General features: G+C 59.0%; 78 protein-coding genes, 1 tRNA gene and 1 riboswitch. Of the genes, 43 read left to right on the forward strand and 36 right to left on the reverse strand.

Annotation, left to right across the window (positions count from 1 at the left end; translation table 11 throughout):
- The 3 genes from ftsY to Q1A20_RS22465 form a co-directional block, all read left to right on the forward strand.
- A partial coding sequence (gene ftsY, locus Q1A20_RS22455) for a signal recognition particle-docking protein FtsY (protein ID WP_299410426.1) occupies positions 1–1,097 on the forward strand: 1,097 nt, incomplete at its 5' end.
- Positions 1,098–1,143: 46 nt separating this feature from the next.
- Positions 1,144–2,046: an EamA family transporter gene (locus Q1A20_RS22460; RefSeq protein WP_299410428.1), complete on the forward strand. Its 903-nt coding sequence runs from the start codon at positions 1,144–1,146 to the stop codon at positions 2,044–2,046.
- An 8-nt stretch (positions 2,047–2,054) separates the two neighbouring features.
- Positions 2,055–2,669 carry an inner membrane-spanning protein YciB gene (locus tag Q1A20_RS22465; RefSeq protein ID WP_299410429.1) on the forward strand — a complete coding sequence of 205 codons (615 nt, stop codon included), beginning with the start codon at positions 2,055–2,057 and terminating at the stop codon, positions 2,667–2,669.
- A 50-nt stretch (positions 2,670–2,719) separates the two neighbouring features.
- On the opposite strand, the gene Q1A20_RS22470 is transcribed toward Q1A20_RS22465, so the two are convergent.
- The 3 genes from Q1A20_RS22470 to Q1A20_RS22480 form a co-directional block, all read right to left on the reverse strand.
- Positions 2,720–3,445, reverse strand: coding sequence for a Crp/Fnr family transcriptional regulator (locus Q1A20_RS22470; RefSeq protein WP_299410431.1), 726 nt, complete (start codon positions 3,443–3,445; stop codon positions 2,720–2,722).
- A 112-nt stretch (positions 3,446–3,557) separates the two neighbouring features.
- On the reverse strand, positions 3,558–4,262 hold the full coding sequence (locus Q1A20_RS22475) for a glutathione S-transferase N-terminal domain-containing protein (protein WP_299410432.1): 705 nt from the start codon (positions 4,260–4,262) through the stop codon (positions 3,558–3,560).
- Entirely contained in the window at positions 4,246–5,244 is a 999-nt protein-coding gene (locus Q1A20_RS22480) for an alpha/beta hydrolase (RefSeq protein WP_299918842.1), read from the reverse strand. Before Q1A20_RS22480 ends, Q1A20_RS22475 begins: the two co-directional genes overlap by 17 nt.
- A 116-nt stretch (positions 5,245–5,360) precedes the next feature.
- A riboswitch (SAM riboswitch) is annotated at positions 5,361–5,437 on the forward strand.
- Between the two features lie 61 nt (positions 5,438–5,498).
- On the opposite strand from Q1A20_RS22480, the gene metZ reads away from it, so the two are divergent.
- The 5 genes from metZ (at position 5,499) to Q1A20_RS22505 (ending at position 11,447) form a co-directional block, all read left to right on the forward strand.
- Positions 5,499–6,680, forward strand: coding sequence for an O-succinylhomoserine sulfhydrylase (gene metZ, locus Q1A20_RS22485; RefSeq protein ID WP_299918845.1), 1,182 nt, complete (start codon positions 5,499–5,501; stop codon positions 6,678–6,680).
- Positions 6,681–6,834: 154 nt separating this feature from the next.
- Positions 6,835–7,938, forward strand: coding sequence for a GTP cyclohydrolase FolE2 (folE2, locus tag Q1A20_RS22490; RefSeq protein ID WP_299410437.1), 1,104 nt, complete (start codon positions 6,835–6,837; stop codon positions 7,936–7,938).
- A gap of 175 nt (positions 7,939–8,113) precedes the next feature.
- A complete protein-coding gene (locus Q1A20_RS22495; protein WP_299410438.1) occupies positions 8,114–8,353 on the forward strand; it encodes a hypothetical protein in 240 nt (79 codons plus the stop codon).
- Between the two features lie 60 nt (positions 8,354–8,413).
- Positions 8,414–9,862: a TrkH family potassium uptake protein gene (locus tag Q1A20_RS22500; protein WP_299740653.1), complete on the forward strand. Its 1,449-nt coding sequence runs from the start codon at positions 8,414–8,416 to the stop codon at positions 9,860–9,862.
- A gap of 1 nt (position 9,863) precedes the next feature.
- Positions 9,864–11,447, forward strand: a complete 1,584-nt coding sequence (locus Q1A20_RS22505; protein ID WP_299918846.1) for a thiamine pyrophosphate-binding protein — start codon at positions 9,864–9,866, stop codon at positions 11,445–11,447.
- Positions 11,448–11,454: 7 nt separating this feature from the next.
- Here the strand turns inward: Q1A20_RS22505 and Q1A20_RS22510 are convergent, their stop codons facing one another.
- Both Q1A20_RS22510 and Q1A20_RS22515 read right to left on the reverse strand, forming a co-directional pair.
- A complete protein-coding gene (locus Q1A20_RS22510) occupies positions 11,455–11,736 on the reverse strand; it encodes a hypothetical protein (RefSeq protein ID WP_298976623.1) in 282 nt (93 codons plus the stop codon).
- 136 nt (positions 11,737–11,872) lie between these two features.
- On the reverse strand, positions 11,873–13,666 hold the full coding sequence (locus tag Q1A20_RS22515; RefSeq protein ID WP_299410443.1) for a serine protease: 1,794 nt from the start codon (positions 13,664–13,666) through the stop codon (positions 11,873–11,875).
- A gap of 160 nt (positions 13,667–13,826) precedes the next feature.
- Here Q1A20_RS22515 and Q1A20_RS22520 point away from each other — a divergent pair, with 160 nt between their 5' ends.
- The 8 genes from Q1A20_RS22520 (at position 13,827) to glmM (ending at position 24,314) form a co-directional block, all read left to right on the forward strand.
- A complete protein-coding gene (locus tag Q1A20_RS22520) occupies positions 13,827–14,768 on the forward strand; it encodes a glycine--tRNA ligase subunit alpha (protein ID WP_299918847.1) in 942 nt (313 codons plus the stop codon).
- Complete coding sequence (locus tag Q1A20_RS22525; RefSeq protein ID WP_299918849.1) at positions 14,765–15,286, forward strand: DUF6446 family protein; 522 nt, start codon at positions 14,765–14,767, stop codon at positions 15,284–15,286. Before Q1A20_RS22520 ends, Q1A20_RS22525 begins: the two co-directional genes overlap by 4 nt.
- On the forward strand, positions 15,286–17,526 hold the full coding sequence (gene glyS / locus Q1A20_RS22530) for a glycine--tRNA ligase subunit beta (RefSeq protein ID WP_299918852.1): 2,241 nt from the start codon (positions 15,286–15,288) through the stop codon (positions 17,524–17,526). The genes Q1A20_RS22525 and glyS overlap by 1 nt, the downstream gene beginning before the upstream one ends.
- Positions 17,527–17,580: 54 nt before the next feature.
- Positions 17,581–20,148 (forward strand): putative PEP-binding protein, encoded by a 2,568-nt coding sequence (locus tag Q1A20_RS22535; RefSeq protein ID WP_299918855.1) that lies wholly within the window; start codon positions 17,581–17,583, stop codon positions 20,146–20,148.
- A gap of 213 nt (positions 20,149–20,361) precedes the next feature.
- Entirely contained in the window at positions 20,362–20,940 is a 579-nt protein-coding gene (locus Q1A20_RS22540; protein WP_298976613.1) for a cell wall hydrolase, read from the forward strand.
- Between the two features lie 94 nt (positions 20,941–21,034).
- On the forward strand, positions 21,035–21,958 hold the full coding sequence (locus tag Q1A20_RS22545; protein WP_299410453.1) for a dihydroneopterin aldolase: 924 nt from the start codon (positions 21,035–21,037) through the stop codon (positions 21,956–21,958).
- 3 nt (positions 21,959–21,961) lie between these two features.
- Positions 21,962–22,975: a dihydropteroate synthase gene (folP, locus tag Q1A20_RS22550; protein ID WP_299918858.1), complete on the forward strand. Its 1,014-nt coding sequence runs from the start codon at positions 21,962–21,964 to the stop codon at positions 22,973–22,975.
- Positions 22,968–24,314 carry a phosphoglucosamine mutase gene (gene glmM / locus Q1A20_RS22555; protein WP_299410457.1) on the forward strand — a complete coding sequence of 449 codons (1,347 nt, stop codon included), beginning with the start codon at positions 22,968–22,970 and terminating at the stop codon, positions 24,312–24,314. Before folP ends, glmM begins: the two co-directional genes overlap by 8 nt.
- Here the strand turns inward: glmM and Q1A20_RS22560 are convergent.
- Positions 24,311–25,231: a DMT family transporter gene (locus Q1A20_RS22560; RefSeq protein ID WP_299918861.1), complete on the reverse strand. Its 921-nt coding sequence runs from the start codon at positions 25,229–25,231 to the stop codon at positions 24,311–24,313. The two genes, glmM and Q1A20_RS22560, sit on opposite strands and share 4 nt — an antisense overlap.
- Positions 25,232–25,322: 91 nt before the next feature.
- Complete coding sequence (ilvC, locus tag Q1A20_RS22565; RefSeq protein ID WP_298921224.1) at positions 25,323–26,345, reverse strand: ketol-acid reductoisomerase; 1,023 nt, start codon at positions 26,343–26,345, stop codon at positions 25,323–25,325.
- Positions 26,346–26,481: 136 nt separating this feature from the next.
- Here ilvC and Q1A20_RS22570 point away from each other — a divergent pair, with 136 nt between their 5' ends.
- From Q1A20_RS22570 to Q1A20_RS22580, 3 genes are all read left to right on the forward strand, one after another.
- Positions 26,482–26,937 (forward strand): Lrp/AsnC family transcriptional regulator, encoded by a 456-nt coding sequence (locus tag Q1A20_RS22570; RefSeq protein WP_299918863.1) that lies wholly within the window; start codon positions 26,482–26,484, stop codon positions 26,935–26,937.
- On the forward strand, positions 26,934–27,392 hold the full coding sequence (locus Q1A20_RS22575; RefSeq protein WP_298976604.1) for an Lrp/AsnC family transcriptional regulator: 459 nt from the start codon (positions 26,934–26,936) through the stop codon (positions 27,390–27,392). The genes Q1A20_RS22570 and Q1A20_RS22575 overlap by 4 nt, the downstream gene beginning before the upstream one ends.
- Positions 27,393–27,518: 126 nt before the next feature.
- The gene (locus tag Q1A20_RS22580; protein WP_299410462.1) at positions 27,519–28,646 is read left to right on the forward strand and encodes an aminotransferase class V-fold PLP-dependent enzyme; all 1,128 of its coding nucleotides are present in this window, start codon (positions 27,519–27,521) and stop codon (positions 28,644–28,646) included.
- Positions 28,647–28,652: 6 nt separating this feature from the next.
- Here the strand turns inward: Q1A20_RS22580 and Q1A20_RS22585 are convergent, their stop codons facing one another.
- The 3 genes from Q1A20_RS22585 to Q1A20_RS22595 form a co-directional block, all read right to left on the reverse strand.
- A complete protein-coding gene (locus Q1A20_RS22585; RefSeq protein ID WP_299410463.1) occupies positions 28,653–29,852 on the reverse strand; it encodes a UbiH/UbiF family hydroxylase in 1,200 nt (399 codons plus the stop codon).
- Between the two features lie 58 nt (positions 29,853–29,910).
- Positions 29,911–30,159 (reverse strand): hypothetical protein, encoded by a 249-nt coding sequence (locus Q1A20_RS22590; RefSeq protein ID WP_299410465.1) that lies wholly within the window; start codon positions 30,157–30,159, stop codon positions 29,911–29,913.
- An 81-nt stretch (positions 30,160–30,240) separates the two neighbouring features.
- The gene (locus Q1A20_RS22595; protein ID WP_299410467.1) at positions 30,241–30,885 is read right to left on the reverse strand and encodes a pyrimidine 5'-nucleotidase; all 645 of its coding nucleotides are present in this window, start codon (positions 30,883–30,885) and stop codon (positions 30,241–30,243) included.
- Positions 30,886–30,990: 105 nt separating this feature from the next.
- On the opposite strand from Q1A20_RS22595, the gene Q1A20_RS22600 reads away from it, so the two are divergent.
- Positions 30,991–31,644, forward strand: a complete 654-nt coding sequence (locus tag Q1A20_RS22600) for a GntR family transcriptional regulator (RefSeq protein ID WP_298976596.1) — start codon at positions 30,991–30,993, stop codon at positions 31,642–31,644.
- Here Q1A20_RS22600 and Q1A20_RS22605 read toward each other — a convergent pair.
- Together Q1A20_RS22605 and carA are read right to left on the reverse strand one after the other, a co-directional pair.
- Positions 31,641–33,536, reverse strand: a complete 1,896-nt coding sequence (locus tag Q1A20_RS22605; protein ID WP_299918866.1) for a glycosyltransferase family 2 protein — start codon at positions 33,534–33,536, stop codon at positions 31,641–31,643. The two genes, Q1A20_RS22600 and Q1A20_RS22605, sit on opposite strands and share 4 nt — an antisense overlap.
- Positions 33,537–33,636: 100 nt before the next feature.
- On the reverse strand, positions 33,637–34,797 hold the full coding sequence (gene carA / locus Q1A20_RS22610; RefSeq protein WP_298976593.1) for a glutamine-hydrolyzing carbamoyl-phosphate synthase small subunit: 1,161 nt from the start codon (positions 34,795–34,797) through the stop codon (positions 33,637–33,639).
- 217 nt (positions 34,798–35,014) lie between these two features.
- Between carA and Q1A20_RS22615 the strand changes: the two genes are divergently transcribed.
- Both Q1A20_RS22615 and Q1A20_RS22620 read left to right on the forward strand, forming a co-directional pair.
- Positions 35,015–35,473: a GatB/YqeY domain-containing protein gene (locus Q1A20_RS22615; RefSeq protein WP_299410471.1), complete on the forward strand. Its 459-nt coding sequence runs from the start codon at positions 35,015–35,017 to the stop codon at positions 35,471–35,473.
- 36 nt (positions 35,474–35,509) lie between these two features.
- Positions 35,510–36,244, forward strand: a complete 735-nt coding sequence (locus Q1A20_RS22620) for a phosphotransferase (RefSeq protein ID WP_299410473.1) — start codon at positions 35,510–35,512, stop codon at positions 36,242–36,244.
- On the opposite strand, the gene Q1A20_RS22625 is transcribed toward Q1A20_RS22620, so the two are convergent.
- The 3 genes from Q1A20_RS22625 to ctaD form a co-directional block, all read right to left on the reverse strand.
- Entirely contained in the window at positions 36,241–36,723 is a 483-nt protein-coding gene (locus Q1A20_RS22625; protein ID WP_299410474.1) for a DUF2244 domain-containing protein, read from the reverse strand. The genes Q1A20_RS22620 and Q1A20_RS22625 overlap by 4 nt on opposite strands.
- A gap of 260 nt (positions 36,724–36,983) precedes the next feature.
- Entirely contained in the window at positions 36,984–37,568 is a 585-nt protein-coding gene (locus tag Q1A20_RS22630) for a peptidoglycan-binding protein (protein ID WP_299410476.1), read from the reverse strand.
- 185 nt (positions 37,569–37,753) lie between these two features.
- Positions 37,754–39,424 (reverse strand): cytochrome c oxidase subunit I, encoded by a 1,671-nt coding sequence (ctaD, locus tag Q1A20_RS22635; protein WP_298976585.1) that lies wholly within the window; start codon positions 39,422–39,424, stop codon positions 37,754–37,756.
- A gap of 298 nt (positions 39,425–39,722) precedes the next feature.
- Here ctaD and Q1A20_RS22640 point away from each other — a divergent pair, with 298 nt between their 5' ends.
- Complete coding sequence (locus Q1A20_RS22640) at positions 39,723–40,973, forward strand: ATP-binding protein (RefSeq protein ID WP_299918872.1); 1,251 nt, start codon at positions 39,723–39,725, stop codon at positions 40,971–40,973.
- Positions 40,970–41,401, forward strand: coding sequence for a response regulator (locus tag Q1A20_RS22645; RefSeq protein ID WP_298976581.1), 432 nt, complete (start codon positions 40,970–40,972; stop codon positions 41,399–41,401). The genes Q1A20_RS22640 and Q1A20_RS22645 overlap by 4 nt, the downstream gene beginning before the upstream one ends.
- Here Q1A20_RS22645 and lipB read toward each other — a convergent pair.
- Together lipB and Q1A20_RS22655 are read right to left on the reverse strand one after the other, a co-directional pair.
- A complete protein-coding gene (gene lipB, locus Q1A20_RS22650) occupies positions 41,398–42,096 on the reverse strand; it encodes a lipoyl(octanoyl) transferase LipB (protein ID WP_299918875.1) in 699 nt (232 codons plus the stop codon). The two genes, Q1A20_RS22645 and lipB, sit on opposite strands and share 4 nt — an antisense overlap.
- A gap of 42 nt (positions 42,097–42,138) precedes the next feature.
- Entirely contained in the window at positions 42,139–42,987 is an 849-nt protein-coding gene (locus tag Q1A20_RS22655; protein ID WP_367180959.1) for a DsbA family oxidoreductase, read from the reverse strand.
- 44 nt (positions 42,988–43,031) lie between these two features.
- On the opposite strand from Q1A20_RS22655, the gene Q1A20_RS22660 reads away from it, so the two are divergent.
- Positions 43,032–43,117, forward strand: a tRNA-Leu gene (locus Q1A20_RS22660).
- Between the two features lie 65 nt (positions 43,118–43,182).
- Here Q1A20_RS22660 and Q1A20_RS22665 read toward each other — a convergent pair.
- The 3 genes from Q1A20_RS22665 to Q1A20_RS22675 form a co-directional block, all read right to left on the reverse strand.
- Positions 43,183–43,974, reverse strand: coding sequence for a ChbG/HpnK family deacetylase (locus Q1A20_RS22665; protein ID WP_299918877.1), 792 nt, complete (start codon positions 43,972–43,974; stop codon positions 43,183–43,185).
- Between the two features lie 134 nt (positions 43,975–44,108).
- Positions 44,109–44,732 (reverse strand): LysE family transporter, encoded by a 624-nt coding sequence (locus Q1A20_RS22670; RefSeq protein WP_298976856.1) that lies wholly within the window; start codon positions 44,730–44,732, stop codon positions 44,109–44,111.
- Positions 44,729–45,805 carry a LacI family DNA-binding transcriptional regulator gene (locus tag Q1A20_RS22675; RefSeq protein WP_298976855.1) on the reverse strand — a complete coding sequence of 359 codons (1,077 nt, stop codon included), beginning with the start codon at positions 45,803–45,805 and terminating at the stop codon, positions 44,729–44,731. The genes Q1A20_RS22670 and Q1A20_RS22675 overlap by 4 nt, the downstream gene beginning before the upstream one ends.
- 98 nt (positions 45,806–45,903) lie before the next feature.
- Between Q1A20_RS22675 and Q1A20_RS22680 the strand changes: the two genes are divergently transcribed.
- The 6 genes from Q1A20_RS22680 to Q1A20_RS22705 are packed head-to-tail and all read left to right on the forward strand — an operon-like array spanning position 45,904 to position 52,514.
- Positions 45,904–47,415, forward strand: coding sequence for a tripartite tricarboxylate transporter permease (locus tag Q1A20_RS22680; RefSeq protein WP_299918883.1), 1,512 nt, complete (start codon positions 45,904–45,906; stop codon positions 47,413–47,415).
- Positions 47,412–47,882, forward strand: a complete 471-nt coding sequence (locus Q1A20_RS22685) for a tripartite tricarboxylate transporter TctB family protein (RefSeq protein WP_299918886.1) — start codon at positions 47,412–47,414, stop codon at positions 47,880–47,882. Before Q1A20_RS22680 ends, Q1A20_RS22685 begins: the two co-directional genes overlap by 4 nt.
- A gap of 40 nt (positions 47,883–47,922) precedes the next feature.
- A complete protein-coding gene (locus tag Q1A20_RS22690; RefSeq protein WP_299410493.1) occupies positions 47,923–48,891 on the forward strand; it encodes a tripartite tricarboxylate transporter substrate binding protein in 969 nt (322 codons plus the stop codon).
- A 57-nt stretch (positions 48,892–48,948) separates the two neighbouring features.
- A complete protein-coding gene (locus Q1A20_RS22695) occupies positions 48,949–50,352 on the forward strand; it encodes an aldehyde dehydrogenase family protein (RefSeq protein WP_299410494.1) in 1,404 nt (467 codons plus the stop codon).
- A complete protein-coding gene (locus Q1A20_RS22700; RefSeq protein WP_299410496.1) occupies positions 50,349–51,836 on the forward strand; it encodes an AMP-binding protein in 1,488 nt (495 codons plus the stop codon). Before Q1A20_RS22695 ends, Q1A20_RS22700 begins: the two co-directional genes overlap by 4 nt.
- Before the next feature lie 60 nt (positions 51,837–51,896).
- Complete coding sequence (locus Q1A20_RS22705) at positions 51,897–52,514, forward strand: glutathione S-transferase (protein ID WP_299918890.1); 618 nt, start codon at positions 51,897–51,899, stop codon at positions 52,512–52,514.
- Positions 52,515–52,523: 9 nt separating this feature from the next.
- Here Q1A20_RS22705 and Q1A20_RS22710 read toward each other — a convergent pair whose 3' ends face one another.
- The 5 genes from Q1A20_RS22710 to Q1A20_RS22730 all read right to left on the reverse strand — a co-directional run bounded on the left by Q1A20_RS22710 (position 52,524) and on the right by Q1A20_RS22730 (position 58,000).
- Positions 52,524–53,249, reverse strand: a complete 726-nt coding sequence (locus Q1A20_RS22710; RefSeq protein ID WP_299410499.1) for an alpha/beta fold hydrolase — start codon at positions 53,247–53,249, stop codon at positions 52,524–52,526.
- Entirely contained in the window at positions 53,246–54,787 is a 1,542-nt protein-coding gene (locus tag Q1A20_RS22715; RefSeq protein WP_299410501.1) for a proline/glycine betaine ABC transporter permease, read from the reverse strand. Before Q1A20_RS22715 ends, Q1A20_RS22710 begins: the two co-directional genes overlap by 4 nt.
- Positions 54,784–55,839 (reverse strand): glycine betaine/L-proline ABC transporter ATP-binding protein, encoded by a 1,056-nt coding sequence (locus Q1A20_RS22720; RefSeq protein ID WP_298976843.1) that lies wholly within the window; start codon positions 55,837–55,839, stop codon positions 54,784–54,786. Before Q1A20_RS22720 ends, Q1A20_RS22715 begins: the two co-directional genes overlap by 4 nt.
- A gap of 84 nt (positions 55,840–55,923) precedes the next feature.
- Positions 55,924–56,889 (reverse strand): glycine betaine ABC transporter substrate-binding protein, encoded by a 966-nt coding sequence (locus Q1A20_RS22725; protein WP_299918893.1) that lies wholly within the window; start codon positions 56,887–56,889, stop codon positions 55,924–55,926.
- Positions 56,890–56,923: 34 nt separating this feature from the next.
- On the reverse strand, positions 56,924–58,000 hold the full coding sequence (locus tag Q1A20_RS22730; RefSeq protein ID WP_299918896.1) for a D-cysteine desulfhydrase: 1,077 nt from the start codon (positions 57,998–58,000) through the stop codon (positions 56,924–56,926).
- Positions 58,001–58,132: 132 nt separating this feature from the next.
- Here Q1A20_RS22730 and Q1A20_RS22735 point away from each other — a divergent pair, with 132 nt between their 5' ends.
- On the forward strand, positions 58,133–59,026 hold the full coding sequence (locus Q1A20_RS22735) for a LysR substrate-binding domain-containing protein (protein WP_299410504.1): 894 nt from the start codon (positions 58,133–58,135) through the stop codon (positions 59,024–59,026).
- Between the two features lie 58 nt (positions 59,027–59,084).
- On the opposite strand, the gene Q1A20_RS22740 is transcribed toward Q1A20_RS22735, so the two are convergent.
- From Q1A20_RS22740 to Q1A20_RS22775, 8 genes are all read right to left on the reverse strand, one after another.
- Positions 59,085–60,632, reverse strand: coding sequence for an acetolactate synthase large subunit (locus Q1A20_RS22740; RefSeq protein WP_299918899.1), 1,548 nt, complete (start codon positions 60,630–60,632; stop codon positions 59,085–59,087).
- A gap of 98 nt (positions 60,633–60,730) precedes the next feature.
- Positions 60,731–61,426, reverse strand: coding sequence for an urea ABC transporter ATP-binding subunit UrtE (gene urtE / locus Q1A20_RS22745; protein ID WP_299410507.1), 696 nt, complete (start codon positions 61,424–61,426; stop codon positions 60,731–60,733).
- On the reverse strand, positions 61,419–62,168 hold the full coding sequence (gene urtD / locus Q1A20_RS22750; protein ID WP_299410509.1) for an urea ABC transporter ATP-binding protein UrtD: 750 nt from the start codon (positions 62,166–62,168) through the stop codon (positions 61,419–61,421). Before urtD ends, urtE begins: the two co-directional genes overlap by 8 nt.
- Entirely contained in the window at positions 62,165–63,331 is a 1,167-nt protein-coding gene (urtC, locus tag Q1A20_RS22755; RefSeq protein ID WP_299410511.1) for an urea ABC transporter permease subunit UrtC, read from the reverse strand. The genes urtD and urtC overlap by 4 nt, the downstream gene beginning before the upstream one ends.
- 3 nt (positions 63,332–63,334) lie before the next feature.
- Positions 63,335–65,260: an urea ABC transporter permease subunit UrtB gene (gene urtB / locus Q1A20_RS22760; protein ID WP_299410512.1), complete on the reverse strand. Its 1,926-nt coding sequence runs from the start codon at positions 65,258–65,260 to the stop codon at positions 63,335–63,337.
- 72 nt (positions 65,261–65,332) lie between these two features.
- A complete protein-coding gene (urtA, locus tag Q1A20_RS22765; protein ID WP_299918903.1) occupies positions 65,333–66,619 on the reverse strand; it encodes an urea ABC transporter substrate-binding protein in 1,287 nt (428 codons plus the stop codon).
- A gap of 454 nt (positions 66,620–67,073) precedes the next feature.
- Positions 67,074–68,000 carry a DUF5666 domain-containing protein gene (locus Q1A20_RS22770; RefSeq protein WP_299918905.1) on the reverse strand — a complete coding sequence of 309 codons (927 nt, stop codon included), beginning with the start codon at positions 67,998–68,000 and terminating at the stop codon, positions 67,074–67,076.
- Positions 67,987–68,829, reverse strand: a complete 843-nt coding sequence (locus Q1A20_RS22775; RefSeq protein WP_299410516.1) for a DUF6502 family protein — start codon at positions 68,827–68,829, stop codon at positions 67,987–67,989. Before Q1A20_RS22775 ends, Q1A20_RS22770 begins: the two co-directional genes overlap by 14 nt.
- A 125-nt stretch (positions 68,830–68,954) precedes the next feature.
- Here Q1A20_RS22775 and Q1A20_RS22780 point away from each other — a divergent pair, with 125 nt between their 5' ends.
- Positions 68,955–69,443 (forward strand): fasciclin domain-containing protein, encoded by a 489-nt coding sequence (locus Q1A20_RS22780; protein ID WP_299410517.1) that lies wholly within the window; start codon positions 68,955–68,957, stop codon positions 69,441–69,443.
- Positions 69,444–69,510: 67 nt separating this feature from the next.
- Here Q1A20_RS22780 and Q1A20_RS22785 read toward each other — a convergent pair whose 3' ends face one another.
- Positions 69,511–70,407, reverse strand: coding sequence for a LysR family transcriptional regulator (locus Q1A20_RS22785; RefSeq protein ID WP_299918908.1), 897 nt, complete (start codon positions 70,405–70,407; stop codon positions 69,511–69,513).
- Between the two features lie 193 nt (positions 70,408–70,600).
- On the opposite strand from Q1A20_RS22785, the gene Q1A20_RS22790 reads away from it, so the two are divergent.
- The 3 genes from Q1A20_RS22790 to rarD all read left to right on the forward strand — a co-directional run bounded on the left by Q1A20_RS22790 (position 70,601) and on the right by rarD (position 73,104).
- Positions 70,601–71,368, forward strand: coding sequence for an SDR family oxidoreductase (locus tag Q1A20_RS22790; protein ID WP_299918910.1), 768 nt, complete (start codon positions 70,601–70,603; stop codon positions 71,366–71,368).
- A gap of 162 nt (positions 71,369–71,530) precedes the next feature.
- Positions 71,531–72,067: a L,D-transpeptidase gene (locus Q1A20_RS22795; protein ID WP_298976862.1), complete on the forward strand. Its 537-nt coding sequence runs from the start codon at positions 71,531–71,533 to the stop codon at positions 72,065–72,067.
- A 125-nt stretch (positions 72,068–72,192) separates the two neighbouring features.
- Positions 72,193–73,104 (forward strand): EamA family transporter RarD, encoded by a 912-nt coding sequence (gene rarD / locus Q1A20_RS22800; protein WP_299410520.1) that lies wholly within the window; start codon positions 72,193–72,195, stop codon positions 73,102–73,104.
- 42 nt (positions 73,105–73,146) lie between these two features.
- Here the strand turns inward: rarD and Q1A20_RS22805 are convergent, their stop codons facing one another.
- The gene (locus tag Q1A20_RS22805) at positions 73,147–74,295 is read right to left on the reverse strand and encodes a lytic murein transglycosylase (protein WP_299410531.1); all 1,149 of its coding nucleotides are present in this window, start codon (positions 74,293–74,295) and stop codon (positions 73,147–73,149) included.
- 612 nt (positions 74,296–74,907) lie between these two features.
- Between Q1A20_RS22805 and Q1A20_RS22810 the strand changes: the two genes are divergently transcribed.
- The 7 genes from Q1A20_RS22810 to Q1A20_RS22840 all read left to right on the forward strand — a co-directional run bounded on the left by Q1A20_RS22810 (position 74,908) and on the right by Q1A20_RS22840 (position 81,993).
- Positions 74,908–75,822, forward strand: coding sequence for a hypothetical protein (locus Q1A20_RS22810; protein WP_299918912.1), 915 nt, complete (start codon positions 74,908–74,910; stop codon positions 75,820–75,822).
- The gene (locus Q1A20_RS22815; RefSeq protein WP_299410523.1) at positions 75,816–76,268 is read left to right on the forward strand and encodes a toxin-activating lysine-acyltransferase; all 453 of its coding nucleotides are present in this window, start codon (positions 75,816–75,818) and stop codon (positions 76,266–76,268) included. Before Q1A20_RS22810 ends, Q1A20_RS22815 begins: the two co-directional genes overlap by 7 nt.
- Positions 76,265–77,386: a cupin-like domain-containing protein gene (locus Q1A20_RS22820; protein WP_299918915.1), complete on the forward strand. Its 1,122-nt coding sequence runs from the start codon at positions 76,265–76,267 to the stop codon at positions 77,384–77,386. Before Q1A20_RS22815 ends, Q1A20_RS22820 begins: the two co-directional genes overlap by 4 nt.
- 161 nt (positions 77,387–77,547) lie before the next feature.
- Positions 77,548–77,862, forward strand: a complete 315-nt coding sequence (locus Q1A20_RS22825) for a hypothetical protein (protein ID WP_298976813.1) — start codon at positions 77,548–77,550, stop codon at positions 77,860–77,862.
- A 185-nt stretch (positions 77,863–78,047) separates the two neighbouring features.
- The gene (locus Q1A20_RS22830; protein WP_299918917.1) at positions 78,048–78,794 is read left to right on the forward strand and encodes a hypothetical protein; all 747 of its coding nucleotides are present in this window, start codon (positions 78,048–78,050) and stop codon (positions 78,792–78,794) included.
- A 215-nt stretch (positions 78,795–79,009) separates the two neighbouring features.
- Entirely contained in the window at positions 79,010–80,671 is a 1,662-nt protein-coding gene (locus Q1A20_RS22835; RefSeq protein WP_299410527.1) for a peptidase domain-containing ABC transporter, read from the forward strand.
- Entirely contained in the window at positions 80,668–81,993 is a 1,326-nt protein-coding gene (locus Q1A20_RS22840) for an HlyD family type I secretion periplasmic adaptor subunit (RefSeq protein WP_299410528.1), read from the forward strand. Before Q1A20_RS22835 ends, Q1A20_RS22840 begins: the two co-directional genes overlap by 4 nt.
- Before the next feature lie 24 nt (positions 81,994–82,017).
- Here the strand turns inward: Q1A20_RS22840 and Q1A20_RS22845 are convergent.
- Positions 82,018–82,432 (reverse strand): hypothetical protein (locus Q1A20_RS22845; RefSeq protein ID WP_299918920.1); only part of this gene is annotated, 415 nt, incomplete at its 5' end.

Raw genomic sequence — 82,432 nt, forward strand, 5'->3', positions numbered from 1 at the left:
CAGAGCCAGAGCCAGAGCCAGAGCCAGAGCCAGAGCCAGAGCCAGAGCCAGAGCCAGAGCCAGAGCCAGAGCCAGAGGTGCTGGACGCGGCTGATGCGCCGCCCGCGCCGACGGAAACAACCGACGAAGCGCGCGTGTCATTGCCGCGCAGCCCGGTGCCGGTCGCCCAGGCGCTTGTCGACGACGAGGCCGAGGCGACACCGGAAAAACCCGGTATCCTTGGCCGTTTGCTGGGGCGGTCGAGCGCAAAATCCGTTGTCCGCAGGACCCTGGACGATGACATGCTCGAACAACTGGAGGAACTGTTGATCACCGCCGATATGGGCGTCGATACCGCGCTCAGGGTGGTTGCGAACATGGCGGAGGGTCGGCTGGGCCGCAAATTATCGGTACAGGAGATCAAGGAACTGATGTCCGCGGAGATCGCACGCATCATGGATCCGGTTGCCAAACCCCTGCCGCTTTATCCGCGCACGCCGCAGGTGGTGCTGGTCGTCGGCGTGAACGGCTCCGGCAAAACCACAACCATCGGCAAATTGGCCAGCCAGTTCCGCGCAGCGGGCAAGAAGGTCGTGATCGCTGCAGGCGATACCTTCCGCGCTGCCGCCGTTGAACAATTACAGGTCTGGGGGGAGCGTGCCGGCGTGCCCGTCCTGACCGCGCCTGAAGGCTCCGACCCGGCAAGCCTCGCCTTTGATGCGATGACCCAGGCGCAGGCAGATGGGGCGGACCTGCTGTTGATCGATACCGCGGGACGTCTGCAAAACCGCTCCGATCTGATGGAAGAGCTTGCCAAGATCGTGCGTGTGATCCGCAAGAAGGACGACAGCGCGCCGCACAACACGCTGCTGGTGCTGGATGCGACCACGGGCCAGAACGCGCTCAATCAGGTCAAGGTATTCCGCGACATCTCGGATGTCTCCGGTCTCGTCATGACCAAGCTGGATGGCACCGCAAAGGGGGGCGTGCTGGTCGCCCTTGCGGATAAATTTGGCCTGCCGATCCACGCCATCGGGGTTGGTGAACAGATTGACGATCTGGATGCCTTTGACCCCGAGGAATTCGCCGATGCCTTGATGGGGCTTGAGCGCGGATGATTTCCAGCGCGGCCCGGATGGCAGATGAAAAACGCTGCGCACGCCAGTGACCGAATGGCTTGTTTCCATCGAAGGCACGCCAACCGGGCACCAGCTGGCTCTGTTTCTCGCCGTGATGGCAGCGTTTTTGCACGCGGTCTTTGGGGCCCTACAAAAAGGGCGTCATGACCCCTGGCTGACGCGCGGTGCCATCGACTTTTGCTACATGGCGATGGCCATGCCCTTCGTATTCTTTGTGGTGCCCTTTCCGGAACCGCATATGTGGCCGATCTTTGCAGCGGTCTGGCTGATCCACGTGGTCTACAAGCTGCTGCAGGCCTGGGCCTATACAAAAGGTGCCTATACGGTGGTCTACCCGGTCGTGCGCGGGACGGGGCCGCTGTTTACGGTCATCGGTGCCTATCTGATCTTTGATGAAACCTTTACCGGCACGCAATGGATTGGCATCGCCGTCCTGCTTGCGGGCATCTTTGGTCTGGCGATCTACAACATGATCTTTCTGGTGTCAGAACGAGACACGTTGCATGCGGCCCTGGGCCTGGCCGTGCTCACGGGGCTCTTTGTGGCACTTTACACCACCTATGACGCCTACGGCATCCGCGCCACGGCCAATCCTTTCACCTTTCTGGCGTGGTTTTTCATGATCGACGGGTTCTTTATGCCACTCGTGGCGGGGGCGCGCTGGCTGCGGATGCCGAACCGTCCGACCCTCGGGCCGCTGATGATGCGCGGGTTTGTGGGCGGGCTGGTGGCCCCGTTCAGTTTTGGCGCGGTGATGATGGCCACCCGGCTCGACAAAGTGGGGGAGGCCGCGGTGCTGCGCGAAACCTCCACCGTTTTCGCCGCCATCATCGGCTGGCTGTTTCTGAAAGAAACCGTAGGACCAAGACGCATTGCATTGATGGCATTGATTGCGCTGGGCGCTGTGATAGTTGAAATGGGCGGATAGGAAAGAGAATGTCAGACGTGAAACCGATCAACCCGATTGTAAAACAGGTGCTCGAACTGGGCCCGACGATCCTGTTTTTCCTGATCTATTTGCGGATCAAGGAAGATACCTTTGTCATCGGTGGCACCGAATACACCGGCTTCATCGTGGCGGCCCTTGTTTTTGTCCCGATCCTGCTGGTGGCCATGGGCATCTTGTGGCGCCTGACCGGGCAGCTCAGCCGCATGCAGGTCTTTACCGCCTTCATGGTGATTTTCTTCGGCGGCCTGACCGCCTGGTTCAATGACGAGCGGTTTTTCAAGATGAAGACCAGCATCGTCTATGGTCTTTTTGCCGTGCTTTTGGGCATTGGGCTGATGCGCGGGCAATCCTACCTCGCCTATGTGATGAACGAGATGATGCCGATGCGCGACGAGGGATGGATGATCCTGACGCGCAGGCTCTGTGCCGCCTTCGCCGGGCTTGCCGTGGCCAATGAGATCGTCTGGCGCACCATGTCAACCGATGCCTGGGTCAAGATCGAAACCTTTGGGTTCCCGGTGGCGCTGATGGCATTCCTGATGTGGCAGTTTACGGCGCTGCAGCCCTATCTGATCACCGATGAGACCGACAGCGACACCTAGCACGTTTCGCCTTTAACTTGAGCTTTGCGTCAGGTTTGGAGCGAAACGCTTCAATTCTTTGGCACGGTTTCCAACGCATCGATCATCGGCTTTGGGATATTATCGACCCGCACCGCGTCGCGCCCCATCGAATGCGCAACCTTATGCGCCAGATCCGCAGAGATCGCCGCCTCCAGAGCTAGTTTGAAACGCGTGTTCCGGGCACATTTCCGGCGTAAGTCGTCAAAGCGCCATTCCAGTACCTCGGCACCTTCCTCAAGCCAGGCTGAGGCAGAACTGGGCGCGCCGATCAGAAAGGCGATCTCCCCCAAAAACAGGTTTGGCGCCAGGATGAAGGCTTGATCGCCCTTGCGCACCAGGGTCGAGCCGCTGATCACATAATAGAGCTTCTCTCCTGCTTCTCCTTCGACGGTAATCTGTCGGTCATCGGTGACGGTGGAGCGCTTTGCAAGTTTCATCAGCGCGCGAAAATCCCCCGGCGGCAGGTTTGGGAAATCAAAGTATATGTCCGCATGGGCGGCCGGAATGGCGAGCCTGGAGTTTCGTGCGATCAGGCTGGTCAGACCGCCGACATTGGCCAAACCGATCAGCAGGCTGACGTAAATCGCTTCCCAAAGTGGGTGCTCGGCGATGGTGGAATAGTAGATCAGGTAGACGCCGGTGCCGCCCAGAATGAACAGGCGCAGAATGATCTGGTTGGTGATCGCAAGACCTGCGACGTAGAATGCACCCGCAAGATAAACCAGATTTGCCGGAGTAAAAACGTCTTCGAACATTCGGACTTACTACCCAAAAGAAATTATTCGCAAATTTTTGACGAAAAAAACGTGTTATGCAAAGAAAATCGAGACGTAGGGTATTAAAACTGCATGAGAGTGTCGTGACACCTCAGGCCTTTTTGAAGAGTTGGTCCTGCGCATCCTTGTCTTTTCGAAAGTCTGCGCGCTTTTCCGCATGTAACGCGCGCCCTGCCTGAACACCCGGGCGCGCGACCATCGTTTCCAACCAACGCGCCATATTGGGATTGTCGTCCAGCGTCTGTTGCTGTCCTTCCCAAAGGGAGGCCCAGCCCCAGATCGACATATCTGCGATCGAATAGAAATCACCCGCGACGTATTCGTTCTCGGCCAATCGCCGGTCCAACACACCGTAAAGCCGCGCGGTCTCCGCCCGGTAGCGATCCTTGGCATAGGGGATATCGTTGGGCGGCTCCATGAAGGGGGCGTATTTCAGGAAGTGGTGCGCTTGCCCCGCCATCGGGCCAAGCCCGCCCATCTGCCACATCAACCATTCGCTGACCGCGATCTGTTCCCGTTCGGTTGTGCCGCCAAACTTTCCGGTTTTCCGCGCGAGGTATTGCAGGATTGCGCCGGATTCGAAGATTGAGACCGGCGCGTTGTCCGGTCCGTCATGATCCACAATGGCCGGCATGCGATTGTTGGGCGCAATTTTGAGAAACTCAGGCGCGAATTGGTCTCCGGCGCCGATATTGATCAGATGGGTCTGGTACGGCAGCGCCATTTCTTCCAGCGCGATGGAGATTTTCCAGCCATTGGGTGTAGGCCAGAAATAGAGATCAATAGGCGTGCTCATTGTCTTTCCTTTGCGCTGAGGTTGCCGTCATGATGCGGTTTTTCAACTTCAGGGCAAGGGGGGTGACGGGCAGGGTGATCGCTGGCCCGAGGCTATAGGTTGGTCTTGGCAAGGGTACTTTGAACCGTGACCAGCGTGGGGCCGCGTGCCCAGGTAAGATATCCGCAAGATAGGCTTGCGGCAGGCTTTCAGGGTCGCGCAGCAGCCGGGCATAGAGCGCCATCACGCCGGGGCGGGTGTAGGTCGACCAATGGCAAACGCGGCGCGCCGGAGGGGCAATGGGCAACCCCAATTGCGCCAGTGCCCTCAGGGTCGCATCGCAATCCAATTGCAGGTTGATGGCATTTGGGGCGTCGATCCCCTGGCCGATGGCGCGGTCGCGCAGTTCCGGGGCGGCCACCATGTGTTCAAAGGCGAGGTCAAAGAGATCATTTTCCCGGCTGGTCACGTTGAAAACTTCGGTGGTGGTGCCCGCCGGTGCTCGCAACATGTCCTGCGCCTTGCTGGCAAAACTCGCTCCGGTCAGAAGCACGATCCGGCCAAGATCATGCGGTCTGAGATGCCCCAGCGCCGACAGCGCGATTTCCGATCCCAGAGAATGTGCAATCACGTGAACCGGGCGGTGTGGCGCATTTTTGCGCAGGCGCGTGACCAGCGACGCCAGTTCCCTGCCCAGTTTCGCAGCCCGGCGATGCGCCTGCCACAAAGCGCCCCGCGCATACCAGCCAAAAGCGATGCCCAACCCCACCTGCGAAGGCGTGTTGGAGAAGCCCAGCCGCTCAGGCCAGCTTGTGGTGTCGCAGTTAAATATTTTCTTGTGAGGGCAATGGGTTGGATCGTTCGGATCATATTTATACCCGTGGATCATGATGATGATCGGGCCGGCGCCGCCCTGTTGATCGCCGAGCGCGCTATCCGTCGTCGTCGAGGTGCCATGCATCTGCAACCCATCAGAGGTCGCATTGATCCTAAGCAATGGCATTCTGCGCCCCTTCTACAAGATATTGTGGTTGCGATATCTCAAAGACATACGACAGCGGCATGAAATTAGTGTTACAGCACCGTGACGGTGTTGACCTGCAACAGCCTTTGTCTTAACCGGATGCGCGTGGCGATTTGTTACCGGATTGCGGGCCACGTTAAACATTCCGCTAAAAGGTCACCGATGAGGAAACCCCGTCGCGTTGACCGCGTCTGGGGTTTTTTTGTGCCCATTCGGGCTGGAGAGTGAGAAGAATGACACGTGATCTGAAACCGCGCACCAAGGCCATCCATGCCGGGACGCGTCGCAGCCAATATGGTGAAGTTTCCGAGGCTATTTTCCTGACACAGGGCTTCGTCTATGAAACGGCGGAGGACGCCGAGGCCCGGTTTATCGAAGCGGGACCAGATGAGTTTATCTACGCGCGCTACGGCAACCCGACGGTGTCGATGTTCGAGGAGCGGATCGCGGCGCTTGAAGGCGCAGAGGACGCATTCGCCACGGCCTCCGGCATGGCAGCGGTCTCCGGGGCGCTGACCTCCATGCTCAAAGCGGGCGATCACGTGGTCTCTGCCCGGGCGCTGTTTGGGTCCTGTCTTTACGTGCTCGAAGAGGTGCTGACCCGCTTCGGTGTTGAGGTGACATTCGTCGACGGCACCGATCTGGCCGCCTGGGAGGCTGCCATTCGCGATGATACCGCAGCGGTCTTTTTCGAATCCATTTCCAACCCGACGTTGCAGGTGATCGACATCGCGGCGGTGTCGCAACTTGCCCACGCCAAAGGCGCTAAAGTATTGGTAGATAATGTTTTTGCGACACCCGTCTGGTCGAATGCTCTGGCGCAAGGCGCCGACGTGGTGATCTATTCCGCTACCAAGCACATCGACGGTCAGGGCCGCGCGCTGGGCGGTGTCATTCTCGGGACGCGCGATTTTATCCGCAAGACCGTGGAGCCTTACATGAAGCACACCGGCGGCTCCATGAGCCCCTTCACGGCCTGGGTGATGCTGAAAGGGTTGGAGACACTGGATCTGCGTGTGCGCGCACAAACGGCCAATGCCACAGCCATCGCGGAGGCGCTGCAGAACCACCCCAAGCCGGCACAAGTGATTTATCCCGGGCATGTCAATCACCCGCAAAACGCGCTGGTGCAACGCCAGATGGGTGAGGGCGGGACCGTGCTGTCCGTGGACCTCAAAGGCGGCAAGGCGGCCGCCTTCCGGTTCCTCAACGCCATTGAGGTTGGCGTGATCTCCAACAATCTGGGGGACGCAAAAACCATCATGACGCATCCGGCCACGACCACGCATCAACGTTTGCCGCAGGATCAAAAGGACGCGTTGGGCATCACCGATGGCCTGGTGCGGATCAGTGTCGGCATTGAGGATGCCGTTGATCTGGTGGAGGATATTTTGCAGGCGCTGGAGCACGCTTGACAAAAATGACGCCGCGCGCTGTTTTTTCCCCTTGTCAGCTTTTTGCATCCAATACTGATCCTGATGGAGCAGCTTGACGTATCTGTGAGGAGAGTTGGTCAGAGGGCGACGACGCCCTATCTGTTAAACGTACGACGTCATGAGGGACATAGCGATGAACATCCACACACCCATCCTTGATGCAACACCAGATCGGGAAGAGGCTGAAGCGGCCCTGGCGCTTTTGCGAAACTGGGCGAAAGGCGCCACCACGACGGAAATCCTGGAATTGGACCCGTCGGTTGCCCGTTTGGTTCCTGGCAGCGATGCGGTGAGTTATCCGGCGTTTTCACGTGAATACCCTGACGGATTTGAGACGGACGAAGGGTATAAAAGTACCCTTCCGGATTTGCAGAATGGGCCATCCAGCCTGATCCGCGGCGCGAAACAACAGATACAACACGTGGGCATTTCAAACTTTCGCCTGCCAATCCGGTTTCGGACCCGTGACAATGGGGATCTGACGCTGGAGACATCGGTAACCGGCTCTGTCAGCCTTGAGGCGGACAAGAAGGGCATCAACATGTCCCGCATCATGCGGTCATTCTACAAGCATGCCGAGGCCACATTCAGCTTTGGTGTGATCGAGGCGGCGCTGGATGATTACATCACTGACCTTGAAAGCTTTGACGCGCGCATTCAGATGCGGTTCAGCTTTCCGATGAAAGTGGACAGCCTGCGCTCCGGACTGTCGGGATATCAGTATTACGATATCGCTCTGGAATTGGTCGAACAGGGCGGTGTGCGCAAGAAAATCATGCACCTTGACTATGTTTACTCCTCAACATGTCCTTGCTCGCTGGAGCTGTCGGAACATGCGCGCGCGACACGCGGTCAATTGGCCACGCCCCATTCGCAGCGATCGGTTGCGCGGGTGTCGGTGGAGATTGACAATGATGCCGGATGTCTGTGGTTCGAGGACCTGATCGAGGCCTGCCGTCGGGCGGTGCCAACCGAAACGCAGGTGATGGTGAAGCGCGAAGACGAGCAGGCCTTTGCAGAACTGAACGCCGCAAACCCGATTTTTGTCGAAGACGCAGCACGTCTTTTCTGCGAGCAACTGCAGGCGGATGTGCGGATCGGTGACTTTCGGATCATCGCCAGCCATCAGGAAAGCCTGCACAGCCACGATGCGGTCAGCGTGTTGCTGGAAGGGGAGACCTTCGCGTCGGAAAGTCTGGACCCGAAACTGTTCAACACGCTGTTCCACGTCGGTTAACCGCTCACAGCTTCACAGCTTCACAGCTTCGAACGCGCCCCGGTGCAGGGCGCGTTTTTTCTGCGCTGCCGCAGAAGGCGATAGCGGCTATGCAGATGTTGCAATTCTCATACATGGCACAATCGCCTATATAGAAAAGCACGGGAGGAGATTTAAAAATACGTAAGGATCTCCAATGGCTTATCACTCCACTCATATCGACAACGGCCTGGGTCGTTCCCTGCATACCGTGTTCGGCGCGCTGCGCAGCTTCTTTGCATCGATTGGTACCGCACTGATGGTATCGAGCAGCTATAATGCGCGAGCTCAGATGGTTCAGGCGCTTCAGGCCAAATCTGACGAAGAGCTTGCAGCACTGAACATCAAGCGCGAAGAAATCGTTCACCACGTTTTCCGCGACCTCTATTACGTTTGATCGCCTCCGGGTGAGCGCACCCGCTTGACACCGACGCGGCGCGCGGCCAACCCTGCGCGCATGTTGGACCTGCGCCCTGTTGGATATGTGATTGGCCTGCTGGTGGCCGTGCTGGGGGTGGCGATGCTGCTGCCCATGTTGGTCGACATTGCCGAAGGGCGCGGCCATTGGCCGGTATTCATTCAATCAGCGCTGATAACGATCCTGTCGGGCGGGTTGATTTCGCTGGCCTGCGCCAATGGCGTCAAGGAAGGCCTGACCATCCAGCAGACCTTCCTGCTAACCACTGGTGTCTGGGTGGCACTGCCGTTGTTCGGTGCCTTGCCGTTCATGTTCGGCGACACCGAAGCAGAGTTTGTCGACGCATTTTTTGAGGCCATGTCCGGCCTGACCACCACCGGATCAACGGTTTTTTCAGGCCTTCAGGACCTGCCCAAGGGGCTGCTGCTCTGGCGGGGTATCCTGCAATGGCTGGGCGGCATCGGTATCATTGTTGTCGCAATGGTGTTTTTGCCCGAACTTCGGGTGGGCGGGATGCAGATCTTCCGCTCCGAAGGGTTCGACACCATGGGGAAAATCCTGCCCCGCGCAGGGCAAATCGCCAGCCAGATCTCCAGCATCTATCTTGGGCTGACGATGGTCTGTGCGCTGAGCTATCTGGCACTCGGCATGAACGCATTTGACGCCACCGTACATGCCTTGACGACCATATCCACGGGTGGTTTTGCGAATTACGACGAATCTTTTGGCGCTTTCAAAGGCAACATCGAGATCGCCGCCACCCTCTTCATGATCCTCGCCGCCTTGCCCTTTGTGCGCTACGTGCAATTGATCAACGGTCAGCATCAGCCGCTTTGGCGCGACAGTCAGGTGCGGGTTTTCGTTCTCACCCTTCTGGCCATTGTCGTGATCATGTCGATCGCTTTGATCCAGATTTTTCCGCTGGAATGGGGCCGGTCGATCCGCGAAGCCCTGTTCAACGTCACCTCCATCATGACCGGCACCGGTTATGCCTCGGCAGATTACATGCAATGGGGCCCGATGCTGATCTCCATGTTCTTTTTCATCGGTCTGATCGGCGGCTGTGCGGGCTCGACCACCTGTTCCATCAAGATCTTCCGCTACCAGCTGCTCTTTGCCTCGATCAAGATGCAGCTGCGCCGGATCAGGTCCCCGAATGGGGTCTTCGTGGTGCGTTACGACCGGCGCCCCGTCAGTGAGGACGTGCTAAGTTCGGTGATTTCATTCTTCATGTTTTTCATCGTGACTCTGGGTCTGATGGCGGTTGCGCTCAGCCTGACCGGATTGGACTTCATCACCTCGCTTTCTGGTGCTGCGACCGCGCTCTCCAACGTGGGGCCGGGGCTTGGTGCGGAAATCGGACCCGCGGGCAACTTTTCCGGTCTCAACGACACGGCAAAATGGCTCCTCTCTGCCGGCATGCTGTTGGGCCGGCTCGAGCTCTTGGCGGTCTACGCCATCCTCACCGTGAAATTTTGGAGAGATTAAGATGCGAAGACCCTTAGGCGCGCAGATATCGCATATGTTGAAAGACAAGGGCGTCGACGTCATCTTTGGCATTCCGGGCGTGCACAATCAGGAAATGTACCGCGGGATCGAGGAAGCAGGGATCCGGCATGTTCTGGCCCGCCACGAGCAGGGGGCGGGTTTCATGGCGGATGGCTATGCGCGGGCAACCGGCAAGCCCGGCGTGGCCTATGTGATCACCGGCCCAGGGCTGTGCAACATCATGACGCCGATGGGGCAGGCCTATTCGGATTCGGTGCCCATGCTGGTGATGTCCTCTTGTCTGGATGAAATTGCCGCCGTCAAAGGTCAGCTCCATCAGATGAAAGATCAGCGCGCCGCCGCCGATACCGTTTGCGATTGGTCAGAAGAGGCCCGCTCGGCAACGGCGGCCTACGGGTTGGTCAATCGCGCCTTTACCGAGTTTCAGACGCAAAGCCCCTTGCCCAAGCACATTCAGGTACCCATTGCGCAGCTGGAGGCGCTGGCGGATCCCGCCCCTCAGGTCAAAAATGCCGTCCGCCGGATGGGTGTGGACGCGGTTGATGTCGCTTCGGCTGTGGACAAATTGAAACAGGCGAGGCGGCCGCTCTTTGTTTTGGGAGGTGGGGCTATTGGCGCCACGCCACACGCGCGGGTGGTCTTGGCGAAGCTCGCGGCGGCCTCTTACGTCACCTATGCGGGCAGCGGCATCGCCGGTGTGCAGGATCCGCTCTGTTTTGGGTCGATGTTGGGCACGACATCCTGCGTGGAGGAGTTGCGAAAGGCCGATCTGGTGATCTGCGTCGGCACTGATCTTGCGGAAGTGGACCACTACCGCAGCGAGCTGGGGCATCAGGCGCCAGCCATTCACGTCAATCTGGATCCGGCTGTTTTGAGCCGGGCACGTGCGGGCGATGACAAACATCTGGCCGATGCCACCGCATGGTTTGCCGCCGTGGAGGTGGCATTGGACGGACATCAGGCCGCAACGGATTGGCAGGTTCGGGAGGTATCGGACGCCCGCGCGCGTGGCCGTGCAGAGGTGGACGCGATGTACCCGGGCATCGGCGAGGTCTGCGATGCGCTGCGCGATGCCGTGCCCGCCGATACGATGATCTATTCGGATATGACGCAAATCGCCTATACCGCTAAAATCATCTGGGACATGGATCGCCCCGGCCATTGGCATCACCCAACCGGCTTTGGCACGCTTGGGTATGCGACGCCTGCGGCCATTGGCGGTGCCGTGGCACGCCCAGGTCAGCCCACGATGGCGATCATCGGAGATTACGGATTTCACTATACCATGCAGGAATTGGGCGTTGCCGTCGAATTGGACCTTAGCCTGCCGATCATCCTGTGGGACAACGGCAAGCTAAAGGAAATCGAAGACAGTATGGTTCGCGCACAAATTGCGCCCAATGCGGTGATCGCGCGTAACCCGGATTTCTGCAAACTGGCGGAAGCCTTTGGCGCAAAAGCTATCGCGCCCAAAAGTCTCGCGGCATTGCAGAACGCCGTGACAACTGCCTTTGCATCAAAAGGCCCGACGTTGATTTACATCACGCCGGACCTCACTCGTTAACCGCAGGTCACTGGTAATCCGAATAGGCACGCTGAATAAGGCGCGCCGCGCATTTCGAATGTGCGGTGTTCACGATGAGGTACCAGACGGTCTCGCCCGGGCGACCCGCGCGAGAGTATTGGCAGTTGTCAGGTGACGTCCACCATTGGCCACGATAGTTATTTGGCGGCAGCATTGGCGACGTATATTCGACCAACGATAGTTTTGCCTTGCCAGAATTGAAACCTTCGGCGGCAGCCGGCAGCGCGAGCGCTGTCCCAAGGGCCAGCGCCATAAAGTGTTTAAGCATCCCACTCACTCCATGTTCGTACCGAAGTACGATGCGCCCCCACGCAAGCAGAAGATGACAGTTGGGGATTAACGCATCGCAAACGGCTGGGGTGAGTAGGCCGATTCTTTAGGGCGAATTTGAGACGGTTTTGTGCTTATTCCCAGCAACTGACCAATACGGTCATTGCCAGAGCCCGTTGGGTAATGTCCTCCGGGGCAAGCTGATCGGTGCCAATGCCGCTGTCTGGAACCAGGCCCGCGTTCTCCATCACCTGGGTGATGGCGGAGCCCGCCAGCGCAAAGGTGACCTCCTTTGGCAGGCGCCGTTCACCGCCGCCGCGCGGCAGCAACATGCCAAGCACATGGCCGTTGTCGTCAAAGACCGGCCCACCGGCGTCCCCCGGCAGGCTGCTGAGTGCCAGGCGGCTCAGATCTGGTTCACCCTGGAGCCCGCGAACATCCGAGAGGGTGCCGAATGTCATGGTGGGTGCATCCAGAATGCCCTCATAGGAATAGCCTGCCACGGCGACATCAGATTGCAGCCGTGGCGGCACCGGGCTGAAACGCGCGCTTTGTTGCGGGGCCAGGCTTTGCGAGGGTTTCAGGATCGCGATCCCAAGCTCGGGATCCAGCGTGTCCAGTTCCGCTTCAAATTCCTCGTCCAATGTAATGCGCGTACAGCTTTGCACCGCATCGGATGTGGTGACCACCGATCCTGCGCCATCCACGAAAAACCCGGACCGTGAGACGCGCGGCGTGCGGATCTGCAACCCGGCGACCAAATCGACTTGTTGTTGCTGCGCGATACCTTCTGAGGGGTCCAGTACGCCGGGCAACCGCAGGAAGCTGTCCTGCATTTCCGCCAGAACCCGTGTGCGGCGCTCTTCGTCGCCCGCAGGCCAAATCAATGTGAAGCCCTTGATCTGACCCGCTTCGAGGCTGGCACGTGTCTCGCTGACAATCTCGGCATTGCGGCCCGTCAAGGTAAAGCTGGTGCGTGACAGGCTGCGCTCCCCTTCCAACGGCACGATCTCAAGGGTCTGCATGATCTGATAGAGGCTGGCCAACGTATTGGTATCGCCTTCCTGGCTGATCAGCAGAACGCGGGCTGCGCTGCCATCCGTCGCGTTGAACCGCGCAAACGGCGCCTCATAGCCGTCCAGGGCCACCTTGGCCGTGGGCATTTTCACTTCGATGCCGGTTTTGGTGTCAGCGACAGGTCGCAGATCCAGCCCTTCAAGCACGGCGTTGTAGCTCTGGAAAAGTGCCGCGCGTTGTTGTGTCGTCAAAATCCCGGTTGCTTCAAATCCATTTGCTGCTTGCCAGGCCGACATCGAATTGCGCGTCCCGCGTCCGAACGCACCATCAATTGTCGAGGTGTAGAAACCGGCCCATTGCAGAGCCGTCTGAATGTCGCGCCGCTCTTCTGCTGAAAGGTTCCGCTCGTTGCGGCGTGCCTCTGCGGGCGTTTCATCGGGTGCGGCGATGGGCTCTGATGGCAGCGTAGGCTGCTCCGGCACAACAAGCGCTGCGGTACTATCTGGCGTATCATCCGGTAGGGTGATCGTTTCCTGCGGCGTGGGCTGCACCGTCAGCGCACCCCGCCGCAGAAGATCGGCACCGGCTGGAAAGAACTGGCGCCCCAGGTTTGCACTGAAGGCAATGTAGCTGTCGCGCGGGATCAACCCGTCATTTCGGTAGACCCGCAACAGCTGTTCCGCGTCGGCAGCTGTATAAGGGCCCAGAACGATCCCGTACCACCCGCTGCCCAGCGAAAACCCGTTCACATCCGAAAGGGTGCGGGCGTAATCCTGCGCCCGTCTCAGACCGTCTTGAAGGTTCGGCTGTGCCTCGATCTGGACCCAGACAACCTGATCGGAAGACTGAGCCCGCGCAAGCTGCGCAACACTGGCAAAAAGAGCCACAAAAACCACAAATAACCGCACCATTTCTATGCCAACCCCGGACCGTTTCAAATCCGGCTCAATTAATCAGGAATTGCGCGTGTTGGCCATATGGCATTGGCCTGAATTATCGCGTTACCTGCAATTGACGCTTCCAGCACACACACGTAGGTAAGGCGCGCAAGACCAGCCGAGGCCGCCTTTCATGTCCGACACCGACCAAACGCCGAAATCGTTTCAGGAGATTATCCTGAGGCTCCAGACCTATTGGGCGCGCAAGGGGTGCGCGATTTTGCAGCCCTATGACATGGAAGTTGGCGCAGGGACTTTTCACCCGGCAACGACGCTGCGCTCGCTGGGCACGCAGCCCTGGGCCGCCGCCTATGTCCAGCCCTCGCGTCGTCCGACCGATGGGCGCTATGGCGAAAACCCCAACCGGTTGCAGCATTACTACCAGTTTCAGGTGTTGATCAAACCCAGCCCGCCGGACCTGCAGGACCTGTATCTCGGCTCGCTCACCGCCATCGGCGTGGATATGGCACTGCATGATATCCGATTTGTCGAGGACGACTGGGAAAGCCCCACGCTGGGTGCCTGGGGGCTGGGCTGGGAGGTTTGGTGCGACGGAATGGAAGTCAGCCAGTTCACCTATTTCCAGCAGGTGGGGGGGCATGACTGTCACCCGGTGTCGGGCGAGCTGACCTATGGGCTGGAACGGCTGGCGATGTACATCCTGGGGGTCGATCACGTGATGGACATGCCGTTCAACGACCCGCAAACGACCATTGCTCTGACCTATGGGGACATCTTCAAGCAGACCGAAGAAGAATATGCGCGCTGGAATTTCGACACCGCCGATACCGCCGTGCTGCTGCGCCATTTTGACGAGGCTGAAACGCACTGTCGTGAGATCCTCGATGCCCCGCACGACGACCCGAAAACCGGCAAACGCATTATCATGGTGCATCCCGCTTATGATCAGTGCATCAAAGCGAGCCATATCTTTAACCTGCTCGACGCACGGGGCGTGATTTCCGTCACCGAACGGCAGGCCTATATCGGCCGGGTGCGGGCGCTGGCGAAAACCTGCGCGGATGCTTTCGTGCAGACCACGGCGGGTGGCTGGCAATCGGATGACGCTGCATGAATGGCAAGATCGTTGGGAGCGTCATTTTGATCTCCGCCCTGATTGCGGGTGCTGCACTCTATTACCTGCAAATCTACGGCTACTACGAGGATGCAACGGCGGACCTGCCTGAAGTGCGCTTGGTGTCCCTGACCTCAGACCAGCCCGAACCCATTCTCGCGGAGCGTATTCAGGCGATTGATGCCGACAGTTCGCCCATCAGGTTCCGTGCCTGTTTCGAGACGCCGTCGAGCCTTGCGATGCTCACAGAGACCTACGTCGGTCTCGAATTCGCCACGCCGCGCAATGCGCCGGGTTGGTTTGACTGTTTTGATGCAGCGGCCATCGCGGATGATCTTGCCACAGGTCGCGCCCTGCCTTTCCTGGGGCAGAAAAACGTGGCCTTCGGCGTCGACCGCATTGTCGTGATCACCGACGAGGGGCGCGGCTACATCTGGCACGAACTCAACGATTGTGGCGAAAAAGCCTATGACGGAACGATTGTGGGCGAGGAATGCCCGGGACGGGATGAAAACTAATGCCGGATCTGTTGATTGAACTCTTTTCCGAGGAAATCCCCGCGCGCATGCAGCGCCGTGCCGCGGAAGATCTCAAGAAACTGGTCACGAGTGGGATGATGGAGGCGGGTCTGACCTATGCGTCGGCTGCTGAGTTTTCCACGCCACGCCGCCTGACCTTGACGGTTGAGGGGGTGTTGGCTGCGAGCCCGACCACCGTCGAAGAGCGCAAAGGACCGCGTGCGGACGCGCCCGAAAAGGCCATCGAAGGGTTTTTGCGCGGTGCGGGACTGACACGCGCGCAGCTCGAAGAACACGATACCCCCAAAGGGCCGGTGCTCTTTGCCAAGATCGAAAAACCGGGCCGCCCGGCGGCGGACATCGTGGCGGAGGTGCTTGAGGCTGCGATCCGGAATTTCCCTTGGCCCAAATCGATGCGCTGGGGGGCGGGCACCCTGCGATGGGTGCGTCCCTTGCACGCCATTCTGTGTATCTTAAGCGATGAAGCCGGTGCCGAGATCGTGCCCATGGACGTTGATGGCATCGTCTCCGGTGATACCACGACGGGGCACCGTTTCCTTGCTGCAGGGCGTTTCGCGGTGTCCTCCTTTGATGACTATGCAGCCAAGCTCAAACGCGCGCATGTGGTGCTCGACCCCAAAGAACGGGCCGAGGCGATCTGGCACGATGCGACCAATATGGCCTTTGCCAATGGTCTGGAGGTGGTCGAGGACACGGGCCTGCTGGCCGAGGTTGCCGGTCTTGTGGAATGGCCTGTCGTCTTGATGGGCCGGATCGGTGAAGATTTCCTTGGACTGCCCCCCGAAGTGCTGCAAACCTCGATGAAAGAGCATCAGAAGTTTTTCTCCGTGCGCAACCCCAAGACGGGCCGTATTGAGCGGTTCATCACCGTGGCGAATACCGAAACCGCGGACAATGGCGCCACCATCCTTGCAGGCAATGAAAAGGTGCTCTCCGCCCGTCTGGCCGATGCCAAATTCTTCTGGGACAATGACCTGCGTGTCGCGCAAAATGACATGGGCGTCTGGCTGAAAGCGCTTGAGAACGTGACGTTCCACAACAAATTGGGCACTCAGGCCGAGCTGATTGAACGTATCGCCGCGCTATCTCGCGAGCTGGCACCCTTGGTTGGGGCCGATCCCGATGAAGCGGAAGAAGCCGCGCGTCTTGCCAAGGCAGATCTCAGTTCTGAAATGGTCTATGAGTTTCCCGAATTGCAGGGGCTCATGGGGCGCTACTACATCAAGGCCGCGGGCCATTCGGAGGCGATTGCCGCCGCCGCACAGGAACACTACGCCCCGCTCGGTCCGTCCGATGATGTGCCGACCGCGCCGGTTTCCGTGGCCGTCGCTTTGGCGGAGAAGATCGACAAGCTGACTGGTTTCTGGCTGTGGCGCGAGTTCCCAACCGGTTCCAAAGATCCATTTGCCTTACGTCGAGCAGCGCTGGGCACTTTGCGTCTGATTTTAGATAATGCTTTTTCATTGTCGCTTGAAAACATCTTATTCGACGCACTGCCTACTCATATTGGCCGGATGTTTCGGATGAAAGACTTTTCCGAACTCGATGAATTAATCCGCCAGTCCGTAGACCCGGACGTTTACGAGGCATTGGCTCATCTTAGAGAGGAACGAGAAGAGAGTTTTGTCGAAGCCTTAGAACTTGATAACCCCACGGAAAGTTCGCCTCATGTTCTTTTAGGACGTCAAGTATCTGCTCATCTCATGGCATTCATCCATGATCGTCTCAAAGTCTATCTACGCGAGCAGGGTGTCCGCCACGATATCATCGACGCCTGCATCGCGATGGAGGGTAATGACGACTTAACTCTGCTGGTCAAGCGGGCGCGGGCCTTGTCGGACACGCTCAAAACTGAAGATGGGGAGAACCTCATCCAAGGCTTCAAACGCGCCAATAACATCCTGACGCAGGCCGAGGCCGCGGATGGGGTTGAGTATTCCTACGGCGGCGACGTGAAATACGCCGAGACGGACGAGGAACGCGCGCTTTTTGCAGCCCTCGAGGCGGCGGAGGCAAAAATCACACCAGCCATGGCAGCCCTCGATTTCGCCACCGCCATGTCGGCGATGGCGACGTTGCGCGGGCCGATTGATGCGTTTTTCGAGGCTGTGAAGATCAACGCGGACAATGCCACCGTGCGGCGCAACCGTCTGAACCTGCTGAGCCAGATCACGCGCCTCTGTTCCTCCGTTGCCGATCTGACGCGGATTGAAGGGTAAAACGGGCCTGACCCGGCGGTTTTTCTAAGCCTTGTCAGCGCGGGTTAACACCTTATGCTGCGCCCAAACAATTTAGGTGCCGCAGTGCAGAATAATCCGAACACCACGCTGGTGACGCCCCAAGCGCCGATCTCGACCAACACCCATGGTGGTCGAGCCAAGTGTTTGCAGCGGTTGGTGCGTCTGGACCTGCCGGTGCCACGCACGGTGGCCCTGTCATTTGCCGCGGTGCAGCGCATTGCCAATGGCGAGTTGCCCGACATTCCAGCGATCGTGTCGCAGTTTCCGGACGGCGCCCTGCTCTGCGTGCGCCCCTCCTCCGAGGACCCCGATTGGGGCGGGCCGGGCGCGGTGCTCAACATTGGTATGAACGATGCGCGGTTTGACGCGCTGAAAGAACGCCTGGGCCAAGATGCCGCGCGGGCGATCTACACGCGGTTCGTGCAGTCCTATGCGGTGGATGTGGCGCGTCTCGATCCGGATGTTTTCGAGGACGTGAACGGCGAAGGGTGCGAAGGCCTGTCCGAAGCTCTGCGGGCCTATGAAACCGAGTTGGAGGAGCCCTTCCCTGCGGATCCATCGGAGCAACTGGCCGCCGTCCTGAAGTCGATGGCCCGCGCGTGGGACGGCACCTCGGCACGGCTGCTCCGGCAGGCCAAGGGCGCGCCTGTGGATGCGGGTCTGGGTCTTGTCGTGCAGGAAATGGCGCTGGGGTTGGGGCGGGGGCAGTGTGGCTCGGGCGTTTTGCAACTGGTCGATAGCGACACCGGATTGCCCCAGATCACCGGACGATACCTGAGCCAAAGCCAGGGGCGGGACGCGCTCGAAGGCGATGCCGCGGCGCTCTATCTGGGCCGTGATCCCCGCGGGCCCTCCTTGGAAGAATTGGCGCCCGAAGCATTTCAGGCGCTGAAAAGCCACGCGGCGCTCATGCGGGTCAAGTTGCGCGAAGAGATGCAGGTGGAATTTGCCATTGAAAACGGCGCTTTGCACATTCTCGATGGCGTGCGGGTGGCACGGTCCAGTCAGGCGTCAGTTCGGATTGCGGTACAGCTGGCCGAAGACAAGATCATTCCCCGTGCGGAGGCTTTGATGCGCGTCCAGCCGCGCACGCTCTCGGAGTTGTTGCACCGACAGGTCGATCCGGGCGCCCGGCGTGACGTGATCGGATGCGGGATCGCGGCCAGCCCCGGGGCTGCAACCGGTCAGATCGTCTTTACCGCTGCCGAGGCCCAAGCCAGTGCAGCGCGGGGAGACCCCTGCATCCTTGTACGGCGGGAAACCTCGCCAGAGGACATCCGGGGCATGCACGCGGCCCAAGCGGTTCTGACCGAACGCGGTGGCATCACCAGCCATGCGGCGGTCATCGGACGTGGCATTGGGTTGCCCTGCGTTGTGGGTGCGTCGGATATGCGGTTCAACCGCAGCAAAAAACAATTGGTTACCAAAGATGGTCGCGTTTTCAGCGCGGGCGAAGTGATCACGGTTGATGGCACGCGCGGTGAAGTCCTGGCGGGCGCGCCGAAGATGCGTGAAGCGGCGCTGGACCAGAGTTTCCAGAAGCTGATGGATTGGTCCACCGAGTTTTGCGATATTGGCATCCGCGCCAATGCCGACACGCCCGCAGACGCGCAGACCGCGCGCAATTTCAACGCACAAGGCATCGGGCTTTGCCGCACCGAGCACATGTTCTTTGAACCCGGACGTCTGACCGTCATGCGCGAGATGATCTTTGCGGAAACCTCCCAAGACCGACGCGCTGTTCTGGAACGATTGCTGCCGATGCAGCGCACCGATTTCACGCAATTGTTCCGGATCATGGAAGGGCAACCGGTGTGCATTCGGCTCTTTGATCCGCCGCTGCATGAATTCCTGCCCACGGACCGCGCGGGTCAGCGGGAACTGGCCGAGGCGCTGGATCTGCCTTTGTCTGATGTGACCCGGCGGATTGAGGCGATGTCTGAGTACAACCCGATGCTGGGCCTGCGCGGTGTGCGGCTGGGTGTGACGGTGCCGGAAATCTACGAGATGCAGGCCCGCGCGATTTTTGAGGCAACGATCGATGCCAGCGCAAAAGGCGCACCGGTTGTGCCTGAGATCATGATCCCTCTGGTGTCGGCGCGGCGCGAAGTGGAGCTTGTGAAGACATCCATTGATGCGGTCGCCGCTGCCGTGCGCACGGAATGGGACAAGGATTTTGACTACCGCCTTGGCGTCATGGTCGAGACCCCGCGTGCGGCCTTGCGGGCGGCTGATATCGCGCCGCATTGTGCCTTCTTGAGTTTTGGCACCAACGACCTGACCCAGATGGCTTACGGATTGTCGCGCGATGATGCGGGGCGGTTCATGTCGGATTATGTCCAGCAGGGTGTTTTCCCCGAGGACCCGTTTCATGTGTTGGATACCGACGGTGTGGGTGAGTTGCTGAAACTTGGGGCAGAAAGAGGGCGGTCGGCGCAAAAAGATGTGACGCTGTCCATTTGTGGTGAACATGGGGGTAACCCCGAATCAATCGCCTTTTGCCGAGACGCGGGATTTGATTATGTTTCCTGTTCTCCCTTCCGGGTACCGGTGGCGCGACTAGCTGCCGCACAGCTTGCGATATCAAGCAAGATACAGTAGTTTTTTCAAAAGCAAACACAACATGTTGTGGTTTCTAGGATGCCGTGTTGAGCGGTTGCACGCCGATGTTAACCAAGAGATCCGGCGTAAACTTTACGTCAACCATTATTATAGGTAGAGCACGGCGATTGGAAAGACCTGGGGGACGCAGTCGTGCGTGTTATCTGCAAAGCGATTTTATCGTTATCAATAGGGTTGTTTTTGGGCTTTTTTGTGGCCGATCCAAGTTTTGCCCGGCAGGGCGACAACCTGACCAAAGACACCGAATCGGACCTTGAACAGGTCACGGTGCGCCGTATGCAAGAGACGGCACTGGCCTCGAAGGCCAAGGTGGAATTGGAGTTTTCAAAATCATGGATCGATGCGCAGCCATCCGCCGCGGGCGGCGATGAATGGCGCTGCCTTGCAGAAGCGCTCTACTTCGAAGCACGGGGCGAAACCGTTAAAGGTCAGTTTGCCGTCGCCGAAGTCATTCTCAACCGCGTTGAATCCGATCGTTTTCCGGCGTCTGCCTGTGGCGTGATCCATCAGGGTACCGGCAAAAAATACCAGTGTCAGTTCACCTATACATGTGACGGTCATAAGGAAGTCATCGGTGAACCGCGCGCATTCGAACGCGTTTCCAAGGTCGCCCGGGCGGCGCTGGATGGTGATGCGCCTGCGCTGACCGAAGGGGCGACGCACTATCACACAACGGCCGTGAAGCCGCGCTGGAGCAAGGTCTACACCAAGACAGCTGCGATCGGGGATCACATCTTTTACCGTCACACCTGGCAGACAGCAGGCAAGTGACGCATTCAGGTCTTGGCGCGCCGTTCTGAAGGCTGTTAAAGGGCTTCAGTCGCCTAAGATGGCGGCTGCCCGACACCAACAGAAAGCCTGTCTCATGAGCTCCGAAATCAGACTTGCCTTTGCGCACCCTGCCGAACGGTCGGAGGCAACCGCGGGCACGGGGCCATTGGACCGGATTTCCCTGCGCGATCACATCGTTGAAATTGAGATTGGCGCCTTTCAGGCGGAACGCGGTGTGACGCAGCGCATCTGCTTTAACGTTGTTGTTGAAGTGCAACCCCTGACCGGTCCTATCGACGATGATGTCGACCGCATTCTCAGCTACGACAAGGTGACCGAGGCGATTGCTTTTGAGCTTTCGGATGAGCGGTTGAACCTGCTGGAAACCCTGGCGGAACGGGTGGCGGAACGTATCCTGCTGGAGCCGCAGGCCATGCGCGCTTTTGTGCGGATCGAGAAACTGGATCGTGGTCCTGGCGCGCTGGGGGTCGAGATTGTGCGGGCAAGGGGACAGACTGCCCCCGTCCGCCCCGAAGAAGAGCCAGCACCTCAGCCTGAGCTGGTCTATCTGAGCAACGAGGCAATCGCGTCACCACATCTCAAGGGGTGGATTGACCAGTTGGAGGCATTCGGCAAGCCGCTGATTTTCTGTGTAGGGGCGTCAGATACGCATGCGCCCCAGACGCATCACAAGATGGCGCAACGCCGAATTGACCTGCTGGCCATCGAACAAAACGCATGGGTGCTGGCATCGAAAGATGACCGCTGCGTTGTCGTCGATACCCGCACGGAGCTCGACTGGGCCATGAAAAACGGGCAGTCCTGCGTCTGGGCACCGTCCAAGATTGTGCTGGATGCCGTGGATGGTCCATCGGCGCAGCCGCGCGATGCCGTGGCCCTGGCCGCTTGGTTTGCAGCCACGTTTGAGGCCAGTGAAATGCTGGTCATCGGCGCCGATTTACCGCAGTCTGCATCGGTGCCGTTGCGCGCGATGTCGGTTGAGGGCGCAAGTCTCTGAGAGATGGCTGAATATTTCCGTCCCATCGTTCAAACGGATATAGCGTACCCGTCTGACGCGCAGCGCCTTGCAGGCGGATGGGGGTGGTTTTCCCAGGTCGAAGTCTTGTCCCGGACGCGTCCCCCCCGGATCATTGCCGCGCGTGATGTGGATCAAGCCGATTTGGCGCCTCTGATCGCGCCGCGGGCCCCAATCGCTGGTATCACGATGGACAGGCCGCGCGTGATGGGCATTCTGAATGTCACGCCGGACAGTTTTTCGGATGGCGGTCAGCATAATTCGGTCACGAAAGCGCTGGCCGGTGCGCATGGGATGCAGGGCGCGGACATCCTCGACATTGGCGGGGAATCGACGCGTCCGGGCGCGGCTGTTGTCCCTGAGGAGGAAGAGATTGAGCGCACCGCTCCCGTCATCGCAGCGCTGCGCGAGGGCGGCGTCAGCCAAACGATCTCCATCGATACGCGCAAAGCCGCGGTGGCCGCGGCAGCGCTGCAGGCGGGCGCAAATCTGGTCAATGACGTCTCCGGTTTCACCTTCGATCCCGCGCTTGCGGACCACTGTGCCGCGCAATCGGCGCCGGTTTGCGTGATGCATGCGCAGGGTGATCCGGCCACGATGCAGCAGGATCCGCAATACGATGACGTGTTGCTGGATGTCTACGATTTCCTGTCCGCGCAAATTGAGATGCTTGTCGCCCGGGGCATTCCGAAAACACAGATCATCGCAGATCCCGGGATCGGCTTTGGCAAGACATTACAGCACAATCTGAGCCTGCTCGCCCGGTTGTCCCTGTTTCATGGGTTGGGGGTGCCGATCTTGCTGGGCGCATCGCGCAAACGGTTCATCGGCACGATCGGTCAGGCCGAAGAGGCACAGGACCGTATGCCGGGGTCTCTGGCGGTGGCGCTCGCGGCGTTGAAACATGGGACACAAATCGTGCGCGTTCATGACGTGCCTGAAACGGTTCAGGCCATTGCGCTCTGGCGGGCGGCCATGGCAGGTTGCGCGGATGGATAAGCTTTTTGGAACAGACGGCGTGCGCGGCACCGCCAACGCACACCCCATGACCGCGGAAATGGCGCTGCGCATCGGTGCGGCGGTGGGCCGCTATTTCAGCCGCGATCGCTCCAGCGTGCACCGTGTGGTGATCGGCAAGGATACCCGTCTGTCGGGTTATATGTTCGAGAATGCATTGACCGCCGGGCTGACGTCCACGGGCATGAATGTGCTGCTGCTGGGCCCTGTGCCCACGCCAGCAGTCGGTCTCCTGACCCGGTCCATGCGGGCCGATCTGGGCGTGATGATATCCGCCAGCCACAATCCGGCGGTGGACAATGGCATCAAGTTCTTCGGCCCCGATGGCTACAAGCTTTCCGATCAGATGGAAGCGGAAATCGAAGCGCTGATCAACGACGGCGTGGCGCCGATTGAGGCGGAAAACATCGGCCGCGCCAAGCGGATCGACGATGGTCGGTTTCGGTATATCGAAAGGGTAAAATCCTCGTTCCCGCGACAGATGCGGCTGGATGGGCTGAAGGTTGTCGTCGATTGCGCGAACGGGGCAGCCTACCGCGTAGCGCCGGAAGCGCTCTGGGAGCTGGGCGCCACGGTGATCCCGGTGGGCGTGGCACCGAACGGACACAATATCAACGACGCCTGCGGGTCCACACATCCCGAAATGGCCGCAGAGACCGTGGTGTCGCACGGCGCTGATGTCGGTATTTGTCTGGACGGCGATGCGGATCGCGTCATTCTGCTCGACCAGAACGGCAAGGTCGGCGATGGCGACCAGTTCATGGCCCTGATGGCCGCGCGGTGGGCAGCTGAGGAGCGGCTGGAAAACAATGCGCTGGTCGCGACGGTGATGTCGAACCTTGGGTTGGAGCACTTCCTGGCGGGACAGGGGGTGCGGCTTGAACGTACGGCTGTGGGGGACCGCTACGTTGTTGAGCGGATGCGGTCAGGCGGGTTTAACCTCGGCGGTGAACAGTCCGGGCATATCGTGATGTCGGACTACGCCACAACGGGTGATGGCCTCATGGCCGGCTTGCAGTTTCTTGCAGAAATGGTGCGGTCCGGGAAACCCGCCAGTGAGTTGCTGCATAACTTCGATCCCGTGCCGCAACTGCTCAAGAATGTGCGCTTTGCGGCGGGACAGACCCCACTGGAAGAAGCCCGCGTCAAAAAAGCCATCGCCCAGGCCGAAGCTGACTTGGCCGGAAGCGGGCGTTTGCTGATCCGCAAATCGGGTACAGAACCATTGGTGCGCGTGATGGCGGAGCACGAGGACGCAGCCTTGATGGAACGCGCGGTCGACAGCGTTGTTGAGGCCGTGGCGGATGCCGTGAGCGCTTAGCCTTTGCCGAAGAGGCGGCGCAACGCGCCATATTGGCTCAACCCAACGCCTGCAAGGATCAGAACCAGAGCCCATAGAAGCGACGGCGGTAGCGGCTCGCCCAACAGCGCCGCGCCCAGCACAACCGACCATATCGGCACCTGATAATTGGTCAGGGACATGAAAACGGGCCCGGCACTGCGGACCACCTGAACCCGCAAGAGGTTTGCCGCGGCTGTTGGGATCAACCCCAGGATCGCCACAACCACCAGCGTTTTTGTGTCGGGCAGCGGCGGGGGGCCTTCCACGATGAGTGCGATCGGGATGACCAGAGCCGCGCCGATCAAAAGCAGTACGGTCGACAGACCAATGGTATTCACCGGCGGCAATCGGCGCATCAGGATCGAGGATATGGCGTAGCACGAGGCCGCGCCAATGCAGGCCAGCCTCCCCGCGGGCTCCATGGAAGCGCCCGATGTTTCAAAGGCTTGTGCGCCGATCAGGACGCAAACGCCGATGAAGCCGATGATAAACCCCGCACCTTTGCGGGGGGTCAGGCGTTCCCCGGGCACCAGAAAATGCGCCAGCGGCAGCACGATCAGGGCCACGGCGGCCATGGACACCCCCGCAAAGCCCGAGGTCACGAATTGCTGACCCCAGGCGAGCAACATGAAGGGCACGGCGGAGCTCAAGGCGCCGATCACCATGGCAGCTCGCCAGTCTGCGCGCGAGGCCGGGACCTCAAACAGGCGAAACCCCAGCATGGCCCAAATCGCGGTCATCAGTACGGCGGCAAACCCAATTCGCCCCGCTGCCAGCCAGAAAGGGGTGAGGCCCTCAAGCGCGATCTCTGTGACCAGAAATGTACCACCCCAGGTGAACCCCAGGACGCCGACCATCAGCCAGCTTTTGAGTGTGATTTCGGGGGCGTTGGTCATCGGTGCCTTTCAAAGAAAACGGGGCGGTCACCGCCGCCCCGTTCATAATAGTGCGTTTGGAACCGAGAATGGTTCGATTCGGATCGAAGGATCAGTTCTTGGCCTTGTCGACCATTTTGCCCGCGGAAATCCAGGGCATCATGCCGCGCAGGGTTTCGCCAGTAGCTTCGATCTGGTGCTCGTCGTTGATGCGGCGCGTGCCTTTGAAGAAGGGCTGACCAACCGCGTTTTCCTGCATGAAGTCACGCACGAATTTACCGGTCTGGATGTCGGTCAGGATCGCTTTCATCCGTGCCTTGGTCTCGTCATAGGGCAGCACCCGCGGACCGGAGACATATTCGCCGTATTCCGCCGTGTTGGAGATCGAGTAGTTCATGTTGGCGATGCCACCTTCGTAGATCAGGTCCACGATCAGCTTCACCTCGTGCAGGCACTCAAAATAGGCCATTTCGGGTGCATAGCCCGCCTCGACCAGTGTCTCAAAGCCCATGCGGATCAGTTCCACCAAACCACCGCAGAGCACGGCCTGTTCGCCAAAGAGGTCGGTTTCGCACTCTTCGCGGAAGTTGGTCTCAATGATGCCCGACCGGCCACCGCCGATGGCGGAGCAATAGGAGAGGCCGATTTCCAGCGCCTTGCCGGAGCTATCCTTGTCCACCGCAACCAGGCAGGGCACGCCGCCGCCTTTGGTATATTCGCCGCGCACGGTGTGGCCGGGGCCCTTGGGGGCCATCATCACAACGTCGATGCCTTCTTTGGGCTCGATCAGGCCGAAATGCACGTTCAGACCGTGGGCGAATGCGATGGCTGCACCTTCGCGGATGTTGTCGTGTACGTATTTCTTGTAGGTTTCGGCCTGCAATTCGTCGGGCATGGTGAACATGATCAGATCCGCCCAGGCCGCCGCTTCGGCGATGCCCATGACCGTCAGGCCTTCGCCTTCGGCTTTCGCAGCCGATGGCGAGCCTTCACGCAGCGCGACGACGAGGTTCTTGGCGCCGCTGTCGCGCAGGTTCAGCGCATGGGCGTGGCCCTGGCTGCCGTAGCCCAGAATGGCCACTTTCATGTCTTTGATCAGGTTAACATCGCAGTCGCGATCATAATAAACGCGCATTTTGGCGGTCCTTTGAGTGAGTGAAAAACTGCGGCCAAATTACGGGGTCTTCCGATGATTGCCATCACCAGATACACGAGATATGGCTGAGTATATCAAAAACCTATTCGCTAAAATAAGAATAAGTGAAAAAATCATGCTTGACGACTTTGACCGCCGCGTGTTGCGGCATTGGCAATCTGATCCAAGCCTGAGCCCGGCTGAACTGGCTGAGCGTTGCGCCAGCAAGTCGGGCAAGGTCGCGCGGCGCATCACCCGAATGCAGGAAACGGGCATCATCGAAGGCATATGCGCGGTCATCGACTGGGCCGCACTGGGCTATTCGGTCGAGGTTTCGCTGCGGGTGACGCTGGATAAAACGCAGCCACGCGCCTTTGACGACTTTATTGCGGCGGCACGCGATGTGCCGGAGGTGACGGAGATACAGACTTTTCTGGGGCGGGTCGATGTGCGGTTGAACATCATCGCGCGCGACATGCCCCACTATCAGGACATCTATCGACGTCGCATTCTGACGCTGCCCCACATCGCGGATATCGAAGCGCTGATGCAGATCGCCCAGATCAAGGCGGAAGAGGCTTTGCCGCTATGATTGATCTGGACGACATAGACCGCGCCTTGCTGCGGGCCTTGGCGCGGGATGCCACCCAAAGTGCGGGAACCCTGGGGCGGCATCTCGGCCTGTCGCAACCCGCGACCTGGCGGCGCATGCGCAAGCTGGAAGGCGCAGGCGTTCTGAAGGGGCGTCACTTGCGTCTGAACGCAGAAGCGCTGGGGTTTGGGGTGACGGTTTTTCTCGGCGTGAAACTGGCGACCAAGGGGCGCGTCAGCCTGGAGGATTTCGAGCGCGCGGTCAGCGCCATCCCCGAAGTGCAGCGCGTCGAGCATGTGTTGGGGCTCTATGATTACCGTCTGCGCGTGGTGGCGCGGGATCTGCCGGATTTTGAACGGGTTTTGCGCCGGCGGATCATGACCCTGCCCGGTGTTGGAGAGGTCGAGGCGAATGTTTTGCTGAGCGAAGAGCGCCGTACCGGCCCGATTGGCTAAGGTCGGCGTCAGAGGTTTCCGATAGGTGCCCCCGTTCCGGGGCGGACCCCCGGTGTATACATAAGTAGACTTTGCCAAGCCCGATGCGACCGGTTACGCCTGTCCCGAACTCAGGGAGGTATGATCATGCCAGCATTGCTCGACACCGTCGATCCAACGGGACTGGAAGAATTTTCGGTCGTTTTCACCGATCGGTCTTTGAATTCGATGAGCGCCGCGTTTCAGCAGGTCATGAACGATTTGTCATCGATGCTGAAAGAGGTCTACGCAGCGGATGCGGTCGCCATCATCCCGGGCGGCGGCACCTATGCTATGGAAGCGGTGGCACGGCAATTTGCGCGCGGTGCGGAGGTCCTTGTGGTCCGCAATGGCTGGTTTTCATACCGCTGGAGCCAGATTTTCGAAACCGGCGGGCTGACGGCAAACACAAGTGTTTTGAAAGCGCGCCAGACCGGCAATGCGACGCCATCGCCCTTTGCTCCGGCACCGATTGACGAGGTGATCGCGGCCATTGCCGAGCAGAAACCCGATGTGGTTTTCGCTCCGCATGTGGAAACCAGCGCTGGTGTGATCCTGCCCGATAGCTACATCGCGGCCATGGCAAAAGCCGCCCATGATGTGGGCGCGTTGATGGTGCTGGATTGCATCGCATCGGGCTGCGCCTGGGTTGATATGCGCGCCCTCGGCGTCGACGTGTTGATCTCCGCGCCGCAAAAGGGCTGGTCGGCCTCTCCATCCGCAGGGCTCGTGATGATGTCGGAACGCGCCGAGGCGCGGTTGGCGGAGACGCAGTCGGACAGTTTTGCCATTGATCTGGGCAAATGGCGCAGCATCATGCAGGCCTATGAAAACGGTGGTCATGCCTATCACGCGACCATGCCGACGGATGCGTTGCGTGCTTTCCGGGATACGATGTTTGAGACCAGGAATTATGGGTTTGAGCGTCTGAAGGAAGCGCAATGGCGATTGGGTGATGCGGTGCGCGCCATGCTGGCCGCCAAGGGTGTCGTTTCCGTCGCAGCCGAAGGTTACGGCGCCCCGGGTGTGGTGGTCAGCTACACCGGCGATCCGGACATTCAGAACGGCAAGAAATTCGCTGCAGAAGGCATGCAGATTGCGGCTGGTGTCCCGCTGCAATGTGATGAACCTGCGGATTTCAGGACGTTCCGGTTAGGGCTTTTTGGATTGGACAAGCTCTATGACGTCGATGGCACCGTGGGCCGTTTGCAACGGGTGATCGATCAGGTCCTGTAAGGCACGTTACTTCACGCCAAGGCCCATTTGCATCAGCGTCTTGCGCACGGGTGCCATGGAGTAGAGCGCATTGAGGCCAGCAGCTCGGGCATCGCGCAACATCGGGGTGCTGACTTGGCTGGCGCGGTTCAGGATATCAATGCCCTGAACCCGCAGGGAAATATCGCTGTAGCGCGCCTTGTGATAGGCATCGAGCATGCGGCGATCCCCAAGCTCGTCAGGGCGTTCCCGTGCCAGTGACAGCAGGGTGGCGGTATCGGCCAGGCTCATGTTCAACCCTTGCGCCCCGATGGGGGGGACCACATGCGCCGCCTCCGCAATCAACGCGAGACGCTCACCGGACAACCGTGCGGCCTGCTGGCTGATGATGGGCCAGATGGTGCGCTGGGACGCAAGCGTGAGGGGGCCAAAGAGGTGACAGCTGCGCGTTGACATTTCCGCTTCGAATTCCTCAACATCCATCGCAATCCGGGCTTGCGACAACGGCCCATCGTCCATCCAGACAATTGCCGAGGAGGGCAACCCATTGTGATCCGGCAGCGGAACCAGCGTGAAGGGACCCCCCGTCCTGTGAATTTCGGTGGAGACGTTTTCATGTGGGATGGGATGGGTGACGGCGAAAGCCAGCGCCTTTTGCCCATAGCGTTTGGTATGGACCTCAACGCCCGCCGCCTGACGCATGGGCGATCCGCGCCCGTCTGCCGCGATCACCAGCCGGGTGCGTATTTTTGACCCGTCGCTGAGACCGACGCGGGCCTCGCTTTCACGGGTGAACAGTGATGTTGTACTGGTGCCGGGTCGAAAATCCACGTTTGGCAATTGGTCCAGCCGGGCCAGGATTTCGCGGCGCAACAACCAGTTTGGAAAGTTCCAGCCGAAGGGCAGATCCGACACGTCCGCCGCATTGAAGTCACGTGTCACGCGCGGCTCTGCAATCTCCCCGCCGGCATCGACGATCCGCATGATTTGCAAGGGCGACGCGTGCGGCAGCAGCCTGTCCCAAAGGCCAGCCGTCTCCAGCACATGGCGTGCGGGCTGCAGCATGGCGGTGGAGCGCATGTCTGCGCCTTGTTGATCCCGCTCCGTGATCGGGGGCGTTGGGTCGACGCAGATAACGTCAAAACCTGCCGTGCCGAACGTAGCCGCCGCAGTCAGCCCGGCGATCCCGCCGCCTGAGATCAAAATATCACAAGTGTTATCTGACATCCTGCCTCCGTGCCCCATCCTCAGAGTTAAGCAAATCCGGCGATAAAGGCCAGCGGCGCTACCCTTTGGTGATCAACAGCAGGATCACGAAAATGACCGGCACCAGGGCCAGCGCAGGCAAATAAAGCCCCGGCAACCCAAATGTCAGCGCCGAGCTCATCCAAAGGCTGAAGAACCCGATCAATGCAAACCAAACATTGTTCTTGTCGCCGAACATCAGGTCGCGCGCGACCCACCCCAGAACCGGAATTTTAAAAAACATACGCTGCCAGAAGGGCAACGCGCGTGTGTCAGCGGCAATTGTCATGGTCGGGTCCCTCAATCATCTGGTTGGGTGACAGATAGGGGTGAACGAGGCCTTTCACAGAGGCCGGATTGTCGCAGGGGATCAGAGAAGAACGCTTAAAAACTGACTTAAATCGTCGGTGTGAAAGTGGATATGCGCACCGGGCCCACGTGTTTCAGCCACATGCACCGTGCGCATCCCCATATCATGCGGAACTTTCAGGTTTCGGGCATCATCCTCGAACATCGCCGCGGTTTCGGGGGTGAGCCCATCCTTGCGGAACACGGTATCGAATGCCGCATGATCCGGTTTCGGCAGGAAATCGGCATGCTCCACGCCATAGATGGCGTCAAAAAGGCCTCCAAGCCCGCGCGCTTCCAAGACCCGTTCGGCGTAAGGCGCGCAGCCGTTGGTGTAAACGATGCGGCGTCCGGGCAATTGCCTGATCTGCGACGCCAGAACCGGATCAGGGGCCAGGCTGTCCATCGGGATATCATGCACATCCGTCAGATAGGGGCCCGGGTCGACATCATGCTCGCGCATCAGCCCCGCCAAGGTGGTGCCATGGGTGGCCCAATAATGTTTGCGCAGCCGGTCGGCCTCCGCGTGATCCACGTTCAAGGCCGCCATGACATAGGCGGTCATGCGCACCTCGATCAGGTCAAACAGCCGCGCCGAGGGGGGATAAAGCGTGTGATCGAGGTCAAAGACCCAGGCGCTAACATCGGAGAAGGCATCTTTTGGCATGGCGCATACCTAGGCCGCGCGATGCGCGCAGGCAAGAGCACAGGGTTGCACGACCGCGGATTGCCTCGTTAAGGTATCGAACCGGTATGGCAGAAGGCGGGGACGATGGGGTTGCAAAAACCACAACAGACAGACGCGTATTCAATGATCCTGGATGCGATTGATCTGGGCGTCTATCGCCCCGGTGACCGGCTTGTCGAAAGCGAGCTGGCGGAGCGTTTTGGAGTGTCGCGTACGCCCATTCGCGAGGCGCTGCAACGCCTTGAAACACAGTCGCTTCTGGCGCGGGACGGGCGCAGCTTGATTGTGGCCTCATTGGATCACAACCAGATGGCCGAACTATACGTGGTGCGGCGCGAGCTGGAGGGCTTGGCCGCGCGTCTTGCGGCGCAGCACGCGACCGATGAAGAGATCCGCATTCTGCGGGAGATGGTGGAGGCCGACAATGCGCTCACCGATGATCCCGCCGCGCTTTCCCGCGCGAACCGGCGGTTCCACAAGCAGGTGCATCTCGCGTCGCATAACCGCTATCTGGTGCAGCAGCTTGATCTGGTGCACCGCACGATGGCGCTGATGGCCACTACATCGCTTGCGGCCCAGGGGCGTGGCGAAATTGCGCAGGCCGAACATGATGCCATTGTCACCGCGATCGAGCATAAGGATTCGGACGCTGCGGATCAGGCGCTGCGCGAGCATATTTCCGTGGCCTTTATGACGCGCCTCAAACAGGATGCGGCACGGCGCGAGGAGGAGAGCTAGGTCACATCTGTCTGGGTCGAGACGCCGTGCTGGGTTTTGTCCCAAAAGAACGGGGCTTGGACCATTTCCCAAAGCGCCTTGTAGCTGGCCAGCGCGCCCAGCGTGAAATAGAACATCATCGTCGGCACGTAACCGATTAGGTGCCGATGCGCCCGACCAGAGACCGCGTAGATGCCCATCGCGACGCTGAGGAGTTCCGAAAGCACGAAGAGGCCGACGAAGCCCCACATCACGCTGGCGCCAAGAGTGAGTTCGACCGGGTGGGTCATGCCCGCGAAGCTCAGCCAGAACGACCACAGGAGCGGGGCGGCGGCAAACTGCGAAAACGTTGCCAGAAAGATGGTTTGCAGGCCCAGAAAGCGTTTGAGCCCCAAATCCCGGAGCAGCTGTCCGGGGTGTCGCATGTGCACGAAATACGTGATCATGAATCCTTTGAGCCAGCGTGAGCGCTGCCGCACCCAGGGCCATGCGCGACTTGTGGCCTCTTCATGGGTGACCGTTGGCAGCAGTTCCGTTACATAGCCATGGCGCGCCAGCCTGACACCCAGATCGGCGTCTTCGGTGACGTTGTGCGCGTCCCATCCCCCCAGTTTCTCCAGCCCATCGCGGCGAAAGAACAGCGTCGTGCCGCCTAAGGGCAGCACCAGACCCAGCTTAGCGATCCCTGGCAGGATCACCCGCCACCATGTGGCGTATTCGATGGTGAAACATCGCGACAGCCAGTTGGTGCGGGAGTTGTAGTAATCCAGCACGCCTTGCAGGCAGACGACGTTTTGTGGCGCTTCGTTGAAACGTGTGACCACGCGTTCGATCTGATCTGCTTCGGGCCAGTCTTCCGCGTCCCAGACGCCGATGATGCTGCCGCGGCAGAAATCGAGCGCGTAATTCAGAGCGCGTGGCTTGGTTGTCAAATCCCCCGCGCCGGGAACTTCGATCACGCTCATCCAATCGGGCAACTCGGTGCGCGCGATGGTCTCGCGGGTCATCGTGTCGCCTTCCTCCAGCACGAGCACCACGTTGAGCAGGGATTTAGGGTATGTCAGCCCGCTCAGCCGGGCGATCAATTGCCCCGCGATCTCCTTTTCCTTGAGCAAAGGCACAAGGATCGAGACCCGTGGCAGCCGGAACTTGGCCGTCCCCAGGTCATAATTGATGCGGCGCGGTGGCGGTTTGTGGGCCAATTGCGCCGCAAAGGCGGCCGCCTTCATGCCGGTGGTCATCAGCAAGGTCAGGACCGCCCAGAGCACCCCAAGGGTGAAGGTCCAGGCGGGCGCCAGCATACAGGCCGCCAGCAGGCCGCCGCAGAGCGCAGCCGCCCAGCGGAGCCGATGCTGCCCGGCGCTGGCCCAACTGCGACAGCTTTCCGCCGAAGGCACACGGGTGGCGGCCTTTTGCGCCAATTCATCCCCGTAGAGACGACTGAGATGTGATTGGATCTGCAATTCGTCAACGATCACCGGGAAAAGCGACAACCCGCGCCGTTTCATTGTCTGGCAAAGCGCTGCGAAATCCGCAGGGCTGCTGGTGGCGACGAGGATCCGCAACCCGTCCCGCTTCCACGGCACGACGCCATGGCGCAGGCAGACATCGGCGGGCAGGCAGGCGGCCATCTTGGGTTCGGGTGGCTCGAGGTCGAGATCGGCGTCTTGCGCATGGCATTGTGCGGCCAGGGCGCCCAGCACATCGCGCTTGGCAAGCAGACCTTCGGACACCATGATCTCACCCAGCGGCGCATCAATATGGCCCTGGATCTTCAGCGCGTGATCAAGATCGGTATGCGCGATCTTACCCCTATCCACCAGCATACGGCCGATCGGTTCATATTTGATCGCGGGCGCTGTCAGATCCGGTTCCGGCACCGGGTCAGGCAGAACCAGCCGCAGGTTGTTCATCTTGGCGTGCCTTGCGTAAACTCAACGTTGGCACGCTGTCAGAACAGGGTTAATGATCTGTTAAATTAACACTTTTCAACCTAAAGGCGCATTGCGCGGTTCAGGCGGCGCGCGCAGCCATGGCTTCGGCGAAACGCTCGAACAGGTAGTAGCTGTCTTGCGGTCCCGGGCTGGCTTCGGGATGGTGCTGAACCGACCAGACAGGGCGCCCATCAACCCGAATGCCGCAATTCGACCCGTCAAAAAGCGAGGTATGCGTCTCAAGCACACCGGAAGGCAGCGTCTGAGCATCGACGGCAAAACCGTGATTCATCGAGGTGATTTCGACCTTGCCGGTGTCATGATCCTTGACCGGGTGGTTGGCGCCGTGATGCCCGTGGTTCATCTTGATCGTCTGGGCGCCCAAGGCGAGCGCCAGCATCTGGTGCCCGAGACAAATCCCGAAAACGGGCAGATCCGTGTCCGATAATACTTGTTGGATCATTGGCACAGCATAGGTGCCAGTCGCCGCCGGGTCGCCAGGTCCGTTGGAGAGAAAAACCCCATCCGGGTTGTGTGCCATCACGTCGTCATAACTCGCCGTGGCAGGCAGAACGGTCACATCACATCCGGCACTTGCAAGGCAGCGCAGAATATTGCGTTTCGCGCCGTAATCAATGGCCACGACCTTGTGCTTGGGATCGGTTTGCGGCGTATAGCCATCCGGCCAGGCCCACCGCATTTCGTTCCAGTGATAGGATTGTGCGCAGGTGACTTCGCGGGCCAGATCAAGCCCCTCCAACCCGCTGAAGGCCCGTGCGGCGGCAACCAGCGCTTCGACGTCGAAATTGCCTTCCGGATCATGGGCAAGTGCCACATGTGGGGCTCCAGATTGCCGTATCGCACGGGTCAGGCGGCGGGTATCGACGCCGCCCAGGGCAATGCGTCCGCGTGAGCTGAGCCAGGCATCCAGATCCTGCACTGCGCGCCAGTTCGAGGGATCGGTCGGCATCCACTTGACGATCATGCCCTCGGCAACGGGATCGCCGGTTTCATCATCCTCGGGGTTCACGCCGACATTGCCGATGTGCGGGAAGGTGAAGGTCACGATCTGCCCGGCATAGGAAGGGTCGGTCATGATCTCCTGATACCCTGACATTGCGGTGTTGAAGCAAAGCTCCGCCACGGTTTGGCCAGTGGCACCAAACCCGCTCCCGTAAAAGAGGGTCCCGTCAGCAAGCGCCAGACAAGCGGTTGGGCGGTCGGACGCAGGCGGCTGCATGGGCGATCCTTTCGGGCAGGGGCGGCAGTGAAATCTGGCGGAAACTAGACGCGCGTCCGAGGGGGGTCAAGGCCCATTTCGGGACATATTCCCGGTGTTCTGACACAGGATGACGCAGCGGATTGTGTTGCGGCGGCCTGTTGCATTGGATAAGGTCCAAGGCTCGAAGATGCCTTGCCGCAGTTATTTGCGGTCAATCATTGAAGGATGCATTGCGATGGAATTGCGCGAAAAAGTCTCTGTTTCACTGAAACAGGCCATGAAAGACAAGGCCGCCGATCGGCTCTCCACTCTGCGCCTGATCAATGCGGCGATCAAGGACAAGGATATTGCAGCCCGGGCCGAGGGCAACGAAGATGGTGTGCCCAATGCCGAGGTTCTTGCGATCCTGAGCAAAATGTCAAAGCAGCGGCTTGAAAGTGCGCGTGCCTATGAAGAGGGCGGGCGTCTTGATCTTGCGGAGCGGGAAAAGACTGAAATCGAAGTGATTGAGGAATTCCTGCCGCGGCAACTGTCGGAAGCTGAAACCGAAAAGGCGGTGGCCGAAGCGGTGGCCGAGGTTGGGGCCGATAGCATTCGCGACATGGGCAAGGTCATGGCCATTCTGAAATCCAAATACACAGGACAGATCGACTTTGGGGCCGTTGGCCCGAAGGTCAAAGCGCGGTTGAGCTGATTTCGACATTCGGCTGCGGTCGGTGAGGGAATGCCGATGCCCAAAGCGCCACCCGACACGCGTTTGTGGGGATACGATGGCCCGCTGACGGCCCTGCGCGGTGGCCACCGGAACAGCGCCTTTCGAACGGCCATTGGCCACCACCCTGCCTTGGTTTTCAAATCGAGCAGGCGCAGCGCTGAGAGCCTGTTGTGGCTTGAACCAGTTCAGGTGGCGGCCCGCGAGGCTGGGTTCCAGGTGCCGGCGTATGTACGAAGTCAGCGTGGGCATATTCTGGAAAACGGTTGGACCTGCGAGCCCTTTATCGATGGCGCCGAATTTACGGCAGATCGTATGCCGGAAGTCGCGCGGAGGCTTAAACGCTTTCATGAGGCGACCATCGGCATTGAGCAGCGTCCCGGGTTCGCCTCCTCCCTCGAACTGACAACGGTGCAGCAGGGGGGTGATGTGGATCTCTCGGTGATGCCGACGGGCCTTGTGGCGCAGTTGCGTGGCGCCTGGGCCGGTATGCCGGACGGTGATCAGGGGGTCATTCACGGGGACATTGGCACCGGTAATCTGATCCTGACCCCAAGCGGTCAGCCTGCATTGATCGATTGGGATGAGGCGCGTGTCGACCTGCGGATATTCGATACAGCGCGGGTTGTCAGCGACCCACCCGGTAATGACATTCAGCGCGGCTTGACGGCCTGGGAAATCGCCTGTTGCTGGAAGCTGGAACCGGAGCGCGCGCGATCCCTCGCGGCCCGGCATTTCGGGTGCGACTTCTAACGCCGCCAGGCGATCTGTAGCTCATCATAGAGCGACACCCGTTCATCTTCGCTCAGAAACGCCCCGATTTCGACCTCGCGGCCTTTGCCTTTCAGGGTGACGTAGTGGGGCACGGGCCCATCTGTTTCGTATTTGGTGATCGTCGTCCAATAGCGGTTGCAATCCCATTCCTGCACTTCGCCCGTTGGCTCCTGCCGCACAAGCCGCGCGTCTTCTTCATCAAGCGTCAGCACTTCGGTGATCTGGCGCGCGCGGTGATTGCGCTGTAGCGCGTAATAGATGCCCCAGACAGCCGCCAGTAAAAAGGGCAACAGGCCCCAGAGGATCGGCGAGCCGAGCAGCGGTAGGGTCGGGATGCAGATCAGCGTGAAGGTGGCCAGAACAAAGGCGGCCATACCTCGGGCGGGCAGCGAGTTGTGCGGCCAGAGCTTGAGGGTTTGCGGGCTATCGCCGGGGTCCGATGTCCACTGATAGGGCATAACGAAATCTTACCGAGGCGTTGCGTGCGAAGCAATGCGACAGGTGGCCCTGCCTTGGGTGAAACAACAGGAAAGCTCTGATTTATGGCAGACCCGCTTGCTGTACCGCATCGGGATCACGCCCGCCTACGAGGCCGAGCCTTTGTAAAAAGCCCGCCGCGCGGCGCAGGGCCTGCCGCGGCGGTCAGTCAGCCATGATGCCGAATGGAACCGAGGATCACACCGAAGACAGAACGGCGCGCCAGGGCATCACGAACCTCTTAATAGTCGCTGGTAAAGGCGCGCTGCTCGCCATAGACATTTTTGCTGCCTGTAGAGGCGCCATTGGCAAACTCCGCGCGGTAGGTCTTCAGCAGGCCACGCGTGCCGTCGGGGGTTGCGGCGATCTGGCGGAAGGTCTGATCGCCACCGGCCTGGGCGCGGTTATGGGATCGCAGCAGCAACTCCTTTTCAAAGGACGTCAGGTGCCCGCTGGGCTCGTAGCCCATGTAGCTTTGATACTCCGAGATCGCTGAACGGGTCTGGCCGCCTAGCTGCCCGTCTACGGTGCCTGCGTTGAAGCCAAAGTAGTTCAGCGAAGCCTGGATCTCGCGGCCTTCCTGCGTGGCCGGAATCGCGGCGCGGTAGGTGCGTTTCTGTGTGGTGGCCTGGCGTTGTGCGGGCGCTGTGAAGATCGACTGTTGATTGGCACGGTTGCGGGTCACGTTTTTCTGGATCTGGGAGCCCACGACCCCGCCGATCAGGGCACCAGCGATGAAATCCTTGCCGTCGGCGGCCACCCTGGCAGCAGGGGCAAATGCAATGGCCGCGGCAAGCGCGGTAGAGGTGATGCGTGTCGAGAACATATGTCTCTCCTTTCATGTCATTGGGACGGGAACGCATCATGCGCGCAGGCTGTTCCGTCACGCGCACTCACGAATCTTCACGCGGCCGTTCCGGCGGAGAGGCGCCGCAATCGGGTAGGATGGTCGGCAAAAAAAGGCCCTGATCGGGGATCAGGGCCTTTTGAGCGTGTCTTGGCTGAGCGGGATCAGTGCGCGTGCTTGTTGTCCCAGTCTTCCTGCTTTGGCAGCTGCTCGAACGTGTGTTCGGGCGGCGGCGATGGCAGGGTCCACTCCAGCGTATCCGCGTATTCGTTCCACGGGTTGTTCTCGGTCACTTTCTTGCCAGCGCGCAGGGCGTAAAACATCACGCCGAAGAAGAACAGGAAGGACGCGAAGCTGATGAAGGCACCGACGCTTGACCACCAGTTCCAGTAGGCAAATGCATCCGGGTAGTCGATGTAGCGCCGCGGCATGCCCTGACGGCCCAGGAAGTGCTGTGGGAAGAAGGTCAGGTTGGCCCCGATGAAGAACGCCCAGAAGTGCAGCTTGCCCGCCCATTCAGGGTACATGCGTCCAGTCATCTTGGGGAAGTAGAAGTAGATCCCTGCGAAGATGGCGAAGACGGCCCCGAGCGACATCACGTAGTGGAAGTGCGCCACCACGTAGTAGGTGTCGTGGTAGTAGCGGTCCACGGCGGCCTGCGACAGAACGATACCGGTCACACCGCCCACGGTGAAGAGGAAGAGGAAGCCGAAGGCCCAGAGCATCGGTGTTTCGAAGGTCACCGACCCGCCCCACATGGTGGCGATCCAGCTGAAGATTTTCACACCCGTCGGCACCGCGATAACCATGGTGGCCAGCATGAAGTAGGCCTGCTGGTTAAGCGACATGCCCACGGTGTACATGTGGTGCGCCCAGACCACGAAGCCCAGGGCGCCGATGGCAATCAGGGCCCAGACCATCGGCAGGTAGCCGAAGATCGGCTTGCGCGCGAAGGTCGCGATGACGTGGCTGATGATGCCGAAGCCGGGCAGGATCACGATGTAGACCTCGGGGTGGCCGAAGAACCACAGGATGTGCTGGTAGAGCACCGGATCGCCGCCGCCCGCGGGATCAAAGAAGGTGAAGCCGAAGTTGCGGTCCATCAGCAGCATGGTGATGGCACCCGCCAGAACCGGCAGGGACAGCAGGATCAGCCAGCTTGTGACGAAGATCGACCAGGAGAATAGCGGCACCTTGAAGAGCGTCATGCCGGGCGCGCGCATGTTCAGGAAGGTGGTGATCATGTTGATCGCCCCTAGGATCGAGGAGGCGCCGGAGACGTGCACCGCGAAGATCGCGAGGTCCATCGAGAAGCCACCCTCAAGCGTCGAGAGCGGCGGGTAGAGCACCCAGCCCACGCCCGAGCCCGACTGGTCATTGCCGCCCGGTGCGAGCACCGAGCAGATCGCCAGCGAGGTGCCTGCGACGTAGAGCCAGAACGACAGGTTGTTCATGCGCGGGAAGGCCATATCGGGCGCGCCGATCTGCAAGGGCATGAAATAGTTGCCAAATCCGCCGAAGAGCGCGGGGATCACGACAAAGAACATCATCAGGATGCCGTGGCCGGTGATCAGCACGTTCCACAAATGCCCATTGGGGGTGCAAGCCTCGCCTGACGAGAACAGACGTGCCCCTTCCATGCACATATATTGAACGCCCGGATCCATCAGCTCCAGCCGCATGTAGACGGTGAAGGCGACCGAGATGAAGCCGGCGAGGGCCGACGTGATCAGGTACAGGATACCGATGTCTTTGTGGTTTGTGGACATGAACCATCGGGTGAAGAACCCGCGTTCATCATGGTGTTCGTGGCCATGGACGGCTGCGTCAGCCATGCTCTTGCCTCCTGCTTAAGTAGTTAAATGGCGCGCAACGGTTCCCATGCCACGCGCCAGAGTCCTACTTGTTTTAGAGAGAGTTGTTGACAGGAGCAATGATCGTATTTGTCACAGTCCCAGAAATTTCTTGGTGGAATGCACCAATGAGGCTCAAAACACGCATAGATTGAATATTTTTACGCTCAATTCAAATCATCATGGCGCTCATTTACGCCCGCTTAATGTTACTAGGGCACTTTCCTGCGCAGGTGTCGACGACTTCTCGTCATGGGTTAATGAGGTAAAAAGATCCGAAATGCAGGTGGTGCAACCGCAAAATATTCAGGCGACATCTGCGGTGGTGGACGAAAGCAGCATTGCGTTCTGGACCCGGATGGCGGAGCTGGTGCCGGGCATCATATACATTTTCAACCATGCAACGATGTCCAATGAATACGCCAATTGCACGATTGCCGATCTTTTGGGGTATTCACCAGAAGAGGTCTGTTCGTTGGGGGAGACGTTGCTCCCCACGATCATCCATGAGGACGATCAGGATGCATTGTTCGACTATCTGAAATCTCTACAGGCGCTGCCCATTGGGACCGAAACAACCTTTGAGTACCGTGTCAAATCCAAGCAGGGCAATGAGTTTTGGTTGCGCAGCATCGATAGCATCTTTGAGACTTCGGATGACGGGGCGGTCCTGCGCCACATCGGCATCGCCGTCGACATCACCGCGCAGAAAGAGAACGAGGCGCGACTGATTGAGGTGAACGAATCGCTGGAGGCCCGGGTCGAAGCGCGCACGGAGACGCTGGAGGTTCTCAACAGCGAATTGGGCGTCTGCATGGCGCGGCGCACAGCGGAGTTAAACGACGTTAATCGAGATCTCAAGGACCTGACATATGTGGCGACACATGATCTGAAAGTCCCCATCAACAATATGATCTGCCTCACCCATATGCTGTCCGAGGCAGAGGGAGAATTGCCGCCAGAACATGCGGAAACACTGAGCTGGATGCGCGATGCCTGTCACCAGGCCGGGGACAAGCTGGATGCCCTGATTTGTGTGGCGCAAGCGCACTCCGGGACATTTGGAGTGTTCGAGGAGGTTGACCTTAAGAACGTCACGGAGCGTGCGCTGGTCAATCTGCATTTCCAGATGATGAAAGCGAACGCTGTGGTTTCCTGCGATTTTGACGTGCAAACCGTTTGGTTTGTACCCCGCGAGATGGAGAACATCCTGCAATCGATGATCGGGAATGCCATCAAATATCGTGCGCCTGAGCGCCGTCCCCGTGTCAAAGTGCAGTCTCGACAGCTTGAAAATGGGGTGGAGATTTTGATTTCTGACAACGGGTCCGGCGTGGATCTGCCGCGCGATCAGGACAAGGTTTTCGGTCTCTTTAAGCGCGCGCACAGCACACCGGATGGTGCTGGCGTTTCCCTTTATTCCATCCGCCGGGTGCTGGATCGCGTGGGGGGCAGCCTTCATGCCTCCAGCACGGTCGGAAAGGGTAGCTGTTTCTCATTTCAATTGCCAAACAAGCCGGAGCGCCTGTGACGACGACACTTGCATCCCTTGGGACGGTGCTCCTTGTCGATGACGACAAGGTTACCAATCTCATGCATCAGCGTATATTGGACCGCTCTGGTCTGGTCGACTCCATTGATGTCGCAACGGATGGCTTGGCCGCACTGGAATATCTCGAGGCGCGCGTGAATGACAACAAGCCTATGCCTGAATTGATCCTGCTGGACATCAACATGCCGCGCCTGAACGGGTTCGAGTTTCTGGAGAGATATGCCAAGCTGCCCGTACCATTTCGGAGTTCAAGCACCCTGATTATCATGCTGTCCACATCGGTGCTGCGCGAGGACATGGAGCGTGCGCATAGGGATCCGCATGTCTACCGCTTCATCACCAAGCCAATCGATAAGAGTGACGTGCAAACGATTATTCATGAATACCATGAGCTCGTCGGCAGTTAAGCGTCTTTAAAGGGTTGGTTCAGATTGGTCTGCGGTGTGACGGGTTCATCGCCAAACACATCTGCAAATTGCGCGCGGAGTGCAAGATCCACGTCCGCCAGACCAACAGGCAGGCCCAAATCCACGAGACTGGTCACCCCGTGCTCTTTGATCCCGCAAGGGACGATGCCGGTAAAATGGCTCAGGTCAGGCTCAACATTGATCGAAACACCATGGAAGCTGACCCATTTTCGCAATCGGATGCCGATCGCGGCAATTTTGTCTTCGGGCACCTGCCCATCCATATTGCCCTCTTTATCAGGACGCTCGACCCAAACTCCGACACGCCCTTCCCGGACCACACCTTTGACTTTGAACTGATCCAGCGTTCCAATCACCCAACGTTCCAGTTGTTGTACGAATTTCCGCACGTCGCGTCCGCGCGTGCCGACATCCAGCAGAACATAGGCAACCCGCTGACCGGGGCCATGATAGGTGTACTGACCGCCGCGGCGCGTGGGAAAGACAGGAAAGCGCTCGGGATCTATCAAATCATCCGATTTTGCGCTGGTGCCCGCGGAATAGAGGGGGGGATGCTCGACCAGCCAAATGCATTCTGATGCCGAGCCGTGTGCAATGGCATCGGCGCGCGTCTCCATCCAACGCTCCGCCGTGCGATAGTCGGTCAGCCCGTCCGATACAATCCATTCCACCATTGGGATGCCCTAACGCACTGTGGACCGGGCCGCAAAGCCAATTCAGGCCGCTGCCGTCTCGTCCTGCACTTTGCGCAAGACGTCTGCGTAGGTCTCTGCCCCCTGCGCGCCGGTCAAAAGGTATTTACCGCTAAAAATCACCGAAGGCACACCGGATATCCCCCGCGACGTCCAGAACTGCTGCTTGTCGCGCACCGATTGCGCATATGCGCCGGATGAAAGAACGTCGGTCGCGTCCGAGGCATTCAAGCCAACACTACGCGCTACTTGAACCAAAACGCCGTCATCCGAAACATCCAGCTCATCGGTAAAATGTGCCGCGAAGAGTGCTAATTTTAGTGCGTGTTGTTTACTTTGTGTCTCCGCCCAATCCAGCAACTGATGCGCACGGAAAGTGTTTACGATTCTGCTGCGATCCGAAAAATTGAATTCAAGCCCCAGATCCGCTCCCAGATGCTGCAAGCGCGCGCGTGTTTCCTCGGATTGGGCGGGGGTCGAACCATATTTTTCTGCAATGTGCTCGGCAAGGTTTTGTCCGTCTTGTGGCATCCCCGGGTTGAGTTCAAAGGGGTGCCAGCGCAGATCGACCTTCAATCCGGTTGCGGTCAGCGCCTGTTCCAACTGCTTGTATCCGATAACGCACCAAGGACACATCACGTCTGAAACGATATCGATTTGCATAGTATCGAGAGTGTCAGAAGGGGATTTCATGGTGTGCTCCATCGGCATCAACTTCATTAAAGGTCGGTTGCCTGAGGCCAAAATACAAGAGGAAAGAGGCAGCTTCTCTTTGGTTATGCCTTCAGAGGCATGCCTGATCCCTGGCGGTCCTAGCTGCCTCTGTGGCCAAGCGTGACACATCATGGTGTTTTCATAAAAATGGCTCTTCACAAGGTTGCAGGAGCAGGTTAAAGACGCGGGACGTTCCCAAGCGTGCGGATGTGGCGGAATGGTAGACGCGCAGCGTTGAGGTCGCTGTGGGGTAACACCCGTGGAAGTTCGAGTCTTCTCATCCGCACCAATTGACCTCTAATCAGAATTGTCGGTTGAGCCTTGCCGATTTGTGCTAATCGTCGGCTCCTTCGTCTATAGATCCTTATAACCAATCAGTTTAATGCCCATCTGATCAATTTGCTGCTTTAGCTCCGGGTCGGTCAGTGTCTCAAGGCACGTCACCCTGTCTTCATGAACGTCCTCGTAACTGCGATGCCCGGTGGCCATGAGCTCGGCGGTGTCGACTGCGGGATGATCAATGAAGATGTATGTTCCTGGCGAAAGCGCTTTCAATTGTTTGATGAAGGCAGTGGTGCGGAGTTTGGTGTCACGAGGAAAATCGGGATACCCTTTGATCCGGGTGAGGCCGCGCCCGAGTGGATCATCGATGAGTCCGTAGTCTTCGCAGAGCTCCGCCACCATTTCGCCGACCCTTGGGTCAAAATCAGAAAAATGGCTTAGCATATGTGAGCTGATGTGCGTTGCCTGCGGGAACAGTTTGAGACCCAATTCGATTTGCGCCCTGAATTCATCAACGATCTCGTCGAATAGCCATGCGCTTTCCTGCAAGCAGGGACGATCGTCATCAGGTTTTGGAAGTATCAAGGGAAGGAAATTGCCGCTCTGATCTACAAGGCTGTTGGCTTGCGTGAGCGGTCTCCATTTCACCTTGTCCCACTCGCTGGTCAGCGTGAGGTGGGTGCCAATGTCGATGTCCCGGTGCTGGTTGAACAGTTGGGCGGCATGCGCGACCCAGGCGCCGGGCATCATGACCTCGACACTACGGGCGATGCCTTCTTTGCAAGCCCGCAGGCACCCCTCGTTAGAGGCCCAACTGGATCCTGCATCATCCGCGCGGACAAGCAGCCTGATTGATGAGGACATTCTTCGGGCTCCGTCGTTTGCCAATACCTAACCATACCCTGAGCGCTCCGTCAGGTTGAGATTGTGCCATGAAATGTCGCAGACCTAGGGTAGAGCTTTGGGCTTTGCGCGTGCCCGTGGCGCTTCTGCGAAGCTCAGTGAACATCCATGTTCTTTGTTGCAAGCAATCCTGCAGCGCCGATCATCATGCCGCCGGAGATGCGATTGAGCAGTCTGGCATTCTGACGCAGCTTGCCGAGCGCCCGTTCAGCACCGGCACCCCAAACCACCAGTAGAACGCCGTCTATGATCAGGTAGGTGCTGCCCAAAATCAAAAGCTGCGGCCAAATCGGCAGCAATGGATCAATGAATTGCGGGAAGAGGGCGGCAAAGAACAAAACCGCCTTTGGATTGGATGCTGAGGTTGCAAACCCCTGAAAGAACAGGCGTCGGGCGGAGGTTCTGCTTGTGCCGTCCCGTTCGAGTGACAGTGGCGCGGCGCGCAGCGTTTTGATTCCGATGTAGACCAAATATGCGACGCCCAGCCATTTGATGACATTCATTGTCGTGGCAGAATTGGAAATGAGCACGGCGAGGCCGAAACCAGCCGCCATCATTTGCAGAGAGTTCGCCGTCAAATCGCCGGCAATGGTGGCAGTACTTCTCTTCCAGCCGTGTCGCAGGCTGTTTGAAATCATCAGAACCTGACTTGGCCCCGGCGGGGTCGCAAAAAAGATCGCCACCACGGCCAAGTAGGCCAAATATATGTCCAAGGTCATGTGTTCCGGGTCCTTTCCGAAGGGGTATTAACCTCTGTGTCGTCGCTGCGCACCAACCGCCCGCAGCTTTCGCGCAGCTTCAAGCTGATGGAGCAGTTCACCCGGCGTTTCTCCTCTCCGCCTTCAATGACGGAACTGGCGAGTTCTTGACCTGCCAAATGCCCGATTTCCTTTGCCGGTAGCCTTACGGTGGTTAGCGCTGGATGCATGTCTTCCGATCCCTTGAAGTCACCAATGCCAATGACCGAGACGTCCTCCGGCACCCGCAAACCAACGCTTTGTGCGGCATAAATCGCACCAACGGCGAGCACATCGTTACCACATAAAAGTGCGGTTGGTCTGTTCTGACTGTCAAGGATACGTGCCGCGCGTTTCTTGGCCTCGGAAAGGCTGTAGGTGCTCTCCACCACCCAGTTTTTTGGTGGATCGATGCCCGCTGATTGCAGCTTGGCATACACCCCGGCGTGGCGCCCCGCGGCCCGGTCGTTGTCGGTCAATGGCGGGAACATCAGCCCGATCGCGTGATGGCCGTGATCCAGCAGGCATTGCGCGGCCAACTCGCCTGCCTTGATGTTATCCGCGCCGACACAGGAAAACCGCGAGGTCGCATCATAGCTCCAGATTGAAATTGCCGGGGTCTGGCTGCTTTCCAGCAAATGGTAGGTTTCCTCCGAGTGATCCTGGCCGATAAGCGCGACGCCATCGACACGGTGCTCCAGAAATTTACGCACCGCCGCGTATTCCTTTTCCAGATCATAGCCATGCGGCGCCACAAGCATGGAAAAGCCGTGATCCTCCACAGACCGCGCAAAGGCCTCCACCAATTCTGAGAAGATCGCGTGGTCAATCGTCGGGACAATCAAGCCGATGGTCCCACTGCGAATGCCGTGCATGGTCTGTGCTGCGCGATTGCGGATATAGCCAAGTTTGCGCACCGCCCGGTCAATCTTTTTTCGAGTCGTCGGTTTGACTTTTTCCGGATGATTGAAGCTCCGGGAGACCGTGGTGATCGATACTTTTGCCGCCTTTGCAACGGCGAAAATATCGACTTTAAATTTATTATTATCAGACATTTACGGGGCATCCGGATGAAAAAAATGAAAACATTTGCAATACTATTTTCATTCTTTACCCTAAAACGTCAAATGAATTCAGGCCGGGGGAGAGGCGCGTGGAGTTCATCTTTTATTTTGGCGATGTGTTCACGCCGGTGAGCTTTGCCCTGCTGCTGGTGGGGACCATCGGCGGGCTGATCCTGGGGGCCACGCCGGGCCTGTCGCCAACAATGGCCGTAGCGCTGCTCATTCCCTTCACCTTCCAGCTTGAGGCGGCGCAAGGGCTGATCCTGCTGGGCGCTGCTTATACCTCGACCGTGGCGGGCGGGGCGGTTTCAGCGATCTTGCTCAAGATCCCCGGTGCGCCCGCCAATATTGCAACCACTCTCGACGGGCATACGATGGCGCAGAAAGGGCAGGGGGCAAAAGCCCTGCAGCTATCGTTTCTGTCTTCTGCCGTGGGGGGCATTTTCGGGGTGTTGTTACTGATTTTCCTGACACCCGTGCTCGCGCAATGGGCGCTGGCCTTTGGTCCGAGCCATCTGTTCTGGCTGGCCATCCTGGGAGTGACGGTGATCGGATCGCTGGATTCCAGATCGGTCGTCAAAGGGCTGCTGTCGGGGTGCATTGGTCTGTGGTTGGCGACCATCGGGTTTGACGATATCATGGGGGCGCAGCGGTTCATCTTTCATCCCTCTCTGGGCGGTGGCATCAACATCATCGCGGCCCTGATCGGATTGTTCGCGATCCCGCAGGTGATCACCATGTTCGCGCGGGGTCGTCGCAACGACGCGGCAGAGGTCATCAAGGTTGAAAAGCACCCTATCGGCAGCGCTATACGCGAGCTCTTTCGCAACAACCGCGCAATGGGGATCGGCACGGTCACGGGGTCTATTATCGGTCTCATTCCGGGCGTCGGCGGGCAGATCGCCGGGCTTGTCGCCTATGATCAATCCAAGAAGTTCAGCCCTCAACGCGATAAATTCGGCACCGGCCATCCCGAAGGTCTGGTGGCTGCGGAATCGGCGAATAACGCCATGGTCGGCCCGTCGCTTGTGCCGTTGCTGACGCTCTCCATCCCCGGCTCACCAACGGCGGCGGTTTTGCTGGGGGGTTTGCTGATCCACGGGATTTTTCCTGGCACGGATCTGTTCGACAACCACCCGGATGTGGCCTGGACCTTCATCAATTCCATGCTGATCGGCCAAATCCTGATGTGCATCTTCGGGCTCTATGTGGCGGGGTTGGCCGCTCGGATCGCCATGGTGCCGCAAAGCGTCATGGCGGCGGTAGTGCTCGGTCTTGCGGTTTTTGGCAGCTATTCGGTGCAATCCAGCATGGGCGATGTCTATGTCATGGCGAGCCTTGGGGTGATGATGTATTTCCTTGAACGGTTCGGATTTTCTGCGGCCCCTCTGGTTTTGGGCCTGATCCTGGGGCCTATCGCGGAATCCAACTTCATCCAGGGCAGCATGATCGCTAACGCCACCGACGGTATGGCCCCCTACTTCCTGGGTGGTGGTTTGAACATTTTCCTGATTGCGGTGGTCATCGCGTCGATCCTGTATTCCGGCTACTTGGAACTGCGCTCGCGCCGCTACACCTCCAAAGAGGAGATCATGGCATGAGCGATCTGACCCTGCCCCGCCTGCAGCACATCATCGGCTCCGGGACCGTCGCGGCGGTGGGGATCTGGGTGACCTACGTCAGCTACACGCAACAGCCCTCCGAGGCGTTCCTGTTTCCGCGGCTGATTGCGACGGTCTTTGTGGTGCTGGCGGCCTGGACCTTTTTCAAGGCCTGCATGGGCTGGACAAAGGTGGGCAACGGCATCTCGGTGGCGCAAATGACCAATCTTGCGCCAGGTCTGGTGGTGGCAATGGTCTATATCTTCTGGATGGCCAAGGGGCTCGGGTTTTATACCGCCACCACAATCGCTTTTTTCGTTCTGTTGAGCCTCTACGATCCTGCGCCGCATCGCGCGCTGCAATCATGGCTCAAACGCATCATCATCACGGCGTGCTTCATCGCCGTTATGTACGGTCTCTTCGCGCTTTTACTCAAGGTTTTCACACCGCGAGAGATCCTGTTCTGAACCGCAAATAGCGGCAGAGTAATCCTAGGGAGGAAGAAACATGAAAAAACTACTCGCAGGTGCCGCCATGGCACTGATGGGCCTGACCACAACAGCCAGCGCTGATGGTCATGCCAATTACCCCGAACGTCCGATCATGATGATGGTCAGCTATGGCGCAGGTGGGGCGACCGACTTTCAGGCGCGTATCGTGACGATGACCGCCGGTAACGAAGATGCGCTTGGTATGCCGATTGCCATTCTGAACAAACCGGGTGCCGGCGGGCGCGTCGGATGGAACTGGCTGGCGTCCCAGGCCGAGGCTGATGGCTACACGCTGGGGGCCTACAACATCCCGCATTTCATCGCCCAATCGATCAAGGGCGGTGTGGAATATAGCGCTGAGTCCTTTGAGCCTATCGCAAACTGGGGCGCCGATCCCGCTGTGCTGGTCGTCGGCAAAGACAGTGACTTCAACACGCTGCAGGATGTGGTGGATTTTGCCTCGGCCAACCCCGGCAAACTGACCACCTCGGGGGCGGGTCTCTTTGTCGGGCACCATATCGCCGCTCTGCAGATGGAGAAAGCGGGCGGTATGAAGCTGGCGTATATCCCGACCAAAGGCGGGGGTGCCGCGGCCATGAAAGCGGTGATTGCAGGTGAGGTGATGGCTGGGATCAACAACCTGTCGGACGCCTTCCGGGCGCGCGAGGCGGGGAACGTCAAAATTCTTGCTGTGGCCGATCTGGAGCGCAACGAGTTCCTGCCAGACGTGCCGACCATGATGGAAAGCGGCCTTGATGTGGATAACTCTTCGGTCAACTTCCGGGGCGTCATGGTGCCCAAGGGCACACCGCAGGGCATCATCGACAAGCTGGCGGAAACCGTGCCAACCATGTTTGAAAACAGCCGGGTTGCCGGAAAGATGAAAGCGGGCGGATCGCCGATGCACATCATGACGCGGGACGAGGTTCTGGCGATGTGGGCCGCGCGGGAAGAAACCCTGAAAGAGTTGCTCGCCGGGCTCTGATCACAACGCCCCGCGCCCGATTGGCGTGGGGCCTCAACATCACAAAGGACTTCCCTAATGAACGTGTCAAACGATCTGGCAGAGGTTGATCTCATCGTCTCACGCGCGCGTGTCGCGCAGGCGGAGTATGAGAAAAACGGATCGCAGGACCGCTATGACCGGGCGGCCCAAGCCGCCGCCTGGGCCATTATGGAGCCCTCGCGCAACAGGCATCTGGCCGAGCTGGCGGTGAAAACGACCGGGCTTGGGAATGTGCCGGACAAGATTACGAAAAATCATCGCAAGACTCTGGGTCTGATGCGCGACATTGCGGCGGTCAAAACCTTTGGGATCATCCGCGATGATGCGCAGACGGGGATCACCGAGATCGCCCGGCCGATGGGGGTGATCGGCGCTGTTGTCCCCTCGACCAACCCGGCGGCAACGCCTGCGAATAACATCATCAACGCTCTGAAATGCGGCAATGCGATTGTGTTGTCGCCCTCGCCCAAGGGGGTGCCATCCTGCGAAACCCTGCTGCAATTCATCCATGCGGAATTTGACAAGATCGGCGAGACCCACGATCTGGTGCAGATGGTGCCCGGCACCGGCAGCAAGGAGAAGACCCAGCGCCTCTTGGAAATCAGTGATCTGATCGTCGTGACCGGATCGCAGAATAACGTCAGGCGCGCCTATACGTCGGGCACGCCAGCGCTGGCCGTGGGGGCGGGCAACGTCACCGTTATCGTGGATGAAACCTGCGATCTGGACACCGCCGCCCGGAAGATCACCGCCTCCAAGACCTTCGACAACGCGACATCCTGTTCTTCCGAAAATGCCCTTGTGGTGGTCGATGCGGTCTATGATGCGTTCGTGGCGGCGCTGGCCCGCGTCGGGGGCGCGCTGGTCACGGATGAGGCATCTATTGTGGCCAAGCTCTGGCCCGATGGGCATCTCAACCGGGCGGTAATCGCGCAGGACGCGGACAAGATGATCAGTGCTCTGGGGCTGGAAGGCACGGTTCCCGCCGATACCGAATTTCTGGCCGTGGAAACCAACGGCATTGGGCCGGATCACCCCCTCTCAGGCGAGAAACTCTCCCGGGTCGCGGCCCTTTATCGGGCACAGGATTTTGACGATGCGGTACAAATCGCGTCGCAAATCCTGGCGTATCAGGGGGCCGGGCATTCGGTTGGATTGCATTCGACCGATCCTGATCGCGCGATTGCCCTGGGTAATGCGATCCCGACCTGCCGGGTGATCGTCAACCAGGCGCATTGCTTTGCTACCGGCGGCGCTTTCAACAATGGCATGCCTTTTTCGCTCTCCATGGGCTGCGGTTCCTGGGGTGGGAATTCCATTGATGACAATGTGCATTGGAAACACTTTCTGCAAACCACCAAGATCATCCGCGAAATCCCACCGGTGGAGCCCAAGGTGGAGGATATCTTTGCGACGTATTGGCAGGCTGCGGGAAAATGAAACTGCGCAGAGAAAGCCCGCCGTCAGGTACTGTGCGGGACTGGATTGATGCCCGCGCTGAAGCGGAGGGCATGGCCTACGTCTTTACGGATGGCACACCGCCGCTGACATGGGAGGACCTGCGCGATGAGGCACAGCGGATCGCGCATGCCCTGACGGCGCAGGGCGCGGCAAAGGGCGAAAGCGTCGCGATCCTCCAGCCGAATGGCCGCGAAGGCGTGCTGGCGTTTTTCGGCGCGGTTTATGGCGGCTTCCGCGCGACGCTGATCAACCTGGCAGCGGGCAAGGACGCGATTTCCTACGCCTTGATCCATTGCGAAGCGTCTCTCGCATTGGTGCACGACAACGTGGCGGATGTTTTTGCCGAAACAAGGCCTGACGGGTTGGCGCGCCTTGAAATGCCGACCGAGGTCGCGGGGATTGACTTGCATGATGTCACCCCTGCGGATCATGCGCTGCTGATGTACACCTCCGGCACCACTGGCCGCCCCAAGGGTGTTGTGCATACCCAATCGAGCCTGCTGGCAGGTGGGTGGACCAGTGCGATTGCCCATGATCTCACCCCCTCGGACCGCGCGCTTTGTGTGCTGCCGATGTGTCATATCAACGGGCTATGCGTAACGATGATGGCGCCGCTGGTATCCGGCGGGTCGGTTGCAATGGCGCCGAAGTTTTCGGCCAGTCAGTTCTGGACCCAGTTGCGCGACACGCAGGCCACCTGGTTTTCCGTTGTCCCAACCATAATTTCGCATTTGCTGCATGGGCAGGCGGACCCGGATGTGCAAACCAAGGCGCGGTTGCGGTTTGGTCGGTCAGCCTCCTCGGCGTTGGCGCCGGATGTTCAGCGCGCGTTTGAGACGCGATTTGCGGTCCCCATTGTCGAGACCATGGGATTGACCGAAACGGCGGCGCAAATCCTGTCCAACCCCTTGCCGCCGGGGGTGCGAAAAATCGGATCGCCCGGCATCGCCTATGGCAATGAGGTTGAAATCCTTGATGCCGATTTGCGCCCGTGTCCAACCGGCACCGAAGGCGAGATCGCCGTGCGGGGGCCGAACGTGATGCTGGAATATCTCAAGAATCCCGAGGCCACCGAAGGCACCTTTGCAGGTGATTGGCTGCGCACCGGCGATCTGGGCTGCAAGGATGAAGACGGCTACCTGTTCGTGACCGGGCGGCTGAAGGAATTGATCATCAAGGGAGGGGAAAACATCGCCCCGCGCGAGATCGACGAGGCGCTGTATTCGCATCGCGATGTGATCGAGGCTGCTGCCTTTGCCCGGCCCTGCAAGACCTATGGGGAGCGGGTTGAAGCGGCCGTGCGTGTCAGGGAGGGGTCGGGGCTGACAGGCGAGCGTCTGGTGGGGATTTGCGTGGAAAAACTGGGCGCATTCAAGGCGCCTGACAAAATCTACTTTCTGCCGGAGCTGCCGAAAGGCCCGTCAGGCAAAATCCAGCGCCTGAAATTGCTGGATCTGACGTAGCTGCTGTTTGCGATTTGATAGCGGCAGGTGCACTGTGGCGTCAGATCGCGCGGGGTGCCCATGACGCCAATTCTATATTCCTTTCGCCGCTGTCCCTATGCCATGCGCGCAAGGCTGGCCCTGACCATCAGCGGCGTCGGTGTGGAGCTGCGTGAAATCCTTTTGCGTGACAAGCCGCAAGCCTTTCTTGATGCCTCGCCCAGTGCCACCGTGCCCTGTCTGGTCACCCCGGATGGGGTGATTGATGAAAGCCTCGACATCATGGTCTGGGCGCTACAGCAGAATGATCCGGAGGGGTGGTTGGACATGCCGGAGGCCGGGGCAAATTGGATCCGCCGCGCGGACGGTCCGTTCAAAGAGGCGCTGGATCACACAAAATACGCAACGCGCTATCCGGAGGTTGACCCCGAGGCGGCGCGTGCGCGGGCCTGCGAATTTCTCAATGATCTCAATGACCAGATTGAAGCCTGGATTTTCGAGCGCCCTTCGCTGGTCGACTACGCCATTCTGCCCTTCGTGCGCCAGTTCGCCTTTATCGACAAGGGCTGGTTTGACGCGCAGGACTGGCCAAGGCTGCAGAATTGGTTGGCGCGCTTTCTGGCGACTGATCGGTTTGGGGCCATCATGATGAAATATGACACATGGCAGGACGGCGATCCCGCGATCCGGTTTCCATAGCCGCGACTGTCATCGGTTTGCCAGAAAATCCGGGACCAACGTGTTAAAGAGCATCGGTTTTTCCAGATGCACCGCGTGTGCGCATCCGGGCACCACGGCAAGCTGCGCATCGAGTATGCCTTGCCACAGCTTTTCCGTCTGATCCCAAGGGTATGTTCGGTCGCCGTCCCCCCACAATACAAGCGTCTCGGAGCGGATCGCGCCAAGCGCCTCAGCCCCGGACCAATTTTGCATCGCATCCAGCCCCGCATCAAATGCGGCGGGGGCCGTTTGCTCTGCAATCCGGGCGCAGGCCTCGTATTCGGGCGCTGTCTCGCCGTCCAAAAACCAGGTTGCAGAAATACGCCTGGCCGTGGGTTTGACCCCGTCCCGGGCCGCGCGCTCCTTGCTCTGCGCGATGGTTTCAAAGCGGCCTGGCAGAATGCCGACGGCACCGGTGCTGTAAAGGATCAATCGGTCAATGCGATCCGGCGCCTGATGGGCCATCTGCTGCACGATCATGCCGCCCATGGAATGGCCCATCAGGTGAAACCGCGTCACCCCCAGGGTGTCGAGATGTGCCAGGACCCAATCAGCAAACCCCGGGATGCTGTCGATTGGAGGGGCGCTGTTGTTTTCGCCAAACCCCGGCAAATCAACGGCAATCAATGGACGGTCCCGCGCCAATCTGTCCTGCTGGAGATCCCATTGCGCGCTCCCACCCATGAAGCCATGGACGAGAACGAGCGGTGTCACTTGCGCTGACCCTGCACAATGCGATCCAGGATCATGGCGCAGAAGAGGATGGCGAACCCGGCAAGGATACCCTGACCGACATTGGCATATTGCAGCGCTTCCAGCACATCCTCGCCAAGGCCTTTCGCCCCGATCAGAGAAGCCACAACCACCATCGCCAGCGAGAGCATGATCGTCTGGTTGATCCCGGCGCGGATCGATGGGCTGGCCAGCGGTAGGTCCACCCGCGTCAGCAGATACCACTTGTTGGCGCCAAAGGAGATCGCTGCCTCACGCACGCTTTCAGGCACCCCGCGCAGGCCCAGCACCGTCAACCGGACCACCGGCGTGCCGCCGAAGATCATGGTGGTGACAACTGCGGCTGGTTTGCCGGTACCGAAAAACGCGATGACCGGGATCATGAAAACAAAGGCCGGCATCGTTTGCATGAAATCCATGATCGGCTGGATGAAGGAATAAAACCGCGGTCTGCGGGCGCAGAACATGCCCAGCGGAATGCCGATCAGGATCGACAAACATGCCGCGGTGCCCAGCAGCGCCAGAGTCGTCATCGCCTTTTCCCAGAAGCCCAGCAGCCCCATGTAGGACAGGAACGCCGCCGACCAGATCGCCATACGGATGCCCGCCGTCAACCAGGTCAACAGGATGATGAGGCTTGCCACGACGATCCAGGGGGTGCTGACGAATATCAGCTCCAGCGCATCCAGAATGACGCGGATGCCATGGGTGATGAAGTCAAAGAGCGCCTCGCCATTGGCCACGCAGAAGGCAAAGAACGCCTCCACCCAGGCGATGCTGGTCAGGCGGTATTCGGGGTTGGTCGGAAACTCGCTCAGCAGGGTAAAACGACCGGGCAGGCTGTAGTGCAGCATCGCGGCGAGCACGATCAATATCATGAAAATGGCGCTGAACACGATGTGTTGCAGCGGCAGCCCCGAGCGAATGGAGCGATCCGAAAGCCACTCTGAGAACCGCGCCTCCAATGCCCAATTGGCAACCGTCGCCTGCGCCAGTTTCGCCACGATCAGAATGCCCAGACCGGTCAGCGCGATCGAGACGCCCTGTTCCGCCAAGGCATCGGCCTCTGCACGGATGCCGCCGATCGCCCCTTGCAGGGATTCAACCGTGCGCTGGTAGACATCCACCTTGTCGGATCCGCTTTCGATGGCGGCCGCCAGCTGTTGTTGCCGCAGCTCCAGCGTGCCTTCGATGGAGGCAATACGCGCTCGCGCGTCGGCAGCCAGATCGCCGAAAAGCCCGCGCGCGATCTGCACAAAGGCCAGCGCCTCGATGATCAGAAACGGCAGCGCCCAGGACCATAGCCCGCGCGCGCCAAACCAGATCGGGCCAAAGAGCCCCGCCATGGCGTTGAAGGTGGCGGTGAACTTGGCACTGGCCCCGATCTTGTCGAACTGCGCGATATAGTAATCCGGGTTCGTGCGCACGAAGGTCTGGATGTTTTCCTTGCGTTCGGCGGCATAGGCGCGGGCCACTTCCGTGTCCGTCGCTTCAAGCGGGTTTTGCGTTGCGTCTTTCATGACATTTCCGTCCCTTCGACAACAGTGCGCAGGATATCGGCGCGTGAAATGACACCGATGTCCTTGCCTTGATCCTCCACCAGGATTGGGCTGTCGTGGTCAATTGCGAGGTTGATGAGGGTGCTGAGCGTTTCGCTCTCATTCACGCGCGGGGCGTCCGCGGCAATGGGCCCCGAAGTCTTTATGTAGGCGTCGACATTCTGCATGACCGCGTGAGCACGAACGACCTTCAGCCGCGATATGCCCGCCACGAAATCGGCGACATAATCGTCCGCCGGATGCATCACGATCTCTTCGGCCGTGCCGGTTTGAACCAGCCGACCATCGCGCATGATGGCGATGCGGTCTCCGATGCGGACGGCCTCATCCAGATCGTGGGTGATGAAGATCGTGGTCTTTTTCAGGATCTGCGACAGGCGGATGAATTCGTCCTGCAATTGCCGCCGGATCAGTGGATCGAGCGCGCTGAAGGGTTCATCCATCAACAACACATCCGGGTTCGCGGCCAGCGCGCGCGCCAGCCCCACCCGCTGTTGCATGCCGCCCGACAGCTCATGCGCGAATTTGGAGCCCCAGGCCCCCAGTTCCACAATGTCCAGAATGGCGGCGGCCTGCCGCATACGCTCATTCTTGCTGATCTGCCGGATTTCCAAGGGCATCGCCACATTATCGAGCACAGACCGGTGCGGCATCAGCGCAAAGTTCTGAAAGACCATGCCGATCTTGCGGTTGCGGAAAGACTGCAATTCGTTTGGGCCAAGCCCCATCACATCCGTTCCCTCGATCAGGATCTGACCGGCGGTCGGTTCCAGCAGCCGGTTGAAATGGCGCACCAAGGTGGATTTGCCGCTACCCGACAGCCCCATGATGCAGAAGATTTCGCCGCGGTTGACCGAGAGGCTCACATCCGCCACGCCGACGACCGAGTTGTGTTGCGCGAGCACTTGGGCCTTGTTCAGGCCTTCCTCACGGATCGCGCGCAACGCGGCTTGGGGGTGCGCGCCGAAAATTTTCCAGACATTGGAGATCTCAATAACGGTGTCATCGCTCATGGCGGTCCATCCATTGGCTGAGGTGTGTATGGGGACCGGGCGCCAGTGATCAGCGCCCGGTCAGATAAATCGCGTTAAGTGCGATCAGAGGCCAAGCCATGCATCGACGCGGTCGGGGTTTGCCTCAACCCACTCGCGCGCGACATCTGCCGGGTCACGTCCGTTGCCGCTGATTTCAAAGGCGAAATTGCTGACGTCGTCTGCGGTCAGCGAGAAACGCTCGAAGAATTCGGCAATGGCTGGCGAGCGGTCCGCCAGTGAATTCGACCAGGCAATCTGGACTTCTTTCAGGGCATCCTTGGAGGCGACTTTCGATTTTTCATACCAATCGGCATCATCCGAAGGTTGGATCATCACGTATTTGGCGGGGTCAAATGCGGGTTCGCTCAGCATCTCCACGTCGAACTGGTACCAGATCGCGTGCGGCTTGTAGCAATAGAACGCATAGCCCTCGCCCTTGGCGATGGAATCCTTCACGCGCGCTGTCTTGACGCTTTCCTCCGCACGGATGGGTTCAACGAAATCAAGCAGCCCATAGTCGCGCACTTTCACTTCGTTCACATTGGCAGAGGCCCAGCCGGGCGCCCCGATCCACATCTCGCCCTTGCCGTTGCCATCGCTGTCCATCATCGCCGCGACGTCCGGACGGCCCAGATCGGCGATATCCGTAATGCTGTTGGCTTCGGCAAAGTCCTGAGACACGCAGAAGCCCTGATTGCCCTCATAGGGGTTGGACGACAGGGTAACGGTGCCCGCTTCATCCACATATTTCTTGGTGAAGCTTTCCTGATTGGGCAGCCAGACATCCGGGTGCACGTCGATGTCGCCTTTGCCCTGATCCATCGCCTGGAAAATTGTCGCGTTGTTGCCGGGCACCATTTCCGCGGTGCCGCCGATGCGCATTTCCACGACGGCGGCCAGCAGATGCGCGATGGCCTGGGCGCCTGTCCAGGATGGGACGCCGATCTTGACTTCTTCGGCAGCAAAAGCAGGCGTGCCCATGAGCGTGATCGCCGTCGTTGCCGATATGAGTGTCTTTTTCAATGACATTTAGGTCTCCTTGTTGGTGTTTTTTGTATTTTTGTTAGTCGGTGTAGCCGGGCAAGTCGAAGGTGTCGGGATAGCCGAACAGCGCCGCACTGCCGCCAGTATGCAAGAAAACGACGTTTTCCATATGTCCAAAATGGCCTTTGCGAATGAGATCAATAAGGCCATCCAATCCTTTTCCCGAGTAAACTGGATCGAAAAGCAGCCCCTCGGTTTGGGCAAGCAGCTTGACTGCGCGCTTCATACCCTCCGTCGGCATGCCGTAGCCGGGACCGACGTAATCGCAATTGGCGCGCACTGCGGCGCGGTCGATTTGCAACCCGGTGCCCAGGTAATCTGCTGTATGCTGGGCAAGATCATAGACCATTTGCTCCTGCTTGTCTTGCGGTGCCCGCACGCCAATACCCAAGAGGTGGATGTCGCTGCGGATTGCCGCAAGGCCGGTGACCAGGCCCGCCTGCGTGCCGGAGCTGCCTGTTGCATGCACCAGTCCGTCGACTTTCAGTCCGATGTTTGCGGCTTGCTCAGCAAGCTCGCGCGCGCAATTGACATAGCCCAAGGCGCCGATGGGGTTGGAACCCCCACCCGGAATGACATAAGGCGTATGCCCGTTTGACAGCAGCTCTTCTGCAAGACGCTGCATCTCGGCATTCATATCCGTGCCCCCGGCGCGTTTGGACACGGTGGCGCCATGCAGACGGTCCATCAGGACATTGCCGTTCAGGATGTAGCTTGGGTCGTTGGATCCAGTACGGTCCTCCAGAAGAATACGGCAGGTCATGCCCAGTTTCGCCGCAGCGGCCGCCGTTTGGCGGGCGTGATTTGACTGGGTCGCGCCCTGGGTGATGATGGTATCCGCCCCTTGCGCCTGCGCATCGGCCATCAGGTATTCAAGTTTGCGGGTCTTGTTCCCGCCCGAGGACAGGCCGGTGCAATCGTCGCGCTTGACCCAGAGGCGCGGGCCGCCAAGGGCTTCGCTCAAACGATCCATCGGTTCCAGCGGCGTCGGCAAATGGCCAAGCCGGACCTTGGGAAACCGCGCCAGCGCAATGGAGAGATCCTTGCACAGGCTGACCGTCAATTCTGCACTCTGTTCGTCACGAACCTCTGTCATCAAATTATTTTCTGTCACGATACCGCCATCCTCCACATGATTCAGGCAAAGCTTGCCAAATGCTGAGCCTTAAAAATAATGCTTTCTGATTGGTCTGCTCATACATATTGTATGGGTGAAAGAGGTGATGCGATGGACCTGAACTGGTTGGACGACGTTCTGGTGCTGTTGGAAGAAGGCAACATGAGCCGCGCAGCATCGCGGCGTCACATCACACAGCCCGCATTTTCAAGGCGTATTCGCGGCTTTGAAGGGTGGTTGGGCACGGATGTGTTGCAGCGCGGCGCCAATTCGGTCGATATCAGCCCGGCCCTGCGCGCCAATGAGGTCGAGATCCGCGCTCTGGCCGCCAGAATCCGCGATCTGCGCAGCAAGATTGCGCATTTTGACCCCGCAGGCTCGACCGTATCGCTGGCGGCGCAGCACGCGCCTGTCTTCTCGACCTTTCCGGATATGGCGGTGCACGCGAAGCGGCGGTTCCCGGCGTTGAAATTTCGGCTGAGACCGGGAAACCTGCGTGATTGTGTGACCATGTTTCTGCGCGGCGATGCCAATATGCTGCTCTGTTACGAATCCGAAAGTGCCGGTCCCTTGCCCTTTGGCGACAGCATTCGGCGGGTGATCTGGGGCAATGATTATCTGATCCCGGTTGTTGGTGGCGCGTTGCGATATGCCGTCAAGCACGACGGCACGCTGGCGGCCAATACCCCCGCAATTGTCTACCCCGAAAACAGCTATTTCGGCGAGGTTTTGAACAAATCGGAACGGGCTTTTGCCACGCAGGCGCTGTCAGAGAACCCATTTTGCGAAACGGCGTTTTCCAGCGGCATCAAGGAGTTGGTTCTGAATGGCTTGGGGGTGGGATGGCTGCCGTTTTCCATGGTGTACAAGGAAGTCGAAAGCGGTGAAGTGATTTCGCTGGCCAACCATCTGGGAAAAGAGCAGTTGAAGATTGCGCTTTATGCAGATGTTCGGGACGAGATTGCCGTCTCGTTGCTGGATGTCTGGAATGCAGCGCATCGCTGACCGGCAGCCGTTGCCTTCACCCGAAAAGTCAGAACCACACGCCTGAACGTTGCGAGAGTTAAGAGCAGACCACCTCGATCAGCGATGGCCCATCGCTGTCCAGTCCCGCCTGTAGCGCGGCCGCAAAGGCCTCCGCCGTTTCCGGCCGTGTGGCGGGCACGCCATGACCCCGCGCCAGCGAGACCCAATCAAGCGTTGGGTTTTCCACATCAAACATGGCCTGTGCATTTTGCCCATAGGTTTCCACCCCTACGTTCGTGAGCTCATTGCGCAGGATCTGATAGCCACGATTGGCAAAAACCACCACGGTTACGTCGAGGTTCTCGCGCGCCATGGTCCACAAGGATTGCAGCGTATACATCGCCGACCCGTCGCCGGTCAGCGCAATGACCTTCCGGTCCGGGCAGGCGATGGCGGCACCGGTTGCGCAGGGCAGGCAAAGACCGATCGCACCGCCTGTGCCGCTGAGCACGTCATGCGGGCGCGCTGTCGCCGTGGGGGGCATGACTTTGAACCCGGAGGTCACAGATTCGTTGCACACAATTGCGTTTTCAGGAATCAGTGCTGCCAGAACCTGGCCGACCTTCTCGAGTGTGAGTTGCCCCGCAGGCAGGGTGGGCAGATCCAGTTCGTAGGTTTCTGTAGCGGTGCTGTCCGACACGCCCACCGCGTCGGCGAGGGCTTGCAACGTCCAGCCAATGTCCATGGTCGGGGTGCAGAGGTCCGCAATGGTACATTCAGCCGGTTCCGGCACGCTGGGTTTGCCGGGGTAGGCGAAGAAGGCGACGGGACGGTTGGTTCCGACCAGCGTGATTGATGACGTCCCCACAAGCTGCGCCACCTTTGGGTCGACCGGGTAGACCAGTTGATCGATTTTCGCGGTGCCCGCCCCTTTGGAAATGCGTGGGATCAGGGTGTCGACCATCAATCGGCATCCGGTTTTTTCAGCAATCCGGCCAGCAAGCTGTCGCAATGTGCCAAAGAGCGCTGGGCCGCCAATCATAAGCGCCGCGGCATCGGTGCGCAAACGCTGCGCTGCTGCCTCAATGTCTGCCTCGGACGGGCGGTGCAACGTCTGTGGCGGCAGGCTGGTCGCAGGCGCTTTCGCCGGATCCCACGCCGTATTTGCGGGCAGAACAAGGGTTGCGATCTGGCCGTTCATTGCGCGGGCAGCCCGGAGCGCCTCGGCCCCATCCTGTGCCACGCTTCCCGCATCCGGGGAGACGCGCGTCCAGTGGCTGATGGCTTGGCTGATGCCAATAATGTCGCCTTTGAGCGGGCTTTCGTACCGCAGATGATGGGTGGCGTGATCGCCCACGATGTTGAGTACGCCGGACCCCGCCTTGCGCGCGTTGTGAAGATTGGCAAAAGCGTTGCCAAATCCCGGCGCAAGGTGCAGCAGCGTGCCCGCCACATCGCGTTTCATCCGGAAGTATCCGTCCGCCGCGCCCGTCGTGCCCCCTTCGAAGAGGCATAAGACACAGTTCATTTCTGGATGTGTGTCCAAAGCGGCAACAAAGTGCATCTCGGAGGTGCCGGGGTTTGCAAATACGGTGTCGATGCCGTTTTGCAAAAGCGTTTTGACGAGTGATTCCGCACCGTTCATACCTGCCCCCGATGTTTGTATGTCGGGGCACCCTAGGTGAGTTTTCGCAGGGGCGTAAGCGGTTTGTCAGCCAGCAACAGGCGTTTGCAGCTCAGGGATTACAGCGCGAGGTCCTGAATGAGCGCCTCTTTGGAGTAATCCGATTTTGCGCTGCGCCGCTTCACCCGGCCACGTTCCAGGATGATGAAATGATCCCCCAGCGCATAGGCGAAATCGGCGTTCTGTTCGACCAGAACAATTGCCATCTGCCGGTCGGCGCGCAGTTGGCGCAGGGCATCCCCAATCTGTTCGATGACATTGGGCTGGATGCCTTCGGTAGGCTCATCCAGCAAAAGCACCCTGGGCCGCATGATCAGCGCGCGCGCGATGGCCAATTGCTGTTGTTGTCCGCCGGACAAATCCCCTCCCCGGCGTGCCTGCATATCGCGCAGCACCGGGAATAGATCGAACACGGTGTCCGGCACTTCGTGCTCTGCCTTGGGCAGGCAGGCGAAGCCGGTCTGCAGGTTCTCCAGAACACTCATCATCGGGAAGACCTCCCGCCCCTGCGGCACATAGGCAATGCCAGCCCGCGCGGCGATCACCGCCGGGATTTTCTGCCAGGTATCATCGCCGATGGAAATCGTACCGCTGGAGGCGGCGTGCCGACCGGCGATGGCCTTGAGCAGGCTGGTTTTGCCCACCCCGTTGTTGCCCATCAGCGCGGTGATCTCGCCGCGCGGCGCTTCAAGGGAGATATCATAGAGGATCTGGCTCTGCCCGTAATGCAGATCGAGGGCTTCTACCTTAAGCATGACCGCGCCCCAGATAAACGTCGATGACGGTTTGGTTGGATGTCACATGGTCCAGGCTACCCTCGGCCAGCACCGCGCCCTCGTGCAGCACCGTGACCTTGCAATCGAGACGCCGCACGAACTCCATGTCATGTTCGACGACCACAACGGCGCGTGTTTCCGCCGCTTTCTTCAGGATATCGGTGGTCTTTTCGCGCTCCTCGACCGTCATGCCAGCTGCCGGTTCATCTACCAGCAGCAGGCGCGGGTCCTGGGCCAATAACATCCCGATCTCCAGCCATTGTTTTTGCCCATGGCTCAGCTCCCCGGCGACGCGCGTAAGGCTGTCCAGCAGGCCAATTTCATCGGCAATCTTCTCAATCCGTTCGGCATTTCGAGCGGTTTTCTTGTGCATCAAAACGGCAAAGGGACTGCGCGGGTTCTTGAGCGCCATTGCCAGGTTCTGTCGCACGGTTTGCGCCTCAAAGACCGTGGGTTTCTGGAATTTGCGTCCGATGCCTTCGGTTGCAATCTCGCTCTCCGAAAGCCCCAGCAGGGAGATGTTCCGCTCCCCCCAGATCACATGGCCTGTGTCCGGTCTGGTCTTGCCGGTGACGATGTCCATGAAGGTGGTCTTGCCCGCGCCATTGGGGCCGATGATCGCGCGCAACTCAGCCTCGGCAAAGTTGATCGACAGGTTGTTGATGGCGCGAAACCCGTCAAAGGTAACCGTCACGCCTGAAACCTCCAGCAGCATGCTCATGACGGTTTCCTGACCAGATAGTCAAAGAGACCACCGATCCCTTTCGGGAAGAATAATGTTACGGCAACAAAGGAAAGACCCAGCAGCACCAGCCACCAGTCCGTCCATTGAATGGTGTAGAATCCAAGGTTGATGTCCGGCGCGCCGCCGCCCGTAAACCAGCTGGAGAGCAGGGAGACAAAGGCCGCGCCGATCACCGCACCATAGAGCCGCCCGCGCCCGCCGATGGCGACCCAGACCGCAAGATAGATCGAGGTGATGGGGGCGATCTCGCCCGGATTGATGATGCCCGCCTGCGGATAGTAAAGCGCGCCAGCAATGCCGGAAATGATTGCGGTGATGGTGAAAATGAAGAGCTTGTAGCTTTCGACGTGGTAGCCGAGGAAGCGCACGCGCGCCTCATTGTCGCGGATGCCTTTCACGACGCTGCCCATCTTGCCGGAGATCACCCAGGCGAAAAAGACATAGCCCAAGCCCAGGGCGAGGGCGGAGACCAGAAAGAAGACGATGGAAATCGTCGCTTGCGGGGTCGCTTCAAATCCGGGGATGTTTTGCAGACCCGAGAGGCCGTTGTTGCCGCGCAGCCCGCTGTCGTTCTGGAAGAGATAGAGCGACAGCGCCAGCGTCATCGCCTGCGTGAGGATCGACAGATACACGCCGGTGACGCGCGAGCGGAATGCCAGCCAGCCAAAGACCAGCGCCAGCAGCCCGGGGATCAGAACCACCATCGCGAGCTGCAAAAAGAGGTTGTCGGCAAAGGTCCAGATCAGCGGGAAGTCGGAGCTGCCGACAACGCCGAAAATCTGATTGCCGATGGCGTCGGAGATTTCCTGCGGCGTGGGCGGGATCACCTGACCTGACAGGCTGTCCAGCACAATGCCTTCGGTACGGGCGTACATAAGCCACATGCCGACCGCGTAGCCGCCGATGCCGAAGAAGGCAAAATGCCCCAGCGACAGGATCCCGCAATAGCCCCAGACCACATCCATCGCGATGGCGATGAGGCACAGGCAGAGCGTTTTGCCGAGCGTTTTGACAAAGGAGGTGGAAATGACCCCCACACCCGTGGCCTCCGAGAGCAGCGTTACGGCAAGCGTGAAGAGGCCGAGGGCAGCGAGGAACCACAGGACAGAAGGGTTTTGGGCGATGAAGGATTTGTTCATGGGTCAGTCCGCCGCCGCGCGGCCCTTGGGGGCGACGATGCCCTTTGGCCGGAATTGGATGAAAAGGATGATAAAAAGGATCATGTAGGTCTGTGCCGCCAGCGTATTCGACGGGTTCAACCATTCGATGCCCTTTTGAAGAAAGCCGATCATCGAGGCCCCCGCCAGCGTGCCCCAGACGTTGCCGACCCCGCCCACGACCACGGTCATAAAGCTTTGCACGATGTATTCAGATCCCATCTCAGAGGTGACCTTGGCGTAGAGCCCAATGGCAACACCGGCGATCCCGGCGATGCCGGAGCCAAGGCCGAAGGTCAGCATGTTGATGCGGTCGGGGTTGATCCCCATCGAGGCCGCCATGCCGGGGTTTTGCGTCACCGCGCGTACTTCCAGACCCAGCCGTGTGCGTTTCAGCACGAAAAGGATCAGCGCCAGGAAGATCAGCGCCAGCACGAAGATCGCGATGCGGATGTAGCTGATCTGGATCACATCGGACATGACCCAGGCGCCATCAAGCCAGTCGGGCGACGTGAGCGGGCGCGCCTGCGTGCCAAAGATGTTCTTGGCCAATTGCTGCAACGCGATGGAGATGCCGAAAGTGGCGAGCAATGTTTCCAGCGGGCGATGGTAAAGGTGGCGAATGACCAGCCGCTCCATCGTGACACCGGCGCCGAAGGTCACGGCGAAGGCCAGCGGCAGGGCGATCAGGATGGAGATCGTGTAGTCCGGCACAAAGAGCTGCACCACATAGCCGGTATAGGCGCCCATCATGATGAATTCGCCATGGGCCATGTTGATCACGCCCATCACGCCGAAGGTGATGGCCAGACCGATGGCGGCGAGGAAATAGATCGAGGCCAGCGACAGCCCGTCCAGCGCCAGGTCAGCGGTCTGTGCTATGGCAACACGCTGTTCCACCGACGCCAAAGCGGTCGCGGCCGCATCCGTGATTGCCGGATCCTCCTCATCATAGAGCTCGTAAAAGACATATGCGCCGACCGTGTATTCACGGGTGTCTTCTGTAACCAGGGGCGGCGCGAGACCCTCGCGGGCCAGCGCGGCATAGGCACGGTAGCGCGCGGTTTCGGTGTTCAGCTGTGCGAGTGGCACGCCACCCACCGTGCCCCCGTCGATATTGGCCTCAAGCACCGCGCGGATCATCGCGGGTGTTGTTTCCGCCGGGGCAAGCCCTGATTCGACCAGTTGCGGGTAAAACGCATCTGGCGCCTGCGATGGGTCGAGTATCCGTGCAAGATTGCCCTCTGGTTCAGATGCCGAAACGCCGGATTTCACGGTAAGGATCTGGTTCAGCACGCTGCGCGCCTCGACGCTGGTGTCGTTGGACAGGCTTTCAATGGCGACAATGCGGTCCTGCGGGGTTTCTCCGAAGCGGGCGGTCAGAAAATTCGCAAGCTGGGTCTTGCGGGCTTTCAATGCGGGATCGGGTTCGTCTTCGATCGAGGCAACCAGAGGCGCGAGCTGGGCTGCGTCCGGACGCCGCGCAATCGAGACAACCGCAGCCTCGCGGCGTGTCAGATCCGGGTCTGAGAGTTGGAACTGCACCAATGCAGTGCCAATCACACGGCGCACCCCGCCGTTGGGTTTCAACTGCTTGAACCCGGATTTGGGGGCCGATGTCTCCACTCCGGTGTCGATATCTGTCAGAGACAGATCATCACCGTCTGCGGTGGCAATGAAAAAGACACCGTCCACGCGTTGCCAGACGTTTTTTGCGGACCATTCCTCAAGAAACACAGGCACTTGCGGCAGTCCGGAGGCCACAAGATCCTCAAGCACGACGCCGACGCTTTTGCGCGAGGGTTTGGCAACTTCATCCGCGTGCACCTGCAGAATTTGCTGCAATTCCTGCGCATGGCCGGAGAAAGCGCTGCCACAACACAAGGCAATGGCGATGAGGATGCGGCGCATAGGTCAGTCTTCCGGCAGGGTATTTCGTGGGGTCAGGGGGGCCGCCATTTACAGGCAGCCCCGCGGGACTTCTTAGTAGTTGGAGGTCAACTGGACGCAGGTCTTGGTCTCGATATTATACATGCCGCACCCAAGGTCTTTCCAATCAGACGTCAGCACTTTCGACGCTGGCAGGAAGTCGGTCCAGGCATCACCGGGGACTTCCTTGGTTTGCGAGATGATGTCGAACTGACCATCTGCCGTGATCTCACCAATCAACACAGGTTTGGCGAGGTGATGGTTCGGCAGCATTACAGCCGTGCCCCCGGTCAGGTTGGGGAATTCCTGGCCATACATGGCCGTCCGTACCGCATCGACCTCGGTTGTGCCCGCGCTCGTGACCGCGTTCACCCACATGTTGAAGCCGATGTAATGGGCTTCCATCGGGTCATTGGTCACACGCTCTTCTCCAGCGAAATCCTTCCAGGCGGAGATGAATTCGGCATTTGCATCCGTTTCAGCCGATTGGAAGTAATTCCACGCGGCAAGGTGGCCCACAAGGTTTGAGGTGTCGAGGCCTGAAAGCTCTTCTTCCCCCACGGAGAAGGCAACAACCGGAATGTCATCCGCCGATACGCCTGCGGCGGCCAGTTCCTTGTAGAACCCGATGTTGGCGTCGCCGTTGATGGTGGAGATCACACCAACCTGCTTGCCGTCCTCACCCAGAGCCACCACATCGGCCACGATTGTCGCCCAGTCAGAGTGGCCAAAGGGCGTGTAGTTGACGAAGATATCGTCGGTGGCAATGCCGTTATCCTGCAGATATTGCTCCAGAATATTGTTGGTCGTACGTGGATAAACGTAATCCGTGCCCAACAGCGCAAACTTCTCAACACCAAGCTCTTCGAGGAAGTAATCCACCGCGGGGATCGCCTGCTGGTTGGGGGCCGCGCCTGTGTAGAAAACATTCTTGGAGCTTTCTTCACCCTCATATTGCACCGGGTAGAAAAGCAGACCGTTCAGTTCTTCGATCACCGGCAACACGGATTTGCGGCTGACGCTTGTCCAATTGCCAAAAATCACGTCGACCTCGTGCACGGTCAGAAGCTCACGGGCTTTTTCCGCAAAAAGCGGCCAGTCGGAGGCGGGATCCACAACAACGGCTTCGATTTCGCAGCCCAGAACGCCGCCCGCTGCGTTTTGCTTCTCGATGAGCATCAGCATGGTGTCTTTGAGCGTGGTTTCGGAAATTGCCATCGTCCCCGAAAGGGAGTGCAGCACGCCAACCTTGATCGGGTCTGCGCATTCGGCAAACGCCATGGTGGTGGTGCCCATCAAAGTGGCAGCAATGAGAGCAGTTCGTTTCAGCTTTTGAGCCATAGATTTATCGTCCCTGTTGTCGCTGCGGGAAGAGCGAAGGCCGCGAGCAGCGCTTCCTTCAACGGCCCAACAGGTGTAGTCAGGACCCGCAACAGTGATGTTGTAGTCGCGTGGAGGGAGGTATCTGCCAAGATAGCCCACCACGCGGCGTCTCTGCCCCAGAGGGCACGAGATACTTCGGCGTATGTACTGTCGATATGCCAGCCACCTGCGGATTTTGGCGCCATAATCAGATCGGGTTGATTGTCAGGTGATTGAAAAAGCGGCAGTCGCTCAAAAATTAGCCGATTTGAGTCTGGCGCATTATGTTGAAAATTCGGACTAACACTGCATCGGACGTAATCACGGCCCGATTTTGAAGTGGCGCAGACCCAGGCTGACCACTCTGTAAAACGCATCGCAGCCCCAAAAAGGGCCGGTTGTCTTGCTAACATCGATGGCCAGGAGATCAGCCTTAGCTCTTGCTTAAGGTTGCCAGCAGGGATCGGCGTGCCTGAAACCTTTCCGGCAAGACAACCGCGCGGTTGGCTGCAAATCTGCCAGTATACGGCCCGTTAAAGAGCACGCGGGTGTCTTCATACCGGTCCAATTGCAGGTTTCGTGCAAAACTGTGGCCCAACCCGGCCACGCGGTAGCCTGGTGCGGCCGCAACAGGGTCCAGATACCCTTCGATGGAAAGCTGTGCCAAAGCACCGGCGGCGCCGACGAAACGGGTCGCCGTCAGGCTTTCTGCAACAAAACGCGCCTGCGTCGGCTCAAACCGACCGATGGCTGTGGCGAACGACCCATCAACAAGGCCGCTCATGCCGGGCCCCCGCATATTGACCGGCCCGATGCGGACCCGGCCAAAAGAGATCTGCACATCGCCTGAAATCAGATCGCGCGGGGACCGAGTGCGCGACACTCTGCTGGCGATCACCATGCGACCGCGCCACAGGCCGGAGACGGCAACCCGGTCACCGACACCGATATCCGCGGCTGGGTTTTCCAGGCGACAGGTGACGCCGTTAACGACCAATTCCAATCCGTCCTGCGATTGCGCGCTGACCTTTCCGACAAGGGGGTGGGTCACGTGCACCCTCTTGGCGAGGAGCGCTTCCGGAGGGCCCGCAGCCTCGATGGTCAGGCTATCGCCGATCTTCAGGTCGCTTTCGTTGATCTGGCCAAACCCATCCGAAAAACGGGTGGATCCGTCAGTTTGCAGCAGATTGCCGCTGACAATCAGGCTGCCAAAGTCTGTTAGAATGCCGACAATGCCGGTGCCGCCAATCCCACCTTCCACGTCGCGTTCCGTCGATTGCGGCCATGCGACATGCGGGAACAGGACCGTGGAAAGACCAGCCACCAAAGCAGTGCGGCGCGACAGTTTACTGGTCGTCATCGGATGGTATCCCTTTTTCAACGGTGTCTTCGTCTTCCTGGTAAAAGAAAACGCCAAGTCTGAAACGATGGGTGGCGGTGCCTGATTTGACGTCCTCGGACTGACGCGCGGCGGCAAGCGTGTTGATCTGTTTCAGAGCGTCCAGCCCAAGATCGCGGGCCGCTTTTTCAATTTCGGCAACCGAGTGCGCGGAGAGACTATTGTAGAAAACAGCGCGTTCCATGTGGGGCGACGTGTCGGACAGAAGGTTGTCCACACCCGCCTGCATATGGTCGCCCAGATTGTGCCCGAAAAAATGCAGCTTCTGGTCGGTGCCCGATGTACCCACCAGCCCCTGCAGCTCCAACCGGACCTGATCTTCCCGGATCGAAACGATCTCCTGTCTGAGCAATTCGTCGAGCACGGTGCGCGGGCGTATGTCACGGCTCACCGATTGCACCAGCGCCTCAAAGCTGGGCGATTGATCTCCGAAGCGCGGCAAAACCGCTGGTTCTCCGCCCGCCTGGTAAATGGGGTCGGACAACCAGCGCCCAATCACCGTGGACAAGGTGGAGATCTTGCGACGGGCGCCGACGTCTTCTGCGGGATCACGATTGCGGAACTCTTTCACATCGCGCCGATGCACCCCGGTCATCACTGTCACCCGACTGTCCGTGGCATCATCTTTCAACTCATCGATGGCCACATCGACGTAGGTTTGTTTGACGAGCGTGTAGAGCGCCGGAGCGGTCACGCCTTTCGCAATCAGCGCCCGCACCAAAGGCTTCAGAATACGCCGCAGCGCTTGGTCGAGAAATCCTGAATTTGGGGTCTGATCGGGCGTTTGCATGCCGTAACATGAGTGCCTGTGTGAAAAGATTCCACAAAAAAGTTGCCTTCCGGGAGTTTTGCGACAGATAGCCACATATTGATGTGTGAAATATGCACACGAAATACCAAAGGAGGACCTTTCTCATGAAAATTCGCAATCTGCTCAAAGCGTCAGTTGTTGCCGCAGCGCTCGCTGTATCGGGGTGTGCATCCATCGCACCCAGCGATCCGGATATTGTTGAAGTTGCGCAATCCGCGGGTTCATTTGACACGCTGGTGGCGGCTGTCAGTGCGGCTGATCTTGTGGATACGCTCAAGAGCGATGGCCCTTTCACTGTCTTCGCGCCCACGGATGAGGCTTTCGCGGCACTTCCGGAAGGTACCGTCGAGACATTGCTGAAGCCTGAAAACAAGGACCAGCTGACGGCCATCCTGACCTACCACGTGATCCCCGGTAAGGTCATGGCGGCAGACCTCGCGGGCAAACGCCTGAGCGTGGCAACCGTGAACGGTGCAGAGGTCCATGTGGACGGCCGCAATGGCGTGAAGGTCGAGCAGGCAAACGTCATCAGTGCTGACGTCGAAGCCTCCAATGGTGTGATCCACGTCATCGACAGCGTTCTGCTGCCCTAAATTTTTTCTTGCGAGGGCCCGACACGGTCGGTTTCGTGCAAGTGGCCCTCGCGATCCAAAGACACTGTTACGCGGCGAGATGCGCGCGTAGGAAATCGATCATGACCCGCACCTTGCTCGGCAGATAGGTGCGGCTCGGATAAAGAAGCCAGGCCGCCGTATCGAAATCGGTGGCGGTGCAGTGGACATCCGGGAAGACATCGATCAACCGACCTGATCCCAGATCGTCTTGCACCAGCCAGTCTGCGAGCAAGGCAATCCCCATCCCGCAGCGGGTCGCATCGCGCAATGTCAAGGCATTTGAAAACAAAGACTTGCCGGAAATCGGGACATCCACGCGGGTGCCGCGAACACTTTCGAAATGCCAATGATCCTGAAATCCCGGCAAGGCAAAGCGCAGGCATTCATGATCTTTCAGAACGGATGGCGGACCCGTAACGGGGTGACGCGCCAGATACGCCGGGCTTGCGACAACTATGTATGTGGTCTTCATCAGGCGGGAGGAGATGAGATCACCCTTTGGCGCCGGCGCGAGGCGGACGGCAAGATCAATGCTGTTTTCGATCAGGTCAAGATTGGCATCGCTGCTGTTCAGATCGACGGTGATATCCGGATAGAGATCGCGGAAGGCCGGGAGCAGCGGCACAATCAGTTCACAGGAAAAGGCGACGGAGGCGGTCATCTTCAGAACGCCCTTGGGGTGGCGGCGATGGCCCAATGCTGCTTCCTTTGCCGCGGCCATTTCGTCGAGCAATGGTGCCAGTTTCTGCAGGTAGATGTGCCCTTCTTCCGTGACGGTCAGTCGGCGTGTTGTGCGTTGAAAAAGGCGGATGCCCAGTTCGGCCTCCACGTTGGCCACCACCCGCGACACAGAGGATGGATCAGCGGACATGGCTCTGGCTGCCCCGGCAAAACTGCCATGGGTCTCTACCAGTAAGACAGTCTTGAGTGAGGCGATATCCATTCATGCAAATTTTTCATGAATGTATGGATTAGCCAACCCTTTTTCTCGTTTTGAGCGGCAATTAGAACCGTTTTGCCGGGACAGGACAGATTGGTCGGGAAGCTTGGGCGCCACGTGATCTCAACCGGCAGGACAAGATACAACTACCCGACAGCTGACGTGCTTCACGGACTATGAAAAGGGAAGTAAAACAATGAACTATATCGAAAACAACACACTTGTCATAACAGGCGCAAGCCGTGGCATTGGCGCCGCGATCGCACGCTACACAGCCGCGATGGGCGCGCGTGTCGTTCTGAGTGCGCGGTCAGAGGCGGCCGTCACCGAGATCGCAAATGAGATCACCGCAGCGGGGGGGCAGGCAACAGCCTTGGCATGTGATGTGAGCGATTATGGCCAGGTATCAGCGTTGATGGATCACGCCATGCAAGTTTTTGGATCCATCGACGTCCTAGTGAACAACGCTGGTGTGATCGAGCCGATTGCGCGCCTCATCGATAGCGATCCTGATGCATGGGGCCAGATCGCAGACGTGAACTACAAAGGCGTGTACCACGGTCTGCGCGCCGCGATTCCGCATATGATCGGGCAGGGCGGCGGGACGATCATCAACATCTCTTCCGGTGCGGCAACCAGCGCGCTTGAGGGGTGGAGCCACTACTGTTCTACTAAGGCTGCCGTCTTTTCTCTTACGCGCTGCGCGGACAAGGAATACCGGGATCAGGGCTTATGTGTCCTTGGGCTCAGCCCCGGCACAGTGGCAACCGACATGCAGGCCGCGATCAAGAGCTCAGGGCTAAACCCGGTCAGCCAGCTCGGCCCATCGGCGCATATCCCGCCCGAATGGGTCGCAAAGACCGTGCATTTCCTATGCGGCCCGGCGGGCAAGACATTCGCCGGGACAGATTTCTCGCTCAAATCCCGTGACGCGAAGGTGCAGGTGGGATTGCCGGTCACGTAACGTTCATTAATTCAAGTGAAACTGTTTTTTGTGACAACGAATATCGTGTAACATTGAGTGGGGCTGACGGATGTCAGCGTAATTTGTTTAAGTGAGTTGGAGGGTGCGGTGAAACGTCGTGAGTTTTTAGTAGGTGCGGGATGCGGTGTCGTATTGTTGGACATGAACGAGGCGGAGGCCTCGATCGCACCGGAGTTGCCAGATTACAATATGCCGGAAGAGTTCCTGCCGCGTGAGGTTAGGATCAAGAATGATTTCGCACCGTTCGAAATCCACGTGGATCCCGGTCAATACGGGTTGTATTGGATTTTGCCGGACAAGAAGGCAATCCGCTACGCGGTCGGCATCGGCAGAACCAATCTCTATGAGGCGGGCGAATTCTACGTCGGTGCGAAAAAGGAATGGCCAAGCTGGACGCCGACGCCCGAGATGATTGAGCGTGATCCGGCAAGCTACGCGCAATTTGCAGATGGATTGCCGGGAGGGTTGAACAATCCGCTTGGGTCGCGGGGTCTGTACCTTTTTCAACCGGGCAAGGGGGATACCTTCTTGCGCATCCACGGCACAAACGATCCAAAGACCATTGGCAGACGCGTATCCAATGGCTGTGCGAGACTGATCAATGATCAGATGATCGACCTTTATGATCGCGTTCCGATGCAGACACGTGTGGTCCTGCACCCAATTCTGACCAGTTGAATTGGCAGGTCATCCGCTCCCTTGGGAGCGGGTGATCCCGGGTTTCGATTGTGTTAGATTGGATTGCATGATTATCAGGCGTTAGGCGGCTGCGATTTGCATCGCCCTGTGCCTGAGGGTCCGGCGTGAACACATCTGAAGGTGACAGCCCACGAGGCTTCGGCTTTGCCGTATCAGCCTATTTTCTGTGGGGCTTCCTGCCCATCTACATGAAAGCGATGGCGCATATACCACCCCTTGAGGTGCTGGCGCACCGCATTGTCTGGTCGATCCCCATCGCGGCGATGGTGTTGTGGGCGTTGGGTCGCACGGGGGATCTCAGGGCGGCCTTGCGATCCTGGCCAACCCTACGCATGGGGCTTGTGACGGCGACGCTGATATCGGTGAATTGGGCGATATACATCTGGGCCATCGTCTCGGGGCATGCGCTCGATGCGGCGCTGGGCTACTATATCAATCCGCTCTTCAGCGTGTTTCTCGGCGCGGTCCTTTTGGGAGAGAAACTGAACAAGACCAAATGGTTCGCCATTTTCCTCGCTGCTGCGGCTGTGGTGATCCTGACCATCGAGACTGGCAGACTGCCCGTTGTTGCGGTCGCTTTGACCGTTTCCTGGGGGTTTTACGCTTATTTCAAGAAATCGCTCCCGGTTGGCCCCAATCAGGGGTTTCTGCTCGAAGTGCTGTTGCTGGCGCCCCCGGCTATTGGCTATGTTCTGTTTCTCGCCCTGCGTGGCAATGGTCATTTTATTGCGGGCCATGCCGCGGATACCGGATTGTTGCTAGGCTGTGGGGTGGTGACGGCGGTGCCGCTCATGCTCTATGCCAACGGTGCCAAACTGCTCCGGCTGTCGACAATCGGCATGTTGCAATACATCGCGCCAACGATGATTTTCCTGATCGCTGTTTTCGTGTTCGGAGAACCCTTTGGACAGGCCCGAATGATCGCTTTCCCGATGATTTGGCTGGCCTTGATTTTCTATTCTGCGTCGCTGCTGAGCGAGGCGCGCGCGGCGCGATCCGCCTCCCCGGCGCGTTGACGCCCGCGATGGCAAGTCGTGGACCGACCAAAATACATGTGGCTAGCCCAGCGACCGCAAGAGTGTGAGCGAAGGTGCGCCGGTAACCGTCTGTCCGCGGCTTGCCTGATAGGCCTCGATGGCTTTGCGCGTATTTGGCCCGATCACACCATCGGTACCTTGCGTGTCAAAGCCGCGGGCGGTCAGCCCACGTTGCAAGGCGACACGGTCGTCTTTTGTCATCCCGTTTTCGTCAGGGGGGAAGCTGGAAACAAGCGGTCCCGCGCCGCCAATCCGGTCGGCCAGATGACCCACCCCGATCGCATAGGCATCGGAGTTGTTGTACCGTTTGATTGCGCGGAAATTGCTGGTGACTGCGAACCTTGGACCGCCGGGTTGTGGTTGCAGGATGCTGCCCGCCGGTGCGTTATTGCCGACCTCACCTCCCCATTTCACACCGCGTGTCCAACCATTTCGTGCGAGATATGCCGCGGCTGAGGCCAGCGCATCGCTCGGATCATCGGACCAGATGTCGCGACGCCCATCGCCGGTGAAGTCGACCGCAAATGCCTGATAGGATGTGGGAATGAACTGAGTGTGGCCCATCGCGCCAGCCCAGCTGCCGACCAGGCGGTCCGCCGTGGTGTCGCCGCTTTGCAGGATTTTCAAGGCTGCAACCAACTGTTTTTCGAAAAATGCGCCGCGACGGCCATCATAGGCGAGCGTCGATGTTGCGGAGACGACGGGGACATTGCCGCGACGGTCACCGTAAAAGCTTTCCAATCCCCAGATTGCCGCGATGATTGTCGCGTCGACACCGTATGTGCTTTCCAAAGCGTTCAGGGTTGCCCTGTGATTTGAGAAAGCCGCGCGGCCTTTTGCAACTCTTTCTTCTGACACGGCAATGGCCAGGTAGTCCTCCAGGCTGCGCTTGAATTCGGTTTGATTGCGGTCTCTTCTGACCACACCGGGTAAATAGCCTGTGCCCCGGAAACCGTTTGCAAGGGTGGTCTCGGTCAGCCCCTGCGCGCCCGCGCGGCTGCGAAACCCTGCCACCCATGCATCATAGTCGGCATTGGCAACGGGTCTGAGATCATCAGGCAGGCCCGCCGTCGCGCGCGGTGTGGTAACAGTGGGGCCGTTCACTGTCGTGCAGCCCGCGAAACCCAAAGCCAGGGTTCCAAGTCCAAAGTGCCGTCTGGTCAAGGTCATACTGCTTCGATCCCGCTGTGGCGTTTGGCCGACGATAGCGGATCGTATCTTGCCATCAATGCAAAACCAAACCTCTGCGGGGTCATTCTGCTGTTTCTTGCCAAGGGCCCGTTTCATGCATCGTGGCCTTCTGGCCTGCGGATCGCCGCCGCGGTCGTGGCATCGCCCCAAACCAACCGCTTTCTTCTGCCTCAGCCTTGCCCCGGCGACCTTCTGAAGGTGCAAGAAATCTCTTCGCTGTGCGATTCTCCGCTTGGTTCAAAGGATCATTGCGGCGGAATTAGGAACGCATGATCTGGCCGGTGGGCCAATTCTTGACAGGTTACAGGCGAGCTTATTGGGTGCAGGGAAGATGCAATTTTCCCTTCGTCCGTTTTGAGTAAAGTCATGCATTCATTTTCTGATTGGAACCAACTACACGGTATTGATGCCGCGACATTAGAAGACATTATCGCTGCCTTCCGATCTGGCGCAGTTTCAACCGAACCATACACCCCTTCCGAAATTACCGGCCGCAGAGGCGACGGGCCCAGCCTTGCAAAGCAGAATGAATGCTACGAAAAGCTTGTAATCCCAGCTTTTTTGTCGGCATTCGGCAACTCCGCTACCGTCTTGGCCGCGTTGACGTCTATCCGGTTCACCGGCTTCGATGAGGAAGATGCGAAGGTTCCCTACACGCTCGATTGCGGGAAAAGTGACGCCCCACGCATTGTGATGAGCTGGTGGGGTCGTCCGGCAGATCTTATGTGTCTCGCCCATGAGACGGCGCATGCCTTGCAGATCATCCTGTCAGATCATGAAAGAATGACCCCGCTGGCGCGGGAGACCTGTGCCTTTCTCGGTGAACTTCTGGTCATTGAACATGCGCGGCGACACCACCCATCGCTGTTTGCGCTTTTGCATGATGTCTGGCGGGCCGAAAGTCGGCGCTATCTTGGCGCCGATCTCGACACCCTGGCAGCGGCTGTGGCGGACCCCACGACGCCATATCACTATCGGCAAAACTATCCGCTCGCGCGGCTTGCGGCGGTGCATCTGTTTCGACGCCGGAAGCCCGGGCAATTGCATGCTCTTTTCGCAAGCGGGGAGAGTGCGATGCCGCATTTACCGCTTGAGGCAATGGCCAACCGGGCAGGCGACATCGCAAACTATCTGCCACCGATGCCGGCCCCTGATCCGGAACGCCCCTCAATGGAGGCGTATCGCAGTCTTGGCGCTATGGTGCTTTTGGACATTGACCGTTTGCAGGGGCCGTCTGAAAAGCGGATTGAAGCCTATTACGGTGAGTTGCTCAAACATCTGCAAGACCAGACAGCCTATGTCGCGCTTAACAGTGACGACAGGCCGGTTGGATATGCAACCTGGGCCAACCGGCCTGGTGATGGCGCGGTGACGCTCACCCGTCAATCCGCTCCGTTTGGCGATCATCTGGTGGTGCAAAAGAGTTTGGAGCGGCATCTGGGCTGGTCTGGCCGCGTCGCCGCCCATCACGCCAAAAGCGCGCAGCAGGCGCAGATCGCATGGTAGGGATCGACCACTACGCCAGCGCGGGATTTGCACTCGAGCTGCTGGCACAATCTGACTACCACCGAGAGTTTGCGCTGGGCGATTACTACCGCGCAGAGATATTGCCCGCGCTCTTGTGCAGCCAGACACGGTTTTACCTCACCGACGAAGGGGTCCCGACGGCGATGGTGACCTGGGCGTGGTTGTCAGAAACGGTTGAGCGTGAGGTTCATAGCAGTGGTCGGGCGTTGCGGGACAAGGAATGGCAATCTGGTGATCGGTTGTTTTTCAACGATTGGATCACCCCCTATGACAACATTCGCGACGTCCTGCACGATATGACGCACAACGTCTTTCCCAATGAGGTTGCAACCAGCCTGCGCCGAAACCCGGACGGCTCCGTGCGGCGCGTCAACCGCTGGACAGGGGTAAATCTGAGAAAGGTCAAAGAGGAGGTCAGGGTATGAACGTGGCCTATCCCGCCGCGCAGTTTGACAGCGACATCGCGGCCATTGCGGGCTTTGCCGATCTGCTACGCACCGGTTTTGAGAATCCTGAGGGCATAGTCGGCACGATCCTCTTCTCCATCCCGGAGTATCCGGATCAGCGTTTTATTGTGCGCTGCACGGATGAATTGCTGATCGAGCGCGATGATCTTGAGCGCGCCACAGACACGCAGGTGATCATCCCGGTGGCCACGATCCACCGGATTTTCAACGAGTTCAAGGTCCTCGACTGGCGTGATCCTGCAATCATCGGCACCATCACCTTTACCGGAAATCTGGCTTTGGCCAATCATCTGGCTAAATCCTGCATCCGTCCGAGCAACTGGACAATGGCGCGGTTCCGCAAGGCCGCGCGGGTCCATGCTGCAAAAGGATATCGGCATCTGACCGAGGTCGATTATCTGCATCAACCTACTCAGCGGCAGATTCTCGAAGTGATGGAAGAGAGCCGTCCGGTCATTGTCACCGGGCTTGAACCGACACCACCCTGCGAGGACTGGAGCATCGACAGGCTTGCGGATTGCTATCGCGACGCGGTAGTGCGGGTGCGTTCGGCCACGCAGCGCCAGACGATGGCGGAATTTGTGGCAGAACTGAAAGCTTTCGAGGCCAACCCCTATGACGAGATGATTGAAGGTTTCGTCAAGCCCTATACCGAAGGCGCCAATCTGCCCGAAGAGATGTTTGATAACTTCGGTCCGCTCTTTTTTGACCCTGAGGATTTCGCCCCGCCGCAGCTCTGGCTCGGGTCGGTGCCGACCCATATTCCGACGTCCAGCCTGCACCGCGATCCATTGACCGGGTTTTTGCAGCAGGTCATTGGGCGCAAGCGGCTTGAGCTCTATTCGGCGGATCAGGCGGAGCTGCTCTATCCCATGAAAAGCTACAACAATTACCAGCCCTGCTGGTTCAAACCCGATGCTCCGAATTACGAGATTTTCCCTAAGGCACAGGCGGCAAACAGCCTGTCGGTGACGCTCAACCCCGGGGAACTTCTGGTGCAGCCCGCGGGGTGGTTTCATCAGGTTTATGCAGTGGACAGTCCGAATATGTCGGTCAGCTATTTCTGGCGCTACTGAGCGTCAAATCAGGTTTCGGCCCTTCCGGGTGGGAGGGGCGAAAGAGGGTGAAGGGTTCTGATACAACCCCTCACCCGATCAGCCGCCGGGTGGAAAACCTGGCAGACGTAACAGCGATCCGGATATCACATTCCGGCCGCGGATGTAAGGAAGACACGAAAATGTTAAGCATTTACAAGACGTCATTTCATGATCTGAACAGCACCGTCAGCTTTGGTGGCGGCGGTGGTGGCGGTGGCGGGGGCGGCGGCAATGATGGCATGGCCGCGATCACCAGCAAGATGGACAGCGACTATTCCACAACAAGCCGCAGCGACGTGAGTGACTGGAGTGAGATGGATGTCCGCACACATGCCGCGGGCAACGTCGGCTACCGCGGCAGCAACTACGCGCAATCCGTTGGGGCATGCACGGGCTGCCACCAGGGGCGCTATGATGCAATCGGCGGCAGCAACCACACCTATAACCCCGACTGATCGGATCTGATCATTCTTCGCACCCCGCGCATTCTGTGTGCGGGGTGTGGTTTTGTCGGACACACCCGACTTTTGCTTCTAACGCTTCAGGCTTTGTGATGAGAAACCGGTTTTTACTTGCAGCAGTGCCCGTCGTCGCATTTTTCTGTTTCGCGCTCTTTGCGCATTCTCAGGAAAGGCGGGACGTGGCGCGTGACTTTGCCACGCTCGTGCAAACCTATGAGCGCGCGGGCGAAGCGCCTCTCTCCCGGCGCTGGTACGGCAATGAGACGTTCTGTGTTTTCAATCTTCAAAGTGGGATGGACAGCGCGGGCATGCTGGCAGAGATGCTGGACAGTCTGAATGGCGCCTTTGGGAGCAATTTCAAGGTTGTCAGTGTGGCAGATCATCAGGCTTGTCCGGATATCACATCGTTTTACGTGCTGTTTGGCGGCGCTGTCGAAACTGAAACCTTCATTACAGTTCTGGAAGATATCAGTGGTAGCACCCCGCCGTTGTCAGACCATGATCTCCAGGGCGTGATGGGCTTTGCGCTGACCATTGCGGGTACCAGGAAGCGGGAATTCATCTATGTCGATGACACCGTTCCCCCAATTGCCAGCAATGCCGCGCCCTTCAAATCGATCCTGATCGAAGAGGCGTTCCAAGCCATCACCGGGCTTGCGGATTTCGACGCAACTGAGATTTTCTCCGTTCTGGGTGAGAACCTCCATGTCGCATCTTATGAGGACTGGTTTGACGAAAACCCACGCGGGTTTTGCCTGCTGGATTTGTATCTGCTTGAGATGCAGATCGGTCAAACCGTGGGGCAATTCAGTCAGGGCAAGGCGCCTCTGGAGTGGCTGAACAAATATGCCGACAAATTGCATGCCAAGATCGCCGACATTCGCCCGCAAATGGCGATGTTTGTGGATGAGCGGTGTATCGATTGAGTGCGGCATCTGGCCTTTGCCGGGGTAGGTATCTTGAGCACGCTTTGTCGGACAGGGGGCGCGCACGGCTGGCCGCCAGCACCCCCGGCGTGATTTTCAAGAAGCGTTTTCAAAGGATGTAGCGACAAGATGCGCAGCTTGCCCGGTTCAGATCCCGCTGAATTGCACAGCCCAGGCTTTGTGCAGGCGCGTTTAACGCCGGGCTTTGTAACACCATGAAGAGCGACCGGGAAAATGCTGGCGAAATTCCACTGTCGTGGTTTGGCAAGACGCTTTGGAAATTCACACCACTTTACATCGAACTGGTCTTTCTGGCGATTTGCCTGCGTCTGATCGGGCTTGTCGAGCCGTTCATCTTTCAGGTCATCATCGACAGGATTCTGCCGTTTGAGCGTGAGGCGTCGCTGATGGTGGTTGTCGCCATTTTTGTCGCTGTCAGCCTGTTCCAGTTGGGCTTCGAAATCCTCTCTGAACTGCTGGGGATGCTCACGGCGAACCGCGTTACACGCGAGTTTGGCGCGCGCATTTTCGAGCATCTTTTCAAACTGCCGTTCAATCACTTTCGTAAATGGTCGGTCGGGGAAACCATCGCCCGGATCAGCGAGACCGACACCATCCGCGCCTTTCTGGTGGGCACGACAACCGGCGTTTTCCTCGATCTGCTTTTCGTGTTTGTCTACATTGCCGTCCTGCTGACGTTGTCAGGTCCTTTGACGTTGATCATCCTGGCGGCCTTGCCCGTCCAAATCCTGATCTATGTGGGCTTCGGCCCGTTTTTGCGTCGCAGACTTCGGGCGCAATTTGACGCGGGCGCCGCGCATCAGACCCAGATGGTCGAAAACATCTCCGGCATTGCCTCGGTCAAGGCGCTCAGCGCTGAGGCAAAAATGCTGGACCGGCTGGACCAGACCCTCCACGCAAATCTGAACGCGAGCTACCGGGTGGGGCTGCTGAATATCTGGAATGACAAACTGCTGTTCATTGTCGAGAAGGCCATCACCATCAGCATCATTTACTTCGGCGCTCAATTTGTTTTCGCAGGTGAAATGACCCTGGGCGAGTTAATCGCCTTTCACTTGCTGGCGGCGAAGGTCACGGGCCCGATTGAAAACTTTTCGAGCCTTTGGGAAAGCTGGCAGAACATTCGCGTCTCGCGGCAACGTCTGGGCGATGTGGTCAACACACCGATGGAACCTTTCAATACGCTGCCGAAACTGCCGCCCCGGCTTGAGGGTCGTCTTGCGTTCAAATCCGTCGATTTTGCCTATCTGCCCTCGATCCCCATCCTGCAGGGCTTCAGTTTCGAGGCGGCCCCTCACACGCTCACGCTTGTCGTCGGGCCTTCGGGTATCGGTAAATCCACCTTCGGCAGGCTGGCGTCGGGGATCGACATTCCCGACCAGGGTGAGGTTGTTCTGGGGGGAGAGAATATTGCGCAATACGAGCCCCACAGCGTGCGCACCAACATCGCCTATGTGCCGCAGGAACCCTATCTTTTCTCTGGTACGCTGCGTGAAAACCTGACGCTGGGGGCGTCGGCGGCCACCGACGAGATGCTGGCGCGCGCCCTGCGTATCTCCGCAGCTGAAGCCTTGCTGGAGCAATTGCCGCAGGGCTTTGAGACGCAGGTTGGCGAGCGCGGCTCCGCGCTTTCGGGTGGGCAAAGGCAACGTATCGCCATCGCGTCCTCTTTGGTGCGCAACCCCAAGGTGATCATCCTCGACGAACCGACAAGTGCGCTCGACGGTGCGGCGCAAAAACGGATGGCGGCAGAGCTTCACAAGCTCAAGCAGGAGGCGACCGTGATCATCATCACGCATAACCCCGACATCTTCGAAAGCCCGGATCAGGTCGTTGATTTCGAGGCCCTGAAATGATCGCCTATCCCGAGACCATAAAAGTTACGTCACCGACCCTGCACGCGACGATCCTCTTCACGATCGCCGTTTTCGCGGCAATGCTGGTGATGTCCTTTGTCTTCACCGTGGAGGTTGTGGCGCGCGGGCAGGGGCGGATCGTGCCGGTCAGTCGGGTTCAGGTTGTGCAACCGGAATTTGCCGGGAAAATCATTGCAATCAAGGTGCAAAACGGCATGTCGGTCAGCCAGGGCGACGTGCTGATCGAACTTGATCCGACCGATGCCATCGCCGAACTGGGCACCGTCAGCGCCGAGCAGGCGCGGCTTGAGATCGAGGCCGCCCGGATTGATGCGCTGGTGTCGGTTTTGGATGCGGATCCGAAGGCGTCGAATGTGTCAGACCGGGCGCTTGCATCCTACAATGTCCCACCCGCCCTTGTCGGGCAGGATTTCGCTGTTGAGCAACGCATTTTGCTTTTGGCAGAGGTCAACGACCTGCAAGCTTCGCTGGCTCAGATCGCCGCCCGCGAGGATGCCAATCGTCGATCCGAGGATGTGACCCATGCCAATATCGCGCGCGTTGCGGCGGCTCTCGATATCCAGCGGGAAAGGTTGGAAATTGCAGAGAAGCTGTTGCAGCAGGGAACAACCAGTCGCGCCAGTTTTCTCGATGCGCAACAGGCCTTTACCGAATTGGAGCGCGAACGCGATGTGTATTTCCGCGAGCTTGAACAAAAGGTGGCCGTGCGTGCGGAACTCGACAGCGAAGCAAGGAGTATCATCACGGACCGACGCCGATCACTGCTTGACCGGCAAGCGGAAATCGATGCGCGATTGGCCACCCTCGCGGAGGAGGATCGCACGGCGCGCCGACGCGTCAGCGCCGCGACCTTGACGGCACCCGCATCGGGCGTTGTGGACCAGTTGACGGTTTTCACGGTGGGTGGTGTGGCCGAAGCCAGTGCGGAATTGCTGCGGATCGTGCCAACGGATGTCGAGGTTGAGATTGAAGGGACATTTCCAAATCAGGACATCGGCTTCATGCAAATCGGGCAGCAGGCCAATATCCGCCTCGATGCTTACCCTTCGGAAAGGTTTGGGCCTGTGCGCGGAACGGTTTCGGACATTGCAGCGGATTCGACGGAAGTCGCTGAGGGGGAGTGGGGGTTTGTCGTCCGGGTGACGCCGGACAAGGCCTTCATCGAGACCAGCAGTGATCGCTTTCTGCTGCGTCCAGGCATGACCGCGACCATCGACGTGACGACGGACAAACGGCGCATTATCAGCTATTTCTTTGCGCCCATCGTGCGGACCATTCAAAATGCCATGGGCGAGAGGTGACGGGCGCCCGGTCACCGGGATAGATCACGCGATATAGCTTGGGGCCGGACCCCTTTCTTCTTGTACACGGACATCCTCGTCAAATTCTCCGTTGATCGCCATTTCATAGACGGCTGCGTAGCTCCAGCCGTACATCTCGGCGAGCATTTGGCCATGCGCGATCTGCTTGGCAAATTTACGTTCGTTTTCCGCTCTTTTTGCCGGGGTTTCTTTTGCTGCCACCTGCTTGTCTGCTTCTGGCGCGCCCGCAACAGGGGCGCCGGCGGGCTTTGAAATTTGCTGCGGTTCCTCACGCGCGGCAACAGCTGGCGGTGCAGCTGCCGCGATATCCTTTGCGTTTGGTGCAACCGGTGCGACCCCTTCAGGAGCAGGAGCAGGAGCAGGAGCAGGAGCAGGAGCAGGAGCAGGAGCAGGAGCAGGAGCAGGAGCAGGAGCAGGA

Origin of the sequence: uncultured Roseobacter sp. (assembly GCF_947501835.1) — a bacterium.
Classification (GTDB): domain Bacteria; phylum Pseudomonadota; class Alphaproteobacteria; order Rhodobacterales; family Rhodobacteraceae; genus Roseobacter.

Coding starts and splice junctions, on each gene's coding strand:
- Q1A20_RS22465 (WP_299410429.1), top strand. CDS start 2,055: ATGTCAGACGTGAAACCGATCAACCCGATTGTAAAACAGGTGCTCGAA.
- Q1A20_RS22470 (WP_299410431.1), bottom strand. CDS start 3,445: ATGTTCGAAGACGTTTTTACTCCGGCAAATCTGGTTTATCTTGCGGGT.
- Q1A20_RS22475 (WP_299410432.1), bottom strand. CDS start 4,262: ATGAGCACGCCTATTGATCTCTATTTCTGGCCTACACCCAATGGCTGG.
- Q1A20_RS22480 (WP_299918842.1), bottom strand. CDS start 5,244: ATGCCATTGCTTAGGATCAATGCGACCTCTGATGGGTTGCAGATGCAT.
- metZ (WP_299918845.1), top strand. CDS start 5,499: ATGACACGTGATCTGAAACCGCGCACCAAGGCCATCCATGCCGGGACG.
- folE2 (WP_299410437.1), top strand. CDS start 6,835: ATGAACATCCACACACCCATCCTTGATGCAACACCAGATCGGGAAGAG.
- Q1A20_RS22495 (WP_299410438.1), top strand. CDS start 8,114: ATGGCTTATCACTCCACTCATATCGACAACGGCCTGGGTCGTTCCCTG.
- Q1A20_RS22500 (WP_299740653.1), top strand. CDS start 8,414: ATGTTGGACCTGCGCCCTGTTGGATATGTGATTGGCCTGCTGGTGGCC.
- Q1A20_RS22505 (WP_299918846.1), top strand. CDS start 9,864: ATGCGAAGACCCTTAGGCGCGCAGATATCGCATATGTTGAAAGACAAG.
- Q1A20_RS22510 (WP_298976623.1), bottom strand. CDS start 11,736: ATGCTTAAACACTTTATGGCGCTGGCCCTTGGGACAGCGCTCGCGCTG.
- Q1A20_RS22515 (WP_299410443.1), bottom strand. CDS start 13,666: ATGGTGCGGTTATTTGTGGTTTTTGTGGCTCTTTTTGCCAGTGTTGCG.
- Q1A20_RS22520 (WP_299918847.1), top strand. CDS start 13,827: ATGTCCGACACCGACCAAACGCCGAAATCGTTTCAGGAGATTATCCTG.
- Q1A20_RS22525 (WP_299918849.1), top strand. CDS start 14,765: ATGAATGGCAAGATCGTTGGGAGCGTCATTTTGATCTCCGCCCTGATT.
- glyS (WP_299918852.1), top strand. CDS start 15,286: ATGCCGGATCTGTTGATTGAACTCTTTTCCGAGGAAATCCCCGCGCGC.
- Q1A20_RS22535 (WP_299918855.1), top strand. CDS start 17,581: ATGCTGCGCCCAAACAATTTAGGTGCCGCAGTGCAGAATAATCCGAAC.
- Q1A20_RS22545 (WP_299410453.1), top strand. CDS start 21,035: ATGAGCTCCGAAATCAGACTTGCCTTTGCGCACCCTGCCGAACGGTCG.
- folP (WP_299918858.1), top strand. CDS start 21,962: ATGGCTGAATATTTCCGTCCCATCGTTCAAACGGATATAGCGTACCCG.
- glmM (WP_299410457.1), top strand. CDS start 22,968: ATGGATAAGCTTTTTGGAACAGACGGCGTGCGCGGCACCGCCAACGCA.
- Q1A20_RS22560 (WP_299918861.1), bottom strand. CDS start 25,231: ATGACCAACGCCCCCGAAATCACACTCAAAAGCTGGCTGATGGTCGGC.
- ilvC (WP_298921224.1), bottom strand. CDS start 26,345: ATGCGCGTTTATTATGATCGCGACTGCGATGTTAACCTGATCAAAGAC.
- Q1A20_RS22570 (WP_299918863.1), top strand. CDS start 26,482: ATGCTTGACGACTTTGACCGCCGCGTGTTGCGGCATTGGCAATCTGAT.
- Q1A20_RS22575 (WP_298976604.1), top strand. CDS start 26,934: ATGATTGATCTGGACGACATAGACCGCGCCTTGCTGCGGGCCTTGGCG.
- Q1A20_RS22580 (WP_299410462.1), top strand. CDS start 27,519: ATGCCAGCATTGCTCGACACCGTCGATCCAACGGGACTGGAAGAATTT.
- Q1A20_RS22585 (WP_299410463.1), bottom strand. CDS start 29,852: ATGTCAGATAACACTTGTGATATTTTGATCTCAGGCGGCGGGATCGCC.
- Q1A20_RS22590 (WP_299410465.1), bottom strand. CDS start 30,159: ATGACAATTGCCGCTGACACACGCGCGTTGCCCTTCTGGCAGCGTATG.
- Q1A20_RS22595 (WP_299410467.1), bottom strand. CDS start 30,885: ATGCCAAAAGATGCCTTCTCCGATGTTAGCGCCTGGGTCTTTGACCTC.
- Q1A20_RS22600 (WP_298976596.1), top strand. CDS start 30,991: ATGGGGTTGCAAAAACCACAACAGACAGACGCGTATTCAATGATCCTG.
- Q1A20_RS22605 (WP_299918866.1), bottom strand. CDS start 33,536: ATGAACAACCTGCGGCTGGTTCTGCCTGACCCGGTGCCGGAACCGGAT.
- carA (WP_298976593.1), bottom strand. CDS start 34,797: ATGCAGCCGCCTGCGTCCGACCGCCCAACCGCTTGTCTGGCGCTTGCT.
- Q1A20_RS22615 (WP_299410471.1), top strand. CDS start 35,015: ATGGAATTGCGCGAAAAAGTCTCTGTTTCACTGAAACAGGCCATGAAA.
- Q1A20_RS22620 (WP_299410473.1), top strand. CDS start 35,510: ATGCCCAAAGCGCCACCCGACACGCGTTTGTGGGGATACGATGGCCCG.
- Q1A20_RS22625 (WP_299410474.1), bottom strand. CDS start 36,723: ATGCCCTATCAGTGGACATCGGACCCCGGCGATAGCCCGCAAACCCTC.
- Q1A20_RS22630 (WP_299410476.1), bottom strand. CDS start 37,568: ATGTTCTCGACACGCATCACCTCTACCGCGCTTGCCGCGGCCATTGCA.
- ctaD (WP_298976585.1), bottom strand. CDS start 39,424: ATGGCTGACGCAGCCGTCCATGGCCACGAACACCATGATGAACGCGGG.
- Q1A20_RS22640 (WP_299918872.1), top strand. CDS start 39,723: ATGCAGGTGGTGCAACCGCAAAATATTCAGGCGACATCTGCGGTGGTG.
- lipB (WP_299918875.1), bottom strand. CDS start 42,096: ATGGTGGAATGGATTGTATCGGACGGGCTGACCGACTATCGCACGGCG.
- Q1A20_RS22665 (WP_299918877.1), bottom strand. CDS start 43,974: ATGTCCTCATCAATCAGGCTGCTTGTCCGCGCGGATGATGCAGGATCC.
- Q1A20_RS22670 (WP_298976856.1), bottom strand. CDS start 44,732: ATGACCTTGGACATATATTTGGCCTACTTGGCCGTGGTGGCGATCTTT.
- Q1A20_RS22675 (WP_298976855.1), bottom strand. CDS start 45,805: ATGTCTGATAATAATAAATTTAAAGTCGATATTTTCGCCGTTGCAAAG.
- Q1A20_RS22685 (WP_299918886.1), top strand. CDS start 47,412: ATGAGCGATCTGACCCTGCCCCGCCTGCAGCACATCATCGGCTCCGGG.
- Q1A20_RS22690 (WP_299410493.1), top strand. CDS start 47,923: ATGAAAAAACTACTCGCAGGTGCCGCCATGGCACTGATGGGCCTGACC.
- Q1A20_RS22695 (WP_299410494.1), top strand. CDS start 48,949: ATGAACGTGTCAAACGATCTGGCAGAGGTTGATCTCATCGTCTCACGC.
- Q1A20_RS22700 (WP_299410496.1), top strand. CDS start 50,349: ATGAAACTGCGCAGAGAAAGCCCGCCGTCAGGTACTGTGCGGGACTGG.
- Q1A20_RS22705 (WP_299918890.1), top strand. CDS start 51,897: ATGACGCCAATTCTATATTCCTTTCGCCGCTGTCCCTATGCCATGCGC.
- Q1A20_RS22715 (WP_299410501.1), bottom strand. CDS start 54,787: ATGAAAGACGCAACGCAAAACCCGCTTGAAGCGACGGACACGGAAGTG.
- Q1A20_RS22720 (WP_298976843.1), bottom strand. CDS start 55,839: ATGAGCGATGACACCGTTATTGAGATCTCCAATGTCTGGAAAATTTTC.
- Q1A20_RS22725 (WP_299918893.1), bottom strand. CDS start 56,889: ATGTCATTGAAAAAGACACTCATATCGGCAACGACGGCGATCACGCTC.
- Q1A20_RS22730 (WP_299918896.1), bottom strand. CDS start 58,000: ATGACAGAGGTTCGTGACGAACAGAGTGCAGAATTGACGGTCAGCCTG.
- Q1A20_RS22735 (WP_299410504.1), top strand. CDS start 58,133: ATGGACCTGAACTGGTTGGACGACGTTCTGGTGCTGTTGGAAGAAGGC.
- Q1A20_RS22740 (WP_299918899.1), bottom strand. CDS start 60,632: ATGAACGGTGCGGAATCACTCGTCAAAACGCTTTTGCAAAACGGCATC.
- urtE (WP_299410507.1), bottom strand. CDS start 61,426: ATGCTTAAGGTAGAAGCCCTCGATCTGCATTACGGGCAGAGCCAGATC.
- urtD (WP_299410509.1), bottom strand. CDS start 62,168: ATGAGCATGCTGCTGGAGGTTTCAGGCGTGACGGTTACCTTTGACGGG.
- urtC (WP_299410511.1), bottom strand. CDS start 63,331: ATGAACAAATCCTTCATCGCCCAAAACCCTTCTGTCCTGTGGTTCCTC.
- urtB (WP_299410512.1), bottom strand. CDS start 65,260: ATGCGCCGCATCCTCATCGCCATTGCCTTGTGTTGTGGCAGCGCTTTC.
- urtA (WP_299918903.1), bottom strand. CDS start 66,619: ATGGCTCAAAAGCTGAAACGAACTGCTCTCATTGCTGCCACTTTGATG.
- Q1A20_RS22770 (WP_299918905.1), bottom strand. CDS start 68,000: ATGACGACCAGTAAACTGTCGCGCCGCACTGCTTTGGTGGCTGGTCTT.
- Q1A20_RS22775 (WP_299410516.1), bottom strand. CDS start 68,829: ATGCAAACGCCCGATCAGACCCCAAATTCAGGATTTCTCGACCAAGCG.
- Q1A20_RS22780 (WP_299410517.1), top strand. CDS start 68,955: ATGAAAATTCGCAATCTGCTCAAAGCGTCAGTTGTTGCCGCAGCGCTC.
- Q1A20_RS22785 (WP_299918908.1), bottom strand. CDS start 70,407: ATGGATATCGCCTCACTCAAGACTGTCTTACTGGTAGAGACCCATGGC.
- Q1A20_RS22790 (WP_299918910.1), top strand. CDS start 70,601: ATGAACTATATCGAAAACAACACACTTGTCATAACAGGCGCAAGCCGT.
- Q1A20_RS22795 (WP_298976862.1), top strand. CDS start 71,531: ATGAACGAGGCGGAGGCCTCGATCGCACCGGAGTTGCCAGATTACAAT.
- Q1A20_RS22805 (WP_299410531.1), bottom strand. CDS start 74,295: ATGACCTTGACCAGACGGCACTTTGGACTTGGAACCCTGGCTTTGGGT.
- Q1A20_RS22815 (WP_299410523.1), top strand. CDS start 75,816: ATGGTAGGGATCGACCACTACGCCAGCGCGGGATTTGCACTCGAGCTG.
- Q1A20_RS22820 (WP_299918915.1), top strand. CDS start 76,265: ATGAACGTGGCCTATCCCGCCGCGCAGTTTGACAGCGACATCGCGGCC.
- Q1A20_RS22825 (WP_298976813.1), top strand. CDS start 77,548: ATGTTAAGCATTTACAAGACGTCATTTCATGATCTGAACAGCACCGTC.
- Q1A20_RS22835 (WP_299410527.1), top strand. CDS start 79,010: ATGAAGAGCGACCGGGAAAATGCTGGCGAAATTCCACTGTCGTGGTTT.
- Q1A20_RS22840 (WP_299410528.1), top strand. CDS start 80,668: ATGATCGCCTATCCCGAGACCATAAAAGTTACGTCACCGACCCTGCAC.